This is a genomic window from Anaerolineaceae bacterium oral taxon 439, from assembly GCA_001717545.1.
GTDB lineage: Bacteria > Chloroflexota > Anaerolineae > Anaerolineales > Anaerolineaceae > Flexilinea.
The window spans coordinates 1,958,306-2,073,648 of record CP017039.1; the positions used below are offsets into that span (position 1 = coordinate 1,958,306).

Sequence of the window (115,343 nt, forward strand, 5' to 3'; positions counted from 1 at the left end):
GCGCCGTACGCGCCGGAAGAAATTCGGCTTAAAGGCAATTTCGGCGAAGCCTTGAGTTTCCCACTGGAATTGACGAACGTCGACAGCGTTGCCTTGAAAGGGAATCCGATCGAAATTGAAGTCGCTCAGCCTGACGATTCCCCGAATCAGGACGGCGCGGACGAATGGATCCTGACCGTATCGGAATCGATCGCGCAGCCCGGAATCTATCCGATTTTTCTGACCGGATCGAACGAAAACGGACGCGTTCAAACGCTGGTCGAATTAAATCTGATGGTCAACAAACCCGAAACGTTCATATCGACGATCGACGACCTCAACCTGATTCGAAACAATCCCGGCGGAAAATACGTCCTCACGAAAGACCTTGACCTGAGCGACGTCGAAAGCTGGAAGCCCATCGGTTCCAAAGACGCTCCGTTCACCGGAACGTTCGACGGCAAAGGTCACCGGATCCACGGACTTTCTATTTCAAGCGGCAATACCGCCGGGATTTTCGGATATATCAGTCACGCCGCAATACGAAATATCATCCTTGTCAATCCCGAGATCCGACTGGTTGAGCCGACGACATACACCGGAGTCGGCGGCATCGTCGGAATCAACAGCCTCAGCCTGATCGAGAACTGCGCCGTTCTTGACGGAGAAATCTACGCCGACGTCGTTTTCGAAAGCGGCGCCGGCGGAATCCTCGGTGTTAACGAAGACGGAATCGTCCGGCATGTTTTCAATTCAGCCTCGATTACGATCGAAAACAACGGAAGCCGTAACGAATCAGACAGTAACTCCGGCGGGATCGCCGGAGCGAACAGCGGCTACATCAGCGACGCAGCAAACTCAGGCCGGATCAGCGGACCGTCCCTCGTCGGCGGAATATCCGCCTTTAACAACGAGGGCATCATTACGCGAACGCTGAATTCCGGAATGATCCAGGGGATGCATTATATTCAGAACGCGGCTTATCCGCCCGGCGCGATCAGTCATCTTCTTGGCGCAGGCCGGTTGATATCAGATTCCGTCTTTTTAGAGACGACGGCAATAAAAGGAGCGACCGTCTGGAACGGAGGGACGCTCCTGAATATCGTTCCGATGAGCGACGAACGGCTGAGGTCGCTCTCTGAAGTCCGGAAAATATTCGGGGGAGCGGATGAAGGAATGAATTGGACGATGAAACCCGAAATTTCCCCATATCCGATCCCCGCGCTGATCTTCGATTCGGACGAGCTTTCGCGAATCGAGAAATAAAAAGAAGAATGCCCCGGTTTTCTCTTCTCCACCGGGGCTAAAAAAATCATTGAAGCTGCTTGGGCTCTCCGACTGGTTGAAACAATCCATTTCCGATTCCCAAGCCAATCGCCAGATAAACAAACCATTTGCGCATATCGGCTGCCGCCAGAAATGATCAGATGATATGAATCTTGTTTTGATTCTGCGGGAATGAACGGTATATACCGTTGATATCCCGCCCGAAATCCCCTTCCGGAGTCTCGACGACCAGATAATAAAACTGTTTGTCGACGGTTTTTGTCTTCAGAAAAGCCAACGCGTCAGGCTGACTCGCGCCCTTGTAGTATTCATAGGTATATTTCCCATCAGGGCTTTTTTGAGCAGATTCGAATCGAACCTGATTTGGGTCGCCGAAGACGACCGGCTCGGCTTTGACCGAAGCGTCTGGAGCGCTGCTGTTCTTCCGTTTTCCACCGTTCTCCTTGAAAGCAGATTCCGCCTGATTGAATTCATCGAGCGTTAAATCCGTCCCGGAAATCATCGCTTCAAATTTCCCGGTCGTCTTGTTGTCAGATTTCACCTCGTACAACCCGAACGTCATTAACCGGTCGCAGATCAGCTTCCCGCTGTCCTCCGCTTTATGAAAAAATGGCAGCGAAAGGAACGCTTTTTCACCCGCCGAGTAGGACGGCATGGTGAACAGCGTAAACTGCGGTTTCACCGCGGACTGCATCCGCTCGATCATCCAGTACGACGTCGCCTGTCCCATGTTGTCCTGGCGAGTCCCCATATTGTCGCGTTCGTAATATTTCGAATCGGACGAGCCGTTCGTAACGGCGCTGATGTCCGCGAACATGTGAATACAGTCTTCGCAGACGGCGCTGCCCGGCGATTTATCCTGATCGCGCATGCGATCGATATCCGCGTCCGTCATCCTGTGCCCCGTGATAGCGGCGAACGGACCGGATTTCATGTACTCCCGGTATTCCGGAGAGGCGTAGAAAACGTCGTTCGGAACGGCGTAAGCCTTTTTCCCATCCAGTCCCTTGTTGCAGACGTCGCAGACGCCGCCTTTTTTATAGCCCAGATACGATTCGTCGTAGGAGGCGAACGACGCGAGCGGCTTCTTCGTCGCGGATGCGTTTCCCGTTGCTTGTGCGTTTTCGTTTCCTGTGAGGTTCTTGAACTTTTCGGTTATGACGGCCATTTTATCGATCGCAGTTTTCAGGTTCATCGCGACCGTCAGGCATCTGTTTACCACTGCGTTTTGGTTAATGTTCCCCGCATTGAGCTGCGTTTTTTGGACGTTCTGGACGAGCGTCTGATTGACCTGATGGGCGGTGACGGCGAGCGCTGTCAGCTCGACGAGCCCGAACGCCGGGCTCAGGCTGTTCACCTGACGCTCGCAGGACGCATAAACTTCGTCAAGAGAGCGGTTCTGATTCGCTTTCACGCCAATATCGATCGCGAATTTCAGCGCGTCTTTCTCTTCGTGGGTAAAACGATGCAGCGTTACGGCGTACTGTCCGCAGATTTTGCAGCGGACGAAATCCGGGTCGTCGGTCGGCTCGTTTTTATGCGGACGGAAAGTTTCAGTTCCGCAGATTGTGCATTTATTAATGCAGCGATCCGGAACCGCCCGAAAATTGTGCTTCGGCCGAGTCGCGGCGCAGACGGAGCAGGTTTCGAGACATTTTGCCCGGTCGTATGTCCAGCGATGCCCCTCCCTCGCGCATTTTTCGACCAGCCCCACGCCGGTTTCCTTGCAGAGGAAGATCAGCACGGCGATTTGGCCGAAGAACGGGAAGAGGTTCCAAAGCAGGATTTTCCAATCGTAGCCGGCGTCGTTCAGCCGCCGAACCGCCATCGAGAGCATCGGGATCACGTTGATGACGCCGTATATGGCCTCTAAATAGCCGATATAGGTCGGTACCTCTGACATCTGTGGGATATCTATAAATCCGCCGATCACCAGGCTGCCCGCAAACATCCATATAATATAGATCAGGAACCAGGCTAATACCGCGAGCCAGTAATCACGGCGGTTTGTCTTTCCACCGAAATCGAAATAACCTTTCCAATATTGACCGTAAGCTTTAATCATGTTTTCCTCCTTGCATTTCCCATCTAAGGCAGGTTTAACGTCGCCCGACTTCGCGATCAGATACGAAATCCCCCCGCCGATCAGCGCGAAAAACAGCGCCAACGCATTAAGAAGCTCCTATTCCCAAATCGGCTGCGTTTCCGAGGCGTACGCCGATAAATTCAAATCCGACCCACGGAATAATCGTCAGGACGACGTAAACGGCCGGTTTTTACCCCGTTCCGCGGCGTTTTTACTGTTCTTTTGGCAGAGCAGAATAATTCCGATAATCTCTAACATGATTTTTCCTCCTTCTGTTTTTCGATCCAAATCAGCGGCGCATTGTCAACATAGGAATTATGATGCTCGCTCCCCAGATCAGACAGGATAGAACGAACAGGATAGTGTTGCCGATCAGCAACTTCCTGACGTCTTTTTCTTCGTGCGCATAAATTCCGCCATTTACCTTTTTGAGCGTCTTCGCGCCGACGATCCAGAACAGCAGCCCGATCGGAATCGCGATAAACGGACCGGGCAGCGTCGAAGGATCGGCAAACATCATGACGCTCGCGATCACGAATACCACGCCGGTGGCGATATTCAGGATCGAGAATCCTTTTTGTCCCCGCGGATTCGTTTTGTCCTTTTGCGCGGCGGATTTGCTTGCGCCGTTCGCCGGTTTCGCGGGTCCGGACGGTTTTTCTCCCGTCAGGGCTGATCCCTGCCGCGGGTATTCTTTTTCGACAATATCGCGGAATTTATCGAGATAATCCTGCTGCTTTTTGCATTCGTTCGGATAACCGCTGGCGGTAAAATTTGCGCCGTTTTTCGGACAGATCCTTTTAGAAAAAACGCAGCCGTTTCCGTCCGCACGAACCGAATAGGTATCGTCCGCCCAATGACCGACGATAGTGACATTTCCGGCCTCGCGATAGTTCGCCAGCCCGCTGACGCCGCCGTATTGCCCGCCGTAGCGGACCGATCCGTTCTCGCGCCAATCCGCTTCTTCGATCGGTACGCCATACCAATCGACCCAGCGTGTTTTGTCCTTGAAAACGCTCCATGCCTGTTCCGGGGATGCGTTGATTTTTACCGATACGTTTACGTCCATGGTTTTTCTCCTTCATGATAAATTTTCGATTACGGTAAAGCCGGCAGGTTTCCGGTCTTCCGGCTTTACCCGGTTCCGAGATGATGACGGTTATTCGCGTTTTCCGAGAATCGTCAGCACGCCGTCTTCCAGCGAATAACAGATTTCATCGTCTCCCGATTGGAGCGAGACGTTCGAAATGCTGAACTGCTTCAGGCTGCCGTCGCTGTTGAATTCCAACTCGCTCTTATCGAAAAACAGGAGCACCATCGGTTTCTTCTCGTTCAGCGCGGAGAACGCCTGAATTTCTTTACCGTCCGCGAAGAGTTTTTCATATCTGATTTTTTCGTTCGTGTCGAGATCGATAAAATCGAATACGTTGTTCTTCTGGTCGATATTCCGAACCCCCATGACGTTCGCGCAGCCGTCGCTTTCAGCGCCGCTCTCCGACTCGTCCGCGGTCTCAACACGTTCGCAGTCGATCGTATAAGCGAATTTTCGTCCGCTCGCGAACGTCGTCGTCACGTCCAGCGTTAAGATTCCGTCGGTATATCGGTACGCTCCTTCGCAGCCGGTTAAATTCAGCGCGTTCTTTTCCGGGAGATCGACCTTGAAGGTCTTATCGCCAGCTTCGAGCGTCGCGTCATACGTTTCCGAATAATCGTTCTGCGTCAAGCGATAGGAACCGGTTCCATCTTCGTTGATCGTAAATTCCAGAGCAATATTCATTTCCGGAACAAGCCCTTTCCAGTCGCCCGCGAATTCCGCGAACGGATTTTCCGGCGCTTCGTCATTGTCTGCAGGGAATTTCCCGTATAAATTATATGGAAGCACGATTTCGGTTTTCGGATTGGTAATCGTAAGTCTGACCGCCTGCAGGTCGTTCTTGCAGATCAGCAATGAATAAACGATTGGAAACTCCGATTGCGGATCGAATCCGGGTGAAAACCGGGTCCCTTGGATCGTCTTTCCGTCGCAAACGGCTTCGAGGGAAAGGGTTGCCGGATCGAAATTGCTGAGATCGATCTTCTCATCTTCATCGCCGAAGATGATAACCCGAGCCATTTTCATGTCATCTGCGGCGGCTGGATCAATGGTTATCTCAAAATATCCCCAGTAGCCCCAATTGAATTCAGTAATGGCTGTTCCCTCGGCGGAAACGTTTGAAACGAATATCGACGCTGCAAGGAAGCAGCATAACCATACTGCGAGTCGTTTTTTCATGGCATCATTCCTTCGATTTTCCAAAAAAGGCGGCGAGGATTCCTTCCAGGATCACGCCGGCTAACGCCCCGAATATGATATTTCCTGTTTTCTGCCAGACAAGCCATCCGATAAAAACCGGCACAATTGCGAGCACACCCATGTTATCCTCCTGTATTTCTGCCTGATTTATTGCAAATCTCGTCTTCCGCCGGAATCTATTCCGTTTCGGCCTCTTCTTTGTCTTCCTTCGATTTTTCCAACGCCCCGGTGACGTCGACATTCTCTATCGGTTCCAGCAGATTCATTCTGACCGAAATTCTTTCGCCTTTTTTCTCCGTCGGGATCAGCAATTTTGCATTTTCCAACGCTTCGACGCCCCGATCTTCCAGGTCGTAAACGTATCCGAATATGGCAACGGTGTCTATGGCAAGGGCGTCTTCAATCGAGAAAGAATCACCTTTAGGATCAATATGCGTAATCGCCAGATAGGGTTTATATTCAACAACCTGATTCTGATCCTGAACAGAAAATATAAAATCTCCTTTTTTCTTGTTGATGAGATCTTTGGAAATTTCCCCGTCAAGACTTTCCATCAGGACCATAACGACAAGATGATCCGGCTTCATGAAAGCCTCCGGCAAAACGGGATGGATGATCAGGTGCGTCACCTCTATCGTATACTGATCGCGCTGCCACGGGAAAATCGTTCCCCCTTCATCAGCAAAGACCGAACCGGCAGCGAGCATAACAACCAAAAACGAAAAGACAATGATTAAACTTTTTTTCATGCTGATCCTTCTTCCTTTTTTTATTTCGAATTTTCCGATTTCATCGTATTCCAACTAAAAAGTCTTGTATGGAATGTCGTCCGAATCCACCGGATCGCCTGGAACCGGCGTCGTTGTATTAATGTTCAGCGTGTAGATATATCCGGCATCCAGCAGGATTTTGTCAGAACCGTCATCATACGTCATAACTTCGTAATTTCCGATTTCTCCGAACGCGTCTTTTACTCCGAACCACTTTTCGCCGGCTCCGAGCTTGATCTGATACTTCGATCCCCCGGCGAGATAAGCGGTTACGGTATCGCCTTTCCCGAGGAAAAGCGACGAAACGTTATCCTCCCCGCGGAAGATCTTGACCATGACGCCAAGCGAATCGCTTTTTCCGATTTTGATATGAAGGACGGCGTTGGTCCCGTAGAAGTTCGGATCGCGGTAAATTTCTCCGTTCGCGGGCCAGGACTGTTCGCAGCTGTCCATTCTCGTCCGCGCGTCGTCCGTGTCAGCATTTTTGAAAGCCTGATACGCCTCCCAGTAGGATCCAGCCATTTCATAAGCGCAGCCGATCAGGTACCGATGATCGTTGGAAGCGATTTCCTGGACCATGTTCCGCTCCAGTTCTGCGAAGCCCGGCGTATTCGGGAATTCTTTACCTTCCGAAGTTTCGTTAACCGCGGCCCGGTAATAAAGCAGATATGCCATCAGCCGCTCCAGCGTATCGGCGTCAAGCAAATCTGTTTTCTTTGCCCCAAACGTCGCCTCCAGCGTTTGAAGCGCGCCCATTGACTGGTTGTAAAATCCGCCGGTCAGCGGTAAATTAAAACCAAACTCGTTGAACATTGTTTGAACCGTGCGGACGGTTTCGCTCTGGGTTCCGTTCGCGATCGGGTCGCCGCCGCGAAGCTCTTCGAGCGCCTTCGCGTAAGCTGGATCGAGCTGTGACAGGACGTAATCCAGCCCTTCGCTGCCGGAGGAACCGGAATCGTCAGCCGCGGCGTTCAGGGAGGGAAAGATCACAGCGGCAATCAGAACGATAAGACTGAGAAAAAAATTTTTCATCGTGCCTCTCTTTCTTCGACTTTACTTTGTGGACATATTTTGGACCGACCGGAGTTGTTCGGCGGCGGTTCGCTTTTCAGGGTCATCCACCCCGCATAAGATTTTTTAACTTTAGCATAGCCATTTCTGAAAACTCCGAGCTAATAGCTCAGAATTTTCAGATCGAACGCGCCGTTAAAACAATTTACGCATGTTCCCACAGCCGCTTGAATCAAAATCAGCGCAATATTTCCGCATGATCAGCGGGACATCCCGCGGAAAATAAAACACTGCCAGCCGGGCCGCATATGGTAAAATGTGAAATCATAAATCAATGAGGTGAAACGGATGAATGGCTTTTCTTGTAAATAACGAGGTCTTTCGGCAGGTCTGACATTTTTTCAGAGTCCCGCCGCGCCTCTGCAAGAAAGCGAACCCCTCCGCTCCTGAATGTTTTCCGCCATAAATGGTGTTTAAACCCGTCCTTGTTAAAGAGCCGAAAGATGTTTGTTTTCTTGCGGCTCTTTTCTTTTTTGATATGGAACGTAATATTATGGCAATGATTAAAGTTGAAAATCTGACTTTCGCGTACCCTGGAATATACCGAAATATTTTTGAGAATTGCAGCTTCCGGATCGATACGGATTGGAAACTCGGCCTTGTCGGCAGGAACGGTCGGGGCAAAACAACATTACTGAATTTACTTCTCGATAAATACAAATACAACGGGCAAATCATCAGCTCGGTAAAATTCGATTATTTTCCCTGCCCGGTTCCGGATAAAAAACGCCCCGTCCTCGAAATTATGGCCAATATCAGCCCGACAGCGCGGGAATGGGAGCTTCTGCGTGAGCTCGCTTATCTGGAGGTCGACGCGGATATTCTTAACCGGCGCTTCGATACGCTTTCAAACGGCGAGCAGACAAAAGTCCTTTTGGCGGCATTCTTCTTAAATGAAGGCCGGTTTCAATTGATCGACGAACCGACGGATCATCTCGATCTTAACGCGCGCAAAACTGTCGCCGCATATTTGAAACGGAAGAAAGGATTTATCCTCGTCTCGCATGACCGCGCCTTCCTGGACGACTGCGTGGATCATATCCTGTCGTTGAATAAAACGTCGATCGACGTTCAAAACGGGAATTTTTCGACCTGGATGAAGGCTTTTGAAGACCGGCAGGCTTACGAAACGGCGCAAAACGAACAGCTCCGTAAAGAAATCCGTCGGTTACACGAAGCGGCGCGGCGAACCGCGGCCTGGTCGGATCGCGTCGAATCGATGAAAACCGGGAACGGCCCGGTCGATCGCGGCTACATCGGTCATAAAGCCGCCAAAATGATGAAGCGGTCAACCGCGATCAGCGCGCGGCAGGAGAAAGCGATCGAAGAAAAATCAGCGCTGTTGAAAAACGTCGAAAGGGCGGATGACCTGAAAATCACCCCGCTTCCGCACCATGCGCAAACGCTGGCGCAATTTTCAAACATAACGATTTATTCTGATGAGAAACCTGTCTGCGGGCCGGTTTCGTTCGAGATCGACCAGGGCGCACGTCTGGCGCTGGCCGGAAAGAACGGCAGCGGGAAAAGCAGTTTGTTAAAATTGCTGTTGGGGCAGGATATCTCTTACAGCGGAACGCTCCGTCTCGCCTCGGGACTGATCATTTCTTACGTTCCCCAGGATCCGACCGGCTTATCCGGATCGCTGAACGAATTCACGACCCATCACGCTCTCGACAAAATCCTGTTCAATTCGCTGCTGAGCAAGCTGGATTTCGGCCGGGCTCAATATGAAACCGATATCGCGACGTATTCGCTCGGACAGAAAAAGAAAGTCCTGATCGCGAAAAGCCTCTGCGAACGGGCGCACCTGTACGTCTGGGACGAACCCCTCAATTATGTCGATATTTATTCGCGGATGCAGATCGAGCAGCTGATCCTGCGCTTCGGACCGACAATGATCTTCGTTGAACATGACCGGGCGTTTCAGAAAGCGGCTGCGACGCGGACAGTCGAGATTCAGTCATCGGTAAAAAAACCAGAAAAAAGCGAGAAGGAAAGCCCGCGGATTATGTTATAATATGTACTGGTAGCGGATAGCTTGAGAAAACCGGGACGTTATTCAAGCTGAGCCGGTTCTCGAGCAAAATTTTACACAGAGCAAACGCTCAAAATTCATCATAACTGCAGGAGTATCAAATGAGTAATACGGTTGCATGGTTAGTTTTTAGTTTGATCTGCGGTATTGGATCGTTAGGTCTCGGTTCATACCTGTTCTATTGGGTCAGCAAACAGGACGACGGGACGGATCGGTCCCGCGAAGTCGCCCGCTGGATCCATGAAGGCGCTCAGGCGTACCTGAAAAAGCTGTACACCGCGCTGATTATCGTTGCGGCGATCATGGCGGTCTTCCTCTTCGTCGTTTACAGCATCGAGCACGGCCGCGGGCTTGAAACCGCGATCTGCTACCTGATCGGCGCGATCTGCTCTGCTGCCGCCGGCTACATGGGCATGGAAATCGCCGTCCGCGCGAACGTCCGCAGCGCCGTCGCCGCTCAAACAGACCTGAATAAATCGTTCAACGTCGCGTTCCGCGGCGGCGCAGTGATGGGTTTCGCGGTCGTCGGGATCGCGACAATCGGCATGAGCATTATTTACCTGATTACCAAAGACGCGCAGCTCGTTCTCGCGTATTCACTCGGCGCGTCTTCGTTCGCGCTGCTCGCAAAAGCTGGCGGTGGTATCTATACGAAAACAGCTGATATTGCCGCCGATCTTGTCGGAAAAGTCGAAGTCGGGATTCCGGAAGACGATCCGCGCAACCCCGCCGTCGTTGCGGATAACGTCGGCGATAACGTCGGCGATGTCGCCGGCATGGGCGGCGATATTTTCGACAGCTACGTCGCCGCTTCCGTCGCCGCGATGCTTCTCGGCGCCGCGATGAGGGACGAATTTTACACGACGCTGCCGCTGCTCCTCTGCGGACTGGGGATTCTCGCTTCCATTATCGGTTCTTACTTCGTCAAAGTTGAAGAAAATGGGAAACCGAGCAAAGCGCTCAATCTGGGTACCATTTTAACCTGCGCCATTTTCGCGGTCCTGATGGCGATTGCGATCCTGCTGACGCCGGGAATCGCGAACGGCTTTATCTGGGCGATCGTTGTCGGGACTGCCGTCGGCGTTATTATCGGACAGACGACCGAATTCTTTACTTCGGACGAATACGCGCCGGTCAAATTGACCGCTGAATACTCGAAATCGGGGCCCGCGATTACGATTATCGCCGGGATCTCCTACGGTCTCGTTTCGATCGTTCCGTCGATCGTCGGAATCGTCGTCGCGATGATCGTTGCCTTCTTCGCCGCCGGCGGCAATATCAACTTTGACGCCGGAATTTACGGCGTTGGGATCGCTTCGGTCGGGATGCTTGCCGTTTCCGGCATGATCGTTTCCGCCGACGCTTATGGCCCGATTGTGGATAACGCCCGCGGTATCGCGGAAATGTCCTCGATGGATCAGGAAGTTATCGACCGCTGCGACATCCTGGACTCCGCCGGGAACACGGCGAAAGCCATCACCAAAGGTTTCTCGATCGCCGCGGCCGCGCTGACCGTTCTGGCGCTCTTCGCAGCGTTCATCAGCGAAATTAACCAGGCGATGGGCGGCGGCTTCGACCGCAGCGTCTTATCCATCGTCGATCCGCTTATCCTCGCCGGGCTCTTTATCGGCGGTATCTGCCCGCCGTTGTTCTCGGCGCTGCTGATGCTCTCCGTTACCGGCGGCGCGTTTAAAATGATCGAAGAAATCCGCGCGCAATTCCGTGCCGAGCCGGGCATCCTCGAAGGGAAGGTCAAACCGAATTACAATCGCTGTATCAGTCTGGCCGCCCAAGGCGCGCTGACGTCGCTGATCTGGCCCGCGATTATCGCGATCGTGCTCCCGTTGATCGTCGGGTTCGTTCTCGGCCCGACCGGCCTGACCGGGTTCCTCGGCGGCGCGATTATCGTCGGCGTTATCTTCGCCCTCTTCATGTCGAATTCCGGCGGTCTCTGGGATAACGCGAAGAAATTCATCGAGACCGGCGAATGCGGCGGGAAGGGTTCCGAGGCCCATAAATCCGGCGTCATCGGCGACACCGTCGGCGATCCGTTCAAGGATACCGCCGGCCCGTCGATCAACACGCTGATCACGGTTATGTCGCTCGTCGCGTCGACGTTTGCCCCGATTATTGCGAACTTCAACCTGCCGAATCTTCTTAAATAGCCGGCGGCAAAACGCTTGGACCGGAGGCGAGGGCTCTTCCCTCGCCTCTCTTTTTACCGCCGGCGGTACAGCGCCGCATGAACTGCCTTTTTCCGGATCCGAGGCAGACGCCGATCAAAACGTCCCGTGGCAGGCCCGGATATCATCCCGTGAGAAAAGAGGGAAAAATGAAATTTTTATGCTTTGGAATGGCCGTATGCGACTATATCCTGTCGGGCGTTCCCGCGGATATCCTGTCGATCAACGGCGCGTCTATCAGCGGACTGAACGTCAGCGCCGGCGGAGACGCGCTGAACGTCGCGATCGGCGTAACCCGGCTGGGGAATCAGGCCGCGATCGTCGGACGCGTTGGCCGCGACGCATCGGCCGAATTCCTGCGCGAACGCTGCCGGACGGAAGGCGTCGACGGATCAGGGCTGGTCACCGACAAAGACTACCCAACCTCGACCTCCTTCGTTCTTTTAGACCGCTCGGGCGAACGCCATTTCCTCTTCGAGAATCGAATCTATGCGAATTATTCTGAAGAAATGGTCCTGGAAAAATGGCTGCGCGACGCGGATTGCGTTTACTTCGGAAGCGCGCTGACGTTTCCGTCGCTCGATCAGGGCGGAATCGCGAAACTCTTTGCCCGCGCGAAAAAGCTGGGGAAAACGACGGCCATGGACGCCGCGCTGCATGGACAGAAATACGACCCGCGTCGGCTTGACGCGTTTCGGCCTGCGCTCGAAGCTACCGATATTTTCTTTCCCAGCTTAGCGGAAATCGAAGTCTTTACGGATACGCAAAACCCATACAAAGCCGCCGAGATCTTTCGCGATACCGGCGTTAAAATACTGGGGATCAAGCTCGGGAATAAAGGCGCTTATGTAACCGATTTCTCGGAGGAACGGATCGTTCCGCCCCGGAAATCCGGGAACGTCGTCGACACGACCGGCGCGGGCGACGCTTTTTTCGCCGGATTCCTGAGCGCGCGGATGAACGGGTTTTCGCCGTTCGAAAGCGTCGAAATCGGCAACATCACCGCATCGCGCGCAATCGAGGCCATCGGCGCAACGGCAGGGATCCCATCCTTCGATCGCGCTGTCGCCGAAGCTACCGCTTTCTACCGAAAATCTTCGCCCGCCACTCCGGAAGCTGATCCTTGACCGAATCAAAGTAAACCGAGAACAGGATAATCGCCCCCTTCACGATCAGCTGGTAGAAATATTCGAACCGAAGCATGTTCAAGCCGTTATTAATCACGCCCATAATCAGCGTCCCGATAATCGTACAGCCGATCGTACCGATCCCGCCGCCGAAGCTGACCCCGCCGAGAACCGACGCCGCAATCGCCTCGCCTTCATATCCGATCCCGACGTTGGCCGGCTGGCCGGAACCCATCCGCGCCGCTAAAATAATCCCGCCGCAGCCAGCCAGCGCGCCGGCGATAACATAGACAATAATTCGAACCTTCCTGACGTTAATTCCGGAATGGATCGCGGCTTCCTGATTCCCGCCGACGGCGTAAATATAGCGACCGAACCGCGTCTTACTCAGGACGATCCCAAAGACCAGGAACGCTAAGAACAGGAACGCAACCGAATAAGGAATCTGAATCTTCAAGCCGTCATGAACGGAAATCGTCCATCGCCCGCTCCCGATTTCGTTAAACGCCTTACTCGTCGAAGCGACCGGATAACCGTCAGTAATAATATACGCCAGTCCGCGAACGATCATCTGCGTCGCCAGCGTCACGATAAACGGCGGCAGCTTCGTATACGCAAGACAGCTCCCATTAAATAATCCGATCAGCATGCAGGCGAGCAACGTCAGGAAAATCGCCAGATAAAGGTTCAGATTCAATACCGACAGCAGCGTCACGCTCAGACAGCCCGAAAACGCGACCGTTGACCCGATCGAAAGATCGACGTTGCCGATCAAGATAATATACGTCAACCCGATCGACAGCAGACCGTAAATACTGACCTGCTGTAATATATTGGTAATATTCCCCAGCGTCAGAAAATTCGGTGAATTACTCGACAGAATAATAAATAAAATCAGCAGAATCAGGATCGGGCCCAAATAATTCCGAACCGTTTTTACGATCGGATTCGTCCGACGGCGCGGGGCTGCCGTCCTTTCCGTCATTCTTTCATCCGTTGCCGCCATCCTCGTCTCTCCCAATTGCATAGTTCATGATTTTGATTTGCGTCAGCTCTTCCTGCTCCGCGTCGATCTCCTTCACGATTTCGCCGTCGCACATAATCATCACGCGATGCGACAGGTGAATAATCTCCGGTAAATCTGAGGAGATAAAGAGAATCGCCAAACCCTGCGCCGATAAACGGTTGATCAGGTCATAAATCTCTTTCTTCGCGCCGACGTCAATCCCGCGCGTCGGTTCGTCAAGTATCAGGATTTCCGGATCGATCGCCATCCATTTCGACAACACGACTTTCTGCTGGTTCCCGCCGGAAAGCTCTTTGCATTTCTGATCCGGACCGGAGGACTTAATACTCAGGATATTCCGGTACCGATCGACGATAGCGTTTTCCTGATTCGAATCGACGCGGATTCCGTGAATAAAGCTTTTCAGGACGCCGATCGTCAGGTTGAAGGAGATCGACTGGTTCAGAACCAGCCCCGCCCCCTTTCGGTCCTCCGGGACCAGCCCGATCCGGTAACGGATCGCGTCGGCAGGAGTGTTAATCACTGCCCTTTTCCCTTCGACCTTAATCGTCCCCTCCGTCCGCGGGTCGAGACCAAAAATCGCCCGCGCCAGCTCGGTCCTTCCCGCGCCGACCAGACCGGAGAAGCCTAATATCTCGCCCTTATATAAATCGAAACTGACGTTTTTCAGCTTCGCGTTCGAGAAGTTCCGAACCTCGAGCGCCTTTTCCTTCGTTCCGGTAAACGTCCGCGTCCCATACGCGTCCCGAATATCGCGCCCAACCATCATCGCGACCAGCTCGTCCGTCGTCGTTTCGTCCGTGCGTTTCGTTCCGACGTACGTCCCATCGCGCATGACCGTTACCCGATCCCCAATCCGGAACGTCTCTTCCATGCGGTGCGACACGTAGATCACCGTTCGGTTCTCCTGAATCAGATTCTCGATAATCTCGAAAAGCGACTCAACCTCGTGTCGGGTCAACGACGCGGTCGGCTCGTCCATGACGACAATATTCGCATTCTTCGAAATCGCGCTGGCGATCTCGACCATCTGCTGCTGCGCGATCGATAAGCGGCCAACCTTCGCCTCCGGATCGAGATTCAGCCGGGCCGCGTCGATCAGGTCCTGAGTATCCTGAATCATCCTGGGATAATCGACAAACGAAAACGGCGGTTTAACCGGGAACGCCCCGCGGAAAACATTTTCAGCCACCGTCATATTCTTACAGACGCTTAATTCCTGATGAATGATCGCGATCCCGTTATCGCGGGCCACGATCGGATTCGTAATCTGAACCGCTTTCCCGTTGATTCGGATTTCGCCGCCGTCCGACTGATAGATTCCGCCAAGAATATTCAGGAGCGTCGATTTCCCGGCGCCGTTCTCTCCCATGAGGACATGAACCTCGCCCGCAGCACAGCTGAAATTAAACCCGCGCAGCGCGTGAATCCCGCCGAACCTCTTATCGATATTTATCATTTCTAAAACATCGCCACCTGCCATATCGCTGCCTTTACGCTGAATCGGAACCAAAAACGATTCTTAGATCAGATAAATTTTCTTTTTAAGGAACAATAAAGAAAAGCCGGGGCTCCGCTCGCAAGCGGCGGCGAATACCCCGGCAAAAACGCATCCGTCAGTCGAAGACGTAGTCTTCAACGTTTTCAGCGTCGACCAATTCAACAGGGATCAGAATATCGCGTTCCTCCAGCTCTTCGCCGGCGAGCACCTTCAGCATCATTTCAACCGAAGCGCGGCCGATCTTTCCGAAAGACTGCGCCGACGTCGCCGTCTGCCAACCCTCCTTGATCAACGCGATACTGTCGACCGATCCGTCGATCCCGACGATCCCGATATCGCCAGCCTCTTTTCCGGCGCTCTTCGCCGCCGCGACGAACCCCTGTGCGCAGAGGTCATTCCCCCCCCACGCGCCGGCAATATCCGGGTCCGCCTGAAGGAAATTGTCCATCGCGAACATCGCCTGATCGATTGATGACGGCGAGTTCATCGTATTGACGACCTCGATATCGCGATATTTCCGAAGAACGTTATCGCGTCCGATGGACCGCTGCGAAACCGCGTAGGACATCCGGTTCTCGAAGATAATCATCTTGCCTTTATAGTCCATGTACTTCGCCAACGCTTCCATCGCGATCTCGCCCGCTTTGACGTTATCCGACATGACGCTGAACGTCGCGTTTTCGAACCCGATAACCGCGCTGTCGACGACCGCGATCGGGATCCCGGCCTCGTTCGCCTGATCGATCAGCGGCGCGGAAGCGACATAATCAACCGCCGCGATAAAAATCGCGTCATATTGATTCGTAATCAGGTCGGCGAACAAGTTCGCCTCCTTCTGCGCGTCGTTCGCGGCGTCGTACGTATCCAGCGTGTTTCCGGAATCCACGACCGCCTCCTCCATGACCTCCTTCAGGTGCATGAACATCGGATTCCCCAGAAACTTGACAACCAGCGCCATTTTCTTCCCCGTTACCGCCTCCTGAGCGCTGACCGAACGGACCGCGAACAGCCCGACCAACATCGCGGTGATCAATAAAATACGAACAACTTTCTTCATCTTTTATCTCCTTGTTCTGAATAAGACGATTCCCCCTTTTTGAACCGTCTGTCCTCCAACGTTAAGACTTCGCTAAATACCCCCCGTCAATCGGAATAACCGCCCCATTGATATACGACGATGCATCGGACGCCAGGAAGACGCAGAGCCCCTTCATGTCCTCCGGCGCGCCCCATCGTTTCGCCGGGATCCGCTTCGTAATCTCCTCGAAACGCGGATTCGCCGGATCCATCAGCGCCGCGTTCATCTCCGTCGCCATGTATCCCGGAGCGATCGCGTTGACGTTGATTCCCCGGCATGCCCAATCGTTGCACAGCGTCTTCGTCAGCTGGTTGATCCCGCCTTTCCCGGCCGCGTACGCCGGAATCGTCGAGCCGCCGAAAAAAGCGTTCATCGACGATAAATTGATGATCTTCCCATACCCGACCTTCAGCATCTCACGCCCCGCCAGCTGGCAAAGATGAAATGGGGCGGTCAGGTTCACTTCAAGCATCTGATCCCAGTCTTCGATCGGAAACGCTTCGCTGGGATGCCTGCGCTGCATTCCGGCGGAATTGACAAGAATATCGATCCGCCCGCCCAAAAGCGTTAACGCTTCAAAAAAACCGCGCTCGCGATCGATCCGATCCGACAGGTCCATCCGCACGCCCTGACAGCGGAAACCGCGCTCCCGGAACTCAGCCGCAACCTCTTCAACCGATTCCCCGCGCCCGGCGATGACAACCTCGGCGCCGGCTTCCATCAGCCCTTCCGCCATGCTTTTTCCTAAACCGCGCGTCCCACCGGTTACGAATGCTTTTCGATTGTTCAAAGAAAAAAACTGCATTGAAAACCCTTCTCAGCCCGAGAACCGATTCTTAAAGAAAGCTAACGTACCCCCTTTATATCATGAAAGAATCGAATTTCTCACAGGTTCAGCGTCATAAGCAAGTCACATCTTCGCCATGATTTTCGTCATAAACTTACAGAAGCCCAAAATAGTTTCATCTGTTTCAAGTTGTTTTCATCATGATTCAGAAATATTTCCAAACAGGAATTTATTCAGGCATCAACCGTTTCACAAAGCTGGAGCGCAGCCAAGGTCAAACCGGAGCGAATCGTCGATTCGAACGCGCCGGGTTAAATACAAAACATTTCCTTGATCGGTGCAGTCGAGGAAATGTTTCAGAACGCAGCGGATCGCTCACGACTCTTTTTTCATCAGCTTATAAAAAAACGTCCCAACGCAAAGCAGCGCCACGCCGCCCGCCGTCGTCAGAGCCCGAACTCCCGAGCCAGCGAAATCGTCCGTCAGGTAAAGCCCGAAAATAATCAGGAAAACGGACAAAATCAAACACAAAAGGCCAAACAGCTTATAAACCTGATCCCGCATCCGTCACCTCTCGTTCCAGCCCGGCAAATCCATACCCGCGAGCGCCATTCGGCTATAAATCCCGTCCAGCGCGAGCAGCTCCTCATGCGTCCCTGCCTCGCGCAGCTCGCCACGGTCCAGAACGAGAAGGCGATCCGCGTTCCGGACCGTATTCAGCCGGTGCGCGATGACGACTGTCGTCTTTTCACGGCAGAGCTCCGTCAGCGCCTGCTGAATAAACGCCTCGTTGTCCGCGTCGATACTCGCCGTCGCCTCGTCCAGAATAATAATCGGCGCGTCCTTGAGGATACAGCGCGCAATCGAGATGCGCTGCGCTTCGCCGCCGGAAAGACTCGCGCCGCCCGCGCCGATGACCGTCTCGAAGCCGTAGGGAAGCTCCATAATAAAATCGTAACAGCGCGCCTTCCTCGCCGCCTCAATAACCTCTGCCTGCGTCGCGCCCGGACGGCCCATTGCGATATTGTTGTAAACCGTATCCTCGAAAAGATAGACCTTCTGGAATACCATGCTGAGCATTCCCATCAGCGACGCCATGGGAATCGATTGGATATTCTTTCCGCGAACAAGAATCTCGCCCTCTGAGATATCCCAGAATCGCGCCAGCAGGTTCGCGATCGTCGTCTTTCCGCTTCCGGAGCTGCCGATGAGCGCGATGAGCTGCCCCTTGTCCGCGGTAAAAGAAATATCTTTCAAGACAGCCTCGTTCTCATACGCGAACGAAACGCCGCGGAATTCGATCTCATGCGCCATGTCTGACGCATCATGTCCTGAGCCGGGAGAGAATTCAGCCGCGCCGTCGTCGTCGATCTCCTTCTCGGCAAAAACCTCCTCGATCCGATCCAGACTGTTGGTCATGATCGTCATCAGCGTCGCCTGATTGTACAGGTGTTTCAGCGGGGCAAAAAAGCTAAATAAAAAGAGAAGAACGCCGATAAAACTCGCCGCCGGCAGCGTTCCGCGCTGCGTCAGGTAAATACTGAGCGCCAGAATCGCGGTCATCCCCATCGCGTACAGAATTTGAAGCGCGCGTTCGTACGGGACGTACGACGCTTCGAACGCCAGGTTCGCGTCCCGGATCCCTCGGAAGCTCGCCTCGATATCCTTCGCGCCGCGCCCGGTCATACCGTAGCTCCGGATAACGCCGAAGCCCTCCGTATATTCCAGCACGGCCGAAGTCAGGTCTTCGATCGCCGCCTGCCGCCCGGTCGATTTTTCGAACGCAACCTTCGTCAGGACTCGCCCGACAGCAACGGCGATCAGCACGGTCGCCAACGCCGCCAGGCCGACCCGGACGTCAATCGTAAAGAGGAAAGCGGTCAGGATCACCTGTGAAAAGATATCGCCGACGATACCCGCGATCGTCATCATGCCCTGCTCCTCGATAAAGACCATGTCCTGCGACAGAATGGTACTGATCCGTCCAATATTCCCGGCGCTGAAATACCCCATCGGAAGCCGGCGCAGGTGATTCCCGAATTCGATCCGTTTATCGCTGAAAACTTCGTATCCGGCCCCGGACTGAAGCCGATCCGTAAAATACTGAAGAAGCGACTGCGCCAGGAGGCAGCCTGACAGCGTTAACGCCGCGATCAGCGTCATCCGCAGCGTCACCGTCCCGCCGACCACCGCCGGCAGCAACGCGACAGCGACCATGATCGGCGCATTCATGAAGACCGACTTAAGGAACGCGATCGGGTAAGCCGCGCGGATCCGGCCCGCGTATTTTCCCGAAAAGCTGAGTATCCTGCGAACCATGGAAATCATCATCCTCTTACCTCCCGCTCCTTAAGAACCCAACCGGACGCGCTTTCGGACAGGGTCCATAAATTCGCATAAACCGGGTCTGACTTGAGCAGATCGTCATGCTTCCCCGCCGCGCGGATTCGTCCGTTTTCGAGAACGAGAATCTGATCCGCGTTCATGATCGATCGAAGCTTATGCGCAATGACGATAACCGTTTTCCCACGAATAATCTCGCGGATCGCTTCCGCGATTTTCCGTTCGTTTTCCGGATCGACGAACGCGGTCGCCTCGTCCAGAATAATAATCGGCGCGTCTTTAAGAATCGCCCGCGCGAACGCGATCCGCTGTTTCTGCCCGCCGGAGAGCTTATTCCCCGCCTCGCCGGCGACCGTTTCATAGCCATTCTCGAGCTCTGAGATGAACTCTTCGCATTGTGCCTTCCGCGCCGCTTCCATCACCTCGTCATCCGTCGCATCCGGCCGTCCGATCCGAATATTTTCGAGAATCGTTTTATTAAAGAGGAAAATATCCTGCGACAGGTAAGCGATCTGCGCGTTGAGCGCTTCGCTTTGGAGCGTGCGGATATCCTGCCCGCCGATCGATATCCCGCCCTCGCTGACGTCATAGTAATGCGCAAGCAGCTTCGCAGCCGTACTCTTCCCGCTTCCGGAAGCGCCGACCAGCGCGGTCAGCCGCCCTTCCGCAGCGACAAACGAAACGCACTTCAGAACTTCGGCGTCCTTATACGCGAACGTCACATTTTTAAACTCCACGTCATGCCGGTCCGATTCGAACGCGCCCGCGCCCGTTTTCAGCGCCGGATAATCCATCGCCTTTTCGAGCGCCTGGAGCTTCATGTTGACGTTCGGGATTGCGCCAATAAACGACATCATCCGGATCAGGAGCGGACTGATCCCGAAGCTCAGGCATAAAATCAGGATGTAATCCGCCGCGCTCAGCGCCCCCAGCAGAATCATGAGAAGTCCGAACGGGAGAGAATAAAGCGTTATCGTCGAAAAAAGGCTCCCGTACAGCGCCATCCACGGCCAACAGACCCGATACCAGCCTAACGCGAAATCCCGGTAACTCTTAACCCGGCTCTCATACTTTTCGCCGGATTCCCCCTGACGATTGAATACGCGGATGACCTCCATTCCATTGACAAATTCGATAATCGTGTTATTCAGCCGTTTCGTCGCGGCGAAATAACTCCCCATTTTCTCCACGCCAATCGCGAACATCTGGGCCGAAACGCTGATTCCCAAGCCCACGGCCAGGCAGGTCAGCAGCATCAGCTGCCAATCGATCGCCGTCATGACCAGCAGCACGACGGCGACAACGATCAGATTCGCGAACCCTTCCGGAATCATATGCGCCAGGATGAGTTCGATCGCCTCGATATCGTCGGTAAACAGCTTCTTAATCGCTCCGGTTCCGATATCAAGGATCTGGCCGAAGGGCTTCTCCTCCATCCGGTCTTTCAGGTAGAGCCGGATATTTTCAAGCGTCCGGAACGCGGCGCGATGAGAAAGCTGCAAGCCATAGGTATACGTCGACGCATACAGGATTTCACAGCCCAAAACCGCCAGGATCAACGGAACTGACGCGCGCAGCGTCAGCGGCGTCCCTGTCAGCAGCGCGGAAATCAACCGGTAAATCAGCAGGTATGGGATGACGCTCGCGATCGTCCCCAGCAGCATCAGCAGCCCGGCAAAAATCGTCGTCCGCTTATTCGTCCCCATATAGCTGACGATTTTTCCGATCGCCGTCGTCTTTTCGCGGCGCCGGCTCGAGCTGTCGCCATTCCGCGAAAGAAAATAAAAGCGGAGCCGCCTGACGCCCTCGTCGTTCAACGGATACAGCGATTGGACGCGTCCGTCAGCGAGATGCAGGACATGCGTACAGCAGGAAAGAATCAGCTCCGGATCATGCGTGATAATAATCGATAAATTGACCTGCTCCCGAAGCTCCCTGAGCAATCGGCCAAACCGTTCCATCCCCAGGCGATCCAGACCGCTCGTCGGTTCATCGTAGAAGAGAATATCCTTCCCGGCGCAAAGCGCGGTCGCAATCGCGACCCGCTGCTTCTGGCCGCCGGAAAGCGAAGCCGGATGACGCGATTTCAGTTCAGACAGCCCCAACCCGTTCAGGATTTCGTCGACCTTTCCATCCGTCGCGTCGGTATTCAGCGTTAATTCGGCCGCGACGCTCTCGGAAAACAGCTGCCTGTTGACGTCCTGCATGACCATAAAACTTTTCCTGGCCCGGTCCTTCCGCGACAGGAAGACGCCGTTATACGAAACGCTCCCGTCGCTCGGGATCACGCCGCAAAGCGTCTCCGCCAACGTGCTCTTCCCGCTGCCGTTGTCGCCGATAACGGCGACAATACTGTTCGTCGGCAGCGCAAGCCGATCGATATCCAGAATCCGGGCATTCCCACGGGCGCAGCTCAGATCGATGCCTTCCAGCGCCGGCTTATTCCCCGCCCAATCCTTTTCCGTCACCGTTTTAAACGCTTCGAGGCCGGACGAAAGCTGAATTCTTCGTAAATCAGTACAACGCAGCCCAAGTTCGCCCAGCTCCGCGTCGGTAAACGCGCGCATTTCCTCGATCGGAATGCTCCGGACGATCCGCCCGTTCCGGATATAAACGAAGCGGTCCGCAATATCCATCAGATAATAAAGCCGGTGTTCCGAGATGATCATCGTTTTCCCGGACGCCTTCATTTTCATCATCAGGTCATGAAGCCGGTGAATCGCTTTTTTATCCAGATTCGAAGACGGCTCATCCATGACGTAAATCTTCGGATCCGCGGTATAAACCGATCCGCAGGCAATCTGCTGTTTCTCGCCGCCGGAAAGCTCGAAAATATTCCGCCGCATCAACGGCTCCAGCTGCATTTCCCGGACGGCGGCCTGGATCCTTCGGCGAATCTCCCCGGGCTCCATCTCCAGGTTTTCACAACCGAACGCCATCTCGCTTTCGGTTTCTATATTAAAAAACTGGCTCTTCGGATTTTGGAAAATACTGCCGACAAACGCGGCAATCGACGACAGCGGCGTTTCATTCACGCAAATATCGTCGATCATCACGCGCCCGCTCATCGTCCCTTCGTAATAATGCGGCGCGAGGCCGTTCGCCAGGCGCGTTATCGTCGTCTTTCCGCAGCCGCTCTCGCCGCAAAGCACGACAACTTCGCCGTCGCCGATCTCCAGATCGATCGCGTCGACGCCCTCGCCGGTTCCGGTTTCCCCACCGTAATGAAAGCTGACGTTCTCAAATCGGATCATAAGAACGGTCCGTCCTTTCCGAAAATCATCGCGAAAATAACGATCCCAATCAGCAGCGCGATAACGATATAATCCGCCGCCGTCATGCGCACGGTTTCGTAAGATGTTCGTTTTTTCTCGCTGTCCAATCCGCGCGCCAACGCCGTCGCCGTCATTTCCTCGATGACCGCGACGCAGCTGAACAGCAGCGGGATCAGGATATATTCAACCGTCTTCATCGGCGCCCGGACAATCGCGCCCGGCTCCAGCGAAATATTCCGGAAAGCCATCGCCTTGCGGATCCCGTTCCACTCATCCTGAACCGTCGGAATAAACCGGAGCAGGACCGCGAAAGGGATAATCACGAACGCCGGCATATGCATCGCCTGCAGCGCGGACAGCAGATGATTAATCCGCGTCGTCCGAAGCAGCAGCGACAGCGACAGAAGAATCGGCATGCTGAACAGGATCAGCGCAACGACACCCGTGGCCAGCGAAACAAAAATGGGATGACCCTTTCCCGAAGAAGTAACGCAAATCCGAAAGAAAATCAGGAAGGTCCAAAGACAAAAAAACTTCAGACCATCCATTTTCTTCCCGCAAAGCGCTAAAATGGCGCATAAAAATGCGCCATAAAGATACTGAGGAGTCAACCGGAAGCTATTCAATACAACCGCGCTCCCCGCAAAAAAGATCAGGATTTTGACCCGCGGGTCGAGCTTCAATACAGCGCCGGAATCGTCGCCATAGATTTCAAAATCCATTTATACGATTCCAGCTTTTTCGAAATGCTTCCGGATTAATTTCGTAGACAGCAATCCGCCGATCAGCCCGCCGATGATCGCTAAACCAAGCGACACGAACCAGAAATACCCGGTCGGAGCGATTGAATTCAAAGCCGCGGCGTGCTCGGCTCCGGAAAACTGTTCCGCGATAGCTATGAAGCGCTCATGCTCAAACGCAAGCATCAGAAATGGACCCGCCATATTCAGATTGAAGAAAACGAAGGAAAGCACGTACATTTTCCGCGAACGATAATCTCCCAACTTGAGCATCAGCTCCGCCAACAGCGCGGCGCCAATCGCGAAACAGAACCCCGGAATATAAGACGAAGCGGCGATCAGCGCGAACAGCACGCCGATAATCAGCGCCGCGCCGAATTTCCGAACGCGCATTACGCACAGCATGTACACCGTCGCGCAGACAATTCCGACCAGCAGAGGCGAAAGCAGGTATAAAATCGGAATCGCCCCGCCAACCATGACAACGATCAACATGAGAACGAGGTAAATCGCGCCGAACGCCCCCGCGAAAATCAGGTCCTTCGTGCGCATCTTCTTAGGATCGACCGAACTTTGGGAATCCATACTCATCATAATCTCCTTATTTCAATATAAAAAACTTTACTTACAAACTTACTGCCGAGCGAGTTATACAAACCTAACCTAAGCGCAAATTCTAACACATATCCCTGAAACAGAGCAATAAAGTCGTTTTCCCAGGATGTTTCCCGAATCCTGCCTTTTGTCGCAGCCTTGCAAAGCCCGGATCGATTCAAAAAAACGGGGTCAGGAAGCTCTTTTCCTCGGAAGTCGAACGGAAAAACTATACTTATGACCAATATGGTAGCAGACGAAATAATAATGCGGCCGCTGGTCTTCGAGCTGCATGACGCCGCTGATCTTCAGGATCGGCGTATTCTCTTTCAGCCTGAGCTTTTTCTGAACGTCCTTATCGGCAAGCTCCGCCTCGATATGAACTTCCATGTCCTTCATCTTCAGGTTGTAATAATCTTCGTAAAGCTTATAGAGCGAAGTATCTTCATAAAGAAGCGTATGCAAATTAGGAACGAGCTTCTGCGAGACGTAGACGATTTCAAGCGCCATCGGATCGCCATCCGCCTTCCGGACACGGCAAACCCGATAAAGTTTCTCGCCCGGGACGAGATCGAGCATCTCGCCGATCTCCGCCTCATAATCGGAAAGAATTTCGATCGAAAGGATTTCCGAAGACGGGATCTTCCCGATTTTCTTCATCTGCTCCGTGAAGCTTTCCTGATTCGCCAACGAATAATCGGCGATCTTCGACGTTACGTAAGTTCCCGCGCCCGCCCGCCGGGAAATCAGCCCGTCGTTTTCGAGCTTCTGGAGCGCCTTGCGGATCGAATCGCGGCTGACGTTATACTGCTCCTTTAAAACGTTTTCCGGCTGGATCCTTCCGCCGGGCTTCAGCACATTCGACTTTATTTTTTCGTAAATATCGTTATATATTTTCATATAAATAAAGTCATTTTTATCGATCGCCATACCTCAGTCCTCACTCCAGAATTACAGAAGCGTCCCGGTAAAAAAAGAACGCGGGCTTCTCTCCTGCGTTCGTTCTCGCCCTCGCCAGATCGAAGCAAAGAACTCGGAAGCCCTCATTCATTATAACCTGTTCTGTCCGAAGTTCGCCGGAACTAATACTTCAGGAACGAGCGGACCGCCTCCTGCGCAGCCTTTTCAACCATCTTATCGATCGACGTTCCAATCACGAGAATATTCACCTTCGTATCCTTAAATGCTTTGAAGTTCGTGGTATTGATCCCGCCCTCGGCAAGCGTCGGGACCTGGACGGCATCGACCAACGCGTTCAGCCTTTCTTTAATCATCGGATGAATCTCGCCGGCCTGTACCCCCTCGTAGCTCATTCCGGTCATCAGACCAATCATATCAGTACCGATACTTTCCATCTCCCTGGCGGTTCGGTAAACGTCTTCCGGCGTGTCGGCCGGAAGTCCAAACGTATGCAGATCGGTCGTCATCCCGATATAAGCGTCGACCAGAAGCCCGTAGCGATGCGCCGTTTCAACGATCGATTCAAGGTCCCTGAGCGAGGATTTATGCGTATGCAGCCCGTCGGCGCCGGCAAGCGCCATCATCGTAAAATCCTCATCCCGCAGCGGCATCGGGACGATTTCGGTAAAACCGCCGGGAATCCCGACCGTAATATAGACGTCGTCCGGAACGACGGCTCGAACGCCGCGCGTAACCTCTGCCATCTGCGCGACCGTAATTTCGTAGCGGATCCGCTCGGCGGCATGCATCGTCGTCACGCCCTTATGCCCGCGCGCTAAAGCGACCGCCGGATGATTCGGCTCGACCATCTTTACGCCGACGTCGCAAACCGCCTTTGCCAGCCGGCTGTCGTCGCCGGTAATCCCCGTACTCAAGATCGTATGCCCGCCGCCGAGCTCCAGCGCGGCATGAACCTTCGCGATTCCTTTTTTCATTCTCAACTGCATATCGTTCGTTATCATGATCCTATTCCTCCGAAAATTTTCTCTGAGTTCCTGATCCGCCGGACGTTTTACGATCCCGCCGGCTTTTTATCCGATAGTTCATTTACCAAAATCGTCAGGACGCAGGCAATCAGCAGCGCCGCCAGCATCGCCAGCGCGAAATAAAGCCCTTTCCCCTCGTTCGCCATCGTCGGCGCCAGAATCGACGGGACATACGCAATACCCTTAACGTCGAAAAGCCCGACCAGCGCGCCCGAGACCGTCGCCGCGATCAGCGCAGAAGCGAATACCTTCCTGCTGGAAAACATGAACGGATACGCCGCCTCGACAAACGTCCCAAAGCCCATGTTAATCAGGAAGCCGGTCAGCGCGACCGCCCGATCGCCTTTCCCCTTCGGCGCGATCATATTCGCCAGCGTGATCCCAGCCGAAACCATGACAAGCCCGGTCATATCGATCGCCCCAAGGAAGCTGTATCCCGTCGCTTCCATCTCCAGAAGAACGATCGGTAAAATTGCGGCATGATAAACGCCGCCGATAATCGCCGGCCAGATCAGCAGCCCCGCCAGCGCCCCCGCGATCATCGGGTTAAACGCCAGCGCCGACTCGATAACCGTCTTGATTCCGTTCCCAAGCCATAAAGCCACAGGCGCAATCAGGTACATCCCGATCAGCCCGGCCGCCAGCCCGCCAAGCCCGCCGGCGGCGATATTCGCGGTCGTCCCGGGGAATTTCCAGCGGAGACATTGCAGGATAATATAGTAAGAAAAGACGCCCGCAAGGATTCCGCTCGCAAGCCCACCGATAATTCCCCCCTCGACCGACAGCGTTCCGGCGACGATCCCGGCGACGATCCCAACCTCGTCCAGCCCCGAAACCTGCTTCGCGGCGATCGCGGCGATCAGGACCGGCAGCGCGCCGATCAGAATATTAAACGCGTTTTCGAGCGGCGCTAAAAACGGGACCTTGCTCAGCGCGAGACAGAGCGCCATCGCAATAAATCCGGGAAGCGAAGCCATCATCATCCCGCGGAAATTAATCCGTTTCCAGATATTGTCCCCCGCCGCGGAAGCCGCCGCAGCCCCGATAATCGGCATGTACTTCAAGTTCCATTCGCTCGCCAGCGCGGAAACGAACGCGACCGCCCGCGTCCGGTTCGTCGTCCCGGTCGTACCGGACGCGGATATGACCCGCGCGCCCAACTTCTGCGCGTTGGCTATCGACGTCCCGCCGGTCCCGACGACGGGGAGCTGTTTCCGGGCCGCGGCGGCGATCGCCTCCTGATTGACGCCGGCCGGGTCACAGCTCATCACGATCAGCCCATCGATCTCGCCGGCGTCGATCTTCGCCGCCAGCTCCGAGTCGAGCCGTTTCGCGTCCTGATTAACCTCCGCCAGCGTTTTCTCTTCGCCGGGCTCGACCGCCTCCCCGCTCAGCGTATACAGCCTCGCCTTCGCGTCCATCGCGATACCATCCATGCTTTTGTCCGTACTGATAAACAAAACACAGGCAATATCCATACCAGCCGATCTCGTCTGTGTAAAGATCTCGGAAAACATCCGCTTCGGGTCGTTTCCGCCCTGGGAATATAAATTCCCCCCACTGCTGCCAAGAACTGCTACCGTTTTTCCCATTCTTTTCTCCCTTTTCAAGTAAAATCCTTCATCCCATATGCTATCATAAATATACGTACATTTCAAGAAGAAAGCTGTCATATTTGTATGGTGACATTCGTCTTTCCGACAGAGCGCATTCCGAATTCCGGCGTTCCGAAACGGCAAGGACCAGGAAGCGCCCGCGCCGGTCTGTAAATATATTACATTCGGCGCATAAAACTCGTGATTTTTGACGAACAGTCGGATTGTCAAACAATCTCAAAAAGGTTAAACTAAATACAGTAACCACAGGAAGGTTAGCCAGTTATATTGAAAAGCCTCCGTTTCGAATGGTCCCCGTGCGGAGTAATAACAAGAAGGAGAGTAATTATGAGTGATCGAATGACGTGCATGCCGTTTGCACAATTATTGGATTGGGTTTTTACCGAATATGAAACCCGAAAAACCGTTTTCGGACAGCACCGCTTCTTCAAGGCATCTGAAAAGCCGGCGCTGACGATTTTCGGACGAACGCTTGAAACGCCGCTGGGGCCGGCCGCCGGACCGCATACGCAGCTGTCGCAGAACATCGTCGCCGCATACGTCGCCGGCAGCCGCTTTTTCGAAGTCAAAACCGTTCAGATTATCGACGGCGAAGACCTCCCGGTCAGCAAGCCTTGCATCAACGCCCATGACGAAGGGTACAATGTCGAATGGTCGACGGAGCTGACCGTTCCCAACGCGATGCGCGAATATATCAACGCCTGGGTCCTGCTTCACCTGCTCGCGATTGAACTCGATCTGGGCTCCCCCAACGGCTTCCAGTTTAATATGAGCGTCGGCTACGACCTCGCCGGGATTCAATCCGAAAAAATTAATACGTTCATCGATACGATGATGGACGCGTCAGGCAGCGACGCGTTCCAAACCGCGATCGACACGGCGATAAAATTCCTCCCGCGCCTGAAAAAAGTTACGGAAGCGGATATTCGCGCGATCCCCGCGAAAATCTGCAACTCGGCGACGCTGTCGACGCTGCATGGCTGCCCGCCGGTCGAAATCGAACGCATCGCGACCTACCTGATCGAGGAAAAAGGGCTGCATACGTTTATCAAATGCAACCCGACGCTGCTCGGGTATGAATTCGCGAGGAAAACGCTCGATAAAATGGGCTACGATTATATTCAGTTCGGAACGCATCATTTCGAGCATGACCTGCAGTGGGCCGACGCGATCCCGATGATGCGCCGGCTGATCGAAAGATGCGCAGCGAAGGATCTTCAATTCGGCGTCAAAATCACGAACACCTTCCCGGTCGAAATCAAGGCCGGCGAATTGCCCGGGAACGAAATGTACATGTCCGGCCGGGCGCTCTACGCGCTTTCGATTTCGTTAGCCGCGAAGCTGTCGACCGAATTCGCCGGAAGCCTCCGGATCTCCTACTCCGGCGGGATCGACCGGTTCAATATCGAGAAAGTCGTCGAGTGCGGAATTTGGCCGGTGACGATCGCAACGACGATGCTGAAGCCCGGCGGATACCAGCGCGCGATCCAGCTCGCCGAGCTCTCTTCCGCCGCCGTCAGGTCGCCGTTCACAAAAATCAACGTCAACGCGCTGAACACGTTAGCTGCGGCCGTTCCAGCGGACGGGAACTATCGAAAATCGATCAAGATGCCCCCCGCCCGGAAGAACGGAAAGAAAGTCCCGCTGATCGATTGTTATGTTGCCGGCTGTCAGGAGGGCTGTCCGATTCATCAGGACATTCCAACGTATATCCGCCTCAACGGCGAAGGAAAATTCGCCGATTCGCTCCGTGTGATCCTGGAGCGCAACGCGCTCCCATTTATTACCGGGACAATCTGCGCGCATCCCTGCATGAGTAATTGCGTTCGCACCGTATACGAATCGCCGGTCGAAATCCGCGCGACAAAACTGAACTCCGCGGAAAAGGCGTTCAAAGAGGTCCTCGCTGAACTGAAGCCGACCGGAACTTCAAATAAACGCGTCGCCGTCGTCGGCGGCGGACCGGGCGGAATCGCGGCCGCGTTCTATCTCGCGCGCGCCGGCGCCGCGGTCACGCTGTACGAAAAAACCGACGTCCTCGGCGGTATCGTGCATCACGTTATCCCGAACTTCCGAATCGGCGCGGACGTCATTCAGAAAGACGTCGCCTTCATCGAGAAACTGGGCGTCAGGATCGAAACCGGGCGGGAAATTACCGACGTAGCGGCGTTGAAAGCCGAAGGCTTCGACGCGGTCGTCCTCGCCCTCGGGGCGTCGGCGCTCAGCCATATTCAAGTCGAGGGGATCGCCGTCCGGAACGCGATCGAATTCCTCGAAGAATTCAACCGGACGAACGCCCAGATCGATCTTGGGAAGAAAGTCGTCGTGATCGGCGGCGGCAATACCGCCATGGATACCGCCCGGGCGGCGAAGCGGACCGCTGGCGTCGAGGAGGTCTCGCTCGTCTATCGCCGAACGATGCGGTACATGCCCGCCGACGAAGAAGAGCTTCGCTACGCGCTCGAAGACGGCGTAGCCTTCAAGGAGCTCCTGTCACCGGTCAAATGGGAAAACGGAGAACTCCTCTGCCGCCAGATGGAGCTCGGCGAACCGGACGCGTCCGGACGGCGCGGCTTCGTCGACACGGGGAAAACCGTCGCGATCCCCTGCGACAGCGTCATCGCCGCTATCGGCGAGAAGGTTCCGGCGAAGTTTTACGAAGCGAACGGAATCGCGCTGAACGACCGAGGCATTCCAACCCTGAGCCCCGCTTATGAAACGTCGGTCGAAGGCGTTTATCTCTGCGGCGACGGAAGAACCGGCCCGGCGACAATCGTACAGGCCGAAGCCGACGCGATCGTCGTTTCCAACGCGATTTCAGGGATCCGCGAACAAAGGTTCAGGCCAGTTCCGGATCAGCTTTCGAATATCTATCCGAAACGCGGAATCCTGAATCACCCGTCGGTGAAAGTTCATGAACAGAACCGCTGTCTGTCCTGTTCGACGATCTGTGAAATCTGTACCGAAGTCTGCCCGAACCGCGCGAATGTCGCGGTCGCGGTCCCCGGAATCGACATGCCGCAGATCATTCACGTCGATTACATGTGCAACGAGTGCGGCAACTGCGAAACGTTCTGCCCATGGGCCAGCGCGCCGTATAAGGATAAGCTGACGCTGTTCGCAACCGAAGCCGATTTCGAAGACAGCGCCAACAACGGCTTCCTCGTCCTGGATCGCGACGCGCTCCGTTATAAAGTCCGGCTCCTGGGGCGCGTCTTCGAGACGAGCGGGAAAGAATCCGACCCCGCGCTCCCGCGCGACGTCCGCGACACGTTCAACGCCCTTGTCGCCAATTACGCGTGGATGATCCCGTAAGATCGCCGGGAAACGGCCGATCCTGAAAACGCAAGCCGCCTGAGAATCCGGGCGGCTTTTTCATGCCGGCGACGACATCGTTACCGTAAATCCGCGGCAATCGCTTCAGCAATCGCGGAATTGATCGCGTTAAAGACCGGATTCTCCGGATGCGGGATACAGTCCTGAACCCAGTTCCACCAGAAATAACCGCCGATAAAACGATCGCCGGCGCGCCTCATCCCATAATAAGCGGTCGCCATCGCAATTTTACTTTCGACGGCTGCCCTATCCGCCGCCGTATTCCCGGATTCGCCGACGCCGATTTTTGCGTTCGGGAAAAAACGCGCGATCCCGGCGAAGACCGAAGCCCAATCCGGCGCGTACCCGCCGTTATCGTCTTCGTAATAACTGACCAACGCATAATCGACATTTTCAGCAAGTCGGACCGGAAGGTAACGATCCAGCCAATCGAACAGGTCGTGGTCGGCTGGGTCGGCGTAATAGACCGTCAGCGCCGTCTTTCCACCGCGCGCCCTGATAAAATCGTTCGCCGCCCGCGTTTTCGCGACGATAAGCGCCGGATCCTGACGAATCCAGTCGACCCCGTTGATCTCGTTCCCGATTTCCCAGATTCCGACGTACGGCGAAAGAACCGCGAACGATTCCCGGAACCGTTCCAGGTAGGATTCGACGTCCGGATAATTGCGCATGTAAAATGAATCAACCGGCTGAGCCATGACCGTCGCGACGGAAGAGATCGCTGAAAAAAGCTCGACGTATTCCGCGACCGGAAGATCATCCGTCATCACGATTCGCACCACCGGCCGGACGGGCATCGCGCGGATCGCGGCGGTTATCTCAGCGATCGCAACTTCGCCGTACCAGGAATCGTCAACCGTTATACCGAAAATCAGCTCATCCGGCCGTGAATTCAGGTCCGCAGCCGCGGCGATCGAAAAAATCGAACCGCATGAAAACACGAAGAGGACCGCGAAGAGGAAAACCTGAATCAGGAGCCGGCGCTGGATTTTTGTCATGGCTCCATTTTAGCGGAAGTTGGGAAGAACGCTCGCTCGAATGCTATAATCATGTCACCATGGCAAACAAGAGCGTCACAGTTTTCAGCACCGAATCCGGGCGGCACTGCCCGAATTGCGGCATGCCGGTATCTGAGTGCGCCTGTAAATCGTCCGGCGCGAATCCGCCGCAATGGAAAGACGACGTTATCCGCGTCCGCCGTGAAAAACAGGGCAGGGGCGGGAAAGAAGTCACAACTATCCGCAACTTTCCCGGAACGACGGATGAGCTCCGACGACACGCGACTGCGCTGAAGAAGGCGCTCGGAACCGGCGGGAGCGAGAAAAACGGAACGCTCGAAATCCAGGGCGATCACGTCGATCACGTCATCGCTTATTTCAAAAATTCAGACATGAAAATCAGGAAAGACGGAGGATAAACGACCCGCATGGCGCAGGATCCGAACAAAGTTATTTACTCGATGATCGGGGTTTCGAAAATCTATGGTCAGAAATACGTCTTAAAGGATATTTACTTATCCTATTTTTACGGCGCGAAAATCGGCGTCCTCGGGCTGAACGGCGCGGGGAAATCGTCGCTGTTAAAGATTCTCGCCGGCGTCGATAAAGACTTTATCGGCGAAACGATCCTTTCTCCGGGCTTCACGATCGGCTACCTTGAACAGGAACCGCTCGTCGACAGCCGGAAAACCGTCCGCGAGGTCGTCGAAGAAGGCGTTCAGGAAGCGATCGACCTGCTCAGGGAATTTGAAGAGGTCAGCGCGAAATTCGCCGAGCCGATGAGCGACGCGGAAATGGATAAGCTGATCGCGCGGCAGGGCAGAATCCAGGAGAAAATCGACGCGCTGGACGCCTGGGATATCGACGCCCGGCTGGAAATGGCGATGGACGCGCTGCGCTGCCCGTCCGGCGATACGAACGTTTCCGTCCTCTCCGGCGGCGAAAAACGCCGTGTCGCGTTATGCCGGCTGTTATTGAAACGACCGGATATCCTCCTTCTCGACGAACCGACGAATCATCTCGACGCGGAAGCGGTCGCCTGGCTCGAACGTCATCTCCAGCAGTACCCCGGAACGGTTATCGCCGTGACGCATGACCGCTACTTCCTTGATCATGTCGCGGGCTGGATTCTCGAACTCGACCGCGGGCAGGGGATCCCCTACCAGGGGAACTATTCGTCATGGCTGGAACAGAAGAAATCGCGCCTTTCGCTCGAAGAAAAGGGTGAGTCGCAGCGTCAGCGCACGCTCGAGCGCGAGCTGGAATGGATCAGAATGTCGCCGAAAGGGCAGCACAGCAAATCCAAAGCGCGCATTGCCGCCTATGAAAAGCTTCTCAGCGAAGATACCGTCAAGCGCGCCGAGGAGCTGCAGCTGTTTATCCCGCCGGGGCCGCGTCTGGGGAACCTGGTGATCGAGATGAACGGCGTGCGAAAGGTCTACGGCGACCGGATTATTTTAGATAACGTAACCTTCAGCCTTCCGCCCGGCGGCGTCATCGGAATCATCGGCCCCAACGGCGCGGGGAAAACGACGCTTTTCCGGTTGATCGTCGGCGAAGAGAAGCCCGACGGCGGAACGATCCGAATCGGGGAAAGCGTAAAACTCGGCTACATGAATCAGAGCCGCGACAACCTTGATCCGGAGAAAAACATCTGGGAAGTTATTTCCGGCGGCGCGGACGAAATCAGCATCGGAAACCGAAAAATCAACTCGCGCGCCTATGTCTCCCGTTTCAACTTTAATGGCGCCGATCAGCAGAAAAAAGTCGGAACGCTCTCCGGCGGAGAACGGAACCGCGTCCAGCTGGCGCGGACGCTGACCGCGGAAGCGAACGTCCTCCTCCTCGACGAACCGACGAACGACCTCGACGTCAATACCATCCGCGCGCTCGAAGATGGGCTGGAAAACTTCGCCGGCTGCGCGCTGGTCATTTCGCATGACCGCTGGTTCCTCGACCGGATCGCGACGCATATCCTCGCGTTTGAAGACGACAGTTCGGTTCTGTATTTCGACGGAAACTACACGCAATATGAAGCCGATCGCAAGGCGCGGCTCGGAATCGCCGCGGACACGCCGCATCGAATCAGGTACCGTTCGCTGACGAGAATATAAGCCGGGCCATTAAAAATCCAGACCGTCGCTAAGTCCATGCGGCGGTTTTTTTTGATTCCACCCCTGTTTCAATATTCCCTCCAGGCGCGAATGCACGATCCAAACCCGGGAATTCCTGAAATCGGCGGACGCTGCTAAACGATCTTACTGAAAAATGACATAGATCATGCGCTCTTCATGATAATATTCACTATCCGCACGAGTACGAATATTTATTCATTATTGATTGAATATTTCAGCCAGACTCCCTATAATCGGATTATACAAATACATATCAAACTGCGCAGGCATAATTCGTTCATTTTCGCCAGATTCCTGATCAACGTTTCAAATCTGGCGGGCAGAGAAAGGAGTCCGAACTTCAGGTATATTGCAAAACGCAGAATTCTATCGAACCGCGAATCGATTCGCGCTTTCAGATATTTTGTCCGCCATATTTCATTACGGAAATTCATATCAGGAGAAATCATGAAAAAAACTGTCGTCCTTTTAGCCGTCCTTACCGCCCTCTGCACCCTTTCCATTTCAGCCCTCGCGCAAACCGAAGTAACCTTTTGGACGCTCAACACGCGCCAGGAGGCGGTCGGGCCCATCGTCGAAGCCTTCAACGCCGCAAATCCGGATATCAAAGTCATACCATCTTTCTTTGATACAGATGGCATTAAAGACGCCTGTAAAGTCGCCGCGTCCTCCGGAACGCTCCCGAACATGTGGTTCAACTGGGGCGGGAGCCTGGGCGGGTTTTACGCGGACAACGGATTAACCTATGATTTGAACGACTTCGCCGCCGCGAACGGCTGGGAGGAGAAATTCAGCCCATCCGCGATTTCGCTCGCAACCTATGACGGCAAGCTCGCCGGTTATCCGACCAGCTATAACATCCTCGGCGTCTACTATCGAAAAGACATTTTCGAAAAATACGGAATCGCCGTTCCGACGACGTTCGAAGAATTCGAAGCCGCCTGCGCGACGCTGAAAGAGAACGGCGTCATTCCGATTTCGACCGCCGGACTTTACGGTTGGCATGTCATGCGCTTCGTCGAACTCCTCATCGAACATTACGCCGGCGCTGAGCTCCACGATAAAATGAACCTTTTCGAAGAAAGCTACAACAACGACGCCGTTATCCAGGCCTTAACGAAATATAAGGAATTCGTCGATAAAGGCTACTTCCCGATCGGATTCATCACGGCAAATCCAAACGATACGCGCATGGCAGTTTACACCGGTGACGCGGCCATGGATATTCAGGGACAATGGTACGATGGAATGATCATCCAGGACGAACAGCCAATGGAACAGTTCGGCGTCTTCGCTTTCCCGTCAGGCGAAAAGAACCGCCTTTCAGCTTTTGTTGAAATGACAGAGTTCAATGCAAAAAATACCCCTGAAGAATTGGAAGCCTGCGTCAGGTTCATGGATTTCTATTACAGCCAGGAAAACGCCGATCGATACGCCGCTTACTTCAACCAACCGCTGCCGTTAATCGACCCCGTCATGCCCGAGGGCCAGCCGAACGTTCCCGTTCTCCTGAAGCTCGGCGAAGAAAACGGAACCTTCACGATCACGGATCAGGCCTTCCCGACCGAAGTCGCCGACGCGCTTTTCAACGTTCAGGCCGGGATTGCAAATAGCGAAATGACGCCGGAAGAAGGCGCCGCGAGAATTCAGGAAGCGATCGAAGCGTACCTGAATAAATAATCCGGTTCATCAATCTGCTCAGGCGTGGCGACGCGGAGGCATGACTGCGCCTGAGCAATCCGATTGACCCATCAAAATAGACAGCGGGACAGCATCATGAACACACAGAAAAAAACAGATTGGGGCGCATACCTTTTCCTGGTTCCGGCCGCTATTATCTACCTGTCCGTCATCGTTTTTCCGATCGGCTATTCCTTTTTTATCAGTCTGAACAAATGGAACGGAATCGCTGAAATGGAATTCGTCGGCTTAGGAAATTACATATCGCTATTTACGAACGATCCGATTTTCCAGCAGTCGCTTAAAAACAACCTGATCTGGATCATCCTGACGATCTGTCTGACGATGCCGGCTGCGTTAGGCTTCGCGCTGATCCTGAACCATAAGTTCAAAGGTCGGACGTTCTTCCGCGGCCTCTTTTACTTTCCATGCGTCATCGCGCCGATCACCGTCTCGATCATCTGGCGCTGGATTTACGAGCCGAGCGTTGGATTTATTAATCAGCTGGCCAAATTGATCAACTCGCCATTCCGCCAGAGCTGGCTTTCCAACCCGGATACCAGCCTCTACGCTATCTTTGCCGCCGCGCTTTGGGCCGGAATCGGCGGTTCGATGATCCTTTTTCTCGCAGGACTCCAATCTGTTCCCACCGAAGTTCTGGAAGCCGCGACGATCGACGGCGCTTCGGGTATCCGGCGTTTCTTCTCGGTGACGGTCCCGCTGTTACGCGAGACGTTCGTTATCGTTTTAGCGACGTTGATCGTTTCCGCGATGAAAGTTTTCGACGTGGTGCAGGGCCTGACCGGAGGCGGTCCCAATAACGCCACTCAGATGATGTCGACATATATGTATTCGCAATCATTCCGGTACAACAACGTCGGGATGGGGACCGCGATCTCCTGCATCATGGTCATTATGATGCTCGTCGTTATCGTCCCTTACGTCAGCTTCACCGCTAAAGAAGCGTAGACGGCCGATCGGAGAGAACCATGACAGCACTAAATAAAAAAATCACGAAAACGACGCTGTTTTATATCGCGCTGATCCTGATCGCGATTATCTGGATCATTCCAATTTATACGCTCCTCGCGACCGCCGTCAAAAGCAAACAGGACTTTTTCAGCGGTCTCGGACTTTTCAGCCTGCCAAAAAAATTTGCCTGGGTCAACTTTGCCAACGCGTTTACAAAAGGGAATTTAGGCAGATACATGGTCAACGGACTGATCATCTGCGTCCTGAAAGTTCCGCTCGGAATCTTCGTCGAAGCGTTAGCCGCTTTCGCGATGACCCGATTAAACGTCAGGCACAAGACCGCTATATTCGTCTTCTTTCTGGTCGGAATGATGCTCCCGATGCAATCCGCGTTGGTTCCGATTAACGTCGTCTTCAGTAAATTGAAGCTGCTGAATACCTATTTCGGTTTATTTTACGTGTACGTTGGATTCGGGATATCCTACGGGATCCTGATCCTGCGCGGATTTTTCCGCGGAATACCGAAAGAGATCGACGAAGCCGCGACGCTCGACGGCTGTTCCAAATGGCGGTTGTTATGGCGGATTATCCTGCCGATCGCCAAACCCGCCGTCGCTACCCTCGTCATAACCGATTTTCTCGCGACCTGGAACGAATACCTTTTAGCGAGCGTTATTATCAACGATAACACTAAGAAAACCGTGCCGGTCGGGCTCATGACCTTCGTCGGCGAACATGGAACCGATTACGGGTTCCTCTGCGCCGGGGTTCTGATGTCGGTTGTTCCGGTCCTGACCGTTTACCTGATCTTCCAGCGGAATTTTGTCGAAGGCATGTCCGGCGCTATCAAGTCATAAAAGGAACCAGCAATGAGCATTCCACAATATCCAAAAATGGTTGAAAAATGGGGTGTCTTTGAAATAAGCTGCCGCGGGAAATCGGATAAGAATCCGTTTACGGATTATACGATCCAGGGCGAATTTTCCAGCAAAAACGAAACGAGCACAGTCGACGGATTTTACGACGGCGACGGCGTCTATAAAGTCCGATTCATGCCGCGGTTCGAGGAAGATCACGTTTTCAGGATCTTCGGGACCTTCTCCGAGGAAACGGTTGGCGGAGCCTTTTCCGTCGCGCCGCCCGCCGAAAAGAATCACGGGCCGGTCCATGTCGCCAACACGTTTCATTTCGCCTATGAGGACGGGACCCCTTATTACCCGATCGGGACGACCTGCTACGTCTGGGAGCTCCAATCGGAAGCGCTTCAAAAACAGACGCTGGAAACATTGAAGAATTCGGCGTTCAATAAAATCCGGTTCTGCATTTTCCCGAAGCATTACGATTACAACCTGAACGAACCGTCTTCCTACCCCTATATTGGCAAGCCGATGGACAGCTCGGTCCTGACCAGCGACAATTTCCAGCAATACAACGGCGCGGCGGATGGGAACGACTGGGATTTCACGCGGTTCAACCCGGCTCATTTCCGTCATATCGAAAAATCGATCGAAGCGCTGCGGGACCTGGAAATCGAAGCCGACCTGATCGTCATGCATCCCTACGATCGCTGGGGCTTCAGCCTGATGAACCCCGAACAGGACGATCTTTACTGGAAATACGTTATCGCCCGCTTCTCCGCCTATCGGAACGTCTGGTGGTCGCTGGCGAACGAATATGACCTGATGCCCCAGAAATCGATCGCGGACTGGGAACGCATCGCGAAAATTCTCTGTACTCATGACCCGTATCAGCACCTGCGTTCGATCCATAACTGTCGTCCGTTCTACGATCATTCGCGCCCGTGGATTACGCACTGCAGTATCCAACGTCAGGACCTGTATAAATCCGCGGAGCTCGTCGGAGAATGGCGGGAGAAATATCGGAAGCCGATCGTCCTCGACGAAATCGCTTACGAAGGCAATATCCAGCATGGATGGGGGAATATCTCCGGGAAGGAGCTGGTCCGCCGGTTCTGGGAAGCGGCCTGCCGCGGTGGATACGCCGGGCACGGAGAAACGTTCATGAGCAGTGACAACGTTCTCTGGTGGTCGCATGGCGGAACGCTGAAAGGCGAAAGCCCGGAACGGTTCCGCTTCCTTTATCAAATTCTGGCGGACACCCCCGGGCTGGGACTCATGCCGATCCAACGCGATTGGGACGCCGCAACCGCGGTCCCGGATACGCTCCAATCGCTCGTTTCGCCGGAATATTACCTGATTTATTACAGCTTCATGCGCCCGTCGTTCCGGGAATTTTATTTTGACGATTCGAATACGTATGAAGTTGAAGTAATCGGCACATGGGAAATGACGATTCAGAAGGCCGGAAGGTATCAGGGAAAATTCAAAATCGAGCTGCCGGGGAAAGAATACATGGCCGTTCGGATCCGTAAAGTCTCCGCCGCCTGATCCCTGGACAAGCTGAACTGCAAAGGCAAAAGCTCCCGGCTTTGGGAGCTTTTTTCAGACGGCGGCCGCCTCACGCATGGAACGATTTACCCCACCCCTCTCGCAGTGACATTCCGCCGGATAAAAAATGACAATCAATTCCGCTCGGAAACGGCGAAAAATGATACAATTGTCCTGCTTGTAAACGTTTACAAAGCCGCTGTTAACGAAATCAGCCAATTAAAGGAGCTATTTTTCTCATGAAGAAAATCAAGATCGGAATCATCGGCGCGGGACGCATCGGACGCGTCCACGCCAACGCCTTAACCAACAGCATCCCGCAGGCAGAAGTCGTCGCCATTTCCGATACCTTCGCCGCCGCCGCTGAGAAAGCCGCCGCCGACTTCGGCATCCCGCATTTCTACGCCGACTATCAGGAAATCCTGAAAAACCCCGAAATCGACGCGGTTCTCGTCTGTTCCCCGACGAATACACATGCTCAAATCACGATCGAAGCCGCCAACGCCGGGAAGCATGTCTTCTGCGAAAAGCCGGTCGACCTGAAAATCGAACGCATCCTCGAGGCGAAAGCCGCTGCCGAAAAAGCCGGGATCAAGCTCCAGATCGGCTTTAACCGCCGTTTTGATCATAACTTCAACCGGATCAGCCAGCTGGCGCGAGCCGGCGCGTTGGGCGAGCTTCAGGTCCTGCGGATTACCTCGCGCGATCCGGAACCGCCGTCCGCCGAGTACGCGAAAAATTCCGGCGGGATGTTCCTCGATATGACGATTCATGATTTCGACATGGCCTATTTCCTCGCGAATTCAGAAGTCGAGGAGGTTTTCGCCGCGACCGCCGTCACCGTCGACCCCGCGATCGGCGCCGCCGGCGATATCGACACGGCCGTGATCACGCTCCGCTTCGCCAACGGCGCGATCGGCGTCATCGATAACTGCCGCAAGGCAGCGTACGGTTACGACCAGCGCGTCGAATACTTCGGGACGAAAGGCGCCGCCGTCGCTGAAAACGACCGCGAAACGAACGTCAGCGTCGCCACCGCCGAATCGGTCAGCAGCGATAAACCGCTGTATTTCTTCCTCGAACGATACATGCAGTCGTTCCGGGAAGAGCTCTGCCAGTTTATTGACGCGATCGAAAACGACAAGCCGGTACCGGTGAATATCGACGACGGACTGCGCCCGATCCGGATCGCGATCGCCGCGAAAAAATCGTCGCTCGAAAACCGTCCCGTTCGCCTGAGCGAAATCGAATAGCTCGTTGCTGTAAAAGCGCATGAAGAAAACAACGGAGGAACAAAAATGAATCGCAGCCTTATCCCCGCCCGCCCGTTTTCGGACGGGTACAACGAAATCGTACGGCGCGGCGGAAGCCCGGACATGCTGATGGATTTCGGAATTATCCGGCTGAAAACCGGACAAGTCTATCAGAATAACGAACCGCTCGAGCGCGTCCTCCTCCTGGTCCAGGGGGCGGTTACGCTCGAATTCGCGGGCCAGGAGAAAACGATCGACCGGGCCAACTGCTTTGACAGCGCTCCCTGGGTACTGAGCCTTCCCGCCGGCGAACCCGTCAGGATTACCTCGCGCCGCGACGATACCGAACTCACGTACAACGCGACCGAGAACGAACGCGCGTTTCCGCCGCGCCTCTACGCGCCGGAAGAAACTCCCGATGAATATCGGGGCGCGGGAACGATGAAAGAAACGTCTACGCGAATCGTTCGCACGACGTTCAACTACACGAACGCACCTCATTCCAACTTCGTCATCGGCGAAGTCGTCGGCTTCCCCGGAAAATGGAGCAGCTACCCGCCGCATCATCATCCGCAGCCGGAAATTTACTACTATAAAACGATGCCCGAGGGCGGGCGCGCGTACGCCGAGCTCGGCGACGACGCCTATAAGCTCCGCGGCGACGATACGCTCCTGATTACCGAAGGATTGACCCATTCGCACGTAACCTACCCGGGGTATGCGCTCTGGTACCTCTGGATCATCCGACATCTCGACGGCGCGCCATATATTACCCCGATCTTCGTACCCGAATTCAAGTGGGTCGAAGCTCCGGACGCGATCATCTGGCCCGATAAAGCGGAGGAATAAAATGACCCAACGAACTCGATTAACCATGGCGCAGGCGCTCGTCCGCTTCCTGGACCGCCAGTACATCTCGTTCGACGGGAAAGAGGAAAAATTCGTCGACGCCATGTTCGGGATCTTCGGGCATGGCTGCGTCGTCGGCGTCGGTCAGGCGCTCGAACAGGGCGGGCACGGGATCCGCTTCCTGCAAGGGCATAACGAACAGGGGATGGCGCACGCTGCGATCGGATACGCGAAACAGCTCAACCGCCGGAAAATTATCCCATGCCTGTCGTCGATCGGCCCCGGCGCGATGAACATGGTCACCGCCTGCGGAACCGCGACCGCGAATCGGATCCCGCTCCTCGTCCTCCCCGGCGATACCTTCGCGACGCGCCAGCCAGATCCTGTCCTCCAACAGGTTGAACATCCGAATTCGTTCGCGACGACGTCGAACGACGCCTTCCGCGCCGTCTGCAAGTACTGGGATCGGGTCGAACGTCCGGAACAGCTCATGACCGCCATGATTAACGCGATGCGCGTGCTGACCGACCCCGCCGACACCGGCGCTGTCTGCGTTGCGCTTCCGCAGGACGTCGAAGGCGAAGCGTACGACTACCCTGAATACTTCTTTGAAAAGCGCGTCTGGTATCTCGACCGGCGGCCGATTTCCGCGGCGCAGCTGGACCGCGCCGTCGCGTTGATTCGATCCGCGAAAAAACCGCTGCTGATCTGTGGCGGCGGGGTCCGCTACGCTGAAGCCGGCGACGCGTTAATTCGCTTCGCCGAAGCGCTGAACGTTCCGATCGCGGAAACGCAGGCCGGAAAATCCGTCGTACCCTGGGACCATCCGCTGAACGTCGGCGGTCTCGGCGTAACCGGCGGGAAAGCCGCGAACGTCCTCGCGAAAGACGCCGACCTGATCCTCGCGGTCGGGACGCGGCTGACCGATTTCACGACGGCGTCGAAATCCGCCTTTAAGAACCCTGACGCGCGGCTGCTCTCGATCAACGTCTGCCCGTTTGACGCGTTCAAGATGGACGCGGACGCGATCATCGCCGACGCGCGCGAAGCTTTAACAGCGCTGACCGCGTCGCTCAGCGCGATTGGGTACCGTTCCGGCTATCAGGGCGAAATCGCGGCGGCGCGGGACGAATGGAACGCGATCGTCGACGATTTCTATGCGCAGCCGGATACAGCCGCCGGGATGAGCCAGACGCGCGCGTTAGGCCTGATCAATTCACACATGAAACCCGCCGATATCGCGGTCGGCTCCGCCGGATCGCTCCCCGGCGACATGCAGCGGCTCTTCCGCCCGGGGAACCGTGACACCTACCACATGGAGTACGGCTATTCCTGCATGGGCTATGAAGTCAACGCCGCCGTCGGGGTCAAAATGGCCCAACCTGAAAGCGAAGTTTACGCGTTTCTCGGAGACGGCTCGTTTATCATGTCGCACAGCGAGCTGTATACCGCCGTGCAGGAAGGGTTGAAAGTCAACTTCATGGTCTTCGATAACGCCGGATGGGGCTGTATCGAGAACCTCCAGAACAGCCAGGGAACAAAAACCTTCGGGACCGTTTTCAAAGCGCGAAGCGAGACGACCGGCCGCCTCGACGGCGGGCCGCTTCCGATCGATTTCGCCAGGATCGCCGAGGGCTACGGACTGAAAGCCTACCGCGCCGCGACGAGCGCGGAGCTCGAAGCCGCGCTGAACGACGCGGAGGCCCAGACCGGCCCCTGCCTCTTCGATATCAAGGTACGTCCGGGAACGATGACCCCCGGCTTCGAAAGCTGGTGGCGCGTTGGGACGGCGGAGGTTTCGACCGATCCGAACGTTCAATCGGCTTATGAAGCCATGCGCAGGAAAATCAAGCTCGCCCGGGATTATTAGAGCCGGGAATGAATAAAAACGCGGAGAAAATTAAAATGTTATCGACTGAAAAAGTTCGCCTGGGAATCGCCCCTATCGGATGGACGAATGACGACATGCCCGATCTGGGCGCGGAAAACACGTTTGAACAGTGCGTCAGTGAAATGGCGCTCGCCGGCTTTGAAGGCTGCGAAATCGGGAATAAATACCCGAAAGACTGGGAAACGCTGAAACATAAACTCGACGTCCGCAAGCTGCAAATCTGCAACGCCTGGTTCTCAACGCTCTTTACCTCCCGCCCTTACGAGGAGACGATCGCGGCGTTCATCGAGCACCGCGACAAACTTCATTATCTCGGCGCGAAAGTCATCGGCATCTCGGAACAGGGCAACTCGATTCAGGGAAAGCCAGTCCCGATCCTGGAAAATAAACCGGTCTACAGCGCGGAAGAATGGGAAGTCGTCTGCCGCGGGTTCAACGAATTAGGAAAGCTGGCGAAGGAAAAAGGCATGTTCCTGACCGTGCATCATCACATGGGGACCGGCGTTCAGACCGCGGAAGAAATCGACTACCTGATGGATCATACCGATCCTGAGCTCGTCTACCTGCTTTTCGATTCGGGTCACCTCAGCTTCGCCGGGATCGATCCGCTCCCGATCCTGAAAAAGTATATTCATCGCACCAAACATGTCCATCTGAAGGACCTGCGCTCAAAGGTCTGGGAAAACGTCAAGGCTCAGAAGATGAGCTTCCTCGACGCGGTCCGCGCCGGCGTCTTTACCGTTCCCGGCGACGGCGACGTTAATTTCCTGCCCATCTTCGAGGAACTGGCGAAGGCCGACTATCGCGGCTGGGTCGTCGTCGAAGCGGAACAGGATCCCGCCAAAGCCAACCCGTTTGAATACGCGCTGATCGCACGCGAGTATATCCGCAAAACCGCTAAAATATAACTAAGCCTTTACAGAAAGATAAGGAGAAAATTCATCATGGTAAAAGTTGGTGTAGCCGGGTACGGCGTAATCGGTCAGCGTCTGGCTGACGGCGTCGCGCTCCAGAAAGACATGCAGCTCGTCGGCGTCGCCGACGTCGCCCCGACCCTCGCGATCCGCGCGCTGAAAGAGAAAGGCATGCCGTACGAGCTGTATCTCGCGGTCTCGGATCATCGCGCCAGGTTCGACGAACTCGGGATCCCCGTCAGCGGGACGCTCGAAGACCTGATCCAGAAATGCGATATCATTCTCGACGCGACGAACGCCGGCGTCGGCGCGAAAAATAAGCAGCTTTACGAGAAATACGGAAAGAAAGCCGTCTTCCAGGGCGGCGAAAAAAACAGTGTCGCCGACGTCTTCTTCCATGGCTACGCTAACTTTGAGAAGGGTGTCGGGAAGCAGTTCCTGAAATTAACCTCCTGCAACACGACCGGTCTGATCCGCGCCGTGGACGCGCTCGACCGCGATTACGGCGTTGAAAAAGTCGCAATTACGATTATCCGTCGCGTCGCCGATCCAGGCGATTATCATCGCGGACTGACCAACGCGCTGCAGATCGACAAAGCTCCAAGCCATCAGGCCGTCGACCTGATGACGATCATGCCGCACGTCGAAGCGACCGGAATCCTCGTGCATACCCCCGTTACCCATGGACATATCATCACCGTCCTCGCGAAAGGGAAACAGAAAATAACCCGGGAGATGGCGCTGAAGACGTTCCGGGGCCACGACCGAATCCGTGTCGTCCGGATTGAAGACGGATTCCTCGGGAACGCTTCGTTCTTCCGCTACGCCCGCGACCTCGGGAACCCGCGCGGCGACATGTACGAAATCGGTTTATGGGAAGATTCGATCGTCGAATCCGGCGACGATATCATGTTCGCGATCAACATTCCTCAGGAATCGGTCACGATCCCCGAAACGATGGACGCGATTCGCGCCGCCTGCGGGATGCAGCCGGATCGGGCGTCCGGAACGGCAGCGACCAACGCCAATTTAGGGTTAGGAAAATGGAAATAAAAATGCGGTCCCTTGACGGGATCAACCTGAACGGGAAAAAAGTTCTTCTCCGTCCGGATATTAACTCGCCGATCGATCCCCAAACCGGGGCCATCGTCAGCGACGACCGCATCGTCAAGACGATCCCGGTGATTCGGGAGCTGATCGACGGAGGCGCCGCAGTCGCGATCATCGCGCATCAAGGCGACACGCTCGATTATCAGAACCTGACCGATCTCTCGGCGCATGCCGCGCGGATCGAAGCGCTCCTCGGCCGGCCGGTCGAGTATCTGGACGACGTTTGCGGCCCGGCCGCGATCGCGCGCGTCAAGGCGCTTCAGCCCAGCGAAATCGTTATTCTGGGGAACCTGCGCTACCTGACCGAGGAAGTTTCAACGTTCGAGAAAGACGTCAGGCTGACCGCCGGGCAGTATGGAAAGACCCGCCTGGTCCGGCGCCTCGCGCCGCTCTTCGACCTGTACGTGAACGACGCCTTCTCCGCGGCGCATCGCAACGCGGCCAGCATGGTCGCGTTTCAGGAGCTGCTTCCGACGGCCGCCGGGCCGCTTCTTTTCCGCGAATACGGCGAGCTCTTCAACGTTTTGCACAACGCCGTCAAGCCGGTTGTCTTCGTTCTTGGCGGCGCGAAAATTTCCGACGCATTCGGAATGATGAAACCGGTCCTTGAAAACGGGACAGCCGATACGATCCTGACGACCGGCGTCACCGGAATCGTTTTTCTCGCCGCCGCGGGGATCCCGATCGGAGAAAAAGAAACGAACTTCCTCCGGGATAAAGATCTCCTCGGCTTTATCGACGAAGCGAAAAACTATCTCCTCGACTACCCGGAAAAATTCGCCCTTCCGCTCGACCTCGCCTTCGAAAAAGACGGATTGCGCGCCGAAACCGACGCCGCGGACCTTCCCGGCGACGCGCTCTTCCTCGATATCGGTCCGAAAACCGTCGCTTTCTACGCGAACGTCCTCGCAGGAGCGAGAACGATTTTCGCGAACGGTCCCGCCGGACTGTACGAGGACGAGCGATTCGCCGCCGGGACCCGGGGAATCTGGGAAGCGATCGCCGCTTCCGAAGGTCATTCGGTTATCGGCGGCGGCGACACCGTCAGCTCCGCCTCGAAATTCATCGACCTCAGCAGGATCACCTACGTTTCGACCGCCGGCGGCGCGATGGTACGCTTTATGTCAGGAAAAAAGCTGCCGCTGATCATGGCGATGGAGAAGGCGTTTGCGGCGGGGAAATAAAAGACAGATTATACTTATAGCCGCGTCCGGTACGTACAATCGATAGCGGGCGGATTCGATAAAAAGAGAAAGGATCAACGCATTATGACGAAATTACAAGCATTTGCAAGGGATATCCGCATCCAGCAGATGATCGAGTTCAAGACCCGCGGCTTCGGGCATCTGGGCGGGTCGCTGTCGATAACCGACTGCCTCGCCGCGCTCTACGGCGAAATCATGAACATCGATCCCGGGAATCCGAGCTGGGAGGACCGCGATCGGCTGGTCATGTCGAAAGGACACGCCGGTCCGGCGCTCTACGCGACCCTCGCTCTCAAAGGATACTTTCCGCTCGACGTCCTGCTGACGCTGAATCAGAACGGAACGAAGCTCCCGAGCCATTGCGATAAAAATCTGACGCCCGGAATCGACATGACGACCGGTTCGCTCGGGCAGGGCGCGTCGACCGCCGCCGGAATGGCGCTCGGATTGAAACATTCCGGTAAAAAAGCGCGCGTCTATCTCATTATCGGCGACGGCGAAGCGCAGGAAGGCCAGGTCTGGGAGATGGCGCTTTTCGCGGCGCAGAAGAAGCTCAGCAACCTCATTCTCTTCCTCGACTTCAACAAGCGCCAGCTCGACGGGCGGACCGAAACCATTGCTGACCTCGAAGACCCGACCGAAAAATTCAAGTCGTTCGGCTGGCACGCCGTTCGCATCCCCGGGAACGATCCCGACCGGATCGCCCGGACGGTCCGCGAGGTTCAGGCAGCGCAGGGCGAAAAGCCGGGCGCGATTATCCTGGATACCGAAAAAGGCGCAGGCGTTCAAAAGATCATTGATATCGAATTGAATCATCATATCACCTGTTCCCCGGAACTTGCCGACGCGGTCATCTCCGAACTCGAAGCTCAGAAGAAAGGATAATCCACAATGTATAAAATAATCTATACGGGCGAATTAGAAAAAGTCGCTGGAAAAGCCGTCTTCGGGGCGACGATGAAAGCGCTCCTCGCCGAGGATAAGGACGTCGTCTATCTCGACGCCGACCTGATGAACTCTGTTGGGACCGGCGGCCTCGAAAACCAGTTCCCGGATCAGGCGTTCGACGTCGGGATCCAGGAAGCCAACATGGCGGGGCTCGCCGGCGGTCTCGCCGCGGTCGGGAAGAAACCGTATATTCATACGTTCGGCTGCTTCGCCTCCCGACGCATGTTCGATCAGGTCTTCATCTCAATCGCCTATGCGCAGCTGAACGCGCGGGTCATCGGCTCCGATCCGGGCGTGACCGCCGCTTATAACGGCGGAACGCACATGCCGTTCGAAGATATCTGCCTGTACCGTGCGATCCCGAACGCGACCGTGATCGAAACGACCGACGCCGCGATGGCGGGCGCGATCCTGCGCCAGACGAAAGACCGGCCGGGCGTTACCTATATCCGTCTTTCGCGGAAGAATCTTCCCGCTATTTACGAACCGGGTTCAACGTTCGAGATCGGGAAAGGGAACGTCCTCCGAGACGGAAAAGACGTCGCATTTATCGTCGCCGGCCTGCTCGTCGCCGAAGCGCTGAAAGCCGCGGAGGAGCTCGAAAAAGAGGGGATCTCCGCCGCCGTCATCGACATGTTCACGATCAAGCCGCTCGACGAAGCGCTGACGCTCGAATATGCGAAGAAGACCGGCGCGATCGTGACCGGAGAAAACGGAAATATCGTCGGCGGATTAGGCGCGGCGGTCGCCGGGTTCCTGAGCGAGAACCGTCCGACCCCGGTCGTCCGAACCGGCGTTCAGGACCGCTTCGGACAGGTCGGCGCACAGAATTTCCTTCAGGAGGAATACGGCCTGACTGCGAAAGTCCTGATCGAAAACGCGAAAAAAGCGATCGCGCTGAAAGGGTAAGCGGCCTTTCCGTCAAATCGACAACGGGCGCATCGTGCAGCGATCGCGAAACCGATCGTAAAGCAATTCCGTTGCGCCCGTTTTTGATTCATTCTCGAAGCCGGATATGGGAGAAAGCCAGAAGGACAGGCGGCTATCGATGGAAAACGTAACGATTAAGGATATCGCCGGCGCATGCGGCGTTTCATACGCGACCGTCTCGCGGACGCTGAACCGGCGCAGCGGCGTGCATCCGGCAACGCGCGAGAAGATCCTGCGCGTTGCTGACCTCCTTGGCTATTCCCCGAATCTCCACGCGCGCAGCCTGAAAACGCAGAAAACCCGGATTATCGGGCTGATTCTGCCCGATATCTCGAACCCGTTTTTCGCCGATATCGCCTCGTCTGTCAATGAAATCGTTTATGGACAGGGGTATAACTCGATCCTTTGCAGCACGGACTGGAACGCGTCTATCGAAGAAAAGCAGCTTTCGCTCCTGATCGATCAGCGGGTCGACGGGCTGATCTTCAAGCCATCGCCCGACCTGACCGACCGTTACGCCGAACTCCCGCTTCCGAAGGTCATGATTTCCAATTCGCAGGACCCCCGGTTCAGCTGGGTTGAAATCGACAACGTCGAAGGCGGACGGATCGCCGCGGATCACCTGATAACCGGCTGCGGCTATCGGTATCCAGCGTTTATCAGCGGCGCCCGCGCGTCCCGCTCCAATCAGGATCGCCTTCAGGGCTTCCGCCAACGCTTAGCCGAACTCGACGTCCCGCTTCCCGACGAACGGATTTCTTTCGGGGCGTATTCGATCGAAAGCGGGTACCGGTCCGTCGAAAAGCTCGATCGAGGCGGCTCCGAAGCGGATTGTTTCTTCTGCGGAAACGACCTGATCGCGCTGGGCGCGCTCCAATATCTCTCCGAAAAGGATCGCCCGGTTCCGGACCGCTTCGGCGTCGTCGGATTTGACGACGTTTATTTCGCATCTCTTCCGCAGATCCAGCTGACAACCGTTCGACAGCCGCGCCGCAGGATCGGCGCGCTCGCCGCTGAAACGCTGAGCCGCATGATAGAATCCGAAGAACGGCCGGGAGAAACGCAGATCATGCTTCGGCCTGAGCTCGTCGCCCGCCACACGACAAGCGAGCATTAGAACCGTCGTTTCCGTATCCGATATCAAACGCCGCAAGACATTTCACCATGACGGAAGGAAAGTAAAACCAAGCTGATGAGGAACCGCCAAACCAGGGAAGCCATATGAACCAGATTTTTAATTTCGCAAAATCAACCGTTTCACTTTCAATCCCGGATCGCAGCCTGCGAAAAGTATTGACCGCCAAAGCGGTCGAGGTCCCCCCGGATCAGGAGGAAACCGTCCGCCGGGCGATCGCCGCGCCAATTGGAACGCCTCGGCTATCCGAAATTGTCCGTCCCGGCGAAAAAATCGCGATTATTACCAGCGATATCACACGTCCGATGCCGTCGAGAATCGTCCTCCCGCCCGTCCTCGCCGAACTCGAAAAAGCCGGAATCGCGCCGGGCGACGTCACGATCGTTTTCGCGTTGGGGATTCACCGTACGCATACCGAAGCCGAAAAAGAAGCGCTCGTCGGATCCGACGTCTACCGGAAATACCGTTGTATCGATTCGTCGGGCGAATTCGTTAAGCTCGGAACAGGCAAACACGGGACGCCGTTCGAAGTTTTCAAACCGGTTGTCGACGCTGACCGCCGAATCTGCCTTGGGAATATCGAGTTCCATTATTTCGCCGGATTCAGCGGCGGCATGAAAGCGATCATGCCGGGAGTTTCGACAAAAGCCGCGATTCAGGCGAACCACAGCCACATGGTCCATCCGGACGCCGCCGCCGGAAAAATCGACGGCAATCCGGTCCGCGGCGATATCGACGAAGTCCTCGACTTTATCAACGTCGACTTCATCGTCAACGTCGTCCTCGACGAAAAGAAACGCATCGTCCACGCCGTCGCGGGTCATCCGATCGCGGCGCACCGGGCCGGATGCCGTCTGCTGGAAGACATGTACCGGATCGAAATCCCCGACCGCGCCGAAATCGTCGTCGTTTCGCCCGGCGGCTACCCCAAAGATATCAACCTCTATCAGGCGCAAAAAGCGCTCGATAACGCCAAACACGCCGTCAGGAAAGGCGGCTCGATCCTCTGGATCGCCTCCGCCGCCGAAGGCCTGGGCGAAGACTCGTTTGAGGAATGGATGCTGGGGCATGAAAAATTATCCGACATGATCCCGCATATCCGCGAACATTTTGTCCTCGGCGGGCATAAAGCCGCCGCGATCGCGCTCGTCGCCGAAATCGCCGATATTTATCTGTATTCCGACCTCCCCGAAGACTTCGTCCGCAGGCTGCATTTCCAGCCCGTTTCAGACCTCCAGGGGACCTTCGACGCGCTGCTCCGGAAATATGGGGAAAACGCCGGGGTGATTGCAATGCCGTTCGGCGGCGCGACGCTCCCCTTTTTAGCCGGACACCCGGACGCCGCCTGAAATCAGGAACCGGAGCGCGCTGATTTCAGCTATAATAATCCTTACAGAAACGATCAAGGAGGACTCCCTTATGAAATACTACGGCGCAATCGAGGCTGGCGGGACTAAATTTGTCTGTTCCGTAATCGCCGATCCGGATAATTATTTCGAAGAAGAACGGTTCCCGACGACAATGCCTCAGGAAACGATCGCACGGACGATCGAATTCTTCAAGGAAAAGCAGAAAAAATATCCGTTAGCGGCGCTGGGGATCAGCTGTTTCGGGCCAATCGACCTGAACGAAGCTTCTCCGACCTACGGCTATATCACGAGCACCCCGAAGCCGGGCTGGAAAAATACGAATATCGTCGGCGCCCTTGAGGATGCGTTCGGCCTGAAAATCGGCTTTGATACCGATGTCAACGGCGCGGCGCTCGCCGAATATATCTGGGGGAATCCGTACGGCGTCCGCTCGCTCGTTTATTACACGATCGGGACCGGCGTCGGCGCTGGCGTCGTTATCAACGGCGCCCCCGTTCACGGGCTGGTTCATCCCGAAGGCGGTCATATCCTGATCCGTCAGGATTACGAATCGGATCCATACGCCGGTCATTGTCCTTTTCATCAGAATTGTCTGGAAGGCTTATGCTGCGGCCCGTCGGTTCAGGATCGATTCGGGAAACCCGGATATGAACTCGGCGATGATCATCCGTTTTGGAATACGTTCTCGAATTACGTTGCCCAGGCCTGCGTCAGTCAGATTCTTCAGATCTCGCCCGAGAAAATCGTCCTCGGCGGCGGCGTCATGGAGCAGGAGCATCTCTTCCCGAAGATCCATGCCGAAGTCTTGCGCCTGCTGAACGGTTACGTAATTCATCCGGCGATCCTCGAAAAAATTGACGAATACATCACCCCTCCAGTACTCGGGAACCGCGCCGGAGCCTGCGGCGCGATGGCGCTTGCGCGCCGCGCACTCGAAGGTTAAGCGGGAATTTCATTTGCGCAAAAAGGACGCGCTTTTCGAAATGCGTCCTTTTTTGCCTGCCGGATCGCTATTTACAAAGAATAACCGGAATATTCGTCTTCGACAGCACAGCTTCAACCGTGCTCGACTGAAACAGGCGCTTAACAAACGAATTTGAATACCCGCCCATCAGGATTAAATCCGCGCCGACCTCGTCCGCCGTCTGGATAATCATGTCCCCCGGCGCTATATCCCGGTTCCGATAATTCACCGCCAGCGGCTTTTCCGCGAAAAACTGCGTCGCCTCGGCCAACGCCAAATCGCGCTTGGGCAGGTCTGAACCGGAGATGACGACCGTAATTTCCGCGTTCGAAACCCGCGCGAGCGCCTCCGCAAAGTACATCGCCTCGCGCGCCTTTTTCGTCGCGGAAAACGCGAGCACGATACGATACACGCTGCGCGGAAGGCAATCCGGGGAAATACAGATCATGCCGGGAATATGCATAATCACATCGTTCCAATTATTTCGCCCGGTCTCCGGTCGGTGACGCATCTTGAAAAAAGACAGGTCGCTCCAAAACGCCCGCTCCGACAGATTACGGATCAGGCCGCCCTGCAGCACGACGAATTTTCCCCGGACGCCGGCGTCGGACAGCATCCGGTCAACCTCTTCACGGAACCGGCTCATCTCCGGCGAATCTACGTCCTCCGATTTTGGGACGACATGAACGACCCCGATCCACGCGTCGTAGATTTTCGAAAAACGGATCGCCGAGTCGAGAAACGCACGGTCCGCTTCAATATCGACGGCGGAAATCATGACGCGCTCGATATAATCGTCCGCGCCGCCTAAAATCTCCCTGCGCCAATCGCCCGTCTTCACGCCCCAATCGGATAAATCCGACGTGAAGAACATCGACAAACGCCGAAACGCCCGGAACAGCAGTCCGCGCTTCCCCTTTCCGAAATCGTCGGTCAGCTTCCAGGCCAGCGCCGTATTGCGAATTTTTCCGCCGTACTCCTCGCTCAGCGCCGACTTATTATTTTCGAGCCAGAGATAAAGCTCGCTCTCGGTCTTGCCGCTGAACTGGTCCAGAAGGCCCATCTGCCGAATGGTTCGAACGATCGGCAGGTAAACCTCGTTATACCAATGCACAACCGCTTCGCCGTCAGAAATATCGCGCTTGAAATCCAGCCCCATGAAAAATTTATGCACCTGAATATGCTCATACAGCTGCGGATACTGGCCGGCCAGCGTGAGCCTGATCGCGTTGTCCGGGATCAGCTCGTTAATCCGCGTCCGATCCAGGAACGACTGCCGCTCGGTTTTAACGATAATTTCGTCCGGCGAATCCGTCGGCTTCAGCGGGACGTCCGTATTAATAACGCGGACGTTCGCCTGAATATAATCGGCTTTAATACTCTTCATGACGGAAACGCGATGATGCCCATCCAATACAAAATAGACTTCGCCGATCTGGTATACGTCGATCGGCGGGACCCCCTCCATCGATTCATTCGCTAACTTGACGTTAACCCAACGCGATTCGTCCTCAACCAGCTTCGGCAGGAACGTCCGCGAAAAATCCTGATTCCGCGAAACGGTACCGACGATCGAGGCGATCGGAATCTCCTTGGTAACCGGGATGTTATACGCGTTCGAGAGACGCTTCCGAACCTCGTTATAATCGACCAGGTCATAATTCCTTCCCGTCAATAAGCCGAATAACCGCTCCCACCCGGCTTTGGACCGCGCTTGATAAAAATCGTTTCGGGCTTGATTGATTGAATTCATTTTTCAGGAGAATCCTTTCTTCGCTCACAGTCGGGCAGATATATTTTACCCGAATGCGCCCCCGGCTGCTTCCGTCGGACGCAGATCAGGAGGCGTCATCAGAATACCGCGCTGAATTTTGGCCCGTAACGGCATACCGCTTCAAGCCTGATTTATTCATAAGAACGACTATAATACAACTTCCTTGTAATAGAAAGCGAAATGGTCAGGACGCGCCTCGCATAAAAAATCCGGGAACCCGGGCGAGCGCCTGGATTTCCGGATTGAACGATTGACAGGGTCCGCTTACTTCCGCGACTGTAGGAACGTATCCGCCGCCGCGCCGAAAACGAGATGCAGCAGCAGATCCTTACGCGAATGGACAAACGGCAAGTCGTAACTGTCTTCAAGGACAGGCATCAAATACGACGCCGGGCGATATTTCATGACTTCAACGTCATCGCCCAGGATTTCTTCAACCACCTTCGGATTACAGGGAGCCGGCGTCTTTCCGAACTCGCCTTTTAAGATCATCTGGAATTCGTTCGACGTAAACGCGTACCGCGATCCGGTCAGCACGTTGTAAGCCGCCTGAACGCCGACGATCTGAGAGGTCGGGGTCACGAGCGGGACGTAACCGGCGTCGGCGCGGACCGCCGGAATCTCGGCCATGACTTCGTCAAATTTTTCTTCCGGAACGCCCATTCCCTTCAGCTGGTTCTGCAGGTTGGAGAGCATTCCGCCCGGGATCTGCGACTCGAAGATACGATCGTCATACTTCGGATAATCGAGATCCGCCATAATCTCGCGGCTCAGGTCGATCGCGGTCTTCAGGTCCACCGGCTCTTTCATGATCGCTTCGACGAATCGGTCGACTTTCTCGACCGGCACGTCTTCGAAATGCACCGGCTTATGCCACCCTTTCGCGAAGGACGGCGTCGAATTCTTTAATTCGACGAAGATTTCGCGTAAAACGTCCTGCGCCTTCGTGATCGCCTCTTTATCCAATCCATGGTCATATCCCATGCGCTCGGCGATAACGGCCATGACCTCGACAGGGGAATGCGACGAGCCGCCCGCGAACGGGGAGATGCAGGTGTCGACCTGATCGATTCCATATTTAATCGCTAACGCCAGGTTGACGAGAGAAACGCCCGTCGTCGCATGCGTATGGAGGACGATCGGAATACTGATTTCTTTTCGAAGCGCCGGGAGTAAAACGACCGCGTCCTTCGGATGCAGCAGGCCCGCCATATCTTTGATCGCGATTCGATCGACGCCCTCGGCGAGAAGCCGTTTCCCATAATCGACGAAGTACCCGGTTGTATGAACCGGGCTCGTCGTATACGACATCGCCGCTTCAACCTTCCCGCCGTACGCTTTCGTCGCCAGAATCGCCATGCGCAGGTTACGAATATCGTTCAGCGCGTCGAAAATACGCATATTCCCGGAGCCGCTTTCAATCGATTGGCGGATAAACGCCGTCAGGAGATCGTCCGGATACGGATTATAAGCGAAGAGATTCTGGCCGCGGAGAAGCGATTGGATCCGTTCGCCGCCGCCAAGGCAGTCCCGGAACTTTTCCAGACGTTCCCATGGATCGTCTTTGGTAAAACGAATCGCTGCGTCGAGCGTCGCCCCCCCCCAAAGCTCGAAATTATTGTACCCGGCGTCCTTGATAATCGGAAGAACGCGCATGCACTGTTCGGTCGTCATTCGAGTCGCTGACAGACTCTGATGCCCATCTCGCAGCGTTAAATCATTAAATAAAATCCTTTTCCCCATTTGCTTTATACCTTTCAGAAAAAAATGTAATTTGTCCCGAACGATCGGCAACAACTATTTATTTACGCTATCAATTTTAGCATACCCCGTCCGATTTACGCATGATTCAAAGGAGCGGTTTTCTGAAACAACTCAGATTGTTAGTTGACAAACGCAGGAATCAGGCTGACAAAGCAGCGTAAAAAACAAAGCCCCACCCTGCGCGGGGGCGGACTCAGCGATGATCCCACGCTGCCTGCAGTACCGCATACATCGCATATGTTCTCGCATCAAGAGCACGCTGCTGATCATTCGCACCGCTCAATCCTTTTCCAATAAAGTAAGAAAGAGGGTATCTCAAAACGGATTTTATTACAATAAAATCCACCTGTTTATTTGTCAATGCGTCGAATAGGTGTCGCGCGTACCCGTAAGGATATTCGATGCATTGATCCCGGGGGGCTTTACGTGGAAGCCGGTTTTATCTCCGGCTTCCACGCCATCCATCCCTGTTTTCAGCCGGAGTGGACGCGGACGTACGCAGCGCTCGTCCCTTCCAGCTCGATCCGGTTCGCGCCTACGACCCGGACGTCGCCGACGCTGAAAATCGTCTCGCCGAGCGGCCGCGGCGACGCGAGCGTCCGCGACTCGCCGACTGGATTCAGCGCAACCAAAATCGATCCGGCTTCTCCGGTCCGCAGCAATCCCAACGGATATTCGCCGCTTTCCGGGAGGATGAACTCGACCGCGCCGTGCGTCCGCAGCGGCTCATTCGCCTGCCGGACCTGAATCAGCTTCTTCACGTAATTCAGGAATGAATCCGGGGTCCTTTCCTGATCGGCGACCGTCGGACGATCGGGGTCCGGATCAATCTGGATATACAGGTCCTCCTTCGGCGCGCTCGAAAAACCGGCGTTAACGCTTTTGTCCCACTGCATCGGCGACCGCGATCCGGTCCGCTTATATCCACCCTCTACTGAACGCAGCCCCGGAAGGTACCGCATTCCAATCTCATCTCCGTAGTAGATAAACGGAGCGCCCGGCATGCCCAGCAGGAAGGCAAACGCGACTTTCCGTTCCGCCTCATTTAAGTGATATGCGATTCGGGTCATGTCATGGTTCCCGGACGGGATACAGATCAACGCCTCCCGGGAAGCCTCTTCGTCATAACGCCGATACGTCTCGACGAACGGGCGGATCGCCCCCTTCCCGTCCTCCCTGAACCATGGATTTTCGGCACGGAACAGGTCGGTATAATGCGACTCGCCAAAATGCAGCAGGAAATCCATATGAAAACCGCCTTTCAGCGACTCGTTTGGATTCCCCCATTCCGAAACCATGACCGCGTCCGGATACTCCGCGTCGAGCATGGCGCGGAACTCGCGCCAGAGCCGGATCGTCGCCGTTCGGTCCGGATCGCCTTTGACGAGCGATAAAGCCATATCGACGCGGAACCCGTCGCAGCCCAAATCCAGCCAGAAACGCATGACATCTTTCATCGCTTCAATCGTCCCGCGCGGCCCGGGCGCGTCGACCGCCTGCTGCCAGGGAGCCTGCGGATTTGCGTAGCCGTAATTCAGCGCCGGCTGCGACGAGAAGAAATTCACTGCCGCCGCTCCGGACCGATCCGAAATCCCGCGGAGCCAGCCGCAAAGCTGCGCGTCGGCAACGGCAGTCATCCCATCGAATACGTCGTTCGTCCAGATATACCGGTCGCTGAACGAATTCGGATCGGGGCGCATCGACGCCTGGAACCAGGGATGCGCAATCGAGGTATGACCCGGGACAAGGTCGAGCAGGATACGCATTCCGCGGTCATGAACCGCGCAGAAGAGCGCCTTCAGGTCCTCGTTCGTCCCATATCGCGGCGCGGCGCGGAAATAATTCGAAACGTCGTAACCCGCGTCGTTGAACGGGGATTCGAAACATGGATTCATCCAGATCGCGTTGCAGCCCAAAGACTGAATATAATCCAGCCGCGAAACGATTCCCCGGAAATCACCGATCCCGTCGGCGTCCGAATCTTTGAAGCTCTGCGGATAGATTTCATAAAAAATCGCGGTATCGAGCCAATGCGTCATACGTCCTCCTTCAGTAAAGTCCCCAATCAAAATCCATACCATCCTCCATCATCGCCGGATCCCATGGATCAAAGCGCAAATCCACGAAAACCTGGAGCCCGCTGACCTCGGTCACGGTCGCTCGAACCGCCTCGACCAGTTCTCCAGCGTATGGACAGAACGGCGTCGTCAGAATCATCGTCACGTTCAAGCTGTTCTCTGTTCGCGCCGCGTTGCGGATCAATCCTAATTCAATGACGTTGTATCCCAGCTCCGGGTCTTCAACGCTGCGCAGCGCCTCCCTGATTTTCCCGGCCAGGACATGGTCCGTCGAGGTTAATTCCCATACCGCCTGCTTCGAGGCTGATTGATCGGCTTCCCGTTTCATTCATTTTCCTTTCTGAACGCCGGAACTGCGTTCGCGTTTTTATTCGCTTCGATCGAGCGTCACTTCGGCCAGCACGCCCAGTTCCGCCAGCTTCCGCCGAACCGGATCGACGCCTCTCGCGCGGATCGCCAGCGTTGTCGGATTCAGCCGGCTGACGATCCAGGGGGCGCAGTCCCGCGAATCGACGAGCGCGCTGATCCGCTCCGGATCCGGATCGCTGACGAGAACCGCCGAATAAATCGCCGCCTCAGTTTCATTCCGGTCCCAGCTCTCGATCGCGCTGAGAACCGTCCTCGGAAGCGCAGGCCCTGCCGCGCGCCGGAGCGCCGCGCACAACGCAGAAAGCTTCAATCCGTTGCGCTTCGCCAGCCGGAGCGACCCCGGCGTCAGCCGCAGCTTCCAGCCATCCACGCGGATATCCTCCCAGTCGCAATACCGGGCTAAATGATACCGGAGCGGAGCGGAGACCTTCGGACCAACGAGGACACGGCCGTCGATCCCGACCGACGGAGGTTCGACCCACCTGGGATTCGGCGGAAACGGCTCCCCGCGAAGCCAACCCAGCATCCGTTTTCCGAAGGGCGTCACCCGAAACGCGGTCAGTTCCTCCGACCCGTTCGCCGCAGCCGCAAGATCGATGAATCCGAAATTATACAGCGGGCCAAGAAAATACGATTTGATCAGCTCACCCTCGACCGCGTCCCATCCTGCCGGATCGCTATGCGAAAGCCTGCGAATGAGGCGACTGGCGGAATCGAGAGGATCCCTGAAAAAATTCAGCTCCGCCCCTCTCAGCAGTGTAACGAAACCGCGAAACCCGAGCCAGACCGAAGCGTCGAGCCGATCCAGAATCGAAAAAATCCGGGTTCGAAAAGCTTTGCCGTCGCTGTGAAAAATCGGATCGAGGACGAAATTCTCAGCTAAAATCGCGTCATGGTCCGACTGATCCCCGATCCACGCCCGCACGAGCCGCGTCAGACAGATCGCCGGATGCTGACTTAGAAAGTTTTGAATCGTCTCGCCATCCGCGTCGGTCTGTCCGATAATCCCTTCGCGCCGGAGCGCGCGCTCGGCTAAAGCGACCCGCCCCGAACCGTAAGCTCCGGCGATCATTGCCGTCGGTTTTCGAATCCGCGCTCCGGCAAGAACCAGACAAACCATGTCGAAAAAATTCGCCGCAGCCAGGCGCTGAACCGCGATTTCGCTGTCAGAGGCGGGACGAACGACCAGTTTCGCGCCCGGGTCCGGCGTCGGAAGCGCCGGCGCGTTGAAAAACGGGACCAGGTCCGTCGGCATCGCGTAAAACGCGTCCAGCCCGGACGCGTCTTCGCCGTACCCGGGAAAAATAAACCCATGATAGATCAGCCACTCGCTGACCGATTCCGGGCTGCGCCAGGGCGCGTCGCGAAGAAAACGGTCCGGTCCCATCGCGCGAACCGAACCAAACATCGCGGCAAACCTGACCGCTGAGAACCGTCCGCCAGACCCGATCAACGCGCGCAGCGCCAGATCCGTTCCTGCCGGCGCTTCATCGAGCTTTTCCCGAAGCGAAACTGAATTCAGGATCCGCGGTACGAGCAGGTCGCGAATTTCGCTTCCGGTCAGCCTACCGGCCGGATCGGAAATTCCCCAATTCTCAGCAACCGCCGTCAGCTGCTCCCGGTTCATCCGGCGCAGCTCTTCACGAAGCGTCCGCGGCGTCATCCTTCCTCCGTCAAATCCAGAAAAAAGTCCAACGATTCAAAATGGAACGGAGTTTCACCCCCGACGCTATCGATTGTCAGCACAGCGAAAGAATCGCCAGACGATTTTCCAACCAGGACCACGTCAGCCGGATCCGGAACCGGCTCAACTATACTCCGACAATCCAAGGGAAGCACCGCGGTCAAGACGCGCTCATCCTCCGTCAGAACCATCCAGACCAGACGGGAATAAGCCGCGCCCCGCTTCGCCGACGAAACGCCGTCTGCGTCGCCCTCCCCGGCCAGATATACGCGAGGATAAACCGCCATGCCGCGTACGATCTCCAATTCGCCGCCAAGCTTCTCCTCGAATGAATCCAATTCATCGAACAGCGCTTTTTCCCTATGAATTTCGGTCCATTCCCGGGATAATTCAGTCCGCTCCATGCGCCGCTTCGGAAGAAGCGCCGGGAAATCCAACGCAGGCAGCAATCCGGCGATGAAAATCGCCAACCCAACGGCCCAGACGGCAGCGGCCCGCTCCCGCCGGGCCGCATGGAACATCCAGCGGGTCCGATCAAGGACCAGATCAACGCTGTCCGTCCTGGAAGCAGCCGCTGAAATCAGTCGAAACGTCGATTCCGCACCAAACGCGAAAATCAACAATGCGAACCAATCGACCGGGAGAATAAAGCGAAAACCGGAGGTCATCGCCACCGAGCAGCTCAGCGCGTAAGCCAGGAAAATCCCGACAGGGACGACCGCCCGATAGCCGCTCCGTCGGACCGCGCCGCCGATCCCCAGCGCAAAAACAGCCGCAATCCACCCCCACTGCCAGCCGTTTTTCGCCAACACCTCGCGGGACGATTCCCGATACCAGAAATTCGTCGGATCGAAAAACCATTGTCCCGGCTCGCGAACCGCTTCTGTCCGCAGCGGTAATACGAGAATCGTCGACAACAGGTTATTCGCGAGATGTCCCGAGATTTCCGCGCCGACCACGCCCGGACGCGTCAGCGTGAGATGAACGACCGATTCCCCCTGCGTCTCCGGAACGCCGGCTGCGCGCGCGTAAAGCCGCGTCAGATACGCGCCCTCGCTCGCGGCGGGGGGAACCGTCCGGTTTGGGAAAGCCGCCTGATAAACGATCCAGGGAACGATAACAGCGGCGATAACGGCGAAGAACGCTCCAATCCGCCCCAGCTCACGCGCCCGCCTCCTCTTCGGCAAGCCGCCCCTCCGAAACGCCGCGATAACGAAAATCAGGCCCAGGATCGGCGCAATCAGGATCGACTGCGTCCGAAGAAGGAACCCCATCCCGCAGGCCGTTCCCAGCAAAACGACGCTTGACAGGCGAACTGCGCCATGCAGATCCCAATCCTCCAGCCAGCGGACCGTCAGTTCAGCGATCCAAAGCAGAATCAACGCCATCGGCAGCTCGCTCATCAGCAAACGGCTGTTCGATACCTGGATCAACGGGGTCAGCCGGATCGCGTAAGCCTCGCGGGCGATCACCCAAACTGCCGCCAACGCCCCACCCCAGGGCATCCGCAGCCGCCGTCCCAAACGGAATATCATTGCCGGGATCAGCGCCAGAACAACGATCTGCATATTTGTTAAATCCAGATAATCGGTCCCGGCGAACTGATGCAGCACGGCTAAAAACGCAGCGTACAGCGGACGGACAACCGTCATCCCATTCCGAAAACCATTTCCGGTAAATAAATTCAGCGCCAGTAAATCGTAATTCTCAGCGTCGGACGACGGGTAATAATTGAAATTCGGCGGACGGAGCGCCGGAAGGAAATAACTCCGACCCTCGAACGGAACGGCGCGCCAGGCGATCGCGGCGCCAAGCCAAAGCAGCGCGAAAACGACCCAGCCGCAGGCCGCGTCATGCTTTCGGACCCATTCCGCCGCCCGGCCACCGCCGCGCGAAACCTCCGTCCAGATGATCCCCGCCAGCGCCAGCGTCAAAAGCGCCGCCCAAAGCGGGCCGTCCAACAGCGAAACACCCTGCCGATAAAACGTTCCCGACAGGACCGTCAATCCAAGCCCTGTCCGCAGCGCGATCAGGCGCAGCCCGACGACAAAAATAAACGTCAACAGTCCGAACGCAATCGCCGGATAGAAAGCGCGCCGAAGCTGTTTTTCCGCCGCTGAAGATCGGGAGCCGCGCCGTCCGAGCGCGGAAAAAACGATCGATTCCATCGCGAAAAGCGTCAGGAAGATCAGCCATGGGGAAACCCGGATATAAATTGCCTCAAAGTTAACCCCGCGCGCATACGGCGAGCGAAAAAAAGTCCAGACCGCCGCGCAGAGCCATCCCAGCCATGCGCCAAGACGCCCGAACCAGCGCGCCTCGAAATCCGACCGTCTTTTCTTCAGGCGCCAGACCGAAATGAAGCAGACCCCAACGAAGCCTGCCGCCAGGGCAAGCCGAACCGGGGAAAGGCCGAAAACGGCGGCGTTTCCGGCGGCGGAAGGAACACGGAAAATCCCCACGATCCCAAAAACTGCCTCGATCAGGACCAGAATCCAGAAGAAACCCCAGAGCCGTTTCATGCTCTGAATTATAGTCGACTCGCCGAAATCCGCTGAGAACAATAAAAAGAAATAAGATTACCAGCGCCCTTTCTTCCCGCGTTTATCATGGGAGCCCCCCCCATTGACAGACAAACACAACCCGCTTATAATAACAACGTTATCGATAACGCAGTTATCACCCAAAGGAAGGAGGATGACTTGATGGCAGCGCCCGACAAAACGATCGACCCGCGCATTCTGCAATGCGCCCGGGAGGAATTTCTTTCGAAGCCGTATGAAGCGGTTTCCCTGCGGGAAATCTGCGCAAAAGCGGGCGTGACCACCGGCGCGCTATACAACCGCTATCCCAATAAAGCCGCCTTATTCAACGCGCTCGTCGAACCGACAATTGCGTTAATCTATTCCTACGCGGATTCCGTCGAAGCCTTCAACTATGATCAGCTGGATAAAAATGACATGAAAAAGGTCTGGGAAATCGCCCCGGAAACGCAGGCCCGCGTTGTCAACCTGCTCTACGATCATTATCAGGACTTTCGCCTGCTGCTCTGCCGTGCGGAAGGGACCCATCATGCAAATTTTATCCATGACTTTACCGATCACGTCACCGACCGTACCATGACTTTCGTCCGGGAAGCATATCAAAAAGGAATTTCTTCTACGCTGCTGGACGAAGAAGAAATGCACATGCTGAACACAGCGTATTGGTCGACCATGTTTGAACCGGTCATCCATGGACTGCCCAGAGAGAAAGCCCTGAAACATAGCGAACTTACTGGCCTGCCGTCCTGGGTTTCTGAGCGTTCCGGCTGGCTCGCGGTCAGCGATTCTCGACGAACGCAGCCGCGATCATTGATTTTATTTTCAAGAAAGGATTTTATGTTCCAAAAAGTTAAACCTTACATGGGCGAATACATGAAGTATACGGTAAGGGCCGCGATCTCGGTTTCAATCGCCGTGATTCTAAGCGTCATCCCGTATTTCGTTTTATATCAGATCATCGACCCGCTCGTCAAAGGGAACGCTCTGTCGACAGGATTCGTCATGTCCCGCGTCCTGATCACGATGATCTGCCTGACGGGCAACGCCGTTTTATATATCCATGGCCTGAGCCTGAGCCACCTGAGCGCATATCATACGCTGAAAAACCTTCGCGTCGCGCTGCAGAAAAAATTGGAAAACCAGCCGCTTGGCAATATCCGCGAGCTGGGGAACGGACGGATCAAGAAGGTTTTCACCGACGATATCGAGACTATCGAACTGCTGCTGGCGCATGCGATCCCGGAAGGCATCGGAAATCTGGCCATTCCGATCGCCGTGCTCGCCGCTATGTTTTTTGTAGACTGGAAGCTCGCGCTGCTTTGTCTCGCCTCGCTGCCGATCGGCATGTTCGCCATGGGAATGATGTTCAGGATCGGGATATCGCGAATGGGGTCGTACTACGCCGCTGGCGCAAAGATGAACAACACTATCATCGAATATATCAACGGCATGGAAGTCGTCAAAGTTTTCAACCGCGACGGCGAAAGCTATGAACGCTATGAACGGGATATTCATTACTATCGCGATATGACGTTGAATTGGTACCGGATCTGCTGGCCATGGATGGCGCTTTACTCAAGTATCATCCCCTGCGTCGCGCTATTCACGCTGCCGATCGGCGCCTTTTTCGTCCTGAAGGGGATCAGCACGCTTCCGGACTTTATCCTTGTGATCTGCATGTCGTTCGCAGTCGGAATGCCGCTGCTGAAAGCGATGAGCTTCGCGGGCAAAATTCCGCAGCTCGGTTACAAAATCGACGCGTTGGAAAAGCTCATGGAACATCCGCCGCTTCAGCAAAGCAGCCGGAATTTCGAAGGGAAGGATCATCAGATCCGGTTTGAAAAGGTTCGCTTTTCCTATACCGAGACGGAGGTAATCCATGACGTCGATCTGGAGCTGCCGGAAGGGAAGATGACCGCGCTCGTAGGCGAATCGGGCAGCGGAAAATCAACGCTCGCGAAGCTCCTGGTGCATTTTTACGATCTGGACGGCGGACGGATCACGCTCGGAAGTCAGGCGCTGACGGACATGAGTATCGAAGCGCTCAACAACCAGATCTCCTACGTCGCGCAGGAACAATTCCTCTTCAATACCAGCTTATATGAAAATATCCGGATCGGGCGTCCTGAGGCGAGCCGCGAAGAAGTCCTCAAAGCGGCTCATCGCGCGCAGTGCGACGAGTTTCTCGAAAGGTTCCCGGCCGGCCTCGATACCCCGGCCGGCGACAGTGGGAAAATGCTCTCGGGAGGCGAACGCCAGCGGATTTCTCTGGCGAGGGCGCTCCTGAAAAACGCGCCTGTGATCGTTCTTGACGAAGCGACCGCGTTCATCGATCCGGAAAACGAAGAAAAAATGAACGCCGCGATTTCCGAAGTCATCCGCGGGAAAACCGTTCTCGTCATCGCGCACCGGCTGCGCACGGTTACAAAAGCCGATAAGATCGTTGTCATGAAGGACGGAAGAATCGTCGGACAGGGAAAGCATGAAGAACTTCTGGAGAGCTGCGAACCTTACCGACGCTTATGGGAAGCTTCTGAAGAAAGCGCGGCATGGGAGGTGCGAAAATGATTGGACTAGTAGGACGAATTCTGAAGCTCGCCGAGGGATATCGGAAACGGATTATCCTGGCCGCCGTTTTCTCGTTCCTGAAAGCGTTTATCTCGAAAGCGCCGATTATTCTGGCTTTTTATATCATCTCCGCCTTTATCGCCGGGAGCATGACGGGAAAAAGCTGCGTAGCCGCGGGCGCGGCGCTGGCGCTGTGTATCCTGCTGGAATGTATTTTCCAGAACCTGGCGGACAGGCTCCAATCCGCATCCGGGTTTGAAATCTTTGCCGACCTTCGGAAAAAACTGGGAGCGCACCTGCGAAAGATGCCGATGGGTTTCTTTACGGAAGGCAATATCGGCAGAATCAGTTCCGTCCTTTCGACGGACATGCTCTTCATCGAAGAAAACCTGATGATGGTGTTGGCCGACCTGATGAGCTACCTGTTCTCCGCGGCTATCTTCATCATCTTCATGTTCATTTTCGACCCGAGGCTCGGAGCGCTCGCCCTCGCCGTATCGCTGGTTATTTACGCAATCGGCGAAGCGATGAAGAAGAATTCGCTGATGCATTCCGACGAACGGCAGGCGGCTTCGCAGAAGCTGACGGAGGCGGTTCTCGATTTCGCGGAAGGAATCGGAATTATCAAGACATATAATCTCCTCGGCGAAAAATCCAAAGAACTGACGGCGAGCTTTGAAGAGAACTGCGAAAAAAGCCTGAGCTTCGAAGAAGACTTCTCGCCATGGGTGCGAGCGATCAACCTGACCTATGGCGTCGGGACGGCGGCGATGCTCGCGCTGTCCTGGGCGCTGTATCAGGACGGAACGCTGACGCTCTCGTATTTTATCGGTATGCTGCTGTTCATGTTTGAACTGTTCTCGCCGATCAAGGCCTTTTACGGTCAGGTCGCGAGACTGACGGTCATGAACAGTTGTGTAGATCGGATCGAAGCGGTCTTTGCCGAAGCGGAACTCGCGAATCAGGGAACCGACCTGATCGAGGAGGACGAGGAAGCGAACCGAGAAGAACGAGCGGAGATCGAGTTCCTCGACGTATCGTTCGCATACGACGATCGGGACGTTTTAAGGAATATATCGTTTACCGTGCCGAAGAATACAATGACCGCATTGGTCGGAGCTTCGGGAAGCGGGAAAACCACGATCGCGAACCTGTTGCCGCGGTTTTGGGATATCGAGAGAGGCTCGATCCTCGTCCGCGGGAAGGACATCCGAGACGTAACCCTCGCTTCGCTCATGGATCATATCAGCATGGTTTTTCAGCGGGTCTACCTGTTTCAGGACACCGTTTACAACAATATCGCCATGGGACGCACGGACGCCACAGAGCGCGAAGTCATCGAAGCGGCGAAAAAAGCGCGCTGCTACGATTTCATCCAGGCGCTCCCGGACGGATTCAACACGGTCATCGGGGAAGGCGGCGCTTCTCTTTCCGGCGGCGAGCAGCAGCGGATTTCGATCGCGCGCTGTATCCTGAAGGACGCGCCGATCGTGATCCTGGACGAGGCGACAGCCAGCATCGACGCGGACAACGAAAGCTATATTCAAGCTGCCATTTCCGAACTGGTCCGGGGAAAGACGCTTCTGGTCGTCGCGCATAGGCTGCATACGATCGCCGGCGCGGACCAGATTCTGGTCATCGACGACGGAAAAATCGCGGAACGGGGCACGCATACCGAGCTCATGTCGGCCGACGGGATTTATCGCGATATGGTCACGAAGCGGGCCGCCGCGTCCGGCTTCCATAATTAATCCGCGCAGCGATCAGCCGCTGAAATCAATGCATTGTCAATTCAGCGATAAAAAAAAGAGCAATAAATCTGTGTACCGACCCCCAAAAGTTAGACTTTTGGGGGTCGCCTCAATCTGATTTTGATTCATTGCTCTTTTGATCGTATGAAATAAAGAAAACCGGACGGGGAATCGGGCCTGAGTCAGAAAAAAACTTTGCCGCCGGCTTTGACCCGTCGGGAATCTTTGTCAATAACCAACGAAGGATTCGCAGCGAAAGATTTATAATAAGCGTATGCAAATTTCGATATGTTTGACAAGTAAACTGCGGATGATCGCAATCCTTCTCATCACACTGGTTCCGATCCTGACGGCCGCCGACCCGGCGGCTGCGATCGAACCGAGCCAGACTCTTTACGTCTTAGCCGCGCCGTTCACGACGGTAACCGACACGGTTGAAAGCAGCGCGCTCGCGTCGCTTGACCCGGAGCGGATTCCCGACGGACTCCTGATCGCGGCGTTCGACGAAACCGATATAGATAAAAAAGCGTTTCTCGCGGAGCTGTCGCTCGAGGTTGATCCGGCCCGCGTCGTTCGCTATTCTCCGATCGAGGAAGCGATCGCGGCCTCGGTCCGGACCGGCCGCTGGATCGTCCTCCCGTTCGATCGTCTCGATCCACGATTGAAAGTTATCGCGATTGACGGCGTTCGCCCGATCGATAAATCGTTTAATCCGTATCGCTGGCCGCTCGTTTTCCGGCGCGGGGGCGAATCGCTGTCGGAGAAGCAGTGGGATGACATACCGTTCGCGAACTATGATCCTTCGAAGCTGAGCGACGTCATGCTGACCGGCGTCACTGCGCTCGTCCGCGCTGTCGCGAATTATATGGATGGGTTCGGCCCCGATTTTCCCGCCGTGTATACCGGCGATTACCTGCGTTCCGCCGACATCCTTCATATTAATAACGAAGTCCCGTTTGCCGCTGTCTGTCAGCAGACGCCGCAGCAGCTTTCCAATCTGGTATTCTGTTCCAAGGAACGCTACCTGGACCTGCTGATCGGACTGGGAACGAGCGTCGTCGAGATTTCAGGGGACCATTTTCAGGATTTCGGCGATGACGCGGTTAACTATACGCTCGATCTTTACGATAAGGCGGGGCTTCCATACTACGGCGGCGGACGGACGCTTTCCGAAGGTCAGCGCCCGGTTTTTATCGACCACAACGGCAACCGGTTCGCTTTTCTCGGCTGCAACGGGAAAGAAGAAGGTTACGCCGCCGCTTCTGAAACCCGACCCGGTGCGGCGCACTGCGATTATTCGTTGATGGAAAAGCGGATCCGCGAGCTTCGGGCGCAGGGACGCCTTCCGATCGTCACCCTTCAGCATATCGAATATTACAAAGTCGCGCCCAATGATCAGATGATCACCGAATACGGACGGCTCGCCGACGCCGGAGCGGTTATCGTCAGCGGCAGCCAATCGCACATGCCGATGGCGTTCGACGTTTCGCGGGACCGCGTTATTCATTACGGACTGGGGAACCTCTTCTTCGATCAGGCGTATTTCCTTCCCGAAACCGCCGAAGCCACGATCGACCGCTACGTTTTCTATGAGAACCGGCTCCTTTCCGTTGACGTCGCTACGATTAAGTTTATCAACCTGGCGCAGAATGACTGGATGACCGCGGACGAACGCGCCGGGCTCTTAGAACGAATCTATGCCGAAACGATCGTCCGGAACGGAGCCGGGTAAAAGGCTTCGAATTATACCGATGTCCAACTCCGACCACGCTCAGATCACAGACGACGTAAGCCGCTGGGAAGCCGCGAAAAAAGAAACGCCGGAAACGCTCGCGATCGCGGGAAAAATCCTGGACGACGTGATCGCCGGGGAAGACGTTTTCAAAGCCATCCGCAGCCATCCGATCCCTGACCGCGGCCATATCTCAAAATCGTCGCTGATTACCGTTTACCGCGCCCGCGTCGCGGCCGGGGAACTCGCCGAGGACGCCGGGCTCTACCTGAAGCTGCGGATGAAGCCGAGCCGGACGCTGAGCGGAGTGACAACGGTTACCGTCCTGACCCGGCCGTTCCCATGCCCGGGGGAATGTATCTTCTGTCCCAACGACGCGCGGATGCCGAAGTCCTATCTTCCCGACGAACCCGGCGCCGCGCGGGCCTTCCAGAACGAATTTGATCCGTACCGTCAGGTCCGGTCGCGCCTCCGTGCCTATGAAGCGGTCGGTCATCCCACCGAAAAGATCGAGCTGCTGATCCTTGGCGGCTCCTGGACCTCCTATCCGATCGAATATCGCGAACGCTTTATCCAGCGCTGTTTCGACGCGATGAACGGAGTCGATTCGTCCGACCTTGCCGCGGCTCAGCGCCTCAACGAATCCGCGGCGCATCGAAACGTCGGCCTCGTCGTGGAGACGCGGCCGGATGAGCTGGATCCTGCCGAACTGAAAGAGCTCCGACGCCTGGGCGCAACCAAAATCCAGCTCGGAATTCAAAGCCTCGACGATCGGATCTTAAAACTGAACCGCCGCGGGCATACCGTCCGGGAAGCGCTGAGCGCCGTCGCGCTCTGCCGCGCGGCCGGGTTCAAAATCGTCCTGCACTGGATGCCCAACCTGCTCGGCGCAACGCCGGAGTCCGACGCCAAAGATTTCGCCCGCCTCTGGTCGGCGGACCGCGGCGGACTGGGATTCTGTCCTGACGAAATAAAGATCTACCCGACGCAGCTCGTCAAAAACGCCGGCCTGTACCAGGAATGGATCGAAGGCCGCTACCGACCGTACGATACCGAAACGCTGATCGAGCTGATCGCCGCCGTCAAGCCAACCATCCCGCCGTACTGCCGCGTGAACCGCGTGATCCGCGATATCCCGTCGCATCACGTCGTCGCCGGGAACAGGCGAACCAGCCTGCGAATGGATATTCAGCGGCGTGTCCGGGAAAACAGGCAGACGTGCGCATGCATCCGCTGCCGCGAGATCAGGGGACAGCCGGTCAGCCCAGAAGAGCTGACGCTCCGGGACACAGTTTATCAGGCTGCTTACGCCGAGGAACATTTCCTCCAATTCGTTGCCAGCGACGATAAGCTCGCCGGATATTTACGACTTTCGCTCCCCAAGGCGGAACGGCCAGACGTTGGAATCGACGAATTAGCGAACGCGGCGATCATCCGCGAAATCCATATCTACGGCCAGAGTCTCGGCGTCGGAGAAGAGGCCGACGGCGCGGCGCAGCATATCGGGCTGGGGAAACGGCTCATCGAGCGCGCCGTCGAAATCGCGGCGGAAAACCGCCTTCCCCACCTCGCCGTTATCGCCGCCGTCGGAACGCGCGGCTATTATCGGAAACGCGGATTCAGGGATGGGAACTTTTACATGATCCGCGACGTCTTTTCCGATAACGATCGCGGGGAAAATTCTGCGATACAATAGGGTCAAAGCTAACAGGAAAAACAGGAGCAGCGATGAAAAAACAATTCTTCATCTTTTTATCGGTACTTGCAGGTATGCTTGCGATCATGTCCCCCGCCGCGGCGCAGAACGGCGCGACGGAATGCGGCAACGGTACAGTGACGGTCGCGTTTACCGCCCCCGGGAACCTGACGGATTTCACCTGCCTGACCGTTCCGACGGCCGAGCGCGCGCCCGACGGCCAGCCGCTTACCGCGGCGAAACTGGAATCTGCGGCGGTCGTTTTTAATCAGCTTCGCACCGCGAATCCGATTTCGCCGGAGCTGACCGTCTTTCCCGTTTCCGGGCTCAGCGCCGTCAATTCGGAAATTTACCAGAAAGCCGTCGACTTGACCGCGCTGATTAATTCGGTGACGACGAACGGAATTGCCGCCATCACCGGCGACGTTCCCGTCCTCCCGCTGCAGGAAAAGCCGCAGCTGATGAGCGCGCTGCCAACCGTGTTAACGCCGCAGGGAATCAACGGGCTGCGCTTCCTGACCGCGTTCGACGATGCCTCCGCCGGAGTCACCAATAACAACATCGTCTATGCGTTTCAGGGACTTTCCGTCGACGGGCGCAATATCGTCAGCGTCCTCTTCCCGATTCAGCATTCCGCGCTGACCGCGCCGGCGACCGCTCCGCGCGAATATAACTGGGCGGCGCTTCCGGAAGACGGCTGGACCCCGCGCCTCAGCGATTTAGACGAAATTATCAAGTCAATTACGCTTCGTTGAGCCCTTCCGAAACGCCGGCCGACCCAGCTTCGCAGCAATCGGGAACCGCTTTCCGGTTCCTGTTTGCGTTATGTCTGATCCTTGCCGCGGCGACGGTATGGATCGAGCGTGCCGGAGGCCAGACGCTGATCCATACCGTCACGCTTGAAATCACGGAACAGCGTTACGTCAGCGGCCGCCTCATCCGGCCGCTCTCCGCCCAATCGCTGGATCAGCGAACAGCGGTTTTTACGCTTTCCGAACGCGAGTTTTCACGGTACGATCGTCTCGCGGACGCCGAAAGCTGCGCCGCCTCCGGCCGGGTCTGCCTGACATCGGACGCCTATACGCAGGGCGATCGCAGCGATTGGGTAACGACGGATTCTGGCGGGACGCCAGCGTCCGAGCTCATAGCCGCCGCCGTAAACCTTCTCGTTGCACAGCCGTTCGTCCGGGACGACAACGTCGCTGTCCAGCTGATCGGGTTCAGCGCCGGCGAGATCCGGACGTTCCGGTCCGCGTTGGAAAATACGGCGGCGGTCGTCTGGCTCCCGGACGGGAAAATCGATCAGCAGGAGCGGGACAAGCTGATCGAAATATACGGATCTACCCTGACGATCGCAGGGCCGGAGCTGCCGCACGGCGCGAAGAATCGGACGCTGGAAAAAGTTCTGTCTGCGCTCGACCCGGAGAATTCAGCGCGACGCAGTTCCGATCGGCCGCGCTTCCCGCTGGCGCCCACGCTTGCCTTGCTGTTCCAGCTCGCGCTGCCTGGCGCCTTGATCTGCGCGCTGCCGCGCGCGCAATTCCCGAAGGACGTCGGATCAAAATCGGGCGGGAAATATTCCGGAGCGGGCGTGCGCGTTTTAGTCTCTGCGTTCGTCCTTGCCGCTTCGACCGGATGTTTTGTTTATCCGCAGGTAATATTCTCCCGCCCGCGTTTCGTTTCCGATTCGCTCGTCCTCGCGATCGCCGCGGGCTCATTCCTGATCACAGGATACGCCGCCGGGCGGAAACTTCCCGATCCCTCGTCCGCGCCTGAAGCGAAACCTGTCCGGTTTCTTCCCGCGTTCGTCTGGCTGACGGCGCTGCCGCTCGCGATTTTTTACCTGACCGATAACCCTTTCCGTGTTGCCGGTCTTGGAAGCGCCTTTCTATATCCGGGTCAGCTGGCTACCGCCGCATGGTACTGGCCCGTTTTCACGCTTTTCGCCGGGTCGCTCCGCGCCGCCGCAGGAGCCGCGCCGAAAGAGAGAGCCGCGCTCGCGCTGATCGTCGCCGGCGCGCCCGTCGTCGCGATTCTTCGATCCGGCGCGTTCGATTCGCCGGCCGCAGCCGTCCTCGCGCTCGGGGCGTTCGCAGTCTGGATCGCTGGGAACGTCTATATCGATTACCGCCGGCGCTCTTCGCGAGGCGCGCGTCTGATCCTGGCGCTGTACGCGGCGCTTCTGTTCAGTTCAGGTATAATGATTTCGTTGTAGGAGACAGGATACGCTATGAAAGAAAATCGCCTTCGCTCTTTTCTGACCTTTTTCTGCTTTATCGCGCTGTATGCGGTTGGATTCGGATTTCTGATCCTGCGCCTGATCCGCGAGGACGCCGTCGGACTCTACCGCGGGTCGTTCGCGCTTCCCGGCTTCTTCCCGTCGCAAACGAACCTCGAAGCGTTCTCGCTCATCGCGCTTCTGACGCTCGCGATTTCGAACGCGATCGTCGCGCTGGACCCGGTTCAGATCAACCGGCGGAAAAACGTCCTGGTCAACAGCCTGGTTCTCGCCGGGATGATTTTCTCCTGGTACTTCCTGCTCATCCGTTCGGGGAACATGATCGGGGCGCTCGTCATGACGATCGCCGAATTCCTGGTCAGCCTGATCGTCATCTCAATGCTCTACCTGGTTGAGCATCGAGCCGGATACTATTTCATTCCGACGCTCCTTTGGGCGCTTTTTCGAATTATTCTGAGTATTTTTCTGGTCGCCCGGAACTGAAAATATCGGCCCAGAACGCGATTTCGCTTTCGCTGAGCCGCGGTTCGTCGCGCTGCGCCTGAGGTCGGGGCCGACGCTTCGGCGGATTCCGGAACGCCTCTTCAACTTCGGCCGCAAACGCCTCAGACGAGACAACACGCGCGCCGAAGCCCCTGACCTGAACCTGAACGCTGCGATCCGACGTCACGACTGTAATCGAATCGCTCTTCTTCATCTTCGATACCCGGTAAATCAGCGCCGCGTCGGCGCTCGTCCGCCCGCTCACGAAATGGACCCGGATCGTCCCGACCGTTTCCTCATGCGCAGCCCCGTTCCGCCCCCGATCGAAATAAACCTCGATCGTTCGCCCGGTCAGCCGCGCGTATTCGTTCAGCCGCGCTGATAAAGACGCTTCGTCCGTCTCCGCCCGGAGCGACAGTCCCATTTTGGGGATCAGGTTATGCCCGTCGATCAGCCATTTCATATACAGCTATTTTACCCGCTGACGCGTCATCGTCCGCCGCCTTGTAAAAAAACCATTCCGGATATCGATTAAAATAATCTCATGAAGTCTGCGTTAAAAATTTTATTAATTCTGATCGTCAATATCATCGTCAGCTTTTCAGCCGCGCTGGCGGCTTTATACTGGTGGGAAAAGACGCAGAGCGATCCGCCGCCGATTTCGGTCGGCGAAATCATCGCCCCGCTCGCTCCGAACGCCTCCGACGCAGGCGGCGCCGTCCCAACGCATGTCATCGCGATCGAACTGGAACCAAACGTCCGGCTGACCGCGATCGCGCTTCCAACCGAGGCGATCTCGGGCGTCGCGGTATCCGACCTCGTCGGCGAATCGACGCCGACACCCGAAGGATTCGTCCCGGTAACGAGGGACCGGCTGGTTTCGATCGTATCCGTATTCGGAATGGGCGACCTGAACAGCGAGACCGTCCGGATCCAGTCCAACGCCGACGAAGTCGTCAGCCTTGAAGGCTGGACAATTCAGGACGCAGAAAACAACATCTTTACCTTCCCCGCGATTCAGCTCATCCGCAAAGGCATTTTTATCGAACTGTATACCCGTTTGGGACATACGACGCCGTTCGAACTCTACTGGGACCAACCGGAAGCCCGCTGGCAGAGCGGCGAGACAGTCGTCCTCAGGGACAGCACCGGCCAGATCCAATCGGCCTACCGGATCCCCTGACCGCAATACGGTATAATCACAGCGACGGAGAAGAGCTTTTACGGAAAAAATTTCCCGCCGGAAAGCGACAGAAAGGAGAACGTTCATCGATGGCAATTCAGGCGTTATACCGCCGCTGGCGCCCGCAGCGTTGGGAAGACTTCGTCGGGCAGGAACATATCGTCCGCGTCATGCGCAACGCGATCAAAGCCAATCGGTTATCGCATGCTTACCTGTTCTCCGGACCACGCGGAACGGGGAAAACGACGATGGCGCGCATGATCGGACGCGCGGTCAACTGCACCCATGACGATCCTGCAAAACATCCCTGCGACGAATGCGAAAACTGCCGTGCGGCGTTAGACGATCGCTTTCTCGATATTATCGAAATCGACGCCGCTTCGAATACCGGCGTAGACGATATCCGCGACCTGCGCGATAAAATCAACTTCGCGCCGGGACAGGGAAAAATGAAAGTCTATATTATCGACGAGGTTCATATGCTGTCGACGGCGGCGTTCAACGCACTGCTGAAAACGCTCGAAGAGCCCCCGAGCCATTCGATGTTCATTCTGGCGACAACCGAGCTCCAGAAAATTCCGGCGACAGTCCTTTCCCGCTGTCAGCATCATGAATTCCGCCGTTTTCCGACGACAGAAATCAGCCGCTATCTTCAGAAGATCTGCGACACGGAAAACTTTCCGTACGAACCGGAAGCGCTGACGCTGATCTCGCGGCAGTCGACCGGCGCGATGCGCGACGCGCTTTCGCTCCTCGATCAGCTTTCCTCGACCGGCGACAAACTGACCCTCGCCATGGCGCAAACGATCTTAGGCGTCGCAACCAGCCAGGCCGTCGTCGAGCTCATCGACGCTATCGCCGAAAAAGATCCTGCCGCCGGGTTGTCGATCCTGCATGCTGCGATGGACAGCGGAACCGAACCGCGTCAGATCGCCAGACAGGCCGTCGAGTATCTGCGCTGGATGCTGAACCTGCGAATGGGGGCCAACGAAACCGTCGAACTTCCACAGGAGTCGCGTTCGAAAATCGCCGAACAGGCGAAGCGGTTCAGCGTTGAGCGGCTGGTAACGCTGATCCAGTTCTTCAATCAGGCCGTCGTCGACAGCCGCGCTGGATGGAATCCCGGGCTGGACCTGGAAATCGCGCTGGCGCAAAGCTGCGCTGAGGAGAAAACCGCGCCTCAGCCATCCGTCGTCCAGCCGCAGCCAGCGCAGAAGCAGCCGCCAGCCGTCCGCGTCGTCGACCGCCCGGCCGGGCCGCATGTCGAAACGCTTCCGTCCCCGGAAGAACTCGAAAGCGAAGGGATGGATGAAATCGCAATAACCAGCAAGGTCTACATCCGCAAAGGGAACCATCCTGATCCGTCCGTCGCCAAAGACGAGATTATTAAAAACTGGAGCGAAATCCGCGGAATTATCCGGGAATATGACCCCGTTTTAGACGCGCTCCTTTCGCACGCAAAGGTCATGGACGTCAAGGATGGAATCCTGACGCTTTCCTATTCGCATGACACCGCCGCCAACAATATCAACAGCAACGGCAAGCTCCTCCTTTGGACCAGCGCCGCGATCACAAAAGTCATCGGCAAAAACGTCGGCGTCCGCAGCGCGACCGTTCGCAGCTCCGCCGGCAAGACCGGGAACCAGTCGCTCGTCAGCGCCGCGCTCGAGCTCGGCGGGAAGCTCGTCAACGACAAGAAATAAGCCGGAACGGAAGCTTCCTTCCCGGCTCAGAACCTGATAAAAGAAAGAGGGATTATTGATTCATGGCAAAAGGATACGGAAAAATCGGCGGGGCGCCCCGGTCGGGCGGAAATATGAAAGCGCAGGTCCAGGCGCTTCAGAAGCAAATGCAGGAACAGCAGGCGAAAATCGCCGAAATGGAAACCACGACGACCGTCGGCGGCGGCGCGATTAAAATCACGATGACCGGCGATCAGGTCTGTAAATCGGTCGTTATCGATCCCGAATTCCTGAAAGACAGCGACGCGGAAACGCTCCAGGACATCCTCCTGAGCGGATTTAACATGGCGCTCGAACAGAGCCGGAAACTCGCCGACGAAAATATGGGCTTTTTAGGAAATACGCTCTCCTCGTTAGGGCTGAATTTCTGACGCATGGCGCTCATTCCTGAATCCGTTCAGGCGCTGATCGACGCGTTTTCGCGGCTTCCCGGTATCGGACCGCGGACGGCCTCACGCCTGACGTTCTTCCTGCTGAAAAACGAGAGCGACGCGGGAGAAAACCTGGCGGAAGCGTTGACAAAGCTGAAAAGCGAGACGGCGTTCTGTCCCGAATGCTTCAATATTATGAACGCGGGGAAAGAACGCTGCGATATCTGCGCCTCATCATCGCGCGATGACGACGTTCTCTGCGTCGTCGAATCGCCGATGGACGTGATCGTCCTGGAGCAATCCGGCGGTTATTTCGGAAAATATCATGTCCTTCACGGCGCGCTGTCGCCAATCGAAGGCGTCAATCCGGAGGACCTCCGCCTCAGCGAGCTATTCAGCCGCGTTGAAACGGGGAATTTCAGCGAAGTCATCGTCGCGACCAATCCGTCGATGGAGGGCGACGCAACTGCGCTGTATATCCGGAAAAAGCTGGAGCATCTTCCATCCATACAGTTCTCCCGGCTGGCGCGCGGGCTTCCCGTCGGGGGCGAACTCGAGTACGCCGATCCGAATACGCTCCTTCGCGCACTCTCGGGACGGCAAAAATTCTAACAATCCTTTTCATCTTCCGGGATAAAACAAGGAAAGCGCGGCGGATCTCCACTGCGCTTTCCAGAAATACCCGGATTCCCTTTTATTTATGCGGAACGTAAATATACACCGAAAACGGGCAGAACAACCGCGAATACGTCTCCTCGATATTATTATTGAAAACGCCATGAACTAAATAATACGTCGAGTAATATTTCCCGTTCTCGCTCGATTCGTCCTTCGGCGCTTCCATTCGGATTTTCCAGCGGATCGATTGCCCCGGATAGACGATTCTCGCTGAATCGTAATCCTTATCAATATCGTACGTATACCGTTTCTCGATCTCCATTCGCCATCCGGTATACTGCTGAACGTCGACGTCCGTGGACCAGGGCTGCGTCCCCGTATTCGTAAACGTCACGTCAAAATCGAAGTCCTCGCCCGGATAAAACTGCTGATAAAAATACGGCTTATTGACGTTAACGGCGCAATCGTATGCCTTGCGGGCAACGAGGTCATCGGGAAGGACGTGCGGCGTTTGGGCTGCGTTCGGCGTAGCCGTCACCACAATCACGTACGGCGTTTGCGTCGGCTGCGGAATGGGGGGAACGACCGTCGGATTTTGGAGCCGGAGGCGGATATTCTGAAGAAGCGGCGCCGCCGGAGTCGGAACGACCGTCTGAGCCTTGACGAACGTCGGCGTCATCAGTCCGAACAGGATCAAAAAAACGCCAAGCTTTAATCCTGCTATTAAATAAGTCCGTTTTTTCATAGGATGACCTTTCATTTTCATTTTTCCACGACTATAATATCTTACCGTAAACTTTCCGAAAAAGGTTTACGTTCTATGGATAAAGACGAACCCGCCTTAAAAAAAGTTCCCTTGAATTTTCCGATTCGCAGCAAGATCCCCGTCCGTGCGCCGGCGGCGATGACGTCGTTCATCTGCGCGGCGGAGCGCTGCGAATGGACGTGCTGCCATGGGTGGCGGATTCCTGTCGATCCGGCCCATGCGACGATCTATACATCCTGGACAGAGACAGACGGGACCCAGCCATTCGCCGGATTCCTTCGCTGCGTCCGTGTCAGACGCGCCGGAAAGCTGACGACCGAATCATTCCTGGACCTGCCGGCGGAGCCTGGCGGGCGCTGTCGTTTCCTGTCCGCAGCGCGCCGTTGCCGGCTGCAGGAACGATTCGGCGAAGACGCCCTGTGCGATAGCTGCGCCCTGTTCCCGCGGAGATTGATTCAATTCGACAAACAGACCTGGATGACCGTGTCGTTAGCCTGTCCGGAGACGATCCGCGAGCTGATCCTGACGGAAAAGCCTTTGACGCTGACGACGGTCGAATCGTCCGTTGACCTGAACGCGGATTGGCTGGATACGGATCAGGTTACCGATAAATCGCTACGCGAAGTTTTATCGAGCCGTGAGGAATTTCTCACGGCATGCTTCAGGGTCATCTACGACCCAGGCGCGCCGTTCCATGAAAAGCTCAGCCGGCTCTGTTCCCGGATTGCCGCGCTGAACGGCGCCTCTCCGCCCGCGATCAACCCACGACCGACAGAGGCGGACCTTGGCGCCGCGGTTTTATCGCTCGAAAAGAGCTTCAATCCGCCGCCGGACGGATTCGCGTTCTCTGTATCGGACGCGGTCGGCGGGCTTCTCGGATCAGCGTCCGACCGCCAGATCAGGCTGGGCGCGGCGTTCTCCCGAGCGGATCGCTCGTATCTCTCGCCTTTCTTTGAATCGCGCCCACGCTGGTTCGAGAACTATCTCGCCGCCATGCTGTACGCCGACGCGCTGACCGAAATCAACGCGTTCGTCCGCCCTGATTTTACGCTGGCCGACGCGGTCCAAACAACGCTGGCGCGGCTCGTCCTGAGCGTAAACCTGCTGACGCTTCGGCTCGCCGCTTCCGCCCGCGCGAAAGACAGGATATCGAAGGAAATATTCATGCGGTCGATTTACGAAAACGATCGAAACTTTTTCCAATCACCCACCATCGTCGAAAACGTACTGAACCGCTATGCGGCGCAAATCGGAACTGGCCCGATTGTTTTCTCAGGCGATTTCCTGAATCAGTCGGATTGAATTTTCAAGTCCTGTTATCCCGCTAAAGAATACCTATACGAATCCCCCTGCTTACACCGCGTAAAACAGATCGAGCGCATCGTTGACCGAAGCGACCGCGATCGCCCCCGCCCGGTCCAAAAGCGCGTTTTTCGCCGCCGTCGTTCGAACGCCGTACGGATAGAACGCAGCCGGAATTCCAACGCCGCGCAGCAGCTCAAACGCGGATTTAACCGCATTAATCCCGCTGGCGGAGTCTTCAATAACCGCGATCTGAAGCGGCCGTTCGTCGGAAAGAAGCGCCCGGGCTGACGCTTTCCCGCGCTGCGCGGCGAAGCGAACCGCCGCATCCAACGCATGAAACGCGTTCCCGCCGATCGCCAGACCTATCGCCGCTAACGCGTGAATCGGGCTGGGCTTCAGGTACGAATCCAGCGCCGCCCCGATCGAAGCTTCGAACGCGTTCAACGACCCAACGCCGATCAGCCGAACCGCTTCGCCGCCCCAGCCCAACGTTTCGAAAGCGCACTGCGCTTCGGGGATCGCGGAAAAAGGGCGTGGAAGGCCGTTCGGGAAACTGTCGTCCGGCAAGTCCGGACGCGCGGTCATTCCAGCCGCGAAGATCGCCGTCCCGTTTTCCGCTTTAATCCGGCGCTGATATTCCGCGCTGAGAAGCGGGACGTCCAACGTCCGCAGGTTCGACGCGATTCCTTCCGGACAATCAAGCCCGAACGTCGCCCGGAACAGCTCGCTTCCCAAAAGATACGTTTCAAGACGCCGAAGCGTCGGCGACGCCGACAGGTTCAGCGAATCGCCGAGCAGTTCCGCAAAGAGCCGCATCCTGCGCAGCCGCGGGAAAAGCCCAGCCGGAGCGTCCCCGCGCAAAACGGATAAATAGATTGCCTTCGCCGGGGACTGCGCGCCAGAAAACCCTTCGCCGATCAGCGCCAGCGAACGATCAAAATAAGCGTCAAAATCCACTGCCGTCAGGTTTTCCGGCGCGTCGATTCGCCGGATCTTCGAAAGCTTCGACGGCAGCGCGAACGCGGGATCGATCGACAGCAGGTAATCGAAAACCATCGCCAGCGTCAACGGAACCATATCCCATTCCGCCGGGATCTCGCAGGCTTCGAACCGCTCGGCAAAACGATCGTCGCGCAGCTCGAACCGTTCAAGGCCAAGCTCGCGCAAAAACGAATTGACCGTGTCGCGGTAGGAGCGCCGATAGCCGCCGGGCCGAACCAGAACGCCATCGATATCGAGGAGTAAAACTTTTCGCGCCGGCCGCGTCATTTGCCAGCGCCATTTTCGGCTCTCGCCCGTCCGATCGCCGCCGCGGCTCATCAGCGGACCCGCGTAATCAGCCGCTCAGCCAGCGAAAACAGCTCGCTGCGATCCGCCGCCGCAGGCGCGCCGTCCGGAACCGAAGCGAGCGCATCCCGTAAAACCGCCAGCGCCGTCTCCGACTCCTCGCGGACGAACTTCGCCGTCGCCTCGCGCGCCCCCGCCTCTGCCAGCCGGTCGACAATCTCGGCGACACGCCCCGCCGATCCGTCATAGGCGTTCCAAAGGTCGGCGAACCCCGGATCGGCTTCGATTCCGTATAAAACCGGATAAGTCATCTTCTTCGTCATAATATCGGACGTGACCGGCTTGCCGAGCTGATCCGCCGCGCCCCAGATGCCCAGATAATCGTCCTGAAGCTGGAAAGCGATCCCGATTTTCTTTCCCGCTTCGCGAACGCGCCGCATCGTCCGCTCGTCGCAGTCCGCGGCCGCCGCGCCGGATTGCATCGCCCCGCGCAGCAGCGCCACCGTTTTCCCGCTGATCATCCCCAGATATTCTTCGGTCGTCGTCTGCGTCCTGCCTTCGAACGAAATATCGAGATGCTGCCCGAAGATAACCTTCTTAATCATCTCGTCAAATAAATCGACATAAATCGGGAGCTGCGTCGTCCGTGCCGCCGAATGCACCGCGCGATAGCACAGGGAAATCATGTAATCACCCGCGTTCAGCGCCAGCGCCGGGCCATATTTTTTCCAAAGCGCCGGTCGGCCATGCCGGAGATCGGACTGATCCTCGATATCGTCATGAACCAGCGTAAAGTTATGCAGAATTTCCAGCGCAGCGGCAGCCGGTAAGACACGGTCGACGTTCCCGCCCAACGCGCCGCAGCTCAAACAGGCCAGCAGCGGACGGATCCGTTTTCCGCCGCGCGGAATCGGCGCCCCGTCGGCGTCCAGCCCCATCGCGCTGAAAACCATCTCGCCCAACTTCTCGTCGGCGCGCAGCCCCCAATCCGCGTTCAACACGGAGAAAATCGCCTCGTTAATCCTCGAAATATACGCCTCGTTCATGGTCCGCTCTCCCTTCGTTCGAATCGCCGGCCGGCTCGATCCCGGAGGATACGAACCGCGCCGTCTTATACTGCGTCACCAACCGTTCGACCAGCCGGCAGACCGCCTCCGGCCCTTCCAACGCCGGCCGCAGGAACGGCATCGCAACCCCAAACATGCGCGCGCCCAACAGTTCGGCCTTGCGCATGTCAACGCCCGTGCGGATTCCACCCGAAGCGATCAGCGGCATATTCGGGAACGCCGCATGGATCCGGCGGACCGCCTCCGCGGTCGGGAGCCCAAAATCCCGGAACGGCGCGTAAACGCTGTCGTCGAGACGTTCGCCCCGGGCCGCGATTTCAACTTTCGCCCATGACGTTCCACCGGCCCCGGCGACGTCAATCCAATCGAACCCCGCGTCAATCAGCCGCCCCGCAGTCCTGACGTCGAAGCCAAACCCGACCTCTTTCGCGATCAGCGGGATCGCGATTTCTTTTCGCAGCTCGGCAATCTTCGCCATCAGTCCGGAAAAATTCGTATCGCCTCCCAGCTGGATCAACTCCTGAAGCGGATTAAAATGCAAAATCAATCCGTCCGCACGAATCAACTCGACCGCCTCGCGGATCGCGCCGACCGTCATTCCATAATTCAACTGAACCGCGCCGAAATTCGCTAAAACCGGGGCCGTCGGCGCGCTCAGCCGAATATCGGCTAACCCGCGCCAGTCGTTCGTCTCGGTATACACGCGCAGCGACCCCAACGCCAGCGGGATCCGCATCCACTCCGCGGCAAGGCATAGGTTCCGATTGATCTCCGCGCCACGCTCCGTTCCGCCCGTCATCGACGAAATCAACAGCGGCGCCGCGATCGCTTTTCCGAGAAACCCGGTCCGCAGCGAAAACGTCAGATAGTCCGCCTCCCGCGCCGCCGCAGGAATCAGGCGGTACCGCTCGAATCCGGTCGTCGTTTCAGAACGGACGTCCTCTTCAAGGCAGATCCGCAAATGTTCATCTTTTCGCGTCTGAATCTTCGTTTCCGGCTGCTTCTTCTCGGTCATACAGGAGAAATTTTACTATACTTTCCATGCGCCGCATTCGTCATTTTTTCCGTCGACTAATGATAAAATAAGTCAGATGGAAAATTCGCGCCTGATCGACCGATTTCGAACCACGCTGCATAACCTCGCCAACAGTAACTATTTTCGCATCACGTTAACGGTCGTCATGGCGATTCTCCTGATGCTCCCGTTTCTGGTCTATGACTACGATACGATTCGCTCATTCATCGCGCAGAACCGCGTCTCCGGCGTTTTCGTCGCCATGTTCCTCTACGTTGTCATCGGGCTGTTCCTGATCCCGACTGACGGACTGACGGTCTTCATTCTGGCGACAATGGGCGTCATTCCAGCGTTCATCCTCGACGTACTCGGAAATTCTGCCGTCTCGTATATCGAGTATTTTATCGGGACCGGGCTTCAGGATATTACCCAGTTTGAAAAGAAGAATAAAAAGCTTCCCGGATTCCTTGAAAATTACCCGATCGCGCGGCCCCGCTACCAGATTCTCGGCCGAATGCTTCCCGCGGTTGGATCGAAAGCGATTAATATCCTCTGCGGCTTCCGCAGGACTTCGCTCCGCGTTTTTACCTGGACGACGTTATTTTCGACCTCCTGGGGCGCGTTCCTCGTAACGGTCGGCTATTTCTGGGCGGCCAAACTGATCATCTATCTCAATCCGTTCGGAATCGCGACCCATTACACCTTTTTACAGACCTTCGTTGCCCAGTACCATTACGCCCGATAACCCCCGGTTCCCGCCCGGAGCCCGATCGTTCAAGGGCTCGTCTCTGGTATAATCTATTCAATACAAATCGATAACAGAATGGAAATAAAGGAGTATCCCAAAATGATCTTCACGCTCCCCGAATATCGGGCACCGGATTTTTCAGCCAGGAAATTCGTCGAAGCCCCCGACGTCAAAAGCCAGCCTGTCATCGCCGACGGCGTCGCCCCCGATCTTTATCACGCGACGTCGATTTTCCCCGAATACTATAAAATCAACGGCGTCTGGGTCCTCGCCGAAGAATCGCGGATGGACTGCGTCGTCGTGATCCGTCCGGACGGGACGCTCGACGTCGTCGAATTCCGGAACCTGAAACGCGGCGATGAGGTCATTCTCGGCCGGACGGAGAACTGCGAAGAGGGGATTTTCCTCCACGCGACCGGTTTCGACGAAAGCGGTCCCGACGCGAAAGACGTTTTCGCTTTTCGAAGCGGCCGTTCGCGCGAAACCGCCTTTTCGAAGGATTATGATTCACTGTACCGAATGCTGCTGCATGAACGCGATCACGGGAATATCCTGTGGGTCATGGGGCCGGCCTGCGCTTTCGACGCCGACTCACGACAGGCGATGATGGACCTGATCCGCGCCGGCTTCGTCGACGGACTACTCGCCGGTAACGCCCTCGCGACTCATGATCTTGAAGCGGCGTATAAAGGCACGGCCCTGGGGCAGGATATTTATACGCAAATTTCTCAGCCAAACGGCCATTATCATCACCTTGACACGCTGAACGCTGTCCGGCGCTCCGGCTCAATCCCGTCGTTCATCCGCGAGCATAGGATTAACAACGGCATCATTTACACGCTGCTCGAAAACAGGATCCCGTTCGTCCTGACCGGATCGATCCGCGACGACGGCCCGCTCCCGGAAGTCTACCGCGACAACTACGACGGGCAAAACGCCATGCGGACGCTGGTCCGAAAGGCGACGACGGTAATCTGCCTCGCGACGCAGCTTCACACCATCGCGACCGGCAATATGACGCCCTGTTTCCGGAAGGTCGACGGAAAGATTCGCCCGCTCTTTATCTATTCGGTCGACATCTCCGAATTCGCGCTGAATAAGCTGTCGGACCGCGGTACGCTGACCGTGACCTCGATTATCACCAACGTTCAGGATTTCGTCGTCATGGTCCGCAATGGAGTCAGCCGTATCGAAGCGGAAAAGAAATAAAGCTCAGGTAAAAAAAGCAGGAAAACAGAAGCAACTGTGAACAATCGCTTCTGTTTTCCTGAAAAGTCCTCAAACGGACGGCAAGAACGGACAGTCCGCGCTACGCCAGCTTCGGATAGCGCCGAAGAACGACCGCCGTCGAAGGCATCGGAAGCTTATCGCCTAATTTCAGCTCGTCCAGCTTTTTCATCGTTGTCCGCGCCGCGTTCTGATAAATAACGAATTCGGTTCCCTCAACCGCGAACGCAATATCGACCATCGCCAGGCCAACGACGCCGCCCTCCGAATCGATCGAGCAGCTGGTCACGACGCCGACGACCTTCCCTTTTTCGTCGAAGAGCGGATCGCCCGGCTGCGCAAGCCGCTGCGATTTACCTTTGATCGTGAAACGGACGAGCCGCCGTTTCTTTTCTTCAACCTCGGATAAGAATGCGCTGCGCCCGATGAACCACGGTTTATAGATCTTAACGAAATGGCTGAACCCGACCTCCGAGAGCCTGTAATTATACGGTCCGGCGAGCTCATGCCCATACAGCGGCAGTCCCGACTCAATTCGCAGCGAATCGCGCGCGGCCAGCCCGCAGGGCAGGATTCCGAACGCGGAACCGATATTGAGCAGGTCGGTCCAAAGCGCGGGGGCTTTATCCGGATGGACAAAGATTTCATACGAAAATTTTTCGCCCGTGTAGCCGGTTCGGGAAATAATAACGTCGTATCCGCCGAGATTAACCCGGATCACTTTCCCCTTCGCAAGCCGCTGAAGCCTGGCCCGATCCGACGCCTCCATATCATACTGTTCAAGGATCTGGATCGAAGCGCGGCCCTGGAGCGCGATATCCACGCGCATGCGCTCGCCGGCCTCCGGATCGCGCAAATCCTCCAGGACGACGCCGCGCCCGAACGCACGCGCGCCCGGCGCGTCCCGGTCGACCAGGACTGTCCCGTCCTTAACCGCGTTCAGCCACGCCCAGTCCTTTTCGTCGTTCGCGGCGTTTACGACGATCATGTATTCTTCGAGGGAGACATGATAAATGATCAGGTCGTCGATCACGTTCCCATCCGGCGTCAGCAGGTGCGTATATACCGTATCGCCAACCGCCAGCGCCGCGATATCGTTCGGAACGACGCAGTTCAGGAAAGACAACGCAGACGGCCCGGACGCCATATACACGCCCATATGCGTGACGTCAAAGAGACCGACCGCCGTACGGACGGCGTGATGTTCCTCCTTGACCGAACTATACCAAAGCGGCATTTCATACCCTGCGAACGGCGCCATCTTCGCCTTCGCCGCCACGTGCAGCTCATGCAAGGCAGTGAATTTAATCGGCGCGGCGGTCCGCTCGTACCGGGCGAAATCGAACTCAGGGAGCGGATCTCCGCCCGCGGGCTTCAACCCGATCGCGAACGGTTTCGCGAACTCATCCGGCTTAACCTTCCGGAACGCGCCGGGCTCGGCTTCGGTAATAATCGTGCGCTCCGGAAGCCGCGTCCGCGGATCGGCGTCAAACGATACGAAACCGTCCGACAGATCGCGGAGCCAGGCGGCGGCAAGGCCAGCTTTTTCGGCCGGGACCGCGAGAAGATAACCGTCCTCCGCCAGTCCCAATTCGCCGCTGAGCGATTCGCCGTCGACAACAAAACTGACATCGGCCGATTCTCCCGTTTCCAGCGCAGCGATATCGGTCAGGAACGCAAAATCGACGAATTGCCGATAGAATGGGCCGCTGATTTTCAGGTACGCTTTCCCGTCGATCGCCCGGAAACGGTCGTCAAGATAAAAGAAATGCGGATATCCGAAATCGGCGCGATCGCTGAACGTCTGGCGCTTCTCCGCCAGCGTGCGGATACGCAGCTTGCAGTCCTGGAACGCTTTGAAATCGACCTTCGCGCGCAGCAGCATGCCTTTCGCGCCATACGTCGAATATGGCTGGGTCGCGTACATCAGGTCGGCGATGATATTCCCCAGCTCGACCATATCGGCTTCCTTCAGCCCGATCTGCGTCACACAGGGAAGCCCGATCCGCAGCCCGCTGGCACGCAGCGCAGATTTATCGCCGGGGATCGTATTGCGGTTGACGACGATGCCGGCGTTGTCGAAGATACGAGCCGCCATGTCGCCGGTCAGCGTCGAACCGTCCGCGCCCTTAATCTGCTTGCAGTCGATCAGGAACATATGCGAATCGGACCCGCCGTAGCAGACATGAATCCCGCGCTCGCGGACCTGCGCGATGAGCGCCTGACAATTGGCGAGAATCTGTTTCTGGTATTCCCGATATTCCGGCGTCGAGGCGATTTTAAAGGTCGTCGCCAGCGCGGCGATCGCGTGCATATGCGGTCCGCCCTGCTCGCCCGGGAAAACGGCCTTATCGATCGCTTTCGCGTACGCCGGATTCGTCGTCAGAACGACCGCCGCCCGCGGACCGGTCAGCGTCTTATGCGTCGTGAACGTGATAACGTCGGCGATCCCGACCGGCGAAGGGACGACCCCGGCCGCGATCAGCCCGGCGATATGCGCGACGTCGGCGAGCAGGATCGCGCCGACCGAATCGGCTATTTTCCGGTACGCTTTCCAGTCCGGAATATACGGGAACGAAGTATAACCCGCGATGATCAGCTTAGGCTGGTGCTCAATCGCCAGCCGCCTGACTTCTTCATAGTCGATTTTTTCCGTTTCCGGATCGACGGTATACTGGATAATGTTATACAGCTGGCCGGTTCGGTTGACCGGGGAACCATGCGTCAGGTGCCCACCATGAAGCAGGTCCATCGCCAGAACCGTGTCACCGGGCTGGATCAGGTGGTACGCTGCGTTATTCGCGGGAGCGCCGGAGAGCGGCTGAACGTTGACCTGAATCTGGTCCGCAGAGACGCGCGAATTCGAGAAGAGCGCCGCGCAGCGGCGCCGCGCCAATTCTTCGATCGTATCGGCGTATTCGACGCCCTTATAATAACGCGGGTCCGAATTCCGCCGGTATTCGGTAAGACGTTCCGGGTAATTTAAAATCTGATCGCAGCGCATCGTCCGCGTTTCTTCCGGCGGATAACCTTCCGCGTAAATATTTTGGAAACGCGAAGCGAGCGACGCGCGGACCGATTCGGGCGCGAACGATTCGCTGGCGATCATGATCAGCTTCCGCTTCTGCCGTTCCGCTTCGACTTGATTCAAAAAATCCACGTCGGGATCGATTTCTGAAAGGGAACCGTTGAAAAAGAATGAATCCATTAGACCTGTCCTTTCCGGGATAGCCTGCGAGGCCGTGAAGATAGATATTCGCTGTCGAAATTATACCGTGACAAAAGGAAAACAAACTTTGTGCTTTATTTCTCAAAATCTGTCCGGGTATAATGATAAGGAAGCAAGCCGACAGGAGCGAAAGATGTTTACATTTGCGCATTTCAACTTTAACGTTTTTGACCTTGATCAAAGCCTGAAATTCTATCGCGAGGCGTTGGGACTGACGCCGATTCGCGAGAAAACCGCCGGCGACGGTTCGTTCAAAATCGTCTTTCTGGGCGACGGCGTAACCGGGTTTGAGCTCGAGCTGACCTGGCTCCGCGACCGCGCCGAACCGTATAACCTCGGCGATCTCGAATATCATCTGGCGCTTACTGCCGACGACTATGACAATGCCTACGCGAAGCATAAAGCCATGGGCGTCGTCTGCTACGAGAATCCAGGAATGGGAATTTATTTTATTTCTGATCCGGACGGATACTGGATCGAGATCGTCCCGAAACGGTAAACGCCGGCGTATTTTTATAAAAGTTTTTTACAGCCTGCTCCGCGCCCTTTACAGGAATGCGTCATCCTGTCTCCGAGGAGATAAAAACGCATCGATTATTAAAGGAAAGAGAAAGCATGAAAAAGAGGCCGTATGTCGTTTTTCTGGCAGCCCTGATCGGTTTAATCGCCGCGGTCGTCAGGTTTGGCTGTGAGCCCGGCGATCCATTCGAAATCGCCGTCATTTCGCGGGAAGACGGATCGGGAACGCGCAGCGCCTTCGTCGAGCTGACCGGCATCGAAGAAACGGACCCCAACGGGGAAAAGATTGATCAGACGACCGTCGAAGCCATCGTCGCTAATAACACGAACGTCGTCATGACGACCGTCGCCGGGAATCGCTGCGCAGTCGGTTATATCTCGCTCGGGTCGCTGAACGAAACCGTCAAGCCGCTGAAAATCGACGGCGTCGAAATTTCCGTCGAATCGATACATTCGGACGAATATAAGCTTGCGCGCCCGTTTACCGTCGCGTACCGGGGCGAATTATCCGAGACCGCGCGTGACTTTCTTGATTTCGTCCTGAGCGACGCCGGCCAGGCCGGCGTCGCGTCGGCGAAATATGTTCCTGTCTCGTCCGGCGATTACCGGACGGACGGCGGGCGAAGCGGTAAGATCGTTATCGGCGGATCCTCGTCGGTCGCGCCGGTCATGGAAAAGCTTAAGGAAGCGTATCGCGCGCTGAACCCCGGCGTCGAAATCGAAGTCCAGCCGTCCGACTCAACGACCGGCGCGCTCAACGCGATCGAAGGGATCGTCGACCTGGCGATGGCGTCCCGGGAACTGAAAGGATCGGAACGCGAAGCGCTGACCCCGGTCGTGATCGCCCGGGATGGTATCGCCGTCATCGTGCATCGCGACAACCCGATCGAATCGATCACGCTCGCACAGCTCAGGGCCGTTTTCACCGGCGAGCTGCTGAGCTGGAACGAATTTGAATAAACCGGCCGGCGGACGGTCGGGTCCGCAGCCTTCAGGAGATGAAGAAAAACCCATGAACCTTCGGAAAGCTTTTTTCGATAAAGAATATCGGATGCGGATCGTTTTCCTGATCTGCGCGTTGGCGTCCATTCTCGCCGTCCTCCTGATTTGCGTCTTCCTTTTCGCGAACGGAATACCGGCGATCGCGGAAATCGGCCCGCTCGAATTCCTGTCTGGAAGGACCTGGAAACCGTCCAACGATATTTACGGAATTTTCCCGATGATCCTCGGGAGTATCTACGTAACCGCCGGAGCGATCGCCGGCGGCGTCCCGATCGGGATTCTGACCGCTCTCTTTCTGGCGCAGTTCTGTCCAAAGCCGTTGTACCGCGGTTTAAAGCCAGCCGTCGAACTCCTCGCCGGGATCCCTTCAGTCGTTTACGGCTTCTTCGGGATGGCCGTTCTTATCCCCAGAATCCGCGCCACGTTCGGCGGACATGGGAACAGCCTCCTCGCGGCGTCGATCCTGCTGGGAATCATGATCCTCCCGACGATTATCAACGTCAGCGAAGCGGCGATCCGCGCCGTTCCGAAAAGCTATTACGAAGGCGGTCTGGCCTTAGGAAGCTCGCATGAGCGGACCTGTGTTTTCGTCCTGCTGCCAGCCGCGAAATCCGGCGTCATGGCGAGCGTTGTCTTAGGAATCGGACGCGCCGTCGGCGAAACGATGGCGGTGATCATGGTCGCCGGGAACCAGGCGCGCGTCCCGAAAGGACTGCTGAAAGGACTGAGAACGTTGACCGCCAATATCGTCATTGAAATGGGTTATGCCGCCGGGCTCCATCGCGAAGCGCTGATCGCGACCGGCGTCGTCCTCTTCGTCTTCATCCTGATCATCAATCTCAGTTTTTCGCTGATCAGCCGGAAGGACCGGTCCGCATGACAGCCGCGCCGCCGCAAATCAACCGCCGCAGCTTCGCCGGTCAGCTCCGCACATATCAAAAAGATCCGCTTTCCGGCGCAATCGCGTTCCTGATCTGGACCGCGGCGGCGCTGACAATCAGCGCGCTGGTCGTTATACTCGGCTATATCCTGATCCGGGGCGTTCCCAGGCTGACGCTCAGCCTTTTCGCCTTCGAATACAATTCTGTCAACGTCTCGCTGACGCCAGCGCTGGTTACGACCATCCTGCTGACGCTGCTCGCGCTGATCATCGCGGTCCCGCTCGGAATTTTCGCCGCGGTTTACCTGGTCGAATACGCAAAGCGCGGGAGCCGGCTGGTAAAGATCATCCGGCTGACCGCCGAAACGCTCTCCGGAATCCCTTCAATTATTTACGGTTTATTCGGGATGCTTTTCTTTGTGTCCTTCCTGCGCTGGGGATATTCGATCCTCGCCGGGAGCTTCACGCTGGCGATCATGATCCTCCCTCTCGTCATGCGCACAACCGAAGAAGCGCTGATCGCGGTCCCGGACTCCTATCGTGAAGGCTCGTTCGGGTTGGGAGCGGGAAAGATGCGAACTATTTTCGTCATCGTGCTGCCGTCCGCGGTTCCCGGAATCTTAGCCGGCGTGATCCTGAGTATCGGACGGATCGTCGGCGAATCCGCCGCGCTGCTTTACACGGCCGGATCCGTCGCCGCAATTCCGAAAAGTTCCCTTTCCTCGGGACGCTCGCTCGCGGTTCATATGTACCTGCTGGCGACGGAAGGCATCTACGTCGATCAGGCGTACGCGACCGCTGTCGTCATCATCGTTTTGGTCCTGGGATTGAACCTGATCTCGTCTTTTCTCGCCGGAAAGCTCGCGAAGGTCTAAGCCGCGGAAATTTCAAGGAAGGAACGAAGCCGCATGGAAAAAATTCTGGTCGAAAATCTGGACCTGTTTTACGGAAATTTTCAGGCGCTGAAGAATGTCAGCCTGCCGATCCAGGCCAACGAAATTACCGCGTTTATCGGCCCGTCCGGCTGCGGAAAGTCGACGCTCCTGAAAACGCTGAACCGGATGAACGATTTAGTCGAAGACGTCCGAATCAGCGGGAAAATCATGCTGGACGGGGAAGATATTTACGGGAAGATGGACGTCAACCTGCTGCGCAAGCGCGTCGGCATGGTCTTCCAGAAGCCGAATCCGTTCCCGATGAGCGTGTACGATAACGTCGCGTACGGCCCGCGGACGCATGGCATTTCGGGGAAGGCACGCCTGGACGAGATCGTCGAAAAATCGCTCCGGGACGCCGCGATCTGGGACGAGCTGAAGGACCGGCTGAAAAAAAGCGCGCTGGGAATCTCAGGGGGCCAGCAGCAGCGTCTCTGCATCGCGCGAGCCCTTGCGGTCCAGCCTGAGGTATTATTAATGGACGAACCAACGTCGGCGCTGGACCCGATTTCGACGTCAAAAATCGAAGACCTGGCGATCGAATTGAAGGAAAAATATACGATCGTCATCGTGACGCATAACATGCAGCAGGCCGTCCGCATCTCGGACAAAACCGCATTTTTCCTTCTCGGGGAAATCGTCGAATACAATGAAACCGAGCAATTATTCTCGATGCCTGAGAATAAGAAAACCGAAGACTATATCACCGGGAGGTTTGGATAATGCGCGTTCATTTTACCGAGCAGATGAACTTATTGAGCGCCGAACTGACGCGGATGGGCGGACTCTGCGAAAAGGCGATCCTGAAATCGGCGAATTCGCTCCTGAATTCCGATCCCTTCCTGGCGCACGAGGTCATTTACCTGGACGGCGAAATCGACGAGAAGGAAAACGAAATTGTCAGCTTATGCTATAAGCTCCTGCTCCAGCAGCAGCCAGTCGCGTCCGATTTACGCCTGATATCCGCCGCGATGAAAATGGTCACCGATATGGAACGGATCGGCGATCAGGCGGGCGATATCGCCGAAATCGTCCGCAGCGGTCATACGAAAAAATTCGAAAGCAAAACCAGCCATATCAAAGAAATGGCGCGCGCGACGATCGACATGGTCAACGGCGCGATTACCGCCTTCGTCCGCCGCGATCTCGAACTGGCGCACGCGGTCATCGCTTACGACGATATCGTCGACGACCTTTTTGATACGGTTCGCAACGACCTGGTCGAGACGATCTCTTCAACGGCGGATCCCGACGGGCGTCAGGCAATCGGCGAAACCGCGATCGACCTGCTCATGGTCGCGAAATACCTTGAACGGATCGGGGACCACGCGGTCAACATCGCCGAATGGGTCGAATTCTCGATCACGGGGAAACAGAAAGAAACGAGATAACGGCGATGAGGAATGATCCGCGTTTTCCCGCGTTTTCTCTCTTAAGTTCCGTGAATCCCGCGGAAATTCTTCGCCGCGTATGGTAAAATTCAATCAATCAAATAAATTCAAGAAGCTTTCAGCAGAAAACTCCCGGAGGTCATGGAATGAGTGAAAAAAAATGGGTTTATCTATTCAGCGAAGTCCAAAAGGCTGAAGCGTACTGCGGCGGCGTTTGGGACAATGTCCGCGGTCTGTTAGGCGGGAAAGGGGCGAACCTCGCCGAAATGACGCGGATCGGCGTTCCCGTTCCGGCCGGTTTTACGATTACGACGGAAGCCTGCAACGAGTATTCGAAAACGAAAGAATTCCCGGCGGGCATGTGGGACCAGGTCGTGGCTGCAATGGCCGAGACCGAGAAGCAGACCGGCAAAAAATTCGGCGACAGCGAAAACCCGCTGCTGGTCAGCTGCCGTTCCGGTGCGAAAGAATCGATGCCGGGCATGATGGATACCGTTTTGAATATCGGGCTGAACGACGTGACCGTCGCTTCGATGATCAAGCTGACGAACAATCCGCGTTTCGTTTACGATATTTATCGCCGCCTGCTGCATATGTTCAGTTCGGTTGTTCTCGAAATCGCCGATGAACATTTCGAAAACCTGCTGCTTCAATATGAAGCCGAGAAGGGCTATAAGGTCGACACGGAAATGACCGCCGAGGACTGGAAATTTATCTGCGACGAGTACAAGCGCATCGTCATCCTCCAGTACGGGAAAGAATTTCCGCAGGATCCCGTCGAACAGATTCGCCTGGCCACCATCGCCGTCTTCAAATCCTGGATGGGGAAACGCGCGATCGACTATCGCCGCGCTGAAAATATCCCTGACTCGCTCGGAACCGCCGTCAATATCTGCACGATGGTCTTCGGGAACTACGGCGACGACTCCGCGACCGGCGTCGCCTTTACCCGCGACCCGATCGACGGGACGAATAAAATGTTCGGGGAATACCTGATCAACGCCCAAGGCGAAGACGTCGTCGCCGGCATCCGGACCGGAAGCAAGATCGAAGCGCTCAAGGACGCCATGCCCAGCGCATACGCCGAATTCATGGATATCACCGACAAGCTCGAAAAACACTATAAAGACATGCAGGACGTCGAATTCACGATCGAACGCGGCAAGCTATGGATGCTCCAGACGCGGAACGGGAAACGCACCGCGAAAGCCGCCGTCTCGATCGCTGTCCAGATGGTCAACGAAGGGCTGATCGATAAGGTCACCGCGGTCAAACGCGTCACGACCAAACAGGTCGACGCGCTGCTCCATCCGCAGTTCGACAACAACGTCCTGAAGAAGACCGAACCGGTCGCGATCGGCGTCAACGCCTCGCCGGGCGCGGCCGTCGGCCGAATTTATTTCGACGCCGACCTGGTTGTTGAAATGAAAGAAAAGGAAAATCAGGATTGTATCATGGTCCGCCCGTTCACGAAGCCGGACGACGTTCACGGCATGCTCTCCGCCAAGGGAATCCTGACCTCTGAGGGCGGCGCCACCTCGCATGCAGCCGTTGTCGCCCGCCAGTTCGGCGTCCCCTGCGTCGTCGGCGCGGCCTCGATCCAGATCGACATGGACAAGCGCACGATGAAAATCGCCGATCGCATCTTCAGGGAAGGCGATTGGATTTCGGTCGACGGTTCGACCGGGAAGATCTACGACAGCCGTATTCCGGTCGTCGTTCCCGATATTTCCGAAATGGAAGACCTGAGCCAGCTCCTGTCCTGGGCGGACGAAATCGCCGACCTCGAAGTCTGGGCGAACGCGGATTACCCGAGCGACGCCGAACGCGCCCGTTCTTTCGGCGCGAAGGGGATCGGCCTCTGCCGAACGGAGCACATGTTCTTCGACCAGGAACGCTTACCGATCGTTCAGCGCATGATTCTGGCGAAGGACGTTGAGGACCGCGTCGAAGAACTGAATAAGCTGCTTCCTTTCCAGCGCGGCGACTTTGCGGGGATCTTCGTCGCCATGTCCGGCTATCCGGTTATTATCCGCCTGATCGATCCGCCGCTGCATGAGTTTCTCCCGTCCGCCGTCGGACTCGAAGAAGAAATTATCAAGAAACGCCTCGACAATCTGGCTGACTACGTCTCCGGTAAGCCGCAGAGCAAGGAAATCCAGCGCCTCGTCGACCTGAAAGCCGAGGTTGAGAAGCTGCATGAATCCAACCCGATGATGGGGCTGCGCGGCGTCCGCTTATCGATCATGATCCCACAGATCGTCGAAATGCAGGTCCGGGCGATTATCGAAGCCGCCTGCGACGTTAAGAAACGCGGATTCGAACCCAAGCCGGAAATCATGATCCCGCTGACCGGGCATGTTAACGAGCTCAAGACGATCCAGCCGAAGCTGGAATCGATCGCCAAAGAAGTCATGAAGGAACAGGGCGTCGAAGTCGAGTACCTGTTCGGTACAATGATCGAGATCCCGCGCGCCGCAATGACCGCCGGAGAGATCGCCGGAGTCGCCCAGTTCTTCTCGTTCGGGACGAACGACCTGACCCAGATGACGTTCGGATACAGCCGCGACGACGCGGAACATTCGTTCCTGATCCCGTACGTCGAAAAAGGCATCCTTCCGACCAACCCGTTCCAGGAATTGGACCGCGACGGCGTCGGGAAGCTGATGCGGATTGCGATCGAAGACGGCCGCGCCGTCCGACCGGAACTGAAAGTCGGTATCTGCGGCGAACATGGCGGAGACCCGAGCTCGATCGAATGGTGCCATCTGATTGGAAACGACTACGTCAGCTGCTCGCCGTTCCGCGTCCCGATCGCCCGCCTCGCCGCCGCGAAGGCCAAGATTGCCACGCCGCATCCAGCCGCGAGGAAACTGACGGTCGATAAGCCGCTCTGATCGAAAACCTTATACACTGAATAAAAAGGAAGCTCCGCGAAAATCGGAGCTTCCTTTTTTCGAGAGGATTTCCATGCCGCTCTCGCGGACAAGCTGAGCCAGTCGAAAGTCCTCCTTTTCCAAACGTTCCTCCGCGTCGCCGGATCGGAGTCAATCCGAATTCCCTTTCCAGACGGAGAAATTCTTCAAGTTTGAACCGCCGACAAACTCGGCTAAAATCGAATTCGCGGGAATCAGTTCAACCGGGAGCGGCAGCACCCACGCCAGGAACGACAGCAGCCGTTTCGCCTCGATATACTCGATCGACCCAAACGTCACCTGACGCAGCGCCGTCTCGGCGAACGGTTTCAGCGCCGAAAGTTCGTAAACGAGCGAAGAATTCACATACGCGTCAGCGAACGCCTGGTAGGGAAAAATATGCTTGTCTTCGCCGGCGCGAACCGACGCCCAGCGCTTAATCGTCTCCTCGGCCGAATAACCGCGTTCGCGATAGTCTCGGACAACCCGGCGGATCAGGCGGTTATCCACCGTTGAAACCCGATTGTACCGGTCGACGTTCAGCTGCGTCAGCGGAGAGATATAAATCTGAAATTTCTGCGCCTTGGGGATCCCGGGAAGGAGCCGCGGGTTCATTCCGTGAATCCCTTCAAGGATAATAATCTGGTCCTCGTGGATCCGGACGGTTCGCCCGGGTTTACTGATTCCATCTAAAAAGTCGTAACGGGGAAGCTGGACCTCCCCCCCATCGATCAGCCGGTGAATACAGTCGTCCATCAGCGGCAGATTCAGGTTCTCCACCGCCTCAAAGTCATACTCCCCATTTTCATCACGCGGACTCTGCGCCCGATCGATAAAGAAATTGTCCATCTCGATCGGCACCGGAGAAATCCCATGAACCAGAAGCTCGATCGAAAGTCGTTTCGAAAACGTCGTCTTTCCTGAAGAAGACGGCCCGGCGATCAGGATGACTCTCGGACGCGGATCCATGTCCGCAATCCGCTGCGCGATCTGTGAAAAACGTTGGCTATGGAACGACTCGCTGACGAGAATGACCTCCTGGATCCGGCCTTTCTCGATCGCGTTATTCAGCGATCCAATCGATCCGATCCCCAGCTTCGTCAGCCAGTCGCCGTAAAGACGGAACTGTGAAAGGATTTTCGGATCCTCGCGAAGCGGACTGATTTCCGTTGACTTTCCGTCCTTCGGATATCGCAGGAAAAATTCGTCAGGGTTCTCCGACGGCTCGATCGCGAACCAGCGCAAATACCCGGTCGACGGGACCATATACCCGTAGTGATAATCGATATAATCGCCCAGCCGGTACATCGTCAGATAATCCTTCTTTCGATGTTTCAAAAGCTGAAGCTTTTCGGACTGGTCCTTTTCCTCGAAAATCCTCCGCGCGGATTCGATCGAAACCTTCCCGCGCTCAATCGGAAGATCCTCCGAGACCGTCTTCCGCATCTCGGACTCCAGCGCAGCGTAAAACGTCTTCGGGTCGCCAATTTCCAGCCCGCAAATCCTGCAGAACAACCCGCCGGAAACGATCGAATGATCGACCATGAGATCCGCGTCCGGGAATAGACGCTCGAACGTCGCCGCCAGGAGAAAAACGACCGATCGCCGGTAAATATTTTTTCCGTCCGAAATCGCCGTCGTTACACCTTCGATTTTCGCGTTCGATTCAAGCCGGTACGTCAACTCCCGCAGCTCATGATTCACAATCGCGCCGACCGGTTCGCGATCGAACTCGCCGCTGATCTGAGCTAAGAATTGGCCGACCGGTTCGCCTCTGGGTCCGCTGATAATTCGCCCGTCCGGAAGCTCCGCCTGTATAATACTAGAGGGCGGATGAACTTGATAAACCGGTTCCATAAAACCTCCCCGCAATCCATCATATTTCATCGTCAATGTGATGGATTGCGTTATCTATATTTTTTACGAAAGGAATCGCACGAATTGCCCACGTTCCTATTGATAACGATGATAATCGGGATTCTGCCAAGGATCGCTATCTTCATGACAACCAGGCGCTCAATTTTCTCCGATCGGCAGTGCCCGCCGAACCGCTTCGCCGTCGTCCTCGGCGCGGGGATCGAGAAAGACGGGCGACCGACGCGCGTTTTACGCGAACGGATCGAAACGGCGGTCAACCTGCTCCGCCGAGCGAACGTCAGCGCGCTGGTCCTGACCGGCGGGAATAAATCTATCTACGCGAATGAAACGGAATCAATGCGCCTGTACGCTGCCGAGCTCGGCGTTCAGAACGAAAGTATCCTGATCGATCCGGATGGATTCCGCTCGTTCGACAGCTGCGTCAATCTTCTCCCGCTGCGATCGAACCAGATAACCCTCGTCACGCAGCAGTTTCATCTTCCCCGCGCCGTCTGGATCGCGCGCCGCCTCGGGATCAACGCAATCGGCTGCGTAGCGCCGCATCACATCGAACGCTGGGACGACTTCATCCTCTGGCAGCTTCGCGAGTTTATCGCCTGCTGGCGGGCCCTGATCGACGTCCTCCGTTTTCAGCTCCACAGCCGCAAAGCAAATTGAAATTTTCCTGGACGGGAAAACCTGAAGGATCGGAACGACAAGGCAGCTTTCGCACAGCCGCCGCGGCAGAATATAACCTACGCCAGAAGGACCCCATCCTGAAGCGCCAGGATCCGTTCTTCGCTGATCCTGTTCGTCAGAGCGGTTTCGGAAGTCTTCGCAACCGCCAGATAATTATCCGTCAGTCCCCGATTCCGGTAGCCGCCTTCCGCCCTGATCGCCCCATGTTCCCAAAGGATCCTGCGCCGCGCTCCGAGCTGCGCCCGGGAAAAGGCGTCTTTCTGCGCGTCGAGCTGCGCCCTGAGCCGGGCTGAGCGTTCTTTTTTTACCTCGTTCGCGACCGGCTCCGGAAGCTTCGCCGCCGCAGTTCCCGGCCTTGGGGAAAACGGGAAAACGTGGCCGCCGCTGAACGCCGCCGCCGCCGCGAAACGAAGCGTTTCGTTAAACGCCTCTTCCGTCTCCCCGGGAAATCCGACGATGATATCGGTTGTAATTGAAAAATCGCCGCGAACGCGCCGCGCGGCCTCGATCAGCCTCAAAAAACCTTCGGGCTTCGTCCGTCGGACCATGCGCCGCAGGACGGACGGCGATCCCGATTGGAGCGGGAGATGGAAATGCGGAAGGAGGCGATCGTCTTCCCAAAGCGAGACAAAGTCCAGATCAAGGTTCCAGTTCTCAAGCGACGATAAACGGATCCGTGGAACCGACGTCTCCCGCAATATCGCGCACAGAAGGTCGGTCAGCGTTCGCTTCGGCTCGAAATCCAATCCCCACGCGCCCAAATTGACCCCGGTCAGGACAACTTCCTTCCCGCCGGCATCTTCGATCCCGCGGATTTCGCGAAGGATCGGCTCGACCGGAACCGAGCGCGCTTTTCCGCGCGCAAGCCGCGTCACGCAAAACGAACAGAAATTATCGCAGCCATCCTGAACTTTAAGGAAAAAGCGGGTCCGTCCATGCGCGTGGACCGGCGCCGGACAGATCGGGGCCGAAGACAACGCCGCGCCGGATATGAACGGCCGAAGCCGTCCGACGAGCCGGTCTTTTTCAGCGTTTGGAACAACCTGAGCGACGCCGGGAAAGCGCCTCGCCGCGTCCGCTTCGATCTCCGACCAGCAGCCGGTCACAACGATCCGCGCGTTCGGGTTCCGCGCCGCCCGGCGAATCCGCGCCCGCGAGTCGGCCGCGGCCGCCGCCGTCACCGCGCAGGTATTGATAACCACCAGATCGGCACACTCGATCTGCTGCGTAATCGTATGCCCCTGCGCCGTTAATTCCGCGGCATATCGATCTATCTCCGCCTGATTCAGGCGGCAGCCAACCGAGTCCAGATAAACGTTCAAGCCGAGCTCCTACGCCCGGATATCAAGATTCTTTTCGCGCCGAGCGCTCTCGTTCCGAAGCTGCCGCGTCCGGTCGTGGCAGGCCCACATACAGCGCGCGATCGCTGCGCGGAAATTCTCCCGTTCGAGGTAATACAGCCCCTCCGCCGTCGTCCCGCCCGGGGACGTAACCTCGTTGCGCAGCACGGCAGGATGTTCCCCGCGCGCCCTCAGGTATTCCGCCGATCCGATCAGCGTCTGCGTAACCAGCTCGGTAACCGCCTCCCGCGTCATCCCCATATGCACGCCTGTATCGATCATCGCTTCCATGAAAAGATATACGAACGCAGGGCCGGAACCGCTGATCGCGCCGATCTGATCGATCTGATCCTCGTTCCGGACCTCGACTTCGATCCCGACCTGCGCCAGGAACGAACGAACGTAGGCTTTATCCTCCTCGCTGACCGAACGGTCCGCGATCCAGCCCGAGACGCCTGAACCGATCCGAGCCGGGGTATTCGGCATGACGCGGATCAGGTTCCCCGTATTCAAATACTCCTGCAAGCGCGACAGGGAAACCCCGGCCGCGATCGAAATGACCAGCGTTTCGACGTCCAGTTCTTCCGCGATCTCTTCCATCAGCGCGTTGATATACTGCGGCTTGACCGCGAGAACGACGACCTCCGCGCCCTGGACCGCAGCTTTCGCCGAAGCCGCCGCTTTTACGCCGAACGTGTCGACGAACGGCCTGACCTTTTCCGGGATCAGGTCGTAAACCGTGACCTCCGACCCTGAACAGAATTTCTTCGTCAGGATCCCGTTAAGAATTGCGCCGCCCATCACCCCGACGCCCAATACTGCGATTTTCCTATTTTCTTTTGTCATTTTCGATCTCCCTTCCAGCGGCTGAACACCGCCATCGACAGCACTCGCCCCGAACCGTCCCGCAGGCAGACTTCCCCCTGCCGAACCGATCCGCCCAGCCCGGATAACGCCTCGCGGACGCCGTTCCCGATCGTAACCGACGACGCCTTGATCGCGTACGCCGTTACCAGCAGGAACGCCGCGTCGTCCGTCAGGATCGCGCGGCAGCCGCGAATCAGCTCTGGAAAGCTCTTATAGAACTCCCAGACCTCCCCTTTCGGACCGCGTCCGAATTTCGGCGGATCGAGAACGATTCCCTGATAGAAGCTCCCGCGGCGGGCTTCGCGCTGAACGAACTTAAGCCCGTCGTCGAGGATCCAGCGAATCCGGTCCTCCGGAACGCGGCAGGCTGCCTGATTCTCCTTTGCCCATTGGATCGCCTTCTTTGAAGCGTCCAGGTGTGTGACCTGCGCCCCAGCCGCCGCAGCGGCCATCGTCATCGCGCCCGTATACCCGAAGAGATTCAGGACCCGCGTCGGCTTCGCCCGCTCGCGGATCGTCTCCTGAACCCAGTCCCATTGGCAGGCCTGCTCCGGAAAAATCCCCAGCTGCTTCGAGTTCGACAGGCTCAGGCAAAAGCGCAGCGCCCCGTACCGAACCGTCCAGCGATCGGGAACATCGCGGAACGGAACCCAATGGCCGCCGTTTTCCTCGGCGGACGGGACGAACTCCGCGTCCGCGCGCGCCCATTCCCGTTCCGGGACCCTCGGGGACCAGACCGCCTCAGCTTCAGGTCGGATCAGCGTCACCGCCCCGAATCGCTCCAGCTTCCGGCTGCCGCCGCTGTCAATCAAAGCGTAATCGGTCCAATTCGGCGACGTCAGTAAATCCACAGACGGCAGTTCAGGCACATTTTCCATGAGAATACAGGTACATTCTTTCTTTTTCGTTTAAATATCCGAACGGCGGCCGATCCGCGCGATACAGAATAGACGATCCAGCCCCGGATAAAGTTCCATTTTCTGAAAAGATGATTTTCGGCCCCTGTTCCCACGGGTCCTCACCCCGCGGAAGCGACGTCCACCGAAAAGACCCGGCGCAGCGACGCGTCCGCATCCGCAGCCATCTTCTCGCAGTCAATCGTCAGCAGCCGTCCGTCTTCATAAACGATCCTCCCGTCGACCATCGTCAGAACGACGTCGGACGCCTGCGCGCTGTAAACGAGGAGCGCGGCGGTATCATGATTGGGGATCAGGTGCGGCCTGCGTAAATCGACCGCGATCAGGTCCGCCTTATAGCCTGCCTTCAGCGCGCCGCAGTCCGGGCGTCCCTGCGCGATCGCGCCGTTAATCGTCGCCATATCCAGAAGCTCTTCCGCACGGATCACGGTCGCGTCCCGATGAAAACCGCAGTGAATCATCGCCGCAAGATGAATCTCTTCAAACAGGTTCTGATTGTTGTTGCTCGCGGAAGAATCGGTTCCGATCGTCAGCCGCACGCCCGCGTCCAGCATCGCCCGAATCGGCATGAGGCCGCTGCCCAATTTCATATTGCTGCTCGGGTTATGAATCGGAGAAACGCCTTTTTCCCTGAAAAGTTCAATATCCTCCGGCTCAGCGAAAACGCAATGCGCCGCGATCGTCGGATTTTCAAAAACGCCCAGATCCGCGAACAGCCGCGCCGGCGTTTTCCCGTACCGCTGTTTGCAGCGGTCATGTTCCGCGGCCGTCTCGGATAAATGCAGGTGCATTCGCCCGTTCATCTCCTGGCATACCCGGGCATAGCGTTCCATGCTCTCCGGCGTGTTGGTATATTCGGCGTGAATTCCGAAGTCCGCTTTAAGCCGTCCGCCGGCGCTCTCGTCGAACGCGCGGACGAACTCGACAGATAAATTAAAGCGCGAATCGTGCGCCTGCGACCCGGTCGGATTCTCTTCCATGATCGGGAAGCTGACGTTCGCCTTGATCCCGGCGTCGATAATTTCCTGAACGTAGTCCGCCGGATAATGATACATGTCAGAAAAGCTGACGACGCCGCCGGAAAGCATCTCGGCAATCGCCAGCCGGCAGCCGATCCGCATGTCTTCTGCGTTCATTTTCGCTTCCAGCGGGAACATGCACTCGAAAAGCCACTGCTGGAGCGCCAGACCGGTCCCAACGCCGCGGAGGATCGACATCGGCGTATGCGAATGCATGTTGTACAGTCCAGGAAGAATCAGTTTCCCACTCATGTCGTGGATCGAATCCGCCGCTCCGAGGTACGGGCCCGAACCGATTTCCATAATCCGATCGCCGTCGATCGCGATATATCCGTTCTCAATCGGCCGCCAGTTTCCCGCGCCGATCAGGATCACCGCGTTTGTAAATACCGTTTTCATATGTTTCCTTTCCAGATCCTGCCCGGGCGCCCGAACCAGCGGGCGGAAGCCGAAGCTACGCCGTTACGACCGAAAACGCCATCATGACGAACGCCTGAACGAAATGAATCGTCCAGGGCCAGAACGTTCCGCGCGTATCGAGCATCGCACGCGCAGACAGCGTCCCCTGCACCGCGCCGATCAGCAACCCGAAAACTCCGCCCAGCATCGGGAAATAATAACCCGACAACGCAGAAAATACAACACAGAATACCATGATTCCGCCGCTCCGAACGTTAGCGTCCTTTCCCAGCGTAATCAGAGAATAGCGAAAAAAAATTTCCATCGCCGCCGCGTACAGTCCCGCCAGAACGAGCGTCATCAGCAGCTCGCCAATTCGGAACGAAAAAACCGCCGTCCCCGGAAGCGAGAAAATTTTCAATAAGACCGTCAGCGCGGCGGGAACAAGCGCAGCAATCCTGCCGGAGGAAAACCAGTCGGCTGACTTCGGAAGCCTGAAAAAGCCCGGAGCCTGAATCTCCCCATGAAGCTTCCGGAAATCAATATACGCCCAACGGTTTTCCTGGCTCGTCAGCAACTCGGTCAGAACCAGGATGATCGCGGCGAGCGCCAGAATTGAAAGCGTGTAGCCCGTAAAAAGGTTCAGATAAGAGTTGACAAAAATATCCGAACGAACGGCTGGAACGCGCCATAGCATCAGCATCCAGGCCGTAACGAGGAACAGCGCCAGCAATAATACCAGAAATCTTGTTTGCTTACTCATGCCGATCCGTCAGCTCCCTCTCTACTGCGCCTGCGCTCGCCGTTCCGCCAGGTCCGCCTGAATCGTCGCGTACCGATCCTCATTAATAACATACTTCCGCCGGTAAATCAGGTAGCTTACGACAATACAAATCATCGGAAAAATAAACATCGCGAACCGGAACAGGTTCATCCCGTTCGCGGTCATGTCCGCGGGCGTCAGCGCTTCCTTCATCCCGGACAGAATCACGGTTATCCCGACGATCCCGCTCGCGAGCGACGAGGCAACTTTGAAAATAAACGGCTGAAGCGAGACCGTCACCGATTCGTTCCGCTTCCCGTTTTTCCATTCTCCATACTCGACGCAATCCGAAATCTGCATCAGCATAATCAGCTGAATCGCGGCGTCACCAATAAATATCAGCAGCCCGCCGGCGGCAACGCCGATAACCGTCCCTGGAGGCGCCGCCAGGAAAACGACGTACCCGACTAAAATAATCACGGTCGCCGCCGCGTAGATTGGCTCGCGCTTAAATTTCCGCCGGACGAACGGAAATATCAGGAGCGACAAAATCTGAGCCACGCCGAGAATCAACCCGAAAACCGGATACATATTCAAATCGCCCTGATAGTACTTGAAATAATACTGACCGAAAGACGTCGTCGTCGTATAGCCCGTATGAAACAGCGTCATCGCCAGAACGACCCACAGCAGCTGATCATTTTTCAGGATAATCGGCAGCAGGTCGCGGATCTTCGTTTTATTCTCGTCCGAAACCTCGGCCGCCGTTTCTTCCTTTACGAAGACCAGCGTCACCATCTGAAACGCAATCATAATTCCACAAACGATGACGGAAAGCCAGAAATACCCCAGCTGAAGCGAACCGGCGGCCCTTCCGAGCGCTTCGGTAATCGGCGTGATACAAACAACCATGCCAAAAAGGCCGATATTCGCGCAGATCCGCGCGACCGCTCCGATCCGCTCGCGTTCCTTCTGGTCCCGGCTTAACGCAGGGAGCATCGACCAGTACGAAATATCGTTAGCCGTGAAGCTGATCTCCCAAAGGAGATAGACGAGCAGGAAAATCAGGACATACTCCATCCCATGCAGGTGAAAATCCGTAAACATCAGGACCGACATCACCGCGGACGTCAGAACGCCGAAGAGAATCCACGGCTTGAATTTCCCCCAACGCGACTTCGTGTTATCGACGAGAATCCCCATGAACGGGTCGTTGAACGCGTCGAACGCCTTCGTAAAAATAATCGCCGCCGTAACCCACCACATCGTCGCCGTCGGAACGCGCAGCACGTCGGTCAGATAAAACATCAAGTACATGCTGATCATCGTGTATACCGCGTCGCGGCCAATCGTTCCGATCCCGAAACCGAAACGGTTTCGAATCCTTTGCCGACTGTCGTCGGTTCCCTGCTGATTTGGTTGCATCATATGATCTCCGTAAAACCTGACTGATCTAAGTAAAAGCGAACTACGAATGGAATAAGTATACGTCAGATCGCGCTTCCCGGCGGCGATATCCACTGAATCCGAAGCAGAGTATAATTAGAGGCGCCTAATTATTAGGTGTGTCTAATTATCAATCAGAGGCGCTTGATGATCAATCCGCATGGCAGCGTTTATCCGAATAATGGAGAGAGAAGCGGGGAACGGACGCGCCCTTTCGCGAGATAGAAAAGGAAGAAGATTGGAATGAAAAAGATTACGGTAAAAATTGACGGAATGTCCTGCGGCATGTGCGAAAGCTATATCAACGACGTCATCCGGCGCGCTTTTAAAGTTCGGAAAGTAACCTCCTCCCGCGCGAGGGGCGAAACGGTGATCCTGACGGAAAATGAAATTACGGAAGAGGAGCTCCGGAAAGCCCTGGCCCCGACCGGTTACACGTTCGTTGGCTATCGCTCCGAAGCGGTCGAAAAAGGCGGTCAAAAAAACCGGATTCGCGCCGCATACGAAAAGACCGGCGGCGACCACGATTTCTACGACGGAATGATAACCTGTTCAACAATTCCCGGAAAAATTGTCTGCCGTCTGGTCTGGGCGATGGGGGAAGAGGAGAGCCGGAAATATATCGACCTCTCGCTCTCCGCGATTCCCGGCGATTTTCAGGGTAAGCTGCTGGAAATTCCAGTGGGGACGGGCGTATTAACCATGCCGCTGTACCGTAAGCTCAGCAGCGCGGAAATTACCTGCATGGATGATTCGCCGGATATGATCGTCCGCGCTGAACGCCGCGCGAACGCGATGCAGCTCTCAAACGTTTCGTTCCGGCAGGGCGACGTCGGCGCGCTCCCGTTCGAAAATGAAAGCTTCGATATCGTGCTGTCGCAGAACGGATTTCATGCGTTCCCGGACAAAGAAGCAGCCTGGAAAGAAACGTACCGCGTCCTGAAACCCGGCGGAACGTTCTGCGGCTGTTTTTACGTGAAGGGCGAAGTCTCCCGAACCGATCGCCTGATCAACCGGTTTTACGTTAAAAAAGGCTACTTCAGCCCACCGTTCGAAACGATGGAGAGCCTGAATACGCGGCTGAACTCGCTCTACGCGGAAACGAAGCTCGGTTCCGTCAAGTCGATCGCGTACTTCTCCTGCGTTAAAAAACGCTGAGCCGGGTGGGAACAGCGAATGATCAACAAACGGCTGATCGGAATTGTCCCGGAAAGTATGAAATTCATCATCGGCAATGTCGCTTATCAATGGTGTTCATTGGCGGCAAATATTGCGCTGATGACCGCGCTGGCAAACCTGCTGGCCGGACTGGCGGACGGAAGCGCGGATAAAAGCCTGTTCGGGATTACGCTTATCGGCGCCGCTGCCGCCGTCGCGATGAAATATACCTGCGCAATCCAGTCCTCACGGCTAAGCTTCCTCTCGTCGAAGAAGGTCAGGAAAACGATTCGCGGTCTGATTTACGAAAAACTGCTCCGATTAGGGAGCGACTATAAAGAGCGGACGAAAACGTCCGAAATTGTGCAGCTTGCCGTTGAAGGCGTCGAGCAGTTAGAAACGTACTTCGGCGCGTACCTTCCGCAATTTTTCTACGCGATGGCAGCGCCGCTGACGCTCTTCGCCGTCACCGCTTTCATCAACCTCCCTTCCGCGATTATCCTTTTCGTCTGCGTCCCGCTGATCCCGATCGCGATCGCGGCCGTCCAGGCCTGGGCAAAAAAACTCCTCTCGAAATACTGGGGACAGTACACAGCGCTCGGCGATGTCTTCCTCGAAAACCTCCAGGGACTGACGACGCTCAAGATTTATCAGGCAGACGAATTTAAAAACGCCGAGATGAACGAAGAGGCGGAAAAATTCCGTAAAATCACGATGAAGGTTCTCGTCATGCAGCTCAACTCGATCACGATCATGGATCTCGTCGCCTACGGCGGCGCGGCGCTCGGGATTATCCTGGCGACGACGCAGTACGCCGCCGGGAACGTCTCGCTTGCCGGCTGCCTGCTGATCCTGCTGCTGTCCGCCGATTTCTTTATCCCCATGCGCCAGCTCGGCTCCTTCTTCCATATCGCGATGAACGGAATGGCCGCCAGCGGGAAAATATTCGCGCTTCTCGACCTGGACGAACCGGCGAAGGGAACGATCCGTGGAATTCCTGAAGACAGCGGAATCGTCGTTTCCGATTTGAACTTCGCCTACGAAACGGATCGGGGAATCCTGAGCGGCGTCGCGCTGCGCTTCCCGTTCGGAAGCTTCAGCGCGATTGTCGGCGAATCCGGCTGCGGAAAGTCGACGGTCGCCGCGATCCTGATGGGAAGAAAGAAGAACTATACCGGAACGGTAACGATCGGCGGCGAAGACCTGAAGCGAATCGACGAGGCGGAGCTGAACCGCCGGATCACGTACGTCAGCCACAGCGCCTATCTTTTTAAAGGAACCGTACGCGATAATTTACGAATGGGCCGCACGAACGCGACCGACGCCGAATGCTGGAATGCGCTCGAGCAGGTCCATCTGGCCGATTTCCTTAAATCTGAAAACGGGCTGGACACGGCGCTGACCGAGAAAGCGTCGAACTTCTCCGGCGGCCAGTGCCAGCGGCTGGCGCTGGCGCGGGCGCTGCTGCATGACAGCCCGATTTATATTTTCGACGAAGCAACGTCGAATATCGACGTCGATAGCGAAAGCGCAATCCTCGAAAAAATATACGCGCTGGCGAAAACGAAGACGGTTATCCTGATATCGCATCGATTAGCCGCCGTCGTTCCCGCGGATCGGATTTACGTCATGGACCGCGGCAGCGTCGCAGAGGCAGGAACGCATCCACAGCTTCTCAGCCATCACGGCCTGTATCAGAAGCTCTGGACAACGCAGCAGGAGCTCGAACGACTCGGGCTCCAGGAAGACGCACGGAGGGAAACGCATTGAACCAGAATAAAACGCAGCTCAGCCGCCGAAGCGGCCTCGCCGTCATGGCGCGGCTGGTCGGACTGGTCAAACCGCTTTCAGGTTATATGGCGCTGGCGATCCTGATGGGATGGCTGGGGCATCTTTGCGCCGCGATGATTACCGTTTTCGGCGCGATGATCATCCTGAGAATAGCCTCCGGTTCGCCGACGCCGCTTTTTCTTACGGCGATCGTTGTTTTCGCCATCCTTCGGACCGGACTCCGATACGGGGAACAGGCCTGCAACCACTTTATCGCGTTCAAGCTGCTGGCGCTGATCCGCGATCAGGTCTTCCGCGCCCTCCGGCGGCTCAGTCCGGCAAAGTTGGACGGGCGGGATAAAGGCGACCTGATCGCGGTTATAACGTCGGATATCGAGCTCCTCGAGGTCTTCTATGCGCATACGATTTCTCCGGCGGCCATCTGGCTGCTGTTTACCATAACGATGACCTTTTTTATCGGCAGATTTCATGCGTTCCTGGGCCTTCTGGCGCTGGCCGCTTATCTGACCGTCGGGCTCGCAGTTCCGATCGCCGCTTCGAATCGGAACGGGAACGACGGGATGAAATTCCGCGCAAAAGCCGGCGAACTGAGCGCCTTTGTGCTCGACAGCCTGCGCGGTCTTCCCGAAACGATTCAATACGGGCAGGGCGCATCCCGCAAAGCGGCGATCGATCAGAAATCCGACGCGTTGTCGGACGACGAAGCACGGATGAAAAAAATCGCAGCGATAAATCAGGCGGAAGCGCAGCTGATCATCCTGTGCTTCGATTTACTGATGCTCTTTGCGGCTGCCGTCCTCTTCCGACGCGGAAGCATTGATTTCAGCGGCGTCCTCATCCCGACGGTCGCGCTGTTCGCGTCGTTCGGGCCTTCGATCGCGCTCGCCGGACTCGGAACCACGCTTCAGAATACCTTTGCGGCTGGGAACCGCGTTCTCGACGTTCTGGACGAAGAACCGCTGATTCAGGAAATTAACGGCAACCCACCCGTGAGCTTCAGCGGAGCCGCCGCTGAAAACGTATCGTTTTCCTACGCGGAAGAAGAAATCCTGAAGAACGTTTCGGTCGAAATCCCTTCCGGATCGATTATCGGAATTACCGGACGGAGCGGAAGCGGAAAATCGACGCTGCTGAAGCTCTTCATGCGCTTTCGCGACCCGGATTCGGGAACGGTTAAAATCTCGGACAGACCCGTCAACCGGATCGATACGGCGAACCTGCGCGAAATCGAAAGCTTCGTCACGCAGGAAACCCACCTTTTCCACGACAGTATCCGAAACAACCTTCGCATTGCGAAATTGGACGCAAGCGACGCCGAAATCGAAGCTGCCTGCCGGATGGCCTCCGTACATGACTTCATCCTGACGCTCCCGAAAGGATACGATACGCCGGTCGGCGAACTCGGCGATACACTGTCCGGCGGCGAACGCCAGCGGCTCGGACTGGCCCGCGCGTTTCTGCACAACGCGCCTTTCCTCCTCCTGGACGAGCCGACCAGCAATCTCGACAGCCTCAACGAAGCCGTCATCCTGAAATCGCTCCAGTCGGAACGCGCCGGGAAGACGATCGCTCTCGTATCGCACCGGCAATCGACGGTGCGGATCGCCGATCATGTCGTTTCCGTCGACCACGGGAGACTCAGTTAGACGATGGGAAAAACCGTTTCCATCGCCGAAAAACGCGCGCTTGAGCAGGGGATCGTCTCGCGCATGATTAAAATTTATTGCCATAAAATGCATGGGACGAAGGCTGGTTTATGCGCCGAATGCGCCGAGCTGGAGACCTACGCAAAGTCGCGATCGGAACGCTGCCCGTTTATTGAGACGAAAACATTCTGTTCGAACTGCAAGGCGCCTTGTTATAAACCAGCCATGCGTGAAAAAATCCGGATCGTCATGCGTTCCGCCGGACCCTGGATGATTTTCTATGATCCGAAAGCGACGCTGCGTCACCTTATCGAATCTATCAAAGAAAAAAGGAATCTGAGAAACGCTCCATGAACCTGAAACGAACGATTTATCTGGTCCTCGGATTTATCTGCTTAGGCGCCGGCTGTGTCGGCGTCGTGCTGCCGCTCCTGCCGTCCTTCCCGTTTTTCGTCGGGACCGCCTTTTTCTTCGCGAAATCGTCGGACAGGCTGCACCGTTGGTTCCGAGGGACTTCCCTGTACAAAGAACATCTTGAACCATTCCTGAATAAAAAAGGCATGACCGTTCAAACGAAAATCCGCATAATCGTCATGGTCACGATCCTGATGACGTTCGGGTTTATCATGATGAAAAACGTGCCGATCGGCAGGATCATTCTCGCGACCGTCTGGCTCGGGCATATCGTATACTTCGTTTTCGGCGTCAGGAAATTCGAAAAGGATCCGGTCCCGGAAATCCCCCGTCCCCAGCCCGAAACGTAAAGGCTCCGAACGTCTTACGGCCCGCCGCGGTCCGAAACGTCTTTTTCTGATTATAATTTTCCCGGGAATGATTTTTTTCAGCTGCTGAAACGGTTGATTAAGGAGAGACGGCGTGGCGAGCATTTCGGAACGATTGAATCGCGCCCTGCGGTACGGGTATCAGGAATATTTTGGCGAAAGCGAGCTGATCCGGTTTCAGCGCCTGACCCCTGTCGGCGGGGCAAAATCAGATCTGATTCAAATCGCCTCCCACCTGCTGTCCTTCGTGTCGCTTCCGGAGGCCGAAGGCGCGGGGATCGCGATCGGAAGGTTCGCGTTTCCGAGAATCAGGACCGAATTTAACGATATGCTCCGCTTTTCGGAAGCGCGTTTCCGAATTCTTACGCCCGCTGAGCGCGTCCGAAGCGGGATAAGCCGTCTTATCGACGACGTTTTTTGTCCCGGGGGCTTCCCTGTTCTGCGCGCCGAGACGGCGGAGGCGTTCGAATTCGAGCCTCAGGCCAATTCGACGGATCCCTCGGATCATGTCGCCGCCGCGCTGCTCTGCGGCGTCCTGCTGGAAAGCTGCGCTGAGCTGACCGGTGGGAAAATGGTTCGCTGCGAATGGATAGAACGGAACGGTTTTCGACTGTTCTTTGATCCATTAAATCATTAGTATTCAGGAGTCTGTAAAGGAATGCTGCAAAAAGTTTTAGCCGTGATTTTAGTGATCGCCTGCCTGACCGTTTCGTCCGTTTTCGCGGATGATGCGACGCTCGACGTCCTGGTTTACGATTCATACGCCGTAAGCGAAGACCTCGTCGCCGCCTTCGAATCCGCGAATCAGGTCAGGCTGCAATTTATTGAAGCCGGAGACGGGACCGAACTCCTCAACCGCGCTATTTTAACCAAAGACGCGCCCTTAGCCGACGTCATCCTCGGAATCAACAGTGTCCTCGTCGCGCGAGCGCTTGAAAACGACCTTCTTGAACCGTACGCCGCGCCGGCGCTGGATTCGATCGACGACAAATTCAAAGTCGACGCCGAAAATCGCGCGCTCCCGTTCGATCATGCCGGGATCTGCCTGAATTACGATACCGCTTATTTTGAAACGAACGGGCTGGACGTTCCCGCTTCGCTCGAAGAGCTTGCCGATCCGAAGTATAAAGGCATGCTGGCGATCGAGAGCCCGGTTTCTTCAACGCCGGGGCTCGCGTTCATGCTGCTGACGATCGACGTTTTTGGCGAAAACGGCTTCCTCGACTATTGGAAATTGCTGGTCGAGAACGGCGCCGAAATCGTTCCGGACTGGTCGACCGCCTATTATACGAACTTTACCGCCGGCGGTGGCGACGGGCATCAGCCAATGGTCGTTTCATACGACGCCAGTCCTGCGGCCGCGCCGTTTTACGCGGAAGAACCAATGGAAAAAGCGCCGACCGCCGCGATTGTCGCCGATAAAACCTGTTTCAATATGATTGAATATATCGGAATCCTTAAAGGCACGGATCAGGCTGCTCTGGCGCGTAAATTTGTCGACGCTGTCCTGAGCCCCGAATGGCAGTCGGACTTACCGGGTCAGATGTTCGTGTACCCGGTTAACAGCGAAGCGACGGTTCCTGAACTGTTCGAGACATTCGCGCCGGCCCCGAGGAATCCGGTCATGATGGATCCGGCACTTGTCGCCGCCAGCTTCGAAAAATGGCTCCAGCTATGGAGCGGTTCGGTTCAGCTGAACCCATAGGCCAATGAATTGAAACTGAATTAAGAGAGGTAAGGAAACCTGTTATCATGTCTATCGTCTGTTCCGGCTCTGTCGCCTACGACTATCTAATGCGCTTTCCCGGTCGCTTCAAAGATCATATCCTTCCGGAGCATCTGGCAAATGTCAGTCTGTCGTTTCTCGTGGACGACATGACCAAGCTTCGCGGCGGCATCGCCCCGAATATCAGTTACTCGTTTGCGCTCCTGGGCCAGAAGCCAATCCTGTTCGCCGCGGTCGGCGAAGACTTCGCCGACTATCGGCAATGGCTGACAGAGCATGGCGTCGACTGCGCGTTCGCTCGCGTTATTCCGGGAAAATACACCGCCAGCTTCTTCGCCAATACCGACCTCTCGAACGCCCAGATCGCGTCGTTCTACTCTGGCGCGATGGCCAATTCCGGGGATATCAAGCTTTCGGAGCTGGATCCGGCGGACGTCGAGCTGTTTATTATTTCCCCGTCCGACCCTGTCGCCATGATAGGCTACGCGAAACAGGCTAAGGAGCTGGGAATCCCTTACGCTTTCGACCCATCGCAGCAAATCATCCGCATGAATAAAGAGCAGCTGCGCGAAGGAATTGTCGGCGCGAAATTCCTTTTCTGCAACGAGTATGAGTTTGAACTGCTCAAAAAGCATAGCGAATGGAGCGAGGCAGAAATCCTGAGCCAGACCGAAATTACGGTGATTACGCTCGGGGAAGAAGGATCGCGGATTATCGCGAACGGAACCGAGTTCCTCGCGCCGATTTACCCTGCGAAGAGGATCGCTGATCCGACCGGGGTCGGGGACGCCTACCGCTCCGGATTCCTGACCGGCTACTATAAGGGGTTCCCGCTCGAAATCTGCGGAAAGATGGGCGCGCTCGTCTCGACCTATGTCCTGGAGCAGGTCGGCACGCAGACGCATTCGTTCACAATCGATGAATTCAAGACGCGTTTCCGGGAGCGCTGGGACGATCAGGGCGCGCTGGACGCGCTGTAAGAAGTTAAGTTAAAGCGGCCCCCGTTCGTAGGGGCCGCTTTTCTGTATGGCATGTTGACGGCGCATGAGGGCAGGTAGTACACCGCCACTACATCACATCCGGCGTCTCGATCCCCAGCACGGCCAGACTGTTGACAATCGCCTGACGCGCGGCGGCGGTTAACCGCAGTCGAAAATCGCGCACGGATCCCTTCGCCTTCATAACCGGACAAACACGATAAAACTCGTTAAACGTTTTCGCCAGATCAAACGCCAGCGACGCGACGTACAGCGGCTTCATTTCATTCGCCGAACGCAGAATCTCTTTCGGCAGCCGCGTCATCAGGTCGATCAGCTCGATTTCAACCTCGCTCAAATCGTACGTCAGCGGCGCGCTTTCAGGAAACGGCGCTTCCGTCCGCTTCAGAATACTATTCGCGCGCACGGCGGCATATTGGATATACGGCGCGGCCTGACCGTTAAAGTCAAGCGCGGAAGCCCAGTCAAACGTGACGATCTTCGTATTATCACGGGAGACCATCGAGTATTTCAGCGCTCCCAGCGCGACCAGCTCCGCAACACGAACCTTTTCCGCTTCGCTCAGCGCATCATTCTTCTCCCGGACAATTTCCAGCGCCCGCGCTTTCGCCTCAGCCAGAAGATCGTTCAGGAAAACGACCGTCCCGTCCCGGGACGACATCGTCACGTTTCCGGGCAGATTGACGATTTCATATGATAAATGATAGCAGTCCTTCGTCCACGAATACCCCATCAGCTCAAGCGTCTTGAAAACCTGCGTCAGGTAGAGCGATTGGCGGACGTCGATAACGTAGACCGACCGATCGAGCTTGAACTCAGCGAATTTCTGAATCGCCAGCGCCAGATCCTTCGTCGCGTAAAGCGACGTCCCGTCCGAACGTAAAACGACTAAAACGCGATACTTGTCCTTCGTCCCATATTTTTCATCCAGCTTGACGACGACCGCGTTTTCCGGGCGTTCGTCGTCCGCGATTCCCCGTTCGATCAGCTCGTCGACCACAACCTTCCCGGAATCTTCAACGTCGCTTTCAAAATAATAATGATCAAAACCAACGCCCAATGTCTTGAAGATTTCCTCAAAGCCGTCGACGCTCCATTGCCGCGTTTCTTTCCAAAGCGCGACAATCTCCGGATCGCGCCGGTCCCAGCGGGCGAAAAGCTCGCGAATCTCGCCGTCCGCGCCGGGTTCGCTTTCGGCGCGCTGCGACGCTTCCGTATATAAATCGCCCATCCAGCGGGTAATATCGCCCGTCGGCTTTTCCCCGGCATGATATTTCAGATAACACCACATCCATTTGATCACATGCAGCCCGATATCGCCTAAATATGTCGTACGAACAACGTCGTCGCCCCCGGCGTCGATCAGGTTACAGACAACGTTACCCAAAATGACGTTGCGCAGATGCCCGACGTGGAAAGATTTATGCGTATTCGGCTGCGCGAATTCAACCATCGTCCGCCGTCCACGCCTCGGCGCCCGTCCGAAGGCGGCGCCCTCTTCAAGAACAATATCAATAACGCGGCGCGCATACGCTTTCGAAGAAAAATACACGTTCAGATAACCCTTTATCGCCTCCGCGCGTTCGAATCCGATCGGAAGACTCAGCTCCGAAGCGACCTGCGCCGCGATTTCCTGCGCTTTCTGACCGATATTCGTTTTCTCGCCCCGCGCCTTCGCCGCGACCGCGACCGGCTGGAAGAATGAAGTCGACAAGCCCCAATTCCCACTGAACGGAATCCAGGACCATTGAATCGCCCCAAGCGGAACGCCCGCCTTGGCGCTCAGGATCTGAACCTGATTTGCTAATTCCTGCTGTTCTTTCTCAAACATGTTTTGTCTACCTGATCTCCCCGGTATCCCGGCTGAATTTCGCTTCTCATAATTATCAACAAAAAAGGGCTGATCCGTTCGAATGAACACAGCCCTCTTTCAGCGAACACAATCAACCCGAACCATGATCGGGTTGAATCGGAACTTTACGCCTTAGCGGCCAACTTTTTAACCAGCCGGCTCTTCTTCCGAGCAGCGTTGTTCTTATGCAGAACGCCCTTCTGAACGGCTCGATCCAACGCACGAACGGCGTTGAAAACCAGCGCTTCAGCGTCTTCGCTCGACTGCGCCACGGCAACGCGGGCCTTCGCCAACGCCGAACGCATCGGACCGCGAACCAGACGGTTGCGCAATCGGCGGGCTTCATTTTGCTTATTTCGCTTCTTCTGTGACTTAATATTAGCCATTGTACTGCCTACTCTCCCAAGTTTCTGGAACGTTGCGCCTGCCGCCGGCCGAGCCTTTCTATGACTTTTTTCTGGCTGCGGAAACGCCTTGAGGGTTGCCCGGAACTCTAGAACGGCAATAATTATCGCTGAGATGAATCAAAATGTCAACGGCATTCACGCCAAGCTTATGACTGATGTTCAGCCCCATTTGCGAGAAAAGCTGCTCTACTCCCACTCTTCTTATCCGTTTGTTCGACAGGGGCAAAACCTTTCAAAACAGGCGTTTGCCAGCAATTCACTTCCGTTCTGTCAGTAATAATCCGTATGGTTTTTCGATTTTTTCTCCCATTCCACTTCCAATTCCAGAAAGAAAAAGTCCTCTTATAGTAAAAACTTTATGATTCTGCAGACAGTTTCAACAGATGTAATAATAGCCAATATCATAGCACAGAAATCTCGCTCGGAATATTTATGTAAGTAAAATCCCGCCTTCATACTTTTATTCTTGGTGTAATTTTTTCAGCGATTCTGGCATAAACATCAATATCAATAGCGTCTTTAATTTCAAAGGAAACCATCAGTGCGTATGGCGTAATATCAAGACATTTTTCATCCGCATCACCACGACAGCTAACTTTGATTTGAATTGATTTTTCCTCATCCCAAATTACCGCTTCATCATTCTCATAAATTTCATGTTGCACAGTGCCTCGATTGGTTGCCTGCCAGTCGATATCAACTCTCGAATCTAGTAAATTTTTAATCCCATTTTCAATAGTAAACCAAAGATTAGTAGCACGATATTTTTGTCGTGTAGAAACCGTAGGAGGAAAATAAACTAAAGTCGCTGTTAAACGACGACAATTTTTTGTGCTGAAGTCAAATGGTAATGGCAAGTCATAAAGGAGTGCCTCTTCTATTTTCAAATCACCATAACCAATAAGAGTGATACGATTTTTAGTACATTCTATGGCTCGATTAATATCCGGCTTCCCATA

General features: G+C 56.0%; 92 protein-coding genes (2 of these 92 running past the window's edge). 52 read left to right on the top strand and 40 right to left on the bottom strand.

Annotation, left to right across the window (positions count from 1 at the left end; genetic code table 11):
• Positions 1–1,245, top strand: partial view of a hypothetical protein gene (locus tag BEQ56_08775; GenBank protein AOH43560.1) — the 3' portion only. It extends 1,182 nt beyond the left edge of the window; 1,245 of the gene's 2,427 nt are visible here — the last part of the coding sequence; its start codon lies off the left edge, out of view; its stop codon occupies positions 1,243–1,245.
• Between the two features lie 157 nt (positions 1,246–1,402).
• On the opposite strand, the gene BEQ56_08780 is transcribed toward BEQ56_08775, so the two are convergent.
• The 5 genes from BEQ56_08780 to BEQ56_08800 all read right to left on the bottom strand — a co-directional run bounded on the left by BEQ56_08780 (position 1,403) and on the right by BEQ56_08800 (position 7,447).
• Entirely contained in the window at positions 1,403–3,433 is a 2,031-nt protein-coding gene (locus tag BEQ56_08780; GenBank protein ID AOH43561.1) for a hypothetical protein, read from the bottom strand.
• Positions 3,434–3,641: 208 nt separating this feature from the next.
• Entirely contained in the window at positions 3,642–4,421 is a 780-nt protein-coding gene (locus BEQ56_08785; GenBank protein AOH43562.1) for a hypothetical protein, read from the bottom strand.
• A 90-nt stretch (positions 4,422–4,511) separates the two neighbouring features.
• Positions 4,512–5,624: a hypothetical protein gene (locus tag BEQ56_08790; GenBank protein AOH43563.1), complete on the bottom strand. Its 1,113-nt coding sequence runs from the start codon at positions 5,622–5,624 to the stop codon at positions 4,512–4,514.
• Positions 5,625–5,821: 197 nt separating this feature from the next.
• Positions 5,822–6,448 (bottom strand): hypothetical protein, encoded by a 627-nt coding sequence (locus BEQ56_08795; GenBank protein AOH43564.1) that lies wholly within the window; start codon positions 6,446–6,448, stop codon positions 5,822–5,824.
• Positions 6,449–7,447: a hypothetical protein gene (locus BEQ56_08800; protein ID AOH43565.1), complete on the bottom strand. Its 999-nt coding sequence runs from the start codon at positions 7,445–7,447 to the stop codon at positions 6,449–6,451.
• 532 nt (positions 7,448–7,979) lie between these two features.
• On the opposite strand from BEQ56_08800, the gene BEQ56_08805 reads away from it, so the two are divergent.
• The 3 genes from BEQ56_08805 to BEQ56_08815 all read left to right on the top strand — a co-directional run bounded on the left by BEQ56_08805 (position 7,980) and on the right by BEQ56_08815 (position 12,831).
• The gene (locus BEQ56_08805; GenBank protein ID AOH44478.1) at positions 7,980–9,503 is read left to right on the top strand and encodes an Lsa family ABC-F type ribosomal protection protein; all 1,524 of its coding nucleotides are present in this window, start codon (positions 7,980–7,982) and stop codon (positions 9,501–9,503) included.
• A gap of 119 nt (positions 9,504–9,622) precedes the next feature.
• Positions 9,623–11,686, top strand: a complete 2,064-nt coding sequence (locus BEQ56_08810) for a sodium-translocating pyrophosphatase (protein AOH43566.1) — start codon at positions 9,623–9,625, stop codon at positions 11,684–11,686.
• 77 nt (positions 11,687–11,763) lie between these two features.
• Positions 11,764–12,831, top strand: coding sequence for a hypothetical protein (locus tag BEQ56_08815; GenBank protein AOH43567.1), 1,068 nt, complete (start codon positions 11,764–11,766; stop codon positions 12,829–12,831).
• Here the strand turns inward: BEQ56_08815 and BEQ56_08820 are convergent.
• The 12 genes from BEQ56_08820 to BEQ56_08875 all read right to left on the bottom strand — a co-directional run bounded on the left by BEQ56_08820 (position 12,779) and on the right by BEQ56_08875 (position 27,714).
• The gene (locus BEQ56_08820) at positions 12,779–13,816 is read right to left on the bottom strand and encodes a hypothetical protein (protein AOH43568.1); all 1,038 of its coding nucleotides are present in this window, start codon (positions 13,814–13,816) and stop codon (positions 12,779–12,781) included. The two genes, BEQ56_08815 and BEQ56_08820, sit on opposite strands and share 53 nt — an antisense overlap.
• A gap of 4 nt (positions 13,817–13,820) precedes the next feature.
• Entirely contained in the window at positions 13,821–15,341 is a 1,521-nt protein-coding gene (locus tag BEQ56_08825; protein ID AOH44479.1) for a hypothetical protein, read from the bottom strand.
• 133 nt (positions 15,342–15,474) lie between these two features.
• On the bottom strand, positions 15,475–16,416 hold the full coding sequence (locus BEQ56_08830; protein AOH43569.1) for a hypothetical protein: 942 nt from the start codon (positions 16,414–16,416) through the stop codon (positions 15,475–15,477).
• Between the two features lie 61 nt (positions 16,417–16,477).
• Positions 16,478–17,242 (bottom strand): 2-deoxy-D-gluconate 3-dehydrogenase, encoded by a 765-nt coding sequence (locus BEQ56_08835; protein AOH43570.1) that lies wholly within the window; start codon positions 17,240–17,242, stop codon positions 16,478–16,480.
• A gap of 357 nt (positions 17,243–17,599) precedes the next feature.
• The gene (locus tag BEQ56_08840; GenBank protein ID AOH43571.1) at positions 17,600–17,788 is read right to left on the bottom strand and encodes a hypothetical protein; all 189 of its coding nucleotides are present in this window, start codon (positions 17,786–17,788) and stop codon (positions 17,600–17,602) included.
• A gap of 3 nt (positions 17,789–17,791) precedes the next feature.
• On the bottom strand, positions 17,792–19,552 hold the full coding sequence (locus BEQ56_08845; protein ID AOH44480.1) for an ABC transporter permease: 1,761 nt from the start codon (positions 19,550–19,552) through the stop codon (positions 17,792–17,794).
• A complete protein-coding gene (locus BEQ56_08850) occupies positions 19,552–22,821 on the bottom strand; it encodes an ABC transporter ATP-binding protein (protein AOH43572.1) in 3,270 nt (1,089 codons plus the stop codon). The genes BEQ56_08845 and BEQ56_08850 overlap by 1 nt, the downstream gene beginning before the upstream one ends.
• A complete protein-coding gene (locus tag BEQ56_08855) occupies positions 22,818–23,564 on the bottom strand; it encodes a cobalt ABC transporter permease (GenBank protein AOH43573.1) in 747 nt (248 codons plus the stop codon). Before BEQ56_08855 ends, BEQ56_08850 begins: the two co-directional genes overlap by 4 nt.
• On the bottom strand, positions 23,565–24,173 hold the full coding sequence (locus tag BEQ56_08860) for a hypothetical protein (GenBank protein ID AOH43574.1): 609 nt from the start codon (positions 24,171–24,173) through the stop codon (positions 23,565–23,567).
• Between the two features lie 195 nt (positions 24,174–24,368).
• Positions 24,369–25,106, bottom strand: coding sequence for a hypothetical protein (locus tag BEQ56_08865; protein ID AOH43575.1), 738 nt, complete (start codon positions 25,104–25,106; stop codon positions 24,369–24,371).
• A gap of 152 nt (positions 25,107–25,258) precedes the next feature.
• The gene (locus BEQ56_08870) at positions 25,259–26,098 is read right to left on the bottom strand and encodes a histidine biosynthesis protein (GenBank protein ID AOH43576.1); all 840 of its coding nucleotides are present in this window, start codon (positions 26,096–26,098) and stop codon (positions 25,259–25,261) included.
• Positions 26,099–26,148: 50 nt separating this feature from the next.
• Positions 26,149–27,714, bottom strand: coding sequence for a PTS sugar transporter (locus BEQ56_08875; protein ID AOH43577.1), 1,566 nt, complete (start codon positions 27,712–27,714; stop codon positions 26,149–26,151).
• Positions 27,715–28,065: 351 nt separating this feature from the next.
• Here BEQ56_08875 and BEQ56_08880 point away from each other — a divergent pair, with 351 nt between their 5' ends.
• The gene (locus tag BEQ56_08880) at positions 28,066–31,053 is read left to right on the top strand and encodes a putative selenate reductase subunit YgfK (protein AOH43578.1); all 2,988 of its coding nucleotides are present in this window, start codon (positions 28,066–28,068) and stop codon (positions 31,051–31,053) included.
• An 80-nt stretch (positions 31,054–31,133) separates the two neighbouring features.
• Here BEQ56_08880 and BEQ56_08885 read toward each other — a convergent pair whose 3' ends face one another.
• A complete protein-coding gene (locus BEQ56_08885; GenBank protein AOH44481.1) occupies positions 31,134–31,970 on the bottom strand; it encodes a hypothetical protein in 837 nt (278 codons plus the stop codon).
• A 161-nt stretch (positions 31,971–32,131) separates the two neighbouring features.
• Between BEQ56_08885 and BEQ56_08890 the strand changes: the two genes are divergently transcribed.
• From BEQ56_08890 to BEQ56_08970, 17 genes are all read left to right on the top strand, one after another.
• Positions 32,132–32,491 carry a hypothetical protein gene (locus BEQ56_08890; GenBank protein ID AOH44482.1) on the top strand — a complete coding sequence of 120 codons (360 nt, stop codon included), beginning with the start codon at positions 32,132–32,134 and terminating at the stop codon, positions 32,489–32,491.
• Positions 32,492–32,500: 9 nt separating this feature from the next.
• Positions 32,501–34,186: an energy-dependent translational throttle protein EttA gene (locus BEQ56_08895; protein AOH43579.1), complete on the top strand. Its 1,686-nt coding sequence runs from the start codon at positions 32,501–32,503 to the stop codon at positions 34,184–34,186.
• Between the two features lie 465 nt (positions 34,187–34,651).
• The gene (locus BEQ56_08900; GenBank protein ID AOH44483.1) at positions 34,652–35,887 is read left to right on the top strand and encodes an ABC transporter substrate-binding protein; all 1,236 of its coding nucleotides are present in this window, start codon (positions 34,652–34,654) and stop codon (positions 35,885–35,887) included.
• Between the two features lie 96 nt (positions 35,888–35,983).
• Positions 35,984–36,856, top strand: a complete 873-nt coding sequence (locus tag BEQ56_08905) for an ABC transporter permease (GenBank protein ID AOH43580.1) — start codon at positions 35,984–35,986, stop codon at positions 36,854–36,856.
• Between the two features lie 20 nt (positions 36,857–36,876).
• Complete coding sequence (locus tag BEQ56_08910; GenBank protein AOH43581.1) at positions 36,877–37,716, top strand: ABC transporter permease; 840 nt, start codon at positions 36,877–36,879, stop codon at positions 37,714–37,716.
• Positions 37,717–37,728: 12 nt separating this feature from the next.
• Positions 37,729–39,267, top strand: a complete 1,539-nt coding sequence (locus BEQ56_08915; protein AOH43582.1) for a DUF5060 domain-containing protein — start codon at positions 37,729–37,731, stop codon at positions 39,265–39,267.
• Positions 39,268–39,506: 239 nt separating this feature from the next.
• Positions 39,507–40,520 carry an inositol 2-dehydrogenase gene (locus BEQ56_08920; protein ID AOH43583.1) on the top strand — a complete coding sequence of 338 codons (1,014 nt, stop codon included), beginning with the start codon at positions 39,507–39,509 and terminating at the stop codon, positions 40,518–40,520.
• A gap of 45 nt (positions 40,521–40,565) precedes the next feature.
• The gene (locus tag BEQ56_08925) at positions 40,566–41,369 is read left to right on the top strand and encodes a hypothetical protein (GenBank protein AOH43584.1); all 804 of its coding nucleotides are present in this window, start codon (positions 40,566–40,568) and stop codon (positions 41,367–41,369) included.
• Between the two features lies 1 nt (position 41,370).
• The gene (locus BEQ56_08930; GenBank protein ID AOH43585.1) at positions 41,371–43,239 is read left to right on the top strand and encodes a 3D-(3,5/4)-trihydroxycyclohexane-1,2-dione acylhydrolase (decyclizing); all 1,869 of its coding nucleotides are present in this window, start codon (positions 41,371–41,373) and stop codon (positions 43,237–43,239) included.
• Positions 43,240–43,274: 35 nt separating this feature from the next.
• Positions 43,275–44,168 (top strand): myo-inosose-2 dehydratase, encoded by an 894-nt coding sequence (locus BEQ56_08935; protein ID AOH44484.1) that lies wholly within the window; start codon positions 43,275–43,277, stop codon positions 44,166–44,168.
• Positions 44,169–44,204: 36 nt separating this feature from the next.
• Positions 44,205–45,227: a glyceraldehyde-3-phosphate dehydrogenase gene (locus BEQ56_08940; GenBank protein AOH43586.1), complete on the top strand. Its 1,023-nt coding sequence runs from the start codon at positions 44,205–44,207 to the stop codon at positions 45,225–45,227.
• Complete coding sequence (locus BEQ56_08945) at positions 45,218–46,468, top strand: phosphoglycerate kinase (protein AOH43587.1); 1,251 nt, start codon at positions 45,218–45,220, stop codon at positions 46,466–46,468. The genes BEQ56_08940 and BEQ56_08945 overlap by 10 nt, the downstream gene beginning before the upstream one ends.
• Positions 46,469–46,552: 84 nt before the next feature.
• Positions 46,553–47,374 carry a hypothetical protein gene (locus BEQ56_08950; GenBank protein ID AOH43588.1) on the top strand — a complete coding sequence of 274 codons (822 nt, stop codon included), beginning with the start codon at positions 46,553–46,555 and terminating at the stop codon, positions 47,372–47,374.
• A 6-nt stretch (positions 47,375–47,380) separates the two neighbouring features.
• On the top strand, positions 47,381–48,346 hold the full coding sequence (locus BEQ56_08955) for a transketolase (GenBank protein AOH43589.1): 966 nt from the start codon (positions 47,381–47,383) through the stop codon (positions 48,344–48,346).
• Between the two features lie 139 nt (positions 48,347–48,485).
• Entirely contained in the window at positions 48,486–49,484 is a 999-nt protein-coding gene (locus BEQ56_08960; GenBank protein ID AOH43590.1) for a hypothetical protein, read from the top strand.
• 104 nt (positions 49,485–49,588) lie between these two features.
• Positions 49,589–50,851, top strand: coding sequence for a transcriptional regulator (locus BEQ56_08965; GenBank protein AOH43591.1), 1,263 nt, complete (start codon positions 49,589–49,591; stop codon positions 50,849–50,851).
• Positions 50,852–50,921: 70 nt separating this feature from the next.
• Positions 50,922–51,815: a fructokinase gene (locus BEQ56_08970; protein AOH43592.1), complete on the top strand. Its 894-nt coding sequence runs from the start codon at positions 50,922–50,924 to the stop codon at positions 51,813–51,815.
• Between the two features lie 67 nt (positions 51,816–51,882).
• Here the strand turns inward: BEQ56_08970 and BEQ56_08975 are convergent, their stop codons facing one another.
• The 6 genes from BEQ56_08975 to BEQ56_09000 all read right to left on the bottom strand — a co-directional run bounded on the left by BEQ56_08975 (position 51,883) and on the right by BEQ56_09000 (position 62,027).
• Entirely contained in the window at positions 51,883–53,589 is a 1,707-nt protein-coding gene (locus BEQ56_08975; protein ID AOH43593.1) for a hypothetical protein, read from the bottom strand.
• 285 nt (positions 53,590–53,874) lie between these two features.
• On the bottom strand, positions 53,875–55,266 hold the full coding sequence (locus BEQ56_08980) for a hypothetical protein (protein AOH43594.1): 1,392 nt from the start codon (positions 55,264–55,266) through the stop codon (positions 53,875–53,877).
• 581 nt (positions 55,267–55,847) lie between these two features.
• The gene (locus BEQ56_08985; protein AOH43595.1) at positions 55,848–57,413 is read right to left on the bottom strand and encodes a glycosylase; all 1,566 of its coding nucleotides are present in this window, start codon (positions 57,411–57,413) and stop codon (positions 55,848–55,850) included.
• A gap of 10 nt (positions 57,414–57,423) precedes the next feature.
• The gene (locus BEQ56_08990; GenBank protein AOH43596.1) at positions 57,424–57,780 is read right to left on the bottom strand and encodes a hypothetical protein; all 357 of its coding nucleotides are present in this window, start codon (positions 57,778–57,780) and stop codon (positions 57,424–57,426) included.
• 39 nt (positions 57,781–57,819) lie between these two features.
• Positions 57,820–59,484: a hypothetical protein gene (locus tag BEQ56_08995; GenBank protein ID AOH43597.1), complete on the bottom strand. Its 1,665-nt coding sequence runs from the start codon at positions 59,482–59,484 to the stop codon at positions 57,820–57,822.
• Positions 59,481–62,027 carry a hypothetical protein gene (locus BEQ56_09000; protein AOH43598.1) on the bottom strand — a complete coding sequence of 849 codons (2,547 nt, stop codon included), beginning with the start codon at positions 62,025–62,027 and terminating at the stop codon, positions 59,481–59,483. The genes BEQ56_08995 and BEQ56_09000 overlap by 4 nt, the downstream gene beginning before the upstream one ends.
• A gap of 858 nt (positions 62,028–62,885) precedes the next feature.
• Here BEQ56_09000 and BEQ56_09005 point away from each other — a divergent pair.
• The 7 genes from BEQ56_09005 to BEQ56_09035 all read left to right on the top strand — a co-directional run bounded on the left by BEQ56_09005 (position 62,886) and on the right by BEQ56_09035 (position 72,517).
• Entirely contained in the window at positions 62,886–64,616 is a 1,731-nt protein-coding gene (locus tag BEQ56_09005; GenBank protein AOH44485.1) for an ABC transporter ATP-binding protein, read from the top strand.
• Positions 64,613–66,367 carry an ABC transporter permease gene (locus BEQ56_09010; GenBank protein AOH44486.1) on the top strand — a complete coding sequence of 585 codons (1,755 nt, stop codon included), beginning with the start codon at positions 64,613–64,615 and terminating at the stop codon, positions 66,365–66,367. Before BEQ56_09005 ends, BEQ56_09010 begins: the two co-directional genes overlap by 4 nt.
• A gap of 274 nt (positions 66,368–66,641) precedes the next feature.
• A complete protein-coding gene (locus tag BEQ56_09015; protein ID AOH43599.1) occupies positions 66,642–68,099 on the top strand; it encodes a hypothetical protein in 1,458 nt (485 codons plus the stop codon).
• Between the two features lie 19 nt (positions 68,100–68,118).
• A complete protein-coding gene (locus tag BEQ56_09020; protein AOH43600.1) occupies positions 68,119–69,795 on the top strand; it encodes a tRNA uridine(34) 5-carboxymethylaminomethyl modification radical SAM/GNAT enzyme Elp3 in 1,677 nt (558 codons plus the stop codon).
• A gap of 32 nt (positions 69,796–69,827) precedes the next feature.
• On the top strand, positions 69,828–70,550 hold the full coding sequence (locus tag BEQ56_09025) for a hypothetical protein (GenBank protein AOH43601.1): 723 nt from the start codon (positions 69,828–69,830) through the stop codon (positions 70,548–70,550).
• Positions 70,547–72,010 carry a hypothetical protein gene (locus BEQ56_09030; GenBank protein ID AOH43602.1) on the top strand — a complete coding sequence of 488 codons (1,464 nt, stop codon included), beginning with the start codon at positions 70,547–70,549 and terminating at the stop codon, positions 72,008–72,010. Before BEQ56_09025 ends, BEQ56_09030 begins: the two co-directional genes overlap by 4 nt.
• Positions 72,011–72,025: 15 nt before the next feature.
• Positions 72,026–72,517 (top strand): hypothetical protein, encoded by a 492-nt coding sequence (locus BEQ56_09035; GenBank protein ID AOH43603.1) that lies wholly within the window; start codon positions 72,026–72,028, stop codon positions 72,515–72,517.
• Here the strand turns inward: BEQ56_09035 and BEQ56_09040 are convergent.
• Positions 72,483–72,980, bottom strand: coding sequence for a hypothetical protein (locus BEQ56_09040; GenBank protein AOH43604.1), 498 nt, complete (start codon positions 72,978–72,980; stop codon positions 72,483–72,485). The genes BEQ56_09035 and BEQ56_09040 overlap by 35 nt on opposite strands.
• Before the next feature lie 81 nt (positions 72,981–73,061).
• On the opposite strand from BEQ56_09040, the gene BEQ56_09045 reads away from it, so the two are divergent.
• The 4 genes from BEQ56_09045 to BEQ56_09060 all read left to right on the top strand — a co-directional run bounded on the left by BEQ56_09045 (position 73,062) and on the right by BEQ56_09060 (position 76,425).
• On the top strand, positions 73,062–73,700 hold the full coding sequence (locus tag BEQ56_09045) for a hypothetical protein (GenBank protein AOH43605.1): 639 nt from the start codon (positions 73,062–73,064) through the stop codon (positions 73,698–73,700).
• Between the two features lie 89 nt (positions 73,701–73,789).
• Positions 73,790–75,403 (top strand): DNA polymerase III, subunit gamma and tau, encoded by a 1,614-nt coding sequence (locus BEQ56_09050; protein AOH43606.1) that lies wholly within the window; start codon positions 73,790–73,792, stop codon positions 75,401–75,403.
• A 113-nt stretch (positions 75,404–75,516) separates the two neighbouring features.
• Positions 75,517–75,813: a nucleoid-associated protein, YbaB/EbfC family gene (locus BEQ56_09055; protein AOH44487.1), complete on the top strand. Its 297-nt coding sequence runs from the start codon at positions 75,517–75,519 to the stop codon at positions 75,811–75,813.
• Between the two features lie 3 nt (positions 75,814–75,816).
• Positions 75,817–76,425 carry a recombination protein RecR gene (locus BEQ56_09060; protein AOH43607.1) on the top strand — a complete coding sequence of 203 codons (609 nt, stop codon included), beginning with the start codon at positions 75,817–75,819 and terminating at the stop codon, positions 76,423–76,425.
• 82 nt (positions 76,426–76,507) lie between these two features.
• On the opposite strand, the gene BEQ56_09065 is transcribed toward BEQ56_09060, so the two are convergent.
• On the bottom strand, positions 76,508–77,197 hold the full coding sequence (locus BEQ56_09065) for a hypothetical protein (GenBank protein AOH43608.1): 690 nt from the start codon (positions 77,195–77,197) through the stop codon (positions 76,508–76,510).
• Between the two features lie 54 nt (positions 77,198–77,251).
• On the opposite strand from BEQ56_09065, the gene BEQ56_09070 reads away from it, so the two are divergent.
• The gene (locus tag BEQ56_09070; GenBank protein AOH43609.1) at positions 77,252–78,499 is read left to right on the top strand and encodes a hypothetical protein; all 1,248 of its coding nucleotides are present in this window, start codon (positions 77,252–77,254) and stop codon (positions 78,497–78,499) included.
• Positions 78,500–78,550: 51 nt separating this feature from the next.
• Here the strand turns inward: BEQ56_09070 and BEQ56_09075 are convergent, their stop codons facing one another.
• Genes BEQ56_09075 through BEQ56_09085 form a run of 3 tightly spaced genes read right to left on the bottom strand, consistent with a single transcriptional unit; the run spans position 78,551 to position 81,871 of the window.
• Positions 78,551–79,822, bottom strand: a complete 1,272-nt coding sequence (locus tag BEQ56_09075) for a hypothetical protein (GenBank protein AOH43610.1) — start codon at positions 79,820–79,822, stop codon at positions 78,551–78,553.
• Positions 79,822–80,835 (bottom strand): hypothetical protein, encoded by a 1,014-nt coding sequence (locus BEQ56_09080; GenBank protein AOH43611.1) that lies wholly within the window; start codon positions 80,833–80,835, stop codon positions 79,822–79,824. Before BEQ56_09080 ends, BEQ56_09075 begins: the two co-directional genes overlap by 1 nt.
• A complete protein-coding gene (locus BEQ56_09085) occupies positions 80,807–81,871 on the bottom strand; it encodes a type 2 isopentenyl-diphosphate Delta-isomerase (GenBank protein ID AOH43612.1) in 1,065 nt (354 codons plus the stop codon). The genes BEQ56_09080 and BEQ56_09085 overlap by 29 nt, the downstream gene beginning before the upstream one ends.
• 76 nt (positions 81,872–81,947) lie before the next feature.
• Here BEQ56_09085 and BEQ56_09090 point away from each other — a divergent pair, with 76 nt between their 5' ends.
• Positions 81,948–82,616: a hypothetical protein gene (locus BEQ56_09090; protein AOH43613.1), complete on the top strand. Its 669-nt coding sequence runs from the start codon at positions 81,948–81,950 to the stop codon at positions 82,614–82,616.
• A 102-nt stretch (positions 82,617–82,718) separates the two neighbouring features.
• Positions 82,719–83,828, top strand: coding sequence for a hypothetical protein (locus BEQ56_09095; GenBank protein AOH43614.1), 1,110 nt, complete (start codon positions 82,719–82,721; stop codon positions 83,826–83,828).
• 100 nt (positions 83,829–83,928) lie between these two features.
• On the opposite strand, the gene BEQ56_09100 is transcribed toward BEQ56_09095, so the two are convergent.
• Positions 83,929–87,054, bottom strand: coding sequence for a glycine cleavage system protein T (locus tag BEQ56_09100; GenBank protein ID AOH43615.1), 3,126 nt, complete (start codon positions 87,052–87,054; stop codon positions 83,929–83,931).
• A 154-nt stretch (positions 87,055–87,208) separates the two neighbouring features.
• On the opposite strand from BEQ56_09100, the gene BEQ56_09105 reads away from it, so the two are divergent.
• The 7 genes from BEQ56_09105 to BEQ56_09135 all read left to right on the top strand — a co-directional run bounded on the left by BEQ56_09105 (position 87,209) and on the right by BEQ56_09135 (position 94,699).
• Entirely contained in the window at positions 87,209–87,574 is a 366-nt protein-coding gene (locus BEQ56_09105; GenBank protein ID AOH43616.1) for a lactoylglutathione lyase, read from the top strand.
• Between the two features lie 116 nt (positions 87,575–87,690).
• Entirely contained in the window at positions 87,691–88,554 is an 864-nt protein-coding gene (locus BEQ56_09110) for a phosphate ABC transporter substrate-binding protein (GenBank protein ID AOH43617.1), read from the top strand.
• 52 nt (positions 88,555–88,606) lie between these two features.
• Entirely contained in the window at positions 88,607–89,476 is an 870-nt protein-coding gene (locus BEQ56_09115) for a phosphate ABC transporter permease subunit PstC (GenBank protein ID AOH43618.1), read from the top strand.
• On the top strand, positions 89,473–90,351 hold the full coding sequence (locus BEQ56_09120; protein AOH43619.1) for a phosphate ABC transporter, permease protein PstA: 879 nt from the start codon (positions 89,473–89,475) through the stop codon (positions 90,349–90,351). Before BEQ56_09115 ends, BEQ56_09120 begins: the two co-directional genes overlap by 4 nt.
• A gap of 33 nt (positions 90,352–90,384) precedes the next feature.
• Positions 90,385–91,134, top strand: coding sequence for a phosphate ABC transporter ATP-binding protein (locus tag BEQ56_09125; GenBank protein ID AOH43620.1), 750 nt, complete (start codon positions 90,385–90,387; stop codon positions 91,132–91,134).
• A complete protein-coding gene (locus tag BEQ56_09130) occupies positions 91,134–91,802 on the top strand; it encodes a phosphate transport system regulatory protein PhoU (protein ID AOH43621.1) in 669 nt (222 codons plus the stop codon). The genes BEQ56_09125 and BEQ56_09130 overlap by 1 nt, the downstream gene beginning before the upstream one ends.
• A gap of 146 nt (positions 91,803–91,948) precedes the next feature.
• Positions 91,949–94,699, top strand: a complete 2,751-nt coding sequence (locus BEQ56_09135) for a pyruvate, phosphate dikinase (protein AOH43622.1) — start codon at positions 91,949–91,951, stop codon at positions 94,697–94,699.
• A gap of 150 nt (positions 94,700–94,849) precedes the next feature.
• On the opposite strand, the gene BEQ56_09140 is transcribed toward BEQ56_09135, so the two are convergent.
• A complete protein-coding gene (locus BEQ56_09140; protein ID AOH43623.1) occupies positions 94,850–96,574 on the bottom strand; it encodes a uridine kinase in 1,725 nt (574 codons plus the stop codon).
• Positions 96,575–96,682: 108 nt separating this feature from the next.
• On the opposite strand from BEQ56_09140, the gene BEQ56_09145 reads away from it, so the two are divergent.
• Positions 96,683–97,252 carry a hypothetical protein gene (locus BEQ56_09145; protein ID AOH43624.1) on the top strand — a complete coding sequence of 190 codons (570 nt, stop codon included), beginning with the start codon at positions 96,683–96,685 and terminating at the stop codon, positions 97,250–97,252.
• 77 nt (positions 97,253–97,329) lie between these two features.
• Here the strand turns inward: BEQ56_09145 and BEQ56_09150 are convergent, their stop codons facing one another.
• From BEQ56_09150 to BEQ56_09175, 6 genes are all read right to left on the bottom strand, one after another.
• On the bottom strand, positions 97,330–98,595 hold the full coding sequence (locus BEQ56_09150; protein AOH43625.1) for a hypothetical protein: 1,266 nt from the start codon (positions 98,593–98,595) through the stop codon (positions 97,330–97,332).
• Between the two features lie 9 nt (positions 98,596–98,604).
• The gene (locus BEQ56_09155) at positions 98,605–99,459 is read right to left on the bottom strand and encodes a pyrroline-5-carboxylate reductase (GenBank protein ID AOH43626.1); all 855 of its coding nucleotides are present in this window, start codon (positions 99,457–99,459) and stop codon (positions 98,605–98,607) included.
• Positions 99,456–100,358, bottom strand: coding sequence for an SAM-dependent methyltransferase (locus tag BEQ56_09160; protein ID AOH43627.1), 903 nt, complete (start codon positions 100,356–100,358; stop codon positions 99,456–99,458). Before BEQ56_09160 ends, BEQ56_09155 begins: the two co-directional genes overlap by 4 nt.
• Positions 100,359–100,498: 140 nt before the next feature.
• Positions 100,499–101,815: a hypothetical protein gene (locus BEQ56_09165; GenBank protein AOH43628.1), complete on the bottom strand. Its 1,317-nt coding sequence runs from the start codon at positions 101,813–101,815 to the stop codon at positions 100,499–100,501.
• 55 nt (positions 101,816–101,870) lie between these two features.
• Positions 101,871–102,548, bottom strand: coding sequence for a hypothetical protein (locus tag BEQ56_09170; protein AOH43629.1), 678 nt, complete (start codon positions 102,546–102,548; stop codon positions 101,871–101,873).
• Positions 102,549–102,599: 51 nt separating this feature from the next.
• Positions 102,600–104,003 carry a sugar transporter gene (locus BEQ56_09175; GenBank protein ID AOH44488.1) on the bottom strand — a complete coding sequence of 468 codons (1,404 nt, stop codon included), beginning with the start codon at positions 104,001–104,003 and terminating at the stop codon, positions 102,600–102,602.
• Between the two features lie 438 nt (positions 104,004–104,441).
• On the opposite strand from BEQ56_09175, the gene BEQ56_09180 reads away from it, so the two are divergent.
• The 8 genes from BEQ56_09180 (at position 104,442) to BEQ56_09215 (ending at position 112,107) form a co-directional block, all read left to right on the top strand.
• Positions 104,442–105,182: a methyltransferase gene (locus BEQ56_09180; protein AOH44489.1), complete on the top strand. Its 741-nt coding sequence runs from the start codon at positions 104,442–104,444 to the stop codon at positions 105,180–105,182.
• 18 nt (positions 105,183–105,200) lie between these two features.
• Complete coding sequence (locus tag BEQ56_09185) at positions 105,201–106,952, top strand: cysteine ABC transporter ATP-binding protein (GenBank protein ID AOH43630.1); 1,752 nt, start codon at positions 105,201–105,203, stop codon at positions 106,950–106,952.
• Positions 106,953–106,996: 44 nt separating this feature from the next.
• On the top strand, positions 106,997–108,619 hold the full coding sequence (locus BEQ56_09190) for an ABC transporter ATP-binding protein (protein ID AOH44490.1): 1,623 nt from the start codon (positions 106,997–106,999) through the stop codon (positions 108,617–108,619).
• Positions 108,620–108,622: 3 nt separating this feature from the next.
• Positions 108,623–108,973: a hypothetical protein gene (locus BEQ56_09195; GenBank protein AOH43631.1), complete on the top strand. Its 351-nt coding sequence runs from the start codon at positions 108,623–108,625 to the stop codon at positions 108,971–108,973.
• Positions 108,970–109,383, top strand: a complete 414-nt coding sequence (locus tag BEQ56_09200) for a hypothetical protein (protein ID AOH43632.1) — start codon at positions 108,970–108,972, stop codon at positions 109,381–109,383. Before BEQ56_09195 ends, BEQ56_09200 begins: the two co-directional genes overlap by 4 nt.
• 112 nt (positions 109,384–109,495) lie before the next feature.
• Complete coding sequence (locus BEQ56_09205; protein AOH43633.1) at positions 109,496–110,038, top strand: hypothetical protein; 543 nt, start codon at positions 109,496–109,498, stop codon at positions 110,036–110,038.
• 21 nt (positions 110,039–110,059) lie between these two features.
• Positions 110,060–111,106 carry a hypothetical protein gene (locus tag BEQ56_09210; protein AOH43634.1) on the top strand — a complete coding sequence of 349 codons (1,047 nt, stop codon included), beginning with the start codon at positions 110,060–110,062 and terminating at the stop codon, positions 111,104–111,106.
• Between the two features lie 47 nt (positions 111,107–111,153).
• The gene (locus BEQ56_09215) at positions 111,154–112,107 is read left to right on the top strand and encodes a ribokinase (protein AOH43635.1); all 954 of its coding nucleotides are present in this window, start codon (positions 111,154–111,156) and stop codon (positions 112,105–112,107) included.
• A gap of 88 nt (positions 112,108–112,195) precedes the next feature.
• On the opposite strand, the gene BEQ56_09220 is transcribed toward BEQ56_09215, so the two are convergent.
• The 3 genes from BEQ56_09220 to BEQ56_09230 all read right to left on the bottom strand — a co-directional run.
• Positions 112,196–113,956, bottom strand: a complete 1,761-nt coding sequence (locus BEQ56_09220; protein ID AOH43636.1) for an arginine--tRNA ligase — start codon at positions 113,954–113,956, stop codon at positions 112,196–112,198.
• A gap of 146 nt (positions 113,957–114,102) precedes the next feature.
• The gene (locus tag BEQ56_09225) at positions 114,103–114,363 is read right to left on the bottom strand and encodes a 30S ribosomal protein S20 (protein ID AOH43637.1); all 261 of its coding nucleotides are present in this window, start codon (positions 114,361–114,363) and stop codon (positions 114,103–114,105) included.
• A 473-nt stretch (positions 114,364–114,836) separates the two neighbouring features.
• Positions 114,837–115,343, bottom strand: the 3' portion of a protein-coding gene (locus BEQ56_09230; protein AOH43638.1) for a hypothetical protein. Its footprint extends 2,049 nt past the window's final position; 507 of the gene's 2,556 nt are visible here — the last part of the coding sequence; its start codon lies beyond the right edge, outside the window; it ends in the stop codon at positions 114,837–114,839.

Coding starts and splice junctions, on each gene's coding strand:
- BEQ56_08785 (AOH43562.1), bottom strand. CDS start 4,421: ATGGACGTAAACGTATCGGTAAAAATCAACGCATCCCCGGAACAGGCA.
- BEQ56_08790 (AOH43563.1), bottom strand. CDS start 5,624: ATGAAAAAACGACTCGCAGTATGGTTATGCTGCTTCCTTGCAGCGTCG.
- BEQ56_08800 (AOH43565.1), bottom strand. CDS start 7,447: ATGAAAAATTTTTTTCTCAGTCTTATCGTTCTGATTGCCGCTGTGATC.
- BEQ56_08805 (AOH44478.1), top strand. CDS start 7,980: ATGGCAATGATTAAAGTTGAAAATCTGACTTTCGCGTACCCTGGAATA.
- BEQ56_08810 (AOH43566.1), top strand. CDS start 9,623: ATGAGTAATACGGTTGCATGGTTAGTTTTTAGTTTGATCTGCGGTATT.
- BEQ56_08815 (AOH43567.1), top strand. CDS start 11,764: ATGAACTGCCTTTTTCCGGATCCGAGGCAGACGCCGATCAAAACGTCC.
- BEQ56_08820 (AOH43568.1), bottom strand. CDS start 13,816: ATGACGGAAAGGACGGCAGCCCCGCGCCGTCGGACGAATCCGATCGTA.
- BEQ56_08825 (AOH44479.1), bottom strand. CDS start 15,341: ATGGCAGGTGGCGATGTTTTAGAAATGATAAATATCGATAAGAGGTTC.
- BEQ56_08830 (AOH43569.1), bottom strand. CDS start 16,416: ATGAAGAAAGTTGTTCGTATTTTATTGATCACCGCGATGTTGGTCGGG.
- BEQ56_08835 (AOH43570.1), bottom strand. CDS start 17,242: ATGCAGTTTTTTTCTTTGAACAATCGAAAAGCATTCGTAACCGGTGGG.
- BEQ56_08840 (AOH43571.1), bottom strand. CDS start 17,788: ATGCGGGATCAGGTTTATAAGCTGTTTGGCCTTTTGTGTTTGATTTTG.
- BEQ56_08845 (AOH44480.1), bottom strand. CDS start 19,552: ATGATTTCCATGGTTCGCAGGATACTCAGCTTTTCGGGAAAATACGCG.
- BEQ56_08850 (AOH43572.1), bottom strand. CDS start 22,821: ATGATCCGATTTGAGAACGTCAGCTTTCATTACGGTGGGGAAACCGGA.
- BEQ56_08855 (AOH43573.1), bottom strand. CDS start 23,564: ATGGATTTTGAAATCTATGGCGACGATTCCGGCGCTGTATTGAAGCTC.
- BEQ56_08860 (AOH43574.1), bottom strand. CDS start 24,173: ATGAGTATGGATTCCCAAAGTTCGGTCGATCCTAAGAAGATGCGCACG.
- BEQ56_08865 (AOH43575.1), bottom strand. CDS start 25,106: ATGGCGATCGATAAAAATGACTTTATTTATATGAAAATATATAACGAT.
- BEQ56_08870 (AOH43576.1), bottom strand. CDS start 26,098: ATGATAACGAACGATATGCAGTTGAGAATGAAAAAAGGAATCGCGAAG.
- BEQ56_08875 (AOH43577.1), bottom strand. CDS start 27,714: ATGGGAAAAACGGTAGCAGTTCTTGGCAGCAGTGGGGGGAATTTATAT.
- BEQ56_08880 (AOH43578.1), top strand. CDS start 28,066: ATGAGTGATCGAATGACGTGCATGCCGTTTGCACAATTATTGGATTGG.
- BEQ56_08890 (AOH44482.1), top strand. CDS start 32,132: ATGGCAAACAAGAGCGTCACAGTTTTCAGCACCGAATCCGGGCGGCAC.
- BEQ56_08895 (AOH43579.1), top strand. CDS start 32,501: ATGGCGCAGGATCCGAACAAAGTTATTTACTCGATGATCGGGGTTTCG.
- BEQ56_08905 (AOH43580.1), top strand. CDS start 35,984: ATGAACACACAGAAAAAAACAGATTGGGGCGCATACCTTTTCCTGGTT.
- BEQ56_08910 (AOH43581.1), top strand. CDS start 36,877: ATGACAGCACTAAATAAAAAAATCACGAAAACGACGCTGTTTTATATC.
- BEQ56_08915 (AOH43582.1), top strand. CDS start 37,729: ATGAGCATTCCACAATATCCAAAAATGGTTGAAAAATGGGGTGTCTTT.
- BEQ56_08920 (AOH43583.1), top strand. CDS start 39,507: ATGAAGAAAATCAAGATCGGAATCATCGGCGCGGGACGCATCGGACGC.
- BEQ56_08925 (AOH43584.1), top strand. CDS start 40,566: ATGAATCGCAGCCTTATCCCCGCCCGCCCGTTTTCGGACGGGTACAAC.
- BEQ56_08930 (AOH43585.1), top strand. CDS start 41,371: ATGACCCAACGAACTCGATTAACCATGGCGCAGGCGCTCGTCCGCTTC.
- BEQ56_08935 (AOH44484.1), top strand. CDS start 43,275: ATGTTATCGACTGAAAAAGTTCGCCTGGGAATCGCCCCTATCGGATGG.
- BEQ56_08940 (AOH43586.1), top strand. CDS start 44,205: ATGGTAAAAGTTGGTGTAGCCGGGTACGGCGTAATCGGTCAGCGTCTG.
- BEQ56_08945 (AOH43587.1), top strand. CDS start 45,218: ATGGAAATAAAAATGCGGTCCCTTGACGGGATCAACCTGAACGGGAAA.
- BEQ56_08950 (AOH43588.1), top strand. CDS start 46,553: ATGACGAAATTACAAGCATTTGCAAGGGATATCCGCATCCAGCAGATG.
- BEQ56_08955 (AOH43589.1), top strand. CDS start 47,381: ATGTATAAAATAATCTATACGGGCGAATTAGAAAAAGTCGCTGGAAAA.
- BEQ56_08960 (AOH43590.1), top strand. CDS start 48,486: ATGGAAAACGTAACGATTAAGGATATCGCCGGCGCATGCGGCGTTTCA.
- BEQ56_08965 (AOH43591.1), top strand. CDS start 49,589: ATGAACCAGATTTTTAATTTCGCAAAATCAACCGTTTCACTTTCAATC.
- BEQ56_08970 (AOH43592.1), top strand. CDS start 50,922: ATGAAATACTACGGCGCAATCGAGGCTGGCGGGACTAAATTTGTCTGT.
- BEQ56_08975 (AOH43593.1), bottom strand. CDS start 53,589: ATGAATTCAATCAATCAAGCCCGAAACGATTTTTATCAAGCGCGGTCC.
- BEQ56_08980 (AOH43594.1), bottom strand. CDS start 55,266: ATGCGCGTTCTTCCGATTATCAAGGACGCCGGGTACAATAATTTCGAG.
- BEQ56_08985 (AOH43595.1), bottom strand. CDS start 57,413: ATGACGCATTGGCTCGATACCGCGATTTTTTATGAAATCTATCCGCAG.
- BEQ56_08990 (AOH43596.1), bottom strand. CDS start 57,780: ATGAAACGGGAAGCCGATCAATCAGCCTCGAAGCAGGCGGTATGGGAA.
- BEQ56_08995 (AOH43597.1), bottom strand. CDS start 59,484: ATGACGCCGCGGACGCTTCGTGAAGAGCTGCGCCGGATGAACCGGGAG.
- BEQ56_09000 (AOH43598.1), bottom strand. CDS start 62,027: ATGAAACGGCTCTGGGGTTTCTTCTGGATTCTGGTCCTGATCGAGGCA.
- BEQ56_09005 (AOH44485.1), top strand. CDS start 62,886: ATGTTCCAAAAAGTTAAACCTTACATGGGCGAATACATGAAGTATACG.
- BEQ56_09010 (AOH44486.1), top strand. CDS start 64,613: ATGATTGGACTAGTAGGACGAATTCTGAAGCTCGCCGAGGGATATCGG.
- BEQ56_09015 (AOH43599.1), top strand. CDS start 66,642: ATGCAAATTTCGATATGTTTGACAAGTAAACTGCGGATGATCGCAATC.
- BEQ56_09020 (AOH43600.1), top strand. CDS start 68,119: ATGTCCAACTCCGACCACGCTCAGATCACAGACGACGTAAGCCGCTGG.
- BEQ56_09025 (AOH43601.1), top strand. CDS start 69,828: ATGAAAAAACAATTCTTCATCTTTTTATCGGTACTTGCAGGTATGCTT.
- BEQ56_09035 (AOH43603.1), top strand. CDS start 72,026: ATGAAAGAAAATCGCCTTCGCTCTTTTCTGACCTTTTTCTGCTTTATC.
- BEQ56_09040 (AOH43604.1), bottom strand. CDS start 72,980: ATGAAATGGCTGATCGACGGGCATAACCTGATCCCCAAAATGGGACTG.
- BEQ56_09045 (AOH43605.1), top strand. CDS start 73,062: ATGAAGTCTGCGTTAAAAATTTTATTAATTCTGATCGTCAATATCATC.
- BEQ56_09050 (AOH43606.1), top strand. CDS start 73,790: ATGGCAATTCAGGCGTTATACCGCCGCTGGCGCCCGCAGCGTTGGGAA.
- BEQ56_09055 (AOH44487.1), top strand. CDS start 75,517: ATGAAAGCGCAGGTCCAGGCGCTTCAGAAGCAAATGCAGGAACAGCAG.
- BEQ56_09060 (AOH43607.1), top strand. CDS start 75,817: ATGGCGCTCATTCCTGAATCCGTTCAGGCGCTGATCGACGCGTTTTCG.
- BEQ56_09065 (AOH43608.1), bottom strand. CDS start 77,197: ATGAAAATGAAAGGTCATCCTATGAAAAAACGGACTTATTTAATAGCA.
- BEQ56_09070 (AOH43609.1), top strand. CDS start 77,252: ATGGATAAAGACGAACCCGCCTTAAAAAAAGTTCCCTTGAATTTTCCG.
- BEQ56_09075 (AOH43610.1), bottom strand. CDS start 79,822: ATGAGCCGCGGCGGCGATCGGACGGGCGAGAGCCGAAAATGGCGCTGG.
- BEQ56_09080 (AOH43611.1), bottom strand. CDS start 80,835: ATGAACGAGGCGTATATTTCGAGGATTAACGAGGCGATTTTCTCCGTG.
- BEQ56_09085 (AOH43612.1), bottom strand. CDS start 81,871: ATGACCGAGAAGAAGCAGCCGGAAACGAAGATTCAGACGCGAAAAGAT.
- BEQ56_09090 (AOH43613.1), top strand. CDS start 81,948: ATGGAAAATTCGCGCCTGATCGACCGATTTCGAACCACGCTGCATAAC.
- BEQ56_09095 (AOH43614.1), top strand. CDS start 82,719: ATGATCTTCACGCTCCCCGAATATCGGGCACCGGATTTTTCAGCCAGG.
- BEQ56_09100 (AOH43615.1), bottom strand. CDS start 87,054: ATGGATTCATTCTTTTTCAACGGTTCCCTTTCAGAAATCGATCCCGAC.
- BEQ56_09105 (AOH43616.1), top strand. CDS start 87,209: ATGTTTACATTTGCGCATTTCAACTTTAACGTTTTTGACCTTGATCAA.
- BEQ56_09110 (AOH43617.1), top strand. CDS start 87,691: ATGAAAAAGAGGCCGTATGTCGTTTTTCTGGCAGCCCTGATCGGTTTA.
- BEQ56_09115 (AOH43618.1), top strand. CDS start 88,607: ATGAACCTTCGGAAAGCTTTTTTCGATAAAGAATATCGGATGCGGATC.
- BEQ56_09120 (AOH43619.1), top strand. CDS start 89,473: ATGACAGCCGCGCCGCCGCAAATCAACCGCCGCAGCTTCGCCGGTCAG.
- BEQ56_09125 (AOH43620.1), top strand. CDS start 90,385: ATGGAAAAAATTCTGGTCGAAAATCTGGACCTGTTTTACGGAAATTTT.
- BEQ56_09130 (AOH43621.1), top strand. CDS start 91,134: ATGCGCGTTCATTTTACCGAGCAGATGAACTTATTGAGCGCCGAACTG.
- BEQ56_09135 (AOH43622.1), top strand. CDS start 91,949: ATGAGTGAAAAAAAATGGGTTTATCTATTCAGCGAAGTCCAAAAGGCT.
- BEQ56_09140 (AOH43623.1), bottom strand. CDS start 96,574: ATGGAACCGGTTTATCAAGTTCATCCGCCCTCTAGTATTATACAGGCG.
- BEQ56_09145 (AOH43624.1), top strand. CDS start 96,683: ATGATAATCGGGATTCTGCCAAGGATCGCTATCTTCATGACAACCAGG.
- BEQ56_09155 (AOH43626.1), bottom strand. CDS start 99,459: ATGACAAAAGAAAATAGGAAAATCGCAGTATTGGGCGTCGGGGTGATG.
- BEQ56_09160 (AOH43627.1), bottom strand. CDS start 100,358: ATGGAAAATGTGCCTGAACTGCCGTCTGTGGATTTACTGACGTCGCCG.
- BEQ56_09165 (AOH43628.1), bottom strand. CDS start 101,815: ATGAAAACGGTATTTACAAACGCGGTGATCCTGATCGGCGCGGGAAAC.
- BEQ56_09175 (AOH44488.1), bottom strand. CDS start 104,003: ATGCAACCAAATCAGCAGGGAACCGACGACAGTCGGCAAAGGATTCGA.
- BEQ56_09185 (AOH43630.1), top strand. CDS start 105,201: ATGATCAACAAACGGCTGATCGGAATTGTCCCGGAAAGTATGAAATTC.
- BEQ56_09190 (AOH44490.1), top strand. CDS start 106,997: ATGGCGCGGCTGGTCGGACTGGTCAAACCGCTTTCAGGTTATATGGCG.
- BEQ56_09195 (AOH43631.1), top strand. CDS start 108,623: ATGGGAAAAACCGTTTCCATCGCCGAAAAACGCGCGCTTGAGCAGGGG.
- BEQ56_09200 (AOH43632.1), top strand. CDS start 108,970: ATGAACCTGAAACGAACGATTTATCTGGTCCTCGGATTTATCTGCTTA.
- BEQ56_09210 (AOH43634.1), top strand. CDS start 110,060: ATGCTGCAAAAAGTTTTAGCCGTGATTTTAGTGATCGCCTGCCTGACC.
- BEQ56_09215 (AOH43635.1), top strand. CDS start 111,154: ATGTCTATCGTCTGTTCCGGCTCTGTCGCCTACGACTATCTAATGCGC.
- BEQ56_09220 (AOH43636.1), bottom strand. CDS start 113,956: ATGTTTGAGAAAGAACAGCAGGAATTAGCAAATCAGGTTCAGATCCTG.
- BEQ56_09225 (AOH43637.1), bottom strand. CDS start 114,363: ATGGCTAATATTAAGTCACAGAAGAAGCGAAATAAGCAAAATGAAGCC.